The organism is Arachidicoccus rhizosphaerae (assembly GCF_900107765.1).
Taxonomy (GTDB): Bacteria; Bacteroidota; Bacteroidia; order Chitinophagales; family Chitinophagaceae; genus Arachidicoccus; species Arachidicoccus rhizosphaerae.
In genome coordinates this window covers 1-107,752 of record NZ_FNQY01000017.1, presented here as the reverse complement: position 1 = coordinate 107,752, position 107,752 = coordinate 1, and the positions used below count along the sequence as shown (strand labels likewise).

Annotated in this window: 79 protein-coding genes; 29 read left to right on the top strand and 50 right to left on the bottom strand. The window is 42.4% G+C overall.

What is annotated here, in order from left to right; all coding sequences use genetic code 11:
• The 9 genes from BLU80_RS14000 to BLU80_RS13960 all read right to left on the bottom strand — a co-directional run.
• Positions 1 to 262: transposase (locus BLU80_RS14000; RefSeq protein ID WP_139188160.1), on the bottom strand; the 262-nt coding region annotated here is incomplete at its 3' end.
• Positions 263 to 905: 643 nt separating this feature from the next.
• Positions 906 to 1,958 carry a hypothetical protein gene (locus tag BLU80_RS13995; RefSeq protein WP_091399689.1) on the bottom strand — a complete coding sequence of 351 codons (1,053 nt, stop codon included), beginning with the start codon at positions 1,956 to 1,958 and terminating at the stop codon, positions 906 to 908.
• Between the two features lie 151 nt (positions 1,959 to 2,109).
• Positions 2,110 to 3,393, bottom strand: a complete 1,284-nt coding sequence (locus BLU80_RS13990) for a PIN domain-containing protein (RefSeq protein WP_091399687.1) — start codon at positions 3,391 to 3,393, stop codon at positions 2,110 to 2,112.
• A 98-nt stretch (positions 3,394 to 3,491) separates the two neighbouring features.
• Positions 3,492 to 6,671, bottom strand: a complete 3,180-nt coding sequence (locus BLU80_RS13985; RefSeq protein WP_091399685.1) for a P-loop NTPase fold protein — start codon at positions 6,669 to 6,671, stop codon at positions 3,492 to 3,494.
• Positions 6,672 to 6,905: 234 nt separating this feature from the next.
• On the bottom strand, positions 6,906 to 10,055 hold the full coding sequence (locus BLU80_RS13980; RefSeq protein ID WP_091399683.1) for a type I restriction endonuclease subunit R: 3,150 nt from the start codon (positions 10,053 to 10,055) through the stop codon (positions 6,906 to 6,908).
• Between the two features lies 1 nt (position 10,056).
• Positions 10,057 to 11,271: a restriction endonuclease subunit S gene (locus tag BLU80_RS13975; RefSeq protein WP_091399681.1), complete on the bottom strand. Its 1,215-nt coding sequence runs from the start codon at positions 11,269 to 11,271 to the stop codon at positions 10,057 to 10,059.
• Positions 11,264 to 12,286 carry a virulence RhuM family protein gene (locus tag BLU80_RS13970; RefSeq protein ID WP_091399705.1) on the bottom strand — a complete coding sequence of 341 codons (1,023 nt, stop codon included), beginning with the start codon at positions 12,284 to 12,286 and terminating at the stop codon, positions 11,264 to 11,266. Before BLU80_RS13970 ends, BLU80_RS13975 begins: the two co-directional genes overlap by 8 nt.
• Positions 12,287 to 12,293: 7 nt before the next feature.
• On the bottom strand, positions 12,294 to 13,853 hold the full coding sequence (locus BLU80_RS13965; RefSeq protein ID WP_091399678.1) for a type I restriction-modification system subunit M: 1,560 nt from the start codon (positions 13,851 to 13,853) through the stop codon (positions 12,294 to 12,296).
• Between the two features lie 95 nt (positions 13,854 to 13,948).
• Positions 13,949 to 14,875 (bottom strand): restriction endonuclease, encoded by a 927-nt coding sequence (locus BLU80_RS13960; protein ID WP_091399676.1) that lies wholly within the window; start codon positions 14,873 to 14,875, stop codon positions 13,949 to 13,951.
• A gap of 362 nt (positions 14,876 to 15,237) precedes the next feature.
• Here BLU80_RS13960 and BLU80_RS13955 point away from each other — a divergent pair, with 362 nt between their 5' ends.
• The 3 genes from BLU80_RS13955 to BLU80_RS13945 are packed head-to-tail and all read left to right on the top strand — an operon-like array spanning position 15,238 to position 16,661.
• A complete protein-coding gene (locus BLU80_RS13955) occupies positions 15,238 to 15,804 on the top strand; it encodes a hypothetical protein (RefSeq protein WP_091399674.1) in 567 nt (188 codons plus the stop codon).
• A 25-nt stretch (positions 15,805 to 15,829) separates the two neighbouring features.
• Positions 15,830 to 16,312: a hypothetical protein gene (locus tag BLU80_RS13950; protein WP_091399672.1), complete on the top strand. Its 483-nt coding sequence runs from the start codon at positions 15,830 to 15,832 to the stop codon at positions 16,310 to 16,312.
• Positions 16,313 to 16,346: 34 nt separating this feature from the next.
• A complete protein-coding gene (locus BLU80_RS13945; RefSeq protein ID WP_091399669.1) occupies positions 16,347 to 16,661 on the top strand; it encodes a hypothetical protein in 315 nt (104 codons plus the stop codon).
• A gap of 143 nt (positions 16,662 to 16,804) precedes the next feature.
• Here BLU80_RS13945 and BLU80_RS13940 read toward each other — a convergent pair whose 3' ends face one another.
• The 9 genes from BLU80_RS13940 to mnmE all read right to left on the bottom strand — a co-directional run bounded on the left by BLU80_RS13940 (position 16,805) and on the right by mnmE (position 24,937).
• A complete protein-coding gene (locus BLU80_RS13940) occupies positions 16,805 to 17,113 on the bottom strand; it encodes a hypothetical protein (protein ID WP_091399667.1) in 309 nt (102 codons plus the stop codon).
• A 30-nt stretch (positions 17,114 to 17,143) separates the two neighbouring features.
• Positions 17,144 to 17,701, bottom strand: coding sequence for a hypothetical protein (locus BLU80_RS13935; protein WP_091399665.1), 558 nt, complete (start codon positions 17,699 to 17,701; stop codon positions 17,144 to 17,146).
• 17 nt (positions 17,702 to 17,718) lie between these two features.
• Positions 17,719 to 18,675: a relaxase/mobilization nuclease domain-containing protein gene (locus tag BLU80_RS13930; RefSeq protein WP_091399662.1), complete on the bottom strand. Its 957-nt coding sequence runs from the start codon at positions 18,673 to 18,675 to the stop codon at positions 17,719 to 17,721.
• A complete protein-coding gene (locus BLU80_RS13925; protein ID WP_091399660.1) occupies positions 18,665 to 19,063 on the bottom strand; it encodes a plasmid mobilization protein in 399 nt (132 codons plus the stop codon). Before BLU80_RS13925 ends, BLU80_RS13930 begins: the two co-directional genes overlap by 11 nt.
• A gap of 641 nt (positions 19,064 to 19,704) precedes the next feature.
• Entirely contained in the window at positions 19,705 to 21,042 is a 1,338-nt protein-coding gene (locus tag BLU80_RS13920) for a DUF3987 domain-containing protein (protein ID WP_091399657.1), read from the bottom strand.
• Positions 21,043 to 21,106: 64 nt separating this feature from the next.
• Positions 21,107 to 21,406, bottom strand: a complete 300-nt coding sequence (locus BLU80_RS13915; protein ID WP_091399655.1) for a helix-turn-helix transcriptional regulator — start codon at positions 21,404 to 21,406, stop codon at positions 21,107 to 21,109.
• 163 nt (positions 21,407 to 21,569) lie between these two features.
• The gene (locus BLU80_RS13910; RefSeq protein WP_091399652.1) at positions 21,570 to 22,226 is read right to left on the bottom strand and encodes a phage holin family protein; all 657 of its coding nucleotides are present in this window, start codon (positions 22,224 to 22,226) and stop codon (positions 21,570 to 21,572) included.
• Positions 22,223 to 23,356 (bottom strand): site-specific integrase, encoded by a 1,134-nt coding sequence (locus BLU80_RS13905; RefSeq protein ID WP_091399651.1) that lies wholly within the window; start codon positions 23,354 to 23,356, stop codon positions 22,223 to 22,225. The genes BLU80_RS13910 and BLU80_RS13905 overlap by 4 nt, the downstream gene beginning before the upstream one ends.
• Before the next feature lie 210 nt (positions 23,357 to 23,566).
• A complete protein-coding gene (gene mnmE, locus BLU80_RS13900; protein ID WP_091399650.1) occupies positions 23,567 to 24,937 on the bottom strand; it encodes a tRNA uridine-5-carboxymethylaminomethyl(34) synthesis GTPase MnmE in 1,371 nt (456 codons plus the stop codon).
• Positions 24,938 to 25,128: 191 nt separating this feature from the next.
• Between mnmE and BLU80_RS13895 the strand changes: the two genes are divergently transcribed.
• Both BLU80_RS13895 and BLU80_RS13890 read left to right on the top strand, forming a co-directional pair.
• Positions 25,129 to 26,778: a S8 family serine peptidase gene (locus BLU80_RS13895; protein ID WP_091399649.1), complete on the top strand. Its 1,650-nt coding sequence runs from the start codon at positions 25,129 to 25,131 to the stop codon at positions 26,776 to 26,778.
• Positions 26,779 to 26,926: 148 nt separating this feature from the next.
• On the top strand, positions 26,927 to 27,931 hold the full coding sequence (locus BLU80_RS13890) for a 2-hydroxyacid dehydrogenase (protein WP_170831245.1): 1,005 nt from the start codon (positions 26,927 to 26,929) through the stop codon (positions 27,929 to 27,931).
• A 44-nt stretch (positions 27,932 to 27,975) separates the two neighbouring features.
• Here BLU80_RS13890 and BLU80_RS13885 read toward each other — a convergent pair whose 3' ends face one another.
• Positions 27,976 to 29,196, bottom strand: a complete 1,221-nt coding sequence (locus tag BLU80_RS13885) for a peroxiredoxin family protein (RefSeq protein ID WP_091399647.1) — start codon at positions 29,194 to 29,196, stop codon at positions 27,976 to 27,978.
• A 723-nt stretch (positions 29,197 to 29,919) separates the two neighbouring features.
• On the opposite strand from BLU80_RS13885, the gene BLU80_RS13880 reads away from it, so the two are divergent.
• The 3 genes from BLU80_RS13880 (at position 29,920) to BLU80_RS13870 (ending at position 36,004) form a co-directional block, all read left to right on the top strand.
• The gene (locus BLU80_RS13880; protein ID WP_091399646.1) at positions 29,920 to 33,084 is read left to right on the top strand and encodes a SusC/RagA family TonB-linked outer membrane protein; all 3,165 of its coding nucleotides are present in this window, start codon (positions 29,920 to 29,922) and stop codon (positions 33,082 to 33,084) included.
• A 10-nt stretch (positions 33,085 to 33,094) separates the two neighbouring features.
• Complete coding sequence (locus tag BLU80_RS13875; RefSeq protein ID WP_091399645.1) at positions 33,095 to 34,555, top strand: SusD/RagB family nutrient-binding outer membrane lipoprotein; 1,461 nt, start codon at positions 33,095 to 33,097, stop codon at positions 34,553 to 34,555.
• 273 nt (positions 34,556 to 34,828) lie between these two features.
• Positions 34,829 to 36,004 (top strand): methionine aminotransferase, encoded by a 1,176-nt coding sequence (locus BLU80_RS13870; RefSeq protein WP_091399644.1) that lies wholly within the window; start codon positions 34,829 to 34,831, stop codon positions 36,002 to 36,004.
• 104 nt (positions 36,005 to 36,108) lie between these two features.
• Here the strand turns inward: BLU80_RS13870 and BLU80_RS13865 are convergent, their stop codons facing one another.
• From BLU80_RS13865 to BLU80_RS13840, 6 genes are all read right to left on the bottom strand, one after another.
• Positions 36,109 to 36,699, bottom strand: coding sequence for a winged helix-turn-helix transcriptional regulator (locus BLU80_RS13865; RefSeq protein ID WP_091399643.1), 591 nt, complete (start codon positions 36,697 to 36,699; stop codon positions 36,109 to 36,111).
• A 176-nt stretch (positions 36,700 to 36,875) separates the two neighbouring features.
• A complete protein-coding gene (locus tag BLU80_RS13860) occupies positions 36,876 to 37,370 on the bottom strand; it encodes a metallophosphoesterase family protein (RefSeq protein ID WP_091399642.1) in 495 nt (164 codons plus the stop codon).
• A gap of 18 nt (positions 37,371 to 37,388) precedes the next feature.
• Positions 37,389 to 37,847 (bottom strand): methylglyoxal synthase, encoded by a 459-nt coding sequence (locus tag BLU80_RS13855; RefSeq protein WP_091399641.1) that lies wholly within the window; start codon positions 37,845 to 37,847, stop codon positions 37,389 to 37,391.
• 47 nt (positions 37,848 to 37,894) lie between these two features.
• On the bottom strand, positions 37,895 to 39,202 hold the full coding sequence (locus tag BLU80_RS13850; protein WP_211481856.1) for a hypothetical protein: 1,308 nt from the start codon (positions 39,200 to 39,202) through the stop codon (positions 37,895 to 37,897).
• Between the two features lie 64 nt (positions 39,203 to 39,266).
• Positions 39,267 to 39,923, bottom strand: a complete 657-nt coding sequence (locus BLU80_RS13845; protein ID WP_139188159.1) for a hypothetical protein — start codon at positions 39,921 to 39,923, stop codon at positions 39,267 to 39,269.
• A gap of 391 nt (positions 39,924 to 40,314) precedes the next feature.
• A complete protein-coding gene (locus BLU80_RS13840; RefSeq protein ID WP_091399639.1) occupies positions 40,315 to 41,559 on the bottom strand; it encodes an acetyl-CoA C-acyltransferase in 1,245 nt (414 codons plus the stop codon).
• Between the two features lie 214 nt (positions 41,560 to 41,773).
• On the opposite strand from BLU80_RS13840, the gene recG reads away from it, so the two are divergent.
• The 3 genes from recG (at position 41,774) to BLU80_RS13825 (ending at position 45,349) form a co-directional block, all read left to right on the top strand.
• Complete coding sequence (gene recG, locus BLU80_RS13835) at positions 41,774 to 43,885, top strand: ATP-dependent DNA helicase RecG (protein WP_091399638.1); 2,112 nt, start codon at positions 41,774 to 41,776, stop codon at positions 43,883 to 43,885.
• A gap of 23 nt (positions 43,886 to 43,908) precedes the next feature.
• Positions 43,909 to 44,439 (top strand): OsmC family protein, encoded by a 531-nt coding sequence (locus BLU80_RS13830; RefSeq protein ID WP_091399637.1) that lies wholly within the window; start codon positions 43,909 to 43,911, stop codon positions 44,437 to 44,439.
• A gap of 70 nt (positions 44,440 to 44,509) precedes the next feature.
• A complete protein-coding gene (locus BLU80_RS13825) occupies positions 44,510 to 45,349 on the top strand; it encodes an NADPH-dependent FMN reductase (RefSeq protein ID WP_211481855.1) in 840 nt (279 codons plus the stop codon).
• A 29-nt stretch (positions 45,350 to 45,378) separates the two neighbouring features.
• Here BLU80_RS13825 and bshC read toward each other — a convergent pair whose 3' ends face one another.
• The 3 genes from bshC to BLU80_RS13810 all read right to left on the bottom strand — a co-directional run bounded on the left by bshC (position 45,379) and on the right by BLU80_RS13810 (position 49,072).
• Positions 45,379 to 47,148 carry a bacillithiol biosynthesis cysteine-adding enzyme BshC gene (gene bshC / locus BLU80_RS13820; protein WP_091399636.1) on the bottom strand — a complete coding sequence of 590 codons (1,770 nt, stop codon included), beginning with the start codon at positions 47,146 to 47,148 and terminating at the stop codon, positions 45,379 to 45,381.
• Between the two features lie 113 nt (positions 47,149 to 47,261).
• On the bottom strand, positions 47,262 to 48,575 hold the full coding sequence (gene rimO / locus BLU80_RS13815) for a 30S ribosomal protein S12 methylthiotransferase RimO (protein ID WP_091399701.1): 1,314 nt from the start codon (positions 48,573 to 48,575) through the stop codon (positions 47,262 to 47,264).
• A gap of 92 nt (positions 48,576 to 48,667) precedes the next feature.
• Positions 48,668 to 49,072, bottom strand: a complete 405-nt coding sequence (locus tag BLU80_RS13810; RefSeq protein ID WP_091399635.1) for an OsmC family protein — start codon at positions 49,070 to 49,072, stop codon at positions 48,668 to 48,670.
• Between the two features lie 472 nt (positions 49,073 to 49,544).
• On the opposite strand from BLU80_RS13810, the gene lipA reads away from it, so the two are divergent.
• The 4 genes from lipA (at position 49,545) to BLU80_RS13790 (ending at position 54,567) form a co-directional block, all read left to right on the top strand.
• Positions 49,545 to 50,465, top strand: a complete 921-nt coding sequence (lipA, locus tag BLU80_RS13805; protein ID WP_091399634.1) for a lipoyl synthase — start codon at positions 49,545 to 49,547, stop codon at positions 50,463 to 50,465.
• Between the two features lie 111 nt (positions 50,466 to 50,576).
• Positions 50,577 to 51,215 carry a SatD family protein gene (locus BLU80_RS13800; protein WP_091399632.1) on the top strand — a complete coding sequence of 213 codons (639 nt, stop codon included), beginning with the start codon at positions 50,577 to 50,579 and terminating at the stop codon, positions 51,213 to 51,215.
• Positions 51,203 to 52,063, top strand: a complete 861-nt coding sequence (locus tag BLU80_RS13795; RefSeq protein ID WP_211481854.1) for a DUF3307 domain-containing protein — start codon at positions 51,203 to 51,205, stop codon at positions 52,061 to 52,063. The genes BLU80_RS13800 and BLU80_RS13795 overlap by 13 nt, the downstream gene beginning before the upstream one ends.
• Positions 52,064 to 52,149: 86 nt before the next feature.
• The gene (locus BLU80_RS13790) at positions 52,150 to 54,567 is read left to right on the top strand and encodes an alpha-ketoacid dehydrogenase subunit alpha/beta (RefSeq protein ID WP_091399631.1); all 2,418 of its coding nucleotides are present in this window, start codon (positions 52,150 to 52,152) and stop codon (positions 54,565 to 54,567) included.
• A gap of 95 nt (positions 54,568 to 54,662) precedes the next feature.
• On the opposite strand, the gene BLU80_RS13785 is transcribed toward BLU80_RS13790, so the two are convergent.
• The 3 genes from BLU80_RS13785 to BLU80_RS13775 all read right to left on the bottom strand — a co-directional run bounded on the left by BLU80_RS13785 (position 54,663) and on the right by BLU80_RS13775 (position 58,559).
• Positions 54,663 to 55,247, bottom strand: coding sequence for an RNA polymerase sigma factor (locus tag BLU80_RS13785; protein ID WP_091399629.1), 585 nt, complete (start codon positions 55,245 to 55,247; stop codon positions 54,663 to 54,665).
• A gap of 275 nt (positions 55,248 to 55,522) precedes the next feature.
• Positions 55,523 to 57,625, bottom strand: coding sequence for a glycoside hydrolase family 97 protein (locus BLU80_RS13780; RefSeq protein ID WP_091399628.1), 2,103 nt, complete (start codon positions 57,623 to 57,625; stop codon positions 55,523 to 55,525).
• A 115-nt stretch (positions 57,626 to 57,740) separates the two neighbouring features.
• Entirely contained in the window at positions 57,741 to 58,559 is an 819-nt protein-coding gene (locus BLU80_RS13775; RefSeq protein WP_211481853.1) for a GDSL-type esterase/lipase family protein, read from the bottom strand.
• Positions 58,560 to 58,749: 190 nt separating this feature from the next.
• Here BLU80_RS13775 and BLU80_RS13770 point away from each other — a divergent pair, with 190 nt between their 5' ends.
• The gene (locus tag BLU80_RS13770) at positions 58,750 to 59,256 is read left to right on the top strand and encodes an O-acetyl-ADP-ribose deacetylase (protein ID WP_091399626.1); all 507 of its coding nucleotides are present in this window, start codon (positions 58,750 to 58,752) and stop codon (positions 59,254 to 59,256) included.
• A gap of 8 nt (positions 59,257 to 59,264) precedes the next feature.
• On the opposite strand, the gene BLU80_RS13765 is transcribed toward BLU80_RS13770, so the two are convergent.
• From BLU80_RS13765 to BLU80_RS13735, 7 genes are all read right to left on the bottom strand, one after another.
• Positions 59,265 to 60,491 carry a glycoside hydrolase family 76 protein gene (locus BLU80_RS13765; protein WP_091399625.1) on the bottom strand — a complete coding sequence of 409 codons (1,227 nt, stop codon included), beginning with the start codon at positions 60,489 to 60,491 and terminating at the stop codon, positions 59,265 to 59,267.
• 214 nt (positions 60,492 to 60,705) lie between these two features.
• Complete coding sequence (locus BLU80_RS13760; RefSeq protein ID WP_091399623.1) at positions 60,706 to 61,833, bottom strand: SusE domain-containing protein; 1,128 nt, start codon at positions 61,831 to 61,833, stop codon at positions 60,706 to 60,708.
• 75 nt (positions 61,834 to 61,908) lie between these two features.
• Positions 61,909 to 63,567, bottom strand: coding sequence for a RagB/SusD family nutrient uptake outer membrane protein (locus BLU80_RS13755; RefSeq protein ID WP_211481852.1), 1,659 nt, complete (start codon positions 63,565 to 63,567; stop codon positions 61,909 to 61,911).
• Positions 63,568 to 63,578: 11 nt separating this feature from the next.
• Positions 63,579 to 66,965 carry a TonB-dependent receptor gene (locus BLU80_RS13750; RefSeq protein ID WP_211481851.1) on the bottom strand — a complete coding sequence of 1,129 codons (3,387 nt, stop codon included), beginning with the start codon at positions 66,963 to 66,965 and terminating at the stop codon, positions 63,579 to 63,581.
• 106 nt (positions 66,966 to 67,071) lie between these two features.
• Positions 67,072 to 68,226 (bottom strand): FecR family protein, encoded by a 1,155-nt coding sequence (locus BLU80_RS13745; RefSeq protein WP_091399620.1) that lies wholly within the window; start codon positions 68,224 to 68,226, stop codon positions 67,072 to 67,074.
• A 66-nt stretch (positions 68,227 to 68,292) separates the two neighbouring features.
• Complete coding sequence (locus BLU80_RS13740) at positions 68,293 to 68,880, bottom strand: RNA polymerase sigma factor (RefSeq protein ID WP_091399618.1); 588 nt, start codon at positions 68,878 to 68,880, stop codon at positions 68,293 to 68,295.
• Between the two features lie 391 nt (positions 68,881 to 69,271).
• Positions 69,272 to 70,411 (bottom strand): glycoside hydrolase family 76 protein, encoded by a 1,140-nt coding sequence (locus tag BLU80_RS13735; RefSeq protein ID WP_170831244.1) that lies wholly within the window; start codon positions 70,409 to 70,411, stop codon positions 69,272 to 69,274.
• Positions 70,412 to 70,843: 432 nt separating this feature from the next.
• Here BLU80_RS13735 and BLU80_RS13730 point away from each other — a divergent pair, with 432 nt between their 5' ends.
• Positions 70,844 to 71,911: a LacI family DNA-binding transcriptional regulator gene (locus tag BLU80_RS13730; RefSeq protein ID WP_091399614.1), complete on the top strand. Its 1,068-nt coding sequence runs from the start codon at positions 70,844 to 70,846 to the stop codon at positions 71,909 to 71,911.
• A 123-nt stretch (positions 71,912 to 72,034) separates the two neighbouring features.
• Here the strand turns inward: BLU80_RS13730 and BLU80_RS13725 are convergent, their stop codons facing one another.
• The 7 genes from BLU80_RS13725 to BLU80_RS13690 form a co-directional block, all read right to left on the bottom strand.
• Complete coding sequence (locus BLU80_RS13725; RefSeq protein ID WP_091399612.1) at positions 72,035 to 74,491, bottom strand: glycoside hydrolase family 3 N-terminal domain-containing protein; 2,457 nt, start codon at positions 74,489 to 74,491, stop codon at positions 72,035 to 72,037.
• 63 nt (positions 74,492 to 74,554) lie between these two features.
• The gene (locus tag BLU80_RS13720) at positions 74,555 to 76,327 is read right to left on the bottom strand and encodes a beta-N-acetylhexosaminidase (protein WP_091399610.1); all 1,773 of its coding nucleotides are present in this window, start codon (positions 76,325 to 76,327) and stop codon (positions 74,555 to 74,557) included.
• Positions 76,328 to 76,693: 366 nt separating this feature from the next.
• Complete coding sequence (locus BLU80_RS13710) at positions 76,694 to 78,601, bottom strand: RagB/SusD family nutrient uptake outer membrane protein (RefSeq protein WP_091399606.1); 1,908 nt, start codon at positions 78,599 to 78,601, stop codon at positions 76,694 to 76,696.
• An 18-nt stretch (positions 78,602 to 78,619) separates the two neighbouring features.
• Complete coding sequence (locus BLU80_RS13705; protein WP_091399603.1) at positions 78,620 to 82,261, bottom strand: TonB-dependent receptor; 3,642 nt, start codon at positions 82,259 to 82,261, stop codon at positions 78,620 to 78,622.
• A gap of 155 nt (positions 82,262 to 82,416) precedes the next feature.
• Complete coding sequence (locus BLU80_RS13700; protein WP_091399601.1) at positions 82,417 to 83,559, bottom strand: FecR family protein; 1,143 nt, start codon at positions 83,557 to 83,559, stop codon at positions 82,417 to 82,419.
• 113 nt (positions 83,560 to 83,672) lie between these two features.
• On the bottom strand, positions 83,673 to 84,239 hold the full coding sequence (locus BLU80_RS13695) for an RNA polymerase sigma factor (protein ID WP_091399598.1): 567 nt from the start codon (positions 84,237 to 84,239) through the stop codon (positions 83,673 to 83,675).
• A 184-nt stretch (positions 84,240 to 84,423) separates the two neighbouring features.
• A complete protein-coding gene (locus BLU80_RS13690; RefSeq protein WP_091399596.1) occupies positions 84,424 to 85,515 on the bottom strand; it encodes a LacI family DNA-binding transcriptional regulator in 1,092 nt (363 codons plus the stop codon).
• A gap of 316 nt (positions 85,516 to 85,831) precedes the next feature.
• Between BLU80_RS13690 and uxaC the strand changes: the two genes are divergently transcribed.
• The 7 genes from uxaC (at position 85,832) to uxuA (ending at position 93,659) form a co-directional block, all read left to right on the top strand.
• Positions 85,832 to 87,256: a glucuronate isomerase gene (gene uxaC, locus BLU80_RS13685; protein WP_091399593.1), complete on the top strand. Its 1,425-nt coding sequence runs from the start codon at positions 85,832 to 85,834 to the stop codon at positions 87,254 to 87,256.
• Between the two features lie 71 nt (positions 87,257 to 87,327).
• Positions 87,328 to 88,350: a sugar kinase gene (locus tag BLU80_RS13680; RefSeq protein WP_091399591.1), complete on the top strand. Its 1,023-nt coding sequence runs from the start codon at positions 87,328 to 87,330 to the stop codon at positions 88,348 to 88,350.
• 32 nt (positions 88,351 to 88,382) lie between these two features.
• On the top strand, positions 88,383 to 89,063 hold the full coding sequence (locus BLU80_RS13675) for a bifunctional 4-hydroxy-2-oxoglutarate aldolase/2-dehydro-3-deoxy-phosphogluconate aldolase (protein ID WP_091399589.1): 681 nt from the start codon (positions 88,383 to 88,385) through the stop codon (positions 89,061 to 89,063).
• Positions 89,063 to 90,442 carry an MFS transporter gene (locus tag BLU80_RS13670; RefSeq protein WP_244518927.1) on the top strand — a complete coding sequence of 460 codons (1,380 nt, stop codon included), beginning with the start codon at positions 89,063 to 89,065 and terminating at the stop codon, positions 90,440 to 90,442. Before BLU80_RS13675 ends, BLU80_RS13670 begins: the two co-directional genes overlap by 1 nt.
• Before the next feature lie 65 nt (positions 90,443 to 90,507).
• On the top strand, positions 90,508 to 91,485 hold the full coding sequence (locus tag BLU80_RS13665; protein ID WP_091399586.1) for an alpha/beta hydrolase: 978 nt from the start codon (positions 90,508 to 90,510) through the stop codon (positions 91,483 to 91,485).
• 120 nt (positions 91,486 to 91,605) lie between these two features.
• Positions 91,606 to 92,418: an SDR family oxidoreductase gene (locus tag BLU80_RS13660; RefSeq protein ID WP_091399584.1), complete on the top strand. Its 813-nt coding sequence runs from the start codon at positions 91,606 to 91,608 to the stop codon at positions 92,416 to 92,418.
• Positions 92,419 to 92,486: 68 nt separating this feature from the next.
• A complete protein-coding gene (gene uxuA / locus BLU80_RS13655) occupies positions 92,487 to 93,659 on the top strand; it encodes a mannonate dehydratase (protein WP_091399581.1) in 1,173 nt (390 codons plus the stop codon).
• 168 nt (positions 93,660 to 93,827) lie between these two features.
• On the opposite strand, the gene BLU80_RS13650 is transcribed toward uxuA, so the two are convergent.
• A complete protein-coding gene (locus tag BLU80_RS13650) occupies positions 93,828 to 95,180 on the bottom strand; it encodes a type IX secretion system plug protein (protein ID WP_091399578.1) in 1,353 nt (450 codons plus the stop codon).
• 333 nt (positions 95,181 to 95,513) lie between these two features.
• Between BLU80_RS13650 and BLU80_RS13640 the strand changes: the two genes are divergently transcribed.
• Together BLU80_RS13640 and truB are read left to right on the top strand one after the other, a co-directional pair.
• Positions 95,514 to 96,746, top strand: a complete 1,233-nt coding sequence (locus tag BLU80_RS13640; protein ID WP_091399574.1) for an ABC transporter permease — start codon at positions 95,514 to 95,516, stop codon at positions 96,744 to 96,746.
• A gap of 14 nt (positions 96,747 to 96,760) precedes the next feature.
• The gene (truB, locus tag BLU80_RS13635) at positions 96,761 to 97,543 is read left to right on the top strand and encodes a tRNA pseudouridine(55) synthase TruB (protein WP_244518925.1); all 783 of its coding nucleotides are present in this window, start codon (positions 96,761 to 96,763) and stop codon (positions 97,541 to 97,543) included.
• A gap of 94 nt (positions 97,544 to 97,637) precedes the next feature.
• Here truB and BLU80_RS13630 read toward each other — a convergent pair whose 3' ends face one another.
• Together BLU80_RS13630 and BLU80_RS13625 are read right to left on the bottom strand one after the other, a co-directional pair.
• Positions 97,638 to 98,753, bottom strand: coding sequence for a sensor histidine kinase (locus tag BLU80_RS13630; RefSeq protein ID WP_091399572.1), 1,116 nt, complete (start codon positions 98,751 to 98,753; stop codon positions 97,638 to 97,640).
• Between the two features lie 33 nt (positions 98,754 to 98,786).
• Positions 98,787 to 99,473, bottom strand: a complete 687-nt coding sequence (locus BLU80_RS13625; RefSeq protein WP_091399569.1) for a response regulator — start codon at positions 99,471 to 99,473, stop codon at positions 98,787 to 98,789.
• Between the two features lie 578 nt (positions 99,474 to 100,051).
• Between BLU80_RS13625 and BLU80_RS13615 the strand changes: the two genes are divergently transcribed.
• The 3 genes from BLU80_RS13615 to BLU80_RS13605 all read left to right on the top strand — a co-directional run bounded on the left by BLU80_RS13615 (position 100,052) and on the right by BLU80_RS13605 (position 106,217).
• On the top strand, positions 100,052 to 102,364 hold the full coding sequence (locus BLU80_RS13615; RefSeq protein ID WP_091399564.1) for a hypothetical protein: 2,313 nt from the start codon (positions 100,052 to 100,054) through the stop codon (positions 102,362 to 102,364).
• Between the two features lie 187 nt (positions 102,365 to 102,551).
• Positions 102,552 to 104,846 carry a hypothetical protein gene (locus tag BLU80_RS13610; RefSeq protein WP_091399562.1) on the top strand — a complete coding sequence of 765 codons (2,295 nt, stop codon included), beginning with the start codon at positions 102,552 to 102,554 and terminating at the stop codon, positions 104,844 to 104,846.
• 312 nt (positions 104,847 to 105,158) lie between these two features.
• Positions 105,159 to 106,217: a flavin monoamine oxidase family protein gene (locus BLU80_RS13605; protein ID WP_091399560.1), complete on the top strand. Its 1,059-nt coding sequence runs from the start codon at positions 105,159 to 105,161 to the stop codon at positions 106,215 to 106,217.
• 59 nt (positions 106,218 to 106,276) lie between these two features.
• Here the strand turns inward: BLU80_RS13605 and BLU80_RS13600 are convergent, their stop codons facing one another.
• Positions 106,277 to 106,783: a hypothetical protein gene (locus BLU80_RS13600; protein WP_091399558.1), complete on the bottom strand. Its 507-nt coding sequence runs from the start codon at positions 106,781 to 106,783 to the stop codon at positions 106,277 to 106,279.
• 13 nt (positions 106,784 to 106,796) lie between these two features.
• On the bottom strand, positions 106,797 to 107,576 hold the full coding sequence (locus BLU80_RS13595; RefSeq protein ID WP_091399556.1) for a (Fe-S)-binding protein: 780 nt from the start codon (positions 107,574 to 107,576) through the stop codon (positions 106,797 to 106,799).
• Positions 107,577 to 107,752: the final 176 nt, after the last annotated feature.

The window sequence follows — 107,752 nt, the reverse complement described above, 5'->3', positions numbered from 1 at the left end:
AATCATTAGCTATTTTAAGTCTTCCTATTTCTGCATATAGATTCTCTTTTAAGGCCTGATCCTCAGACTGATCAGCAGGTGCATCCTTCTCAAAAACGAGACTAGCTTTGGCTAAAAACTCTTTTTTCCACGTGTTTATTTGAGTGGGGTGTATGTCATATTTCTTACTTAGTGTTTCTATAGTCTGTTGCTCTTTAATGGCTTCCAAACAGACCTTGGTTTTGAATTCTGAGGTGAACTTCCTGCGACTTGTTTTACTCATTTTTGAAAGGTTTTACGTTATAAAGTTATATCTTATTAACCTGTCCAAAAAATGGGGTCCATTATAAAGAACAACTTTCGGTATAAAGGTCACCGTCAGTCGCATTCGGCAATACAAAAATAATGCACAATTAAATCAAATTATTAACTTCGTAAAAATTGTCCGATTTAAAGGGGGCCTAACCAGGCAAACTAAATGGGAAAGCGACAGTTTTATTCCAACACGTTGTATTAATTGGTGAAAGTGCAGTAGTTATGCAAGGCATTGCTGACGATAATTTTGAAAAGTATATTGCCGAATTTGAAAAATTATCAAACACAGTGGATAAGAAATAAACAGTCACTAACAAGCGGTTTTGCAGAAGGAGGACATTTTATTAATATACGGCATTATCTGAAATAAAATAAGTCTTGTATTAGCAAATAATTGATAATCAACTATTTGCCAATACAGTAAGTTCAAATATGCTGATAACCAATATATTGCACAGATACTGGTGTAAATTAGATGTAAAAATAATACAAAGAATTTTAGGAGATAAAATATCCTGCCTCATTTAATTAGTACATAGCAGCAAAGCGCAATCCAATCGATGCCGTCTTCTTAGCCTGACTCAAAACCGGTCAGTGGCGGTATTATTTATTCAAATTCTTCCTTCAATAGTCCCAATAAAGTTTATAAGGGATAAAGTTGCAATTGAACAAAGAGAACCATCTCTTTTCGTTGCCGTTCGCTTATGTGTAAGTTCATTAGCAAGTTCTAAAGTAGCACGTGCATATTTTCTCAATGTTTCATTTGAAGAGCCTGCAAGCTCAACTGCTATATAAGCTTCTAACATTCTTTTTACATCCGTTTTGCTAACCTTCGTATCGTCCAAAATACGATGCTTACCCTCAACAAAAACTGATTGAGCCAAAGTGATTATTGTTTCTCTACACAAGAGTCCAATTACCTGAAATTGCTCTTCTTTTTCTGCTTCGCTCTGCCGTTTCCTTATTTCGTTAATTGACCTTTCGAGGCGTTCCCAACCAGTGAGGTCAACTGTAACTGTAACAGTTTCCGCATCTTCAGTATCTTCAAGTATTTTTGTTAACGAAGCATACAGATCTCTAATAAAAGCCCTTCGTTCTCTATAAGTAGAAAAATCTGAACTCCATTTACCGTACCAATCCCATAAGTCGGAGTATTGGTTTGGGTTTTGAAAACCAAGTCTTTGGAGTGCTTTATTGGTTGCATTAAAAGTCTGTTTGTATTGATCGTTAATTTCTTGAATTCTTTGTCCACCGGTTGACACTGAAATCATTGTATTCTTAAGAAAACTAATGTCACGAAGGAGTCCCGCCTTTGTTGTTATTCCAGAAGTTTTTGTCCAATCAATCTTGGGATGAGCTTTAGGAACTAATTGTACCCTTGAAATCTCTTCACCTTCCAAATATCTCGTACCAATCTCGAATGCAGCCAAAAGTTCCGCTTCAATTACCTCAATTCGCTCTCTATTTTTTACAAATGTTTCTACATCAATAATTAAGAAAACTGTGAAGAAATACACTCCACCATTCCAATTGTCATAACCTGCCTTTTCAAAGACTATTTCAGAGTTATTAAATAATTGGTATAATTCAATATTTCCATCTGCCTTTAACAATAAGCCGGTCGTGTAGATAACTTTTCTTATTTCTTCAGGGTTTTCTAACATATACGTATCTTCATATTACTATTAACGGTTCGTGGCGATACATTAGGTGTTTATTCTAAATAATCTATTGGTACAAAATACTTATAGCTTCCGCCATCTATTAAAAGAAAAAAATACCCACTATGTAAATACTCATTGTCAGTAGCAGATTTTATAATTGTTCAAAATTCCCATCATCAGAAATTGTTCCAGCAATTATCGAAATAAATTCATTTTTGTATTTATCAGAGAACCGATCAAAATATTTATTTACAGAATCAATTGCATCTCTATCAGGAACAACTATTACGAATTTGAAAATATCGCATTTCCCTTCCTTAATTTCATAGTAAGCTCGCATATACCGTTCCTGAAATCTATGTAAAGAAATAATGTTTCTTCCACCCCTTAAGGTCATAACATCAACACCCTCAATTTTTTCAGAGTCCTTAATTAAAAAATCAGGAAACCCATTATTTACAACTATTTCTTTTTTTGATTCCGTCTCTTGCAGCCATTTATAAACTAATTCTACTGCTTTAAGGCTGAAGTTTCTATATTCAGAAAAGCCAATGTTAACATTTCTCTCCGTAAACTCTACTTCTTTTACAGCCTTTTCATCTGCACCTAATTCCGTCAAAAGCTGAGACAATTTTATTATATGAAATGATTTACCATTTGTAGCATGTTTGAATTCAATAACTAACTCAAATCTTGGATAGAGAGATTGGCTTTCACTTCTATAAAACCAGTCATTTTTTTCATCTCCAGAAATAAATATTACGTCCTTTTTTTGTTCCTTAGCAACTTCCAAAATTGTAAGCCAAATCAATAAATCTCCTACTCCAAAATCCCCTTTAGATTTATCATTAAACCCAGGCGGGATACTAAACTTATTTCGCCTTTCAAGTTCTTTAATGATTGTATCTTGATCAATGTCAAATTCATATATAATATCTTCACTAAACAACCTATTATAAACAGAACTAACAGGATCATTCCATCTCCAATCTTTAATCTGGCTTAAAATTTCTTCAATTTTTATTGAATACTTTTTTTGTAATATTCGAATCTCGTTTTCTAATTCAACAGCTTCTTTATATTCTCGAAGGGTTTCTAAAAGTGGATACTGGCCAGTTGAAAGGTTTTTAATTTTACCTTTTATTATGTTCAACTGTTGAAATAATGTTTTAATTTTTTCGGGGCGATTCTTTGCAAACTCTCTTGCCACTTGCCCCGGGATAATTAATTGTTTCGTTTTGATTAATTTAGAGTAGGCCTTTTCAATCTCCTCAAATCCAAAAGAACTTGTAGTATATGGAATAAGAAGTGCATTCGTATCTACTATGAATAAACAATCACCAATAATTTCGTTGATTGGCTTAATGTCAATCTTAAATACATCAGCTGCTTTTGGGTAAAGTGTCTGATTTATAAAAATTTGTTCTTTATCCATTTATTTTAGTTTTTTAAGATTGCAGCGGCCAGGAATTCGGGAAATTAAAAGAATCAGTCTCAACATATAGCTAGTCGCCAGCTTTTAACTTTAGCTAACTATGCCTCTGGTTTATCTTTTGCCTTTCGTATATTTAAAACTTTAGCTAAACTTTCAAGTTCGGAACTATCTTCACGATTTTCATTTAATAAATTCCTAAATCCTTCTTTATCTAATTGTTGAGCCCCCTTGTATAATATCTTTATATAATCGGAATTCAAAATTAATAGTTGAACAAAATCCGATTCAGTTAAAAAGTCATTCTTTAACATCAACCTGAATAAATTATCTTGGCCGGTCAATAAATCATAATGAAAAAAATAAGGCAAAAGCTTTTTTGCAACTTCCAAATCAAGGAAAATTCTCGATCTTAAGATTGCATCCCGAATATTCTTTAGAAAATTCACAATAGAAATAGACGAATTATTTTTGTTATAAACTTCCAATATATCCCATCGCCCAGATTCAATTTCTGCTCGGGTTTCTAGCTTTTCAATAAACACACTCTCAAAGGCATCTAACGAAGTTTGAGTAAGCATTAAAGGATTTATTAGTTTAAAGTATTTAAAATGTACATCTGTTATGTCTTCAAAAACTACTTCATAACTTTCTTTATCAAAATTAACAAAATTCTCATTAAACACCTCTAAAAAGTCACTGGTAATTCTTAATTCAGAATTCTCCAAACAGTCTGTAACAAAGTCATCACTTAACTTATCAATATTCAGTTTAGTTTTATCGAATCGCCACTTATTCAACTCACTGAGCAATTTGTAATCCTCGATACCCAAACAAGTCTTTATTTCATCATAATTTTCAATCAAAGTTAAAATATTTGCCTTCTTATCTAAGCTAGATTTTGGAAACATGCTAAAAATAATTTCTTTAAACAATAACGAATCTTTAAAATAACTTGATTTCAGCAATAATTCTCCATAAGTGACGTACTGTAAAATTATGTTGGAAATTTCTTCTGCTTTATTTTTATCATCAGTATTTAAAACATTTTTAAATTGGCTCTGATAGGACGATTGAAACTTTTCGGCCCTTGCGATCCTGATCGCAATCAATTCATTGATAATTGGCAAATCTGAATTTACTCCGTTCATATAAAGGGAGTAGACTTTAGAATCATCTAATAAATCCTTTAAACCTTCACTTTTTAGGGCAGTTTCCTTAATTTTCATGAAAGTATCATTTGCAGATTGTATATTATTTTGATCTATAAAAGTAACAAGACTATTCTTTAATTGTTCTTTGTATTCTTTAAAATCATAATCTACAAAAGGAATCAAACCGGTATTTACAAGAGACAAAATGTCTTTAATATTCAATTGAGAAAGGTGAAGATCCAATGAAGTATAATTTGTCGAAAGTTTATATTTAGCATATTTAACACCTTTGTACTCAATTAATCTAAGGTAATTGTCAGCCGTAACATTACGTTCTATCAAACAGTTTGACAATCTTTCGTCAGATAATTCAATAGCTAAACCATCAATTAAATCGCTATAATTTTCAATATTAGAATCATCAATTAACATAAAATAACCGTCTAATAAATTTCTCAAATATCTATTGTCAGAAATATTTTTAATCAAAGTTACTTGCCATTTATCAATTTCTAGCTTACTTACCTCATTATCAGATTGAAGAACCTTATCGTAAAACAAACTCCAGGCTTGATTTACATATTGCGAGGATACTTTTGAATTTCCATTTAAAGTTGATAAAGCAATAATTGGATTGTCAAATACCTCAATCTCTGATATTGCTGAAACAAAAATGGAATCGACAAAATCAGAAGCGCAAATCGAATTAAATTGTTCAGTATCATTCTTTACGAGCGAGTCCTTTAATTCTTGCCGGTAGATTAACTCAATAGCATTTTCAACATCAATATGATAAACAATTGCAGTTAATTGTTTTGCATAATTAGCGTCATTACCATAAAGTGATGCTAACCCACCCAGTATGTCTTTAGAAGATGTAATAGCCTTCAATGGATCCTTTAGAATTTCATTTTTTCTAATTACAAAAATTGCTATATACCTCTCTTTGAAATTATCATCTATCAGCTTTATGGTTAGAATTTCGTTTATAAATGAAATAATTTCCCTTGGTGTTATTCTGCGGCCAAGAAACTCATAAATCTGAACAACTAACCTAAATTCAAATTCATCAAAATTAACAAAGGCCATTTCCCATTGTTCTCTGAAAAACTTTTTCCAATTTGACATAATTGGTAAAGTAATTCTAAAAACGATATCAAATGTTTTATTTATATAATCATCTCCAAATTTATTGTCAACCCCATTGAGTTCGCTAAACGCATTTTGAACGTGTTCTCTATCAAAAGGAATGATAACTTTAATATTGGAATATCCTTTCTCTGCAAAGAAAATATGTATTGATGACCAAATATTTAAAATATGTTTCTTGGGCAGTCTATCAAAGTTATCAAACACAATTACAATTTTTTTGTTCAAGTCCTTATCTATATCTTCCATCCAATTCTGAAAGTCCCTTACAGATGGCTGATTCTCAGAAATGGTTTCAAGCTTCGTTTCCCTCTTTTGCTTATTCGTATAAACCTGAAATGTCTCTTCAGCTGATAATGTAAATGATTTCCAAAAACCGATTTTTCTCCAGCTTTTAATTAGATTCCAAAGGTAAATACCAATAACAATAAAAATTGGGAACGTCACTAAAACCAGTTTCCAGAACCAGGATTCTATTTCAAAGAAATCTGACATTGAGTCTTTGAAAACATTCACAGTTGGAATGTAAATTATTGATAATAGGCTAAAAATAAAACCTACACTCAGATAGGGTTGGTTAACAGTTGTTATTTCCTTTGATTTTGCTAATAAAACTTTTAATTTATCATCCCAAATCTTCTTATCTACCTTTTTTAATAAATTGTTTTCATTTTTAATAAATTCAGTAAGCTCTACTAAAATTGCTTTCCTTTGTTCATCTTCTTGATGCCCCCAGACGTCATAGACAAAGAATTTATGTGTATTCTCAAGTTTTTTCTCCAATAATCTAATCAAATTACTTTTCCCAGCCCCCCACTCTCCATCAATCCCAATAATCTTAAATTCCGGCTCATTTATAATATTCTCCTTTATTACAACCGCAATTCTATCTTGTGACTTGTTTTCAAATAAATCATCCCCTAATGGCTGATTAGTAAGAAACTTATACAATTCCTTACTAGTAAAATTACCTTTCATAATTCTGGTTTTATAGTTTCAAATTTCACCCGACCTCATACACCTTAACAACAAAAACATTTATGCAGGCCCCTGTCTCTGTTCCGTCCTTTGAATTACTAGCACAGAAATTCTATTAAAAACTCAATTTTAAAATAATACTTAATGAATTATCCCTCTTGACAGTATCAAAAGAGCTATTATTTCATTTCATGAGCGACCGATTCAACAGTTATCCTTGTAAATAGTTAATTTTCAAATCAAATTAATATATCTCTCAAAGTAAGATCTCAGTTTTTCAAAAACAGTTTCCTTCTTTTTTGTCAGATCTCCAGTCGGAGAGAACCTCGAAACAGGTGGCAAAACCTTTGAAAAAGAAATTCCAGAGGCCTGAATCTCCCCATTTTTAAAGGAATTCTCTATAAAGGATCTGGTTTCATCCCCTTTCAAATTTTCATCCGAAATAATTTCTTCTAATTCAACCTCCTTCCGCTCTCTTACAAAATTTGGCCATTCATCGTCAATATCCGTAGAAGGCGTAAGCGAATGCACAAATTTCTCAATCAGTTCCTTCTTATTTCTTAGATCAACACTGGAGTCAATAGCTTTTTGAATATTAACTATAACCTCCTTATCCTTACAATGACCAGCATGATATTTACGAATCAACATTAAAATATAATCAATATTGATTTCAACCTGCTTTATAAGCTCCATCTCAAATACAATATCATCATTTACATTCTCACGATCACCCTTCCCTCCCGGACGAAATTCATTGTAAAGATCAATGTAAATAGCTCTGTAATCCTGAAAATCCCGATCTGACAAAATTTCATTGCCAGCAAATTGATCAAAGGATCTCAATATATTCCAGACTTTCAATATTGTGCCAAATAGGCGAATAAATTCCTTCTTAGCGCCCTCACCTAGAATCCTTTCACCTAATGGAAACTTATCCAATAGTTCATGCACCAGGTCGTAATAACCAGGAATTTGTCTCCCTTCACCATCATACCCATGATAATACTCTTCATAGGTCTTAAGTAAGACAATACCTCTCGCATCTTTATCGCCAAATAGGGCCAAGCTTTGATTGGTCGGCTCCTCCAAATTTCGAAAACAGACTATATTGCCATAAGTTTTAATCGAATTTAATATCCTGTTAGTCCTGGAATAGGCTTGCAATAAACCATGCATACGCAGATTCTTATCTACCCAAAGCGTATTTAATGTAGTTGCATCAAATCCGGTCAAGAACATATTCACCACAATAAGAAGGTCTATTTCTCTATTTTTCATTCTCAGAGAGACATCCTTATAATAATTCTGGAATTTATCAGCGGAAGTGTCATAATTAGTCTTGAAGATGGAATTATAATCCAATATTGCCAGATCAAGGAAATCTCGATCACTCGCCGACAAACCTTCTGTAGATTCAGAGTTTTCATCTTCCAACCCGTCATCAACCTCACCATTTTGTTCAAAACTAAAAATCGTGGCTACCTTAAGGCGCCTAAGGTCCGGTAGATCCTTCTGTTGTCGCTTGAATTCAAGATAATATGCTTTTGCAGCTTCTATTGATGTAACGGCGAATATGGAATTAAAACCACTTAATCTTATATTCTTTTTTGCCTCCTCAATCTTATTCCTGTCACGAGCCGAAGCAACTTCATATACATTTGCCAAAGTGGTCATCATATACGGCTTGGAGTTTCGGCTTGTCTTTTGATCAAAATGTTCCAATATATACTTGACCGTATTACCAACTCTAACAGGAGAAAGAAGAGCCCTTTCTCTGTCAATATCACGAACTTGTTGCTCCTTAATATCATCTTTCTCCCTCATTGTGCTGATATAGTCAACCCTGAATGGCAAAACATTCTTATCAGCAATGGCGTCAATAATAGTATAAGTATGGATTGCGGTTTGATGGATTTCATCTGTGCAATCCTTTGGATCCCCATGCAAATTGCAACCAAAAGCCTGAGCGGTAGTTTTAAGGTGGGCTTTCCCCCCACTACTCGCATTCACCGCAAAAATTGGTGTACCTGTAAACCCGAAAAGATAATATTTTTTGAAAGTCTTGGTGATCGCTTCGTGCATATCGCCAAATTGCGAACGATGGCATTCATCAAATATAAAAACAATTGGTTTGGTGTAAGAACCATGATTCTTTTGCTTTTTTATGAGATTTGAAAGTTTTTGGATAGTTGTAATTATAATCTTGGCATTCGGATCATCCAATTGCCTTTTTAGAATTGCCGTACTTGTATTACTATTGGCAGCCCCTTTTTCAAATTTATCATATTCTTTCATGGTTTGATAATCCAAGTCCTTCCTATCTACGACAAACATGACTTTATCAATATAATCCAACCTACTGGCTAACTGGGCAGTTTTAAAGGACGTCAATGTTTTTCCACTTCCTGTTGTATGCCATACATACCCTCCCGCCTTGATACTGCCATAAAGTTTATAATTATGTGCAACTTTTATTTTACTGAGTATCCTCTCCGTGGCTACAATCTGATAAGGCCGCATCACCAGTAATAATTCATCAGAAGTGAAAACACAATATCTCGTAAGAACATTTAAGATGGAATGCTTGGCAAAAAATGTTTTACCAAAATCCATCAAATCCAATATTGGTTTATTGTTCCCGTCTGCCCACCAGCTTGTAAATTCAAAGCTGTTGCTTGTTTTGCTTTTTCGGCCGCCACTAATATTGCCACGCTCTTTTACATGGGTGAATCGTGTAGTATTGCTATAATATTTGGAAAGAGTCCCGTTTGAAATGACAAATATTTGGATAAACTCAAATAAGCCGCTGTCTGCCCAGAAGGATTCCCGATTGTACCGATCAATTTGATTAAAAGCCTCTTTAAGATTGACTCCACGCTTTTTAAGCTCAACATGAACTAAAGGCAACCCATTTACTAATATCGTAATATCATACCGGTTGGCACGTTTTCCCTCATGGGTTTCGTATTGGTTGATAACCTGCAACTGGTTATTATGAATATTCTTTTTATCAATCAAATATATATTACGAAGTTGACCATCTTCACATTCAATTGACTGAATATAGTCTTCTTGGATTAATTTTGTTTTCTCTTTAATACCACTATTAGAATTTGCAATTGTGTTAGCAAAAAATGACTTCCATTCACTATCCTTGAACCCATAATTGTTCAACCTTTCTAATTGTACCCTCAGATTATTTACCAGATCCTTATCCGTTGTGATTTTAATTGCTGAATAAGCCTGATTTTCCAGAAGCTGAATGAATTCTCTCTCTAACTCAGCTTCAGACTGATAGCTAACCTCTCGTTTATATTCAGATCTGTATTCAGCTACTACAGTAGATTCGGTATTTTCGGATATGAGTTTATATTCTTTCATATCAAGAAACAGGTGTAAAGTTTAACAATTGACCTCTATAATATTCATATTGTTGCCTTCTGGCTTGTATTTCAGCAGGTAAGCCATCTGAAATACCATTAACCAAAGAATCAAATTTGTCTAAGATGCCAACAATTCGCTCTTGTTCTTCGAGGGTCGGTATCGGAATTGGGAAAGATTTAATGATACTAGAATTTAAATCATTTCTAGCTCCCTGACCCAAAGATTGTAATTGCATGTACTTGCAACTAACCCAATGAAAAACATATCTATAAAGTGCTATTTTAGGATCAATTTCAAGATTACAACAGTGCTGGTTTGTTGTTAGAGGTATTTTATTAATCGCAGAACGAGCAGCCGTTGCACCTGATATTGCGATAATTACACAATTCTCCGGAATCCATTTTGCAGAAGACTCCTTTAATGCGAGCTCTGAAATTTTAATTTCGGTCTCGAGAATATCATTAAATCGAACTTCTTGTGTTCTTAACCAAGGTATTTCACCATCATAATATTGTTTATTTGTAGAAAGCGGTGTACCGCCAGAAGAAACTTTTAGACAAACCTCGCCCAACGTTTTCCACTCTACATCCTTCCCTTCAAATGAAAGGAGTTGATTTCTGTAATACTCATATTGGCGCGTTCGCGCCTCCAGCTCCGCCTCCAGCTCCGCCTCCAGCGTAGTAAAGCTGTCCAGAATTTTTACAATTTCTTCCTGGATTGGTAGAGGGGGGACGGGGGTTTCCAAAGTTTTAATAATATCAGCATTTAAATTACTTACTGAGCCACTGTTAATCTTACTATCCCAATAAGACTTAACAAAACTGGATGTTAGATAATGGTATAAAAAATCAGTATTTAAATTATTTTCAAAATTGCTAATTGAAGCCCATCCATCATGAATTGCACCAGCGATACCCAGTATATATGGGCGCCCATAACTCATTGAATTAGAAATAATTAAATCTCCCTTCTTTAAGATCCTCGATTTCTTGGCCCCTTCTGTTGTTATTTTTTGAGCAGTATTTATTACATATTTTGATCCAGCTTTAGTATCACCAATTTTTATCCAAGGTACAGCATTTTCATCATTAGTAATATAATCTTGAATAGGCCTTGGTGATGCTCCGCGTTGAATTGTCGCAATTTGACCTAACGCTTTAAACTCCACCCCATTCGGACAGTACTTCGCAATTAATCTATCGATCTTACTCATTCCTTCCTCCTTTTTGCTTTAGTTTTTTAATTTCTCTATCAAAATCAGAAACTATTTTTTGGTTTTTATTAAACAAATCGTACTCTTTCTCGGCCTTCGCAACAGCTTGCTTATGTGACTTTGTGCCTTTCCCTTCTAAAACCTTGAATTCATTAAAATTCAAAAATTTATCAACACTGCGCGCCAATCCCTCCATGGTAAAAACATTTTCTTGTTCAATCAAATTCTCTATATAATCAAAATAAGAAGTCACCGTTCGTTCCAGCCGTTTAATTTCCTTTTCTTGTAAATAATTTTTTGCAATAGTTGTATCTAACTTCAAGATACGCCCGTCAGGTGCATTTTTCCAAGTAGTTAAGCCCATATGATCTTTTCGGGCATCAGCATTCTTATAAATGATTTCGGCCGCAGTATAGCCTGTTATTGCATAATGGAACTTATTCTGGACCATAGCATAAAAATTCTTGGTAATTTCTGATTGTGGATTATAATCTATACTGCACTCTGCAAAAATATCTGTAATCTGTTGATAGATACGGCGTTCACTTGTACGAATTGAACGTACAACCTCTAATAACTCCCGAAAATAGTCCTTTCCAAATACAGTCTTACCCTGTTTTAATCGCTCATCATCCACAACAAAACCTTTGATAATCAACTCCTTAAGAGCATTAGTTGCCCAGATACGAAATTGTGTGGCTTTTGATGAATTGACCCTATAACCTACAGAAATGATGGCATCAAGGTTGTAAAATTTGGCACCTTTTGTTTGTGTTTTGTCAGCAATGGCACCATGTTGAGTGGTTTGTTCCATAATGGAACTAACCACTTTCTCCTCTAATTCCCCTTCCGCGAAAATATTTAAGAGATGTTTAGTAATTGCAGGGCGTTGAACATCAAATAGCTCCGCCATCGCCTTTTGTGTAAGCCAAATAGTCTCGTCTTTTACTACCACATTTATTTTCGAATTAAACTGTGGTGTATTATATATCAAAAATTGTAATTCCTTATTCATTAATTTACTATTTATTACCTTCCAAATCTTTAACAATCCCATCTATTGCGGAACGTAGCTCTGCCTGCCGCTTTACTATTTGCTTTATACGCTTATTTAATTCGGTAATATCAACTGCAACCTCTGTATTCTCCTGCTCTACATAACTACTGACAGCAATATTATAATCGTTTTTGGCAAGTTCCTCATTAGGAACCAATCTCGCAAAATGAGCGTCATCCTTACGTGCTTTAAACGCAGCTAGGATCTTTTTTCGATTGCCTTCACTCAACTTGTTTTTATTACCTCCACGAACAAATTCGGCAGAAGCATCAATAAACAAAGTGGCATTATCCTTCTTGCTTTTCTTAAGAACAATGATACAGGTAGCAATCGTAGTTCCAAAGAATAGATCAGAGGGCAACTGAATCACCGTATCCACATAATTATTATCAATTAAATATTTCCGGATTTTCATCTCAGCGCCACCACGATACAGTACTCCAGGGAACTCAACTATGGCAGCAGTACCAGAAGTAGCTAGCCACGAAAGCATATGCATCGTAAATGCCAGGTCAGCTTTTGATTTGGGCGCCAGCACCCCAGCAGGTGAAAATCTAGGATCATTGATTAATAGTGGATTAGCATCACCTTCCCATTTTATAGAATATGGCGGATTAGAAACGATTGCATCAAAAGGCTCTTCATCCCAATGCATAGGATTCAACAGAGTATCTCCATGCGCTATACTAAACTTTTCAAAATTAATATCGTGCAAAAACATATTGATTCTGCAAAGATTATAGGTTGTAATATTCGACTCCTGGCCAAAAAAACCCTGGCGAACATTTTCCTTGCCCAATACCTTTGCATATTTCAATAGCAAAGAGCCAGAACCACAAGCAGGGTCATATACTTTATTAACCGATTTTTTACCAACAACAGTTATTTCCGCTAATAGTTCTGATACTTCTTGAGGGGTAAAAAACTCACCACCGGATTTACCCGCATTGCTCGCATACATGGTCATCAGATATTCATAGGCATCCCCAAACGCATCAATCGTATTGTCCTGGAAGTTGCCGAGCTTTAGTCCCCCGATTGCCTTCAGTATTTTGGCCAGCTTTCTATTTCTTGCTTCTACCGTACCACCCAGCTTATTACTGTTGACATCCACATCATCAAATAACCCCTTCAAATCATCCTCACTATCCGTTCCACTTGCTGAGGATTCAATAGACTTAAAGATCCTATGCAAATCAACATTAAGATCTGGGTTATTCTCCGCATTCTTCTGGACATTTGTAAACAACTCTGAAGGGAGTATATAAAATCCTTTTTCTAAAACCGTATCCCTGCGGCCAAATTCAGCCTCTTTATCAGTTAAATTCGCATAGTCAAAGTTTTTAGCGCCCGTTTCCCATTCTGCTTTATTAATGTGAGTCGTTAAGTTTTCAGAAATAAACCGGTAAAACAAAATTCCCAAGACATAAGCTTTAAAATCCCATCCATCTACGCTACCTCTTAAATCATTTGCTATTTGCCAAATAGCCCGATGTAACTCATCCCTTTCTTTCTCTCTACTCATTTATTTTTATTTTCTTGATTTTCAATTAATTATCATAAAACCCAAGTAATAAACTCAACCCTGTCAAAACGACAAAAACAACCAGCACCACCACTCTATTCTGCTTCAAAATAATCCAAATCTATCTTTTTAATCTCATATTTCTGCTGAACAGTGCAGCCAACATTATAATCAATCATTAATTGAGTCAACTGTACACCGTCGATTAATACGATTTTGGTTTCATTTCTCGGAACATAAGACAGAGCGTCTTTGGTAAAACTTGAAGTTGTAATAAAAATGCCCTTTTTGGCACCCTGACCCGCCAGCGCACCTACGAACTTTTGGATTTCCGGACGGCCAACCGTTGTGCCAGGTTTCCAGCGTTTAGCCTGAATGTAAATTGTATCTAGGCCTAATTTATCCTCCTTTATGGTTCCATCTATTCCTTCATCACCTGTTTTACCAATTGCCTGCCCGGCATCTCTAAATGATCCTCCGTACCCCATATTGACAAGTAGGTCTACTACTAATCGTTCGAAGAATAGCGCACTTTGTTCAAAAACCTTATTTAAAATCTCCTCATTTAGTTCATTATTTATCTCCAAATAGGCCTGAGATAGTCTCTCCTCAGGCGTATCAAGATCACTCTTACCAACCACTTGGCTCAGATCAACAGGACCTTCGTCCTTGGGATTACGGTCACGATTATATAGTTCCAGGTAAGCTGGTATCGTTTTTAAATAATTAACATCAATTTCAGCTAAATTATCCAACAAAACCGTTTCTCCTTGATCAGTAATTTGAACGTAACCCCTTCTTGGCGCACTGATTAGTCCCGCTCTTTTTAAATGCAACCTGCACCATCCCACCCGATTATCAAAAACAGGATGGCCGCCATTGGGGTATCTTTCTAATAGTTCCTTATCGGTTAGGTTAAATTGCCGACCCAGGGATTCAATAATTGACCTAAAACTGAATTCACGGCCATTAGCAATGGTCTTTAGGAAAGGAAGCATTAGTTTTTGGTAATTAGGAATCATATTAGAAGTTACATTAATAAATGTTATACTATGTATTGCTAAAGTATAAAAAATTGATTAATAAATTTAGATTTTATTTTCCCTTAAACGCATTATTCTTACTTTTACAATATGGACAGTTAAAAATTGTCCATAACATATTGAACGTTAAGCGTTCGCTTAAGATTCTCGTAGAAGAAAACTGGTAATTTTTAGACAAACGGGAGAATAAGTGAAACGCTCACGCCGATACTGGCGCGGGCTTTCATATTCGTTTGTCGGGTATACCAGTACCTCTTCTACGGATTTTGAAACCTGCGCCTTTTTCATATCCGCAAGTTTCATCTACACATATTATTTTATTAACTAATAATGACTAAAAGATGAAAAACCACAAAAACCTTTTGCTTACTGCCGTTATGTTTGGTTTAGTATCAACCGCATTCAGCCAGACCCTGGAAAACAAAGATACCTTTACCATGGATACCCTTACGATCCATGTCGGTGATGATCTAACAATAGGCAAGCCATCAACCTTTGATTTTGTAAATGTCGTCGAAAGCAAACACGGTCTTGGAATTGGCAATATTGCAAATGCAGCTGGAGCTCTGGGATCCACTGTTGGCCTTCTGGGAGCAGAAACTGGCCATTTGGGAACGGCTATGACAGGCATAAAGGTGATGAATGCTGCTAATACAGCCGCCTCTGTTGGCTGGACGGCTGATGCTATTGCAGCCCTAAACGTTTCCAACCAGGCCAAGAAAATAATCGGCAAAAAGTTTCGAGTACTGAGGTTTAAAAAGGAAGGAAATCAGCGCAGAGGTGAGCACATCTATGCGATATTAGCAGGGGAAGGCAAGACTAATTATAAAGCGGAGCTGGCACCAGCCATCAAATCACATGAAATAATTGCAATTAATACGCAGATATTCAATACATTAGAACATTAATAGTCAAACCCCAAAAGCTCACATCATGAAAAAAACCAAACAATTTCTGGCTTTCATCTTGGCCTCTTCTCTCATTTTAGCTTCCTGTAGTAAAGACAGCCCAAAGGACAATTCTACTAAAGCCGGTAAATTCAAAATGGTCATTACAACTTCAGAACCCATTGACCCAGAGCTAAGCATAGTCTCCTTTACCTTTGCGGCAGTAAAGTCTAATTTCCCCGTTAAATGCGAGGCCAACTTCGCAAAACCTGATGATGACAATGCAGCCATCGATGAAGATACCTTGGCAACCTATGGCACTCCCATTACTGTCACTTCAGTCAGTCCCGTCGATAATGTCCAGGTAACAGTTGGTTATGGAGGAATTCAGCAACCAGCACCATTAAAATTGCACATGGAGGTATACTATGGCGATAAGATGCTTGATGAAAAGAATCTATCTCTCACCACTGAAATCCAAGCTGTTAGCTATACTTTCAAGGCCAATGGCGAGTCGATCACCTATTAATTAATAAAAAATTTCAATATTAAAACCTTTTATTATGGAAGAAAAATTCAAAGAAGTAAAATCCATTACTGACCAAAAATATATTCTTGAAACCAATCCCGCCGTAGAAGAAGAGTACTATGAAATGTCCTGGACTGGCCGACAAATATATAAATTAATGCAAGAACAGCAGCCAGAGCGATTTGCCGAAATGCAACAGTCAAAAACACTAATTCCCTTCATTGAAAAGCACGCCCACCAGTGGTTTCTAAATATGGAAGACCACATCCAGAAAAATGGACTGGCATACCGCCATGAAGCAGAAGAACTGGAATGGAATAACCTTATTGAGGCAGTTGGCCTCAAATAATGGTCCAAGAAAATAAAGGGAAAGAAATTCAAGTTATGCGCAAGATTAGCATTCATTTTCATACGATTCAAAGCCAAAACCAACTTGATGCTCTTCCCCTTTCTTTTTGAGCAATATCCTGCTGCCTATTTTAAGGGAAATAGTTAGAAGTACCGTTTACAATAAACAACAACCACCAGAAGCAATGCAGTTATAAATAATAAAAGTAATCCGTGAAGCACTCCCCTTAAATCAGAGTTTGGCTGCCAATTTTGACTTTTATCTAAATTATCATCATAGGAATGAACGGTTTCGAGAGACAAGTCTACCTCATCTTCCCACTGATACTCCATTTGAGTTAATTCAACAATTTGTTCATCCAACTGTTCCAGCTTGTCGATTATCTCCTTTTGTCGTTGGATACTTTCGCGTATCCGGCATCTGACATTTTCAATTACCACTCTATTCGTCATAACATCAATTTTAAATAGGTTAATTATCAATCACTTATTAATTCCTGCACCTTTTAGCTTTACGTTAATTGACTCCAACAATGAATCTACCGCTTTCGGATGTTCGTCCAGATACAAATCCAGTATACTCAGCTGTTGGCCAGTGAGGTTTCGATAGGTTGGCGTTTCTGTTTTCCTGAATTCAATAAAATAGATGGCAAAGCAAAACGTTACACAAATGCAGAAAAATGCAATCCAGGCTACATTTTTCTTGATCCAGGCTGATAGTTGATTAATTTTCAACCCTTTTTTTTGCATATGTAACTGTTTAAAATGCTCCAGAAGATGGCAGTTCTGGGCAAATACTAGATTGAGCGCCTTTTGATTATCCAGTTGAGTTTGCAATTTTTCACCATACCTTTTTAAGGCTTCCTCATTCTTGGATATAGTCAGCTGAATAATTTCTTCCAGCAACTGCCTATTGCTCCCTATTTCAGAGAGCACTGCTGAAAAATCTGGTTCAACACGGGCCGCTTTAACCGCTAACAACATTTCATCTTGTTTAACAACAATATGATTAACAATCACTTCCAATTCCTGTTGATTCATCTATTCAAGTTTTTTAATTAATAAAGTCGCTTTTGCTTACGTTTCTTTTTCTTCCAATATTCCTCATCCTCCTCATCACTTCGCCGTCCAGAGGATGCGGCAGTTGCAATCTGATTGATATCTTGTCCAGCACCTGACAATAGTCCCTCTAAAACACCAAGGCAATTAGTGGCTTCAGATTCCCCCTTGCCCCCTTCTGGCTCATAAACGCTATTGCCAATAACTGTAGGAAGAGCTGAGCTTACTGTTTGCAGCGAGATTTCCTGTTTGGATTTAAGAATTGCCTGTACTTTTCCAAGCGAAAAATTTATACACGGATCACTACCCTTTACCCGAATAGCCCCATCACTATAATTAATACCACGTTGCTTAAAAACATCTATTCCGTGCAGCTTCAATTCCCGGACAAAATCATCATAGTTGTCAGCTTTGGTCAGGCTCTCAATAACTTTAGCCCGAATCGAGGCCTTACGTTGATCAGAACGAACAAATGCCTCCTTCTTGAACGGGTCCGGTAACTGTTTCAGTCCCCATTGCCGTTCTTTCTCCCTGGCGAGTTTGGTCAAAATTCTGTAGGAAAATGGGTCATGCAGAACCTTGTTATGTAACGGACTATGGCGACCTATTGCCAAATGGTAATGATTATGACTTTTCTCCACGTGTTGGACCGCCAAATAAGGATAATGCTCCATTTTTAATGTATTTTCAATATCCTGAATCAATTCATGGGCTTGACTCTCGGTAAGTGCCTCACCTGGGGGTAAAGAAACGATACAGTGAAAGCAAGGGTGCTTCAACTTCGAACCTCCGGCATAGGCGGCGAATCCTGTTGCTAATTCGTCCTTGGTCCCTTCTAAATCCAAATAATTACCTGTTACTATTTTAGCCCGACTATCATCTCCAGAACTCCCTGGTCCCAATAAATACGAAATCAAATTGGAAGGTGACGAGGATCTTAAAATTTTAATCACCATCGGCTGCCTCCTTTTTAAATTCCAGAAAAGCTCCAAGTTGTTTTTTTACGGCAGAAAGCTCCATTTTTAGTTGAAGCAATTCAAAACGATCTGCGAGCGTAATGGCATCCCCTATATTGTGCCTTTTGCTGATCTGATTCAAGTTATTCGCTAGGTTGGCCAACAGTGCCAATAATTTCTTGGCTTCCGTTGGAAGCTCCCGCCTCCAAACCACCACCTTGCATTTGAACAAGGATACTTTAATGAGATCGCTTACACTCAAATTACAGTCCCGAGCCTTCTGTTTAATTAATATCAGCTCAGAGCTATTCACCCTAGACTTGACCCATCTATTTCTTGGCACTGCCACTTTGGGACGCCCTTTCTTTCCCTTTATTTTCTGTTCCATATTTTATCATTACTTCATTTCAAATCTCATAACCAAAATGCTTTAGCATGCCATTATTCCATTAAAGCGACCACGCTTTTACTCCTAGCTATGCAGCGAGTATTAACCATGACGAAGGTTTAGAATTGGCCAATGATAAAAAAGGCAGGCATTTGAGCCTGCCATAAAACTTACCGTTTTTCGCTCATTTGGCCGTTCATCGCACCATCCATCACATTCGCTTTATATATCTACGAACCTCTTATCTGGTCTCTGGTTTCTGGTAAAACAGGCTACCTGGCTCCGCTTTTGAACTATAGAATTAGAATAAACATTATACCATCTCCAAGCTGGAAATTTGCTATCCAAAAATTCAGTAAACCGAATTAGATCGTTCACATGGTATCTCAGGAACCTAGTTTCCCCAACCTTTACGACACAGATATATTTTTTTATTACTGCCATAATTCTTACAGATGAATGGTGCGAAAAATGGTGTCTAACCAATTGCTCCGATAGTTTCAATAAATAATCAAATAGAAGAAATAGCCTTATGCCTTTGCACTTACTGCACTTCCAGCACTTTGACCTGGTAAATTAGGCCCAAAGTGCAGAAAGTGCCCGAAGTGCAGCCATTTCCAACATCCTCCATAAAAAACTGATTACCAGACCTTTTCATAAACACCGTGTTTAATCTTTACAAACAAATACTCATCATTAAGCATATTAAAAAAGGTGCGCCTGCTGATCATCAGAAGAGAAACTGCCAGTCCTTCTGCTGTCGTAAACCTGGCCGGCAGCCTGTAATAAATCTTTTTGTGATCCAAGGGATAACTGGCCAGGGGATCCCGGTGCTTGTCCAGGAGCTTAAAAACACGTAATGCCATGTATTCAAAGTAGTCAATTAACTTTTCAGCCCTGGAGGCTGAGCATGACGAAACCTCCAATAAATTTAGGCATTCATTTTCCATGCAAGTCACCCGAATGATATGAATGACCAATGAAAGTCTGAAAAAATAGGTATCCAATTTGGCATAAATACCGCAAATTGCCTCCGATTTTTCGTTATTCATTATGCCATTTATCCTCCTACGAAAACCTTTATAAACCTCCATGGCTCCTTTCGATAAGCCAATTTTTCGGGTCTGATGATTGCCCAATAATATTTCCTTTGGTTTGATTATCGACTTAATCAATAGATCATAGAGTTCTTCAGATTCACTTGAGACATCTTCATCGGATAAATCCTCCCTTTTGATCTCTGGAGGGTAAATGAACAAAAACCTATGGGTCAGCCCATTATCGACTCTGTTATTACCCATTAAATTAATTAGCACCTGTGGCTGAATGCTGCCAATCAAATTAAAAAACGGATTAGGAATCAAAACTGGTTCCACGTTCTTACGGTTGATGTAAATTGACTTACCACTGAATATGGAAAGCATTAGTTCTTCATCTCCACCACCTCCAGGCCGATACTTATTAAATGACTTCAAGAACGATCCTAGTTCATCATATATTCCAGCCAAACCATTGGGATTATGATAAAGTGCCTGTAATAATGCTTCCTGAGTAGTATCCTTTATCACAATCTGCCTACGAATTGGCTCCTCCAAATGGATTGTATCATCTTTTGAGGCTTTCCGCTCCCTAAATTCCTTCATTTTAGCTTGATAATCCTCATTTAACATCGTGTCGATCGCTTCAAGCACTTTAGTGAAAATGGATATCGGTGACGACTTATTAATACCCGGCTTTCCAACGAGACTAATAAAGAGATTCCCCATCTCTTCCCAGCCTTTCTTGACCCTGAGAATGTAGCCGGTACCAATGGCTGCTGAAAAAGCAAACAAAATGACACCATAAGCATAATCCTTGCTAATATTCAAGGCCTTGGCATAGTCATCAACAATGTCCCGTATCTCCTTTGGGAAGATTTCTTCCGGAAAAGGCACAATATTCAATTCCTCCTCGGAGAAATTGTTTAATTTTGTCTCCATAGAATTTATTTTTCAGCCCGCCTCTGTACCACGAATACGCAGGCGGGATTTTTTTGGGGAAATATTATTTAAAAAGGGTTCTGGACCTTGCTAGTTCTGCTATTTCGTCCTTAGACTTAACCGATTTCTCCATCAGCCAGGCATCGATTTTCTCCTTGGAGAAGAACAATTGTTTGCCCGTCGGTTTAAAATATGGGATTTCCTTGCGGTGCACAAATTTGTAAATACTGGATTTAGCAAACCCAGTATAGGCTGCCAAATCGTCCGTATTCAGAACTGTCTTTGAACTAGAAATTAAAGATTCTAGCTTGGATAATGCGAGAGAGACTTTTCTGTCCTCTGTAATTTTTTGCTTTGTGTTCATAACAATATTATTTTTTGTTGATGAAACAAAGCTCGTATCAACGGTAAGCAAAATTGGTTGGAGTGGTTGTGTTGGAGTTGTATTCCAACCAAAAAAGGGGATTTTTCCCCTTTTTTAATTACTTTCATATACAGATAACCTTAAACTTAAAACCCGAAGCTAATCATTCGGTCTTTTTCCTAATGGCATTTAACTCCTTTACCATCTTATTAAATAGGTCAGCCCCTTTTGAATACCTTTGTTGTTTTTTATTAAAAGTACTTGGATTGAAAGGCTTTTTACTTCCATTGCAATAAAACATTGACAAAAAGTCAGTAATCGTAAATCCTTCATCACCGTAAACGTCAGTGTAGCAATCGTAAAAATTTCTAAAAATGGCGGCTTCAGTATTCAAGATAATCGGTTCCCTTAGAAACTTCTCAATAAACTCTTGTTGTTCAATTAGCGTGTCCTTATCCACTACCTCATCCAAAGCCTGGAAAATAATTTGGTACTCTTCCTTAGAGCCAGGCATACCAATTTTCGGAATTCCCTTGGATTTACGAGTAACCTTAGGCCGGGCTTTCACCTTCTTAAATTTACTAATACCTAAATATATCATAACAACTACAATAATTCCCCCTAACACTGACACTAGCGGGGCCTGCCATAAAAAGCCCAAATAGGAAAGATAAATCCCTGCAACACCGGCCAACACAATATAGCCTAAAAACAATCCTTTCACACCCATTTCCCGTCTCAAAAACCAGAATGCGTAAATAATGCCTCCTAATACCAATGCGTATAATATAATTTCATAAACAATTTTTAACAATGTCATAGTTCAATATTTAGAGTTGGTAATAAATTGGCGGCTTCTTTTAATTTCTCATCCAGAATCTTAGCATAAATCTGGGTTGTCCTGATATCTCTATGACCAAGTGACTTCATCACGGTATAAAGATCCGCCCCGTGTGCCAGCAGAAGTGTCGCTGCGGTATGTCTTGACGTATGAAAAGTAACATGTTTGGTGATCCCTGCTTTCATACTCCACCTTAGAAGTTCAGTAGTGATTGCAGAGCTATACTGTAGACCAACAAAAACTCTGTCTGAAATTGCGGATCTTTCTCCTAGGAGTTCCCGGGCTTGCTTACTTATATATAAGTATTCAGTATTATCGGTTTTCTGTTGAGTAAAAATGATCCTACACAGCCCGTCTTCGTCTCTTACTTCCTGCCACTTCAATTTATGGACATCACTCCACCTTAACCCTGTCATACAGGAAAATAAAAATGCACGTTTGAGGACAGGATATTTACATTCGGTCGCTGCTAGCAACTGTAGTTCTGGTAGGGTTAAATATTCTCTTTTAGCCTCCTTTTCATCAAAAGACTTAATTTTCAACAGCCTAACATCTGTTACATAGCCTTCTTCATAAGCAGCCTTAACCAAGGTTCTAAAACGATTAAAGTAAGAATATTTCGATCCATGTTTTAGCGCTGTTCCATATTTGGTGGTCGCCTCTACGTCCAGAAACTTTTTAAATCCCTCGATAAGCTCAGGTGTCAGTTCACTAAAAGTAAGTGATTTATGAAAATACTGATCAATATAACGTTTGGTAGTTACCCAAACCCCATAATTGGAGAGATACCCTGAGCGCTTTTCTTTAAGGGAATTAAAATAATCAATCACCCGCACCTTCCCTTTGTGTGGGTTTACCATTCCAAACTTGCCAGTGAGCTCTTCAGATTTTCTAATAGAATAGATATCTTCAGCCAGTCTCCTAGCCTCTTTGTTTTCCAATTTCTGACCTGTCGTTTTTGGATTCAACCAAACATACAACTTCAGGGTTTCCATCTGCCGATTATGTTTAATCTTTCCTTCCTCAGTCTTCGTATAACCTTTATAATATTCTATATACAGGCTGGCCTTTTCATTACTTATCTTTTTTTCTTTCAGAAGTATTCTCATGGGGCGTCATTTTTAAATTAGGGTGTAAAAATTTACACCTATTATAAAAACTTGCCGATACTGGTGTAAATTAGGGATAAATATTCAACTAAAATACTACCACCATCGGAAACCAAAGATAACAAAAAAAATCGCAACATACTGTATATAAATTAGTTGTTACGATTTTACTTTCCGATACTTTCCGTTGTTTTCCTTAAAATAGCCCCACTACTTCCCAATACAGAATTTCCCAAATATTGTTCCCAGGATATCACGATCATGTTCCACTTTTCCAGATATCTCTCCTAAATAATGTAGACACCTCCGAATATCAATAGCCAGAAGATCCCCTGTTAATTGTGATTGCATACCAGTTTGAATATCGTCTAAGCTCTCGGCAATCCTGAGTAATATATCATGATGTCTGGCGTTTGTAACAATTGTATTTTCTGTTTGTATTTCTGTTCCAATAGCCATTTGGTACATCAACTGCTTTAATTCTTCAATACCAGTTTTTTGTTTAGCAGAAATTTTTACTGTTTTTTCTTCCATCAAAGCAACTACTTGGTCAGAATCTGATGCATCAACCTTATTAAGAACGCTAATGGTTTTATCTTTAAAAGGAATTAACCAGTCTAAATAGCTATCATCCTTACTAGTACTATCAATCAAATAAATGATGATATGAGATTCTTCAGCATTGGATTTACTTCTTTCCATCCCAAGATTTTCAATATAATCACTAGAGTGTTCTCTAATCCCAGCTGTATCAATTAATCTAAAAATACTTCCATTAATATTTAAAGTCTCTTCAATCGTGTCTCTGGTAGTGCCTGCGATATCACTTACAATGGCACGTTGTTCATTAAGTAGGGCATTCAACAAAGTGGACTTACCTGCATTTGGCCTGCCAATTATAGCAACTCGTACTCCATTTTTAATTACATTTCCTAATCTAAAAGAATCTATTAATTGTTGGGTGGCAGACTTAATTGTAGTTATTAACTTCATAAATTCCGTTCTATCTACAAATTCGACGTCCTCTTCAGAAAAATCAAGTTCCAATTCAATTAAAGCCGCAAAATGAATTAACTCATTCCTTAATTTCTGTAAATCTTCAGAAAAGCCGCCTCTTAGTTGTTTCAGCGCAGTTTGTTGAGCCGCCTTACTATTTGAAGCAATAAGATCAGCCACTGCCTCTGCCTGCGTTAAGTCCATTTTTCCGTTAAAAAAAGCACGTTCAGTAAACTCTCCTGGCCGGGCCATTCTAGCTCCCAATTCAATTAACACCTGCAATATTCTTTGCTGTATATAACTTGAACCATGGCAGGAGATCTCTATTACATCCTCACCAGTATAAGATTTGGGATTTCTAAAAAGGGACAGAACGACTTCGTCTATAATCTCTCCTTCATATTCCAGCAGTCCAAAATGTAAAGTATGTGTCTTTTGGCCAACAAGATCCTTTGCGCTAAACAGTTCATTTACAATAGAGAATGCCTCATTTCCACTGATTCGAATAATACCTAAGGCCCCTGAACCCTGCGGGGTGGCAAGTGCAACAATGGTATCCTGATTATTACCTGGTATATAATTCATGAGTCCGATTTGTGCAAAAATACAATTTATAAAGGCAGTAATATGGCTGGTCTATAATTATAACTTGTCGGAATTATGATAAGAATTTCTAAAAATACGTGCAATAATAACAAATATTCATAATTTTTTGGGATTAAGATAGCCCTGAATAGGTATCTTGCAGTCTTAATATCTAGGAAAAACAGGACAATATGATAAAAAAGTTAATAGGTTTTGCGGCATTTCTATTCATCTGCAACTCAGCGCTTAGAGCCCAATCAGAATCATTTCAGGTGCCATTAAGCTGGCATATGCTGGACCCTATTCATGATAGTGTATACGGAGTATCCGCAAACCGAACTTATTCAGAACTCTTAAAAGGTAAAACCGGCCAAAAAGTTATTGTGGGCATCGTTGACTCGGGGGCCGACACACTACAGGAAGATTTGAAGGACGTCCTTTGGCATAACCCCAAAGAGATACCCAATGACCATCAGGATAATGACAAAGACGGTTATGTCGATGATTATTATGGTTGGAATTTCCTGGGTGGCAAATCTGACACCTCAAATGTCACTGAAGACACCAGAGAGTCAACCAGGTATTATTTTCAGTACAAATCCCAGTTTGAAAATATTAAAGATTCCAATCAGGTTCCACAAAAGGAAAGGGTACATTACCGCACCTGGATTCAGGCAAAGAACATCGAACTTACGGCAACGGACGCGGCCAAAGAAGCCGGAGCACTGGAGAGGATCTCCAGCCTGTTACCCCAGATCAGCGATTTTAGTAAAGTGCTTTTAAAAGACACTTTTAATCTGGAAGACGTAAAAGCTTATGAACCCATAGACAGAAAAACAAGTGCGGAAAAGCAGATATATACCATTTTACTTGACAAAGTTGGCCCTGGCACTACTAATATTACCTTGCCAGCCAAAATCAACAGCTTATTAGATAGCCTTAAAGAAGTCAATAAGCTGCCCGATGTAGCACCTCCTAATTACCGCCAAAACATAGTTAAGGACAATTATGATGACTTTAATGACAAATACTATGGCAATGATAATATCTCTGCAGGGGATGTCATGCACGGTACACATGTATCAGGAATAATTGGAGCTTCCCGTAATAATAATCTGGGCATGGATGGGATTGCAGATAATGTCGCATTAATTGAAGTCAGAACAGTTCCAGGTAGCGGAGATGAACACGATAAGGATGTAGCCCTTGCCATCCGATATGCAGTAGACCATGGCGCCAAAGTAATTAACATGAGCTTTGGTAAACCAATTTCTCCTAACAGATCCTGGGTTGAAGGTGCCATCAGGTATGCCCAGCAACATGACGTCCTGCTAGTTCATGCTGCAGGTAATGATGGAGAAGATATCACAGGACAGCCTAACTACCCTACCCAATATTACGGTCCAGATAATAGCAAAGAATTTGATAATGTTATAACGGTGGGTGCAAGCGGAGCTATGGAAGATGACCTGGTGGCCGACTTCTCAAATTTCTCAAAAACCGCAGTAGATGTTTTTGCACCTGGAGTGGAGATATACTCAACATTACCGGGCAAAGACAACTATGGTTCTCTTAGCGGGACAAGTATGGCCTCTCCAGTTGTTGCGGGTGTCGCAGCAGCAATTCGTTCGTATTATCCGGAACTTTCAGCTCCAGAAGTAAAACAACTAATAATGGCTTCCGTCACCAAAATCAACTTCCCTGTTATTAACCCTGCAACAGGAGAAAAAGTAAAACTGAGCGATTTATGCGTAACAGGTGGCATCGTCAATTTATACAATGCCATAAAAATGATGCAAGACCATCAATTCTCCCTTAAAAAGACACCTGGTCAAAAATAAAGGACAAATATTTTTCTATAAAATAAATTGCATAGCTTCTCAAAAAACCGGCATCCATTAAAAGTTGCCGGTTTTTTCATCTTCATATTCCAATTAACTGATATAACCCAGATGTCTTATCTTTGAAATGCCATATAAAAAATATCATATGAAAATTCTTTCAGCAGGCCCGTTACCAGAGCTGGGCTTAAAAATGCTTAAAAAGGAAGGGCACGAGGTTATTCTCGCAATAGACGCAGCTGAATGGTCCACTCAGGAATTAATCGAAAAGTCGAAGACATTTGATGCGGTGATAACGATGCTAAACCTTCCATTCCCAAAATCATTTTTTGAAGCAAGCAGGCATTTAAAAGCAGTGAGTATCGGCCTCCCCTACCATTACACTGTTGCCCAAAAATGGGCCTCCAAAAATAATATTCCCGTCGGTTATGTACCTAATAATGCATTAAATATTTGTAATGAAGCCGTGGCAGAAACCACGCTCATGTTGGCTCTTTCTGCAAGCAGAAAGTTGCTTATGCACCATGACAGAATTTTAACCAATCAATGGCTCAATGGATTACCAGGTGCATTTGACGGCCAGACACTCATGCATAAAACCCTGGGGATTTACGGACTGGGTAAAATAGGAGCCACTGTAGCAGGTTTATTTAAACGTAGTTTGCAAATGCAGGTTATTTATCACAACAGATCACCGAACAGGGCGTTGGAAAAACAATTGGATGCTCATTATGTCCCGTTAGATATCCTTTTAAAAACAAGTGACGTGCTTTCCGTACATGCCCCCTTAAATCTGGATTCCACCGGTTTTTTCAACCAGCATGCATTCTATGCCATGAAACCTACAGCCATTTTCATCAATACATCCCATCCAAAGATTCATGATCAGCTGGCACTCACTAGAGCTGTCTACGAAGGATGGATTTGGGGAGCCGGACTAGATTTAGCAGGCACCGTCGCCGCTATCTCCGGTCACCATCCCTTATTACATCACCCCAATGTATGTGTTTTACCAGGCATTGCCCTTGCGACGCATGAAGCCAAAACATTACTTAGCAAACAGGCTGCTTTGAACATTATACACGCTCTTCGACAAGAAAGAATGCCGCATCCGGTAAACCCTTCAGTTTACCGGTATCTTAAACATAGCTAAAATGATACAACTAATGTCATCAAAATTTTCCGGGAAATAATTTTTTATTCCGCTAATAATTTGTTCATCAGCTCATTAAACTCTTTGACATAATTCGTATAGTAAGAACCGGTTCCAGGCCCCTGAAACCCAGTATCTATTTTTACTACCTTACCTGTTTTATCCAGGATAATAGTAGTGGGGAACATTTTAATATCCGTAAATTGCGGCAGGGTTTTACTAGTTCTGTCTTTATCAGTTACTGTCACCCCGGTTATTAATACAGGATATTGTATATCATAAGCCTTTTGGAACTTCATCAGACTCTTTTTAGATCTTTCAAAATCCGTTGTCAGTTCATAAGCCAGACTGATTACCTCCACTCCTTTATCCTTATTTGCATTATAATACTGACTTAAAAAAGCTGTCTCATCCATACAATTAGGACACCAAGAGCCCATTAGATCAATAATCACCACTTTATTCTTAAATCGGGGATCGTTAATGGAAACATCCTTGCCATTTAAATCCTTAAAAGTAAAATTTAAATGACCGCTTTCTCCCGGTTTTAAAAACATAGCAGCTTCATTGGGCAAGGTTGGATTATCCGTTTTATAGGCCGTAAATTCTTCCTTACTAGTGGCACCACTAAACTGAAGACCGGTTAATGAATCGCCGTTTATTTTAGCCTTAAGCAGCAAACTATGGATACCGTCAAAACCAGAAAAATATAAGGAATCACCAGTCAAGATCCCTTCCAGATACCTATCATCTCCAAAAGGCGTCAGTACGGACCCCGTTATAAGGTTATCATTTTGGTGGAAAGTAAATATGGCAGGAGAAACTTCCCCGGCGGCATCTTTATAATTAACCTGCCATTTACCTTCCAGATTCGTTAGCGGTGCACCATGGACCGGTAAAAAACGCTCGGGGTTACGTGCAGAAGCCGTTAAAGGCAGCACAATCTCTTTGCTGACAGAAGCCCTGTGCCAAATACCACTGAGACTATCCTTATTGATAACTTTAAATTTAAAGCCTGACTCAAATACAGGCATATCAATAAGTAAAGAATCTCCTTTCTGCGCTACTGCCGGCACCCGCATTTGCTCTTTCCCGTTGACTACATAAAATATGAGAGAATCATGTTCTATGGCAGTCCTCAGATTAAAAACAATGCCATTACCATCAGGCCGGTGAATCACAGCCCGCCAATTAAAGGCGTCTACCTGCGCATGGGCACTGGCAAATAAAAGAGTCAATACAGCTAAAATGCTAATTTTTTTCATGGTTAAAATATTAATGCTCAGGAAACTGTCAAAGAATCGTTCCATTATACAATACAGCCCGTTCCCTGGAGATCTTTCTTGTTATAGTATTACACATCCTGCCAAAGTTCTCTTTGACGGCTCAAAGGTAAGGCAGTTGATTTAATTTTTAAATTTTAGTCTATTATATTTGTAGACTAAAAAAACCGCCCTATCTTTGCATCGGCTTAACACCATTACAAGTATAGAGATAATGAAGAACTACAAGAAAAAACAGGTACACTTAATCCTTAGCATGATAAAAAATCATTGTTGTTGCTAACATAGGAGCTGAAAGCAGGAGTTTACCTTTTTCATTTTCAACGCAGTATGGGTTTATTTTCTCAGGGTAATTAAACCCTGGTAAGTCAAATAAAATCTGGCAATTACTGAAGCAAATTTATTTGCAGGCAAATGGGGCATCCTGCATATTGTTGGTAAATGACAGGGGTCAAACGGTACTCCGATTATTACAAGCCTACAGCATTAAAGACATTTATTAGTTGCCATTCAATGGCAATCATCCCACGGATAAGCCACCGATTTTCCGGCAAACCTGACGGGATCTTTTGCACACTAATGACAACTATATATAGTTGTCATTCAAAAATTTACAAGAAGAATACAGCTTTAATCAGCAGGTTGCAGCATTCTTCTATTCAAAAGAAACCAAATTTTCCATTAAATATCATAAACTATCATCAGATGAAACATCGTTATGTATTTACCCTGTTGCTGATACTGATTGGTCTGCATTTGCAGGCGCAGCTTAAACAGCCCATCCAGGGAACCGTCCAGTCAGAGACCGGTCAGCCTCTCTCCGGAGTCAGTATCCGGGTTTTAGGCGGTAAAGCCACCCTCTCTACTAATCTGGGTAATTTTAATCTGGATGCCAATGTAGGTGATACACTCAGTTTTACTTATATCGGATATGAGTCCACACAATTGGTTATTTCTAGCTTAAATACGCCAATAAAAGTAACCTTGCATCAGGCGGCAGGTGAGCTCAGTGAAGTCGTCGTGACAGCACTAGGTATCTCCAAAGAAAAAAAGTCTCTAGGTTACGCCGTACAGGAACTAAAATCAGAGCAACTCAATACAACCCAGACACCCAATCTGGTGAATGATCTTTCCGGTAAAATTGCAGGGGTTCGCGTTACAAATTCACAGGGCGACATGGGCTCCTCCAGAATTATTATCCGGGGAGAGACTTCCATTGCAGGGGATAACCAACCCTTATTTATCGTAGATGGCGTTCCTGTGGACAACTCACAGTTAGGTGCCGGTGGTTCCAGGGACTATTCCAATGCCATTGCCGATTTAAATTCTGAGGATATAGAATCTGTCAGTGTATTAAAAGGGCCGAATGCAGCCGCTCTTTATGGTAGCCGCGCGGCACACGGCGTCATCCTCATTAAAACAAAAGCCGGAAAGAAAAGAAAAGGCCTGGGCATTACCCTTAACTCCAATAACACTTTCAGTAGCTTGTTAAGCCTACCTGATTACCAGAATGTATTCGGTCAGGGAGGTAATGGGGAATTTAGTTATGTAGATGGCAACGGCGGAGGTCTGAATGACAATGTGGATGAGAGCTGGGGACCCAGAATGGAAGGCCAGTTGATTCCGCAATTTGGCTCCAACGGCGAAGCAGTACCGTTTGTCGCACACCCGGACAATGTTAAAGATTTTTTCAAGACCGGTTTTTCTACCAATAACAGCATTTCAATTGCGGATGCCGGTGATAAATTCAGTTACCGACTGGGCTTTAATGACGGACACCAGACGGGTGTTATTCCCAATTCCAAACTTAATAAAAGGAATATATCCCTGAACACTAATTTCAAAATCACCGATAAATTAAGCCTGTCTGCTGTTGCCAACTACTTAATAACGGCTGCACCCAATCTTCCGGGAGTTGGAGGTAAGCGCGCTACCAGTACCATGTTGCAGTTTACCTGGTTTGGAAGACAAGTGGATATGCAATCTTTAAAGGATAGTTATTTTACCACCGGTAGCCCTGACAACTGGAATAACGCCTATTACCCTAATCCATATTTCGGGGCCTATGAAAATACAGTAGAACAGAGAAGAGACCGTCTGATCGGCGACATCGGGCTTACCTACGAGATCACACAGGGACTGACAGCGCATTTCCACAGCGGAACGGATTATTATAATGACCGCAGAAAACTTAAGATTGCCTACGGCACCAGTGGCACTCCTTACGGCTCTTATGAGGAAATTGCCTATAGTCTCAATGAAAACAACACGGAAGCTACTTTAAACTATGATCACCAACTCAATAGCGATTTCTCTGTAAATATTCTGGCCGGTGGCAATATCCGTAATAAAACCTATGAAGAGAATGACCAGAAGGCTCCCAGATTAGCCGTTGGTGGTATTTATACCCTGGACAACTCCAGAGACCCCCTGGTTTCCAGCAATTATTACAGTCATCTGAAGGTATACAGCTTATATGGCTCCGCCCAGATAGGATTCCGCAACTACGCCTTTATCAATGCTACTGCGAGAAATGACTGGTCCAGCACCCTGCCTTCTGACAACCTTTCCTACTTTTACCCATCCATCAACGGAACCCTGGTATTTACCGATTTATTAAAAATCAGCAGCAATACCTTAAGTTATGGTAAAATAAGAGGCGGCTGGGCAAAAGTCGGAGCGGATACCGACCCTTACCAGTTATATAATACCTACGGATTTTCACTTTTTGGGTCTAATCCGCTGCTATCCACTTCTGGCATTCAGATGAATTCAAATATCCGCAGTGAATCCACCACCTCCACTGAGCTGGGCCTGGATCTTGGTTTCTTTCACAGCAGGACGACTCTGGGTATCAGCCTGTATAATACCAACAGTTTCAATCAGATTCTGAAAGTCGACATTACACCAACTTCCGGATATACCCAGCAACTGCTTAACGCAGGTAAAATCAATAACAAAGGACTTGAAATTGCTTTGGGTGTTACTCCTGTCAGACAGCAAAACCTGAGCTGGGATTTCGGTCTTAATTTCGCCCTGAATAAAAGCGAAGTCAAATACCTGGATGACCAGGGAGAATTGGAAAACTATACACTGGGAACAGATGGAACAGTACAGGTGGTCGCTGCTGTAGGTAAGACTTATGGCACTATCATTGGCACGGCCTATCAGCGGGATGCAAATGGTCAAATAGTCATCAGCGCCAGCGGCCTGCCACAGACGGATCCTTCGCTCAAAGACCTTGGTCATTTCACGCCGGACTGGACCGGTGGCTTCACCAATACCCTGCGTTACAAAAGCTGGGGACTGACATTTTTAATCGATGCCAGCGTGGGCGGCTCTATTTATTCGGGAACAAATTCTACAGGCCAGTATACTGGCGTACTCGCCTCTACCCTTCCTGGACGTGGTGCTGAATTTGGCGGCATTAGTTATTATTATCCCGGTGATGACAAAAAACAATTACCGGTAGCAGCCAGTGGCAGTGCACCCAATGGCGAAAAATTATATGATGACGGTATAATCGCCAAAGGCAATACCAGTGACGGCGATGCTAATTCACAGATCATACCAGCTTCCTTATATTACAAAACCATCTCCTCTGTAGACGAGCAATATGTTTATGACGCCAGTTACGTCAAGTTCCGGGAAATCAACCTGAGTTATAAACTCCCAGCAGCCTGGCTCAACAGGATGGGTATTCAGGGAGCCAGTGTAGCACTCGTTGGACGTAACCTGTTCTTTATTTACAAAAAAGCGCCAAACATCGATCCGGAAACAGCCTTCAGTACAGGTAATGCACAGGGACTCGAAGATCTGACCCTGCCTACCTCAAGAAGCTATGGCGTTAATTTAACTGTTCAATTCTAAACTCGTAAAAATGAAATATTCAATATACCAGAGACTTCTTCGCCCGGGTGCCTTACTTATCAGCGGACTACTTGTCCTGGCAGCCAGCTCCTGCAAAAAAGAGCTGGTAAGAATCAATAAAAACCCCAATGCTGTAGAAAACCCACAACCCGATTACCTGTTGGGCGCGGCTGAAAAGACAGGAGCCGACGTTTATTGGGGCCAATCCAGCAATTTCGCATCCAGTCAGCTGATTACCCAGCAGTGGGCCATGATTCAGTACACAGATCCTGATCGTTATATATTTAACGGTTCCAGTTTCTCCACGCTCTGGACAACCACATATTCCAGTACCTTAACCGACATTAAAGTGATGATGCAGTTAGGGGTTAAACAACAAAATAATAACTATGTTGGTGTGGGACACGTTCTCAGAGCCTGGAACTTTCAGCTATTAACCGATGCATTCGGCGCTGTACCTTATAGTGAGGCCGGTCAGATTGAAACATCTTCTCTGGCTTCCTATGACAGCCAGCAAGAAGTATATAGCGGTATTCTCAACGAGCTGGACACCGCCCTAACACAACTCGACCCCAATGGTACAGCCATTGAAGGAGATTTGATTTATGGCAATAACATCAGCGACTGGAGAAAATTTGCCAACAGCCTGAAACTGCGCATCGCTCTAAGAATCGCAGATGCTGATCCTACGCTTGCTAAAGCCACCGTTCAGCAGGTCCTTTCTTCAGGCGAATTAATTGCATCCAATAGCCAGAATGCGCAGTTCGTATACAAGGCTTCTCCCAACTGGAATCCGGTAGCCGCCAATTTCTCTACCCGAAATGACTACCGCATTTCCAAGACTGTTGTAGACCAGCTCTATAGCCTGAACGACCCCAGGTTGCCGGTATTTGCCAGCCTTCCTGATAATAACGCAATCACGAAATACGTCGGTGTCCCCAATGGTCTTACCACTTCGGATGCCAACAGCCTTGGACTGGCCAACACCTCCAAACCGGGTAGCTATTTTCTGCAGGACACAGCACCCGCCATCTTACAGACCTACAGTGAAGTCCTTTTTTTAAGAGCTGAAGCTGCAGCAAGAAATCTGAGTAGCGAGGATGCAGCCGCACTTTATCAATCGGCTATCACGGCTTCTTTGAACCAGTATGGCATCACGGACGCGTCTCAGATTAGCAGTTACCTCAACCAGGCCTCCGTTAAATATGACGCCAGCAACTTTAAAAAATCCATCGGCAATCAAAAATGGATATCCTTATTTGGAGAGGGACTGGAAGCTTTCGCTGAGTGGAGAAGACTGGATTACCCACAACTCACAGCAGCAGTTTCGGGCAAGTATGGTGATGACATTCCGGTTCGCTTTATTTACCCCTCCACCGAACAAACGCTTAACGGTAAAGCCTATAAAGCAGCAGTTGCCGAGCAGGGCACCGATGATCTTTTTACCAAACTCTGGTTTGATAAAAATTAAAACAAGCCCATGGGGTTCATTCCGAAAAAATGAACTGCCAGAACAAAAAATAAAAACAAGGTCGCCTCCGGGAATTTTTTGGTTTCTTAGGCGACCTTTCTGTAATTTGCAAATAAAGTTATCTTTAGCACTCGGGGCCGTCTAATTTATAATGCAATGAAGCAGCCATTGCAACTGGCAATAGATGTATCTAACACAAATCGTGATGCATAACCCGTTAGCCGGATCTCAGCCTTGCCCTTTGCAACCCGATAATTTTAAAAAAGAAAGACTATGATATCTTTTCAATCCAAGTTTCCTGATACGCCCACCAGTATTTTTACAGAAATGTCACAACTGGCCATTCAACACAAGGCCATTAATCTGGGACAAGGCTTTGCAGATTATCCGATGGATCCCTTATTAATTAAGGGCGTGACCAAAGCCATGGAAGAAGGCTATAATCAATATGCCCCTTCCAGCGGATATATGATATTAAGAGAAAGGCTCTCTGAGAAAACACTTAAAGAACATGGACAGTTCTTTGACCCGGAAACAGAAATTACGATTACCCCCGGTGCAACCATCGCATTATTTACTGTCATCGCGACTTTTATACGACCGGGAGAGGAAGTACTTTATTTTGATCCGGCATATGATAGTTACCGGCCATCCGTAACGGCGGTAGGTGGCATCCCCGTTTCAGTGCCGCTGAATTTTCCGGATTTCAGCCTGGACATGCAGCGGCTTCAATCCAAGATTTCTTCTAAGACCAGGATGATCATCTTAAATACGCCGCATAATCCAACCGGGTCCACCGTAACCAGGGAGCAGCTCCTGGCGCTGTATGAGCTGATAAAAGACACGGATATAATCCTGATGTGTGACGAAGTGTATGAACACGTCATTTTTGACCACCAGCAGCACCATTCTCCCCTGGGGCAACCACTGCTCAGAGACCGCACGGTCTCTGTTCATTCATTTGGCAAGATGTTTAACTGTACCGGCTGGAAAACAGGTTACATCATTGCAGATAAAGCCCTTACAACAGAAATCAGAAAAGTTCACCAGAACAATGCCTTTAGCACATTCTCTGCAGTGCAGATTGCCATCGCAAACTACATGGAAGATCCGGATACCTACGAGCGCTTATCGGGCTTTCTGCAAAACAAAAGGAATCTGCTTGAGGACGCGTTAAAAGACAGCCCCTTAAAACCCTTACCTGTAAAAGGCAGCTATTTTCAGCTCTATAGCTATGCCGGTTTTAGCCATCTGCCTGAAAAGGACTTTGCCGTCTGGCTCAATAAGGAGGCCGGTGTAACCAGTATTCCTTTATCAGCCCTGACAGAAAATTTCGGAGACCATCAGCTCATCCGCTTTTGTTTCGCCAAAAAGGATGAGACCCTGCTGAAAGCTGGCGCACGGCTTCGGGAGCTTGGTCGCAGTATTGCGCCTCCACCAGCTCACTAATTTAAGCAAAAGCCCCAATCGTATAGTTTAACGATTGGGGCTTTCGCTTAAAATTACAGATAAGCTATGGGGACCTCAAGTCCGCTCATTATCAGTAATTATTCTTATACTGCCTTTTTAGCCACTGCCTGCTCTACACTGGTAACGGCTGCTATATTACTACTGTTAGGCGTCGCAGTTTTTTGCTGCTGCCGTTCATGCTGGTGGGCCTCACAGCCCAGTTCAGGATTTTCACCACAGGTACACTCCGTCTGGCGCTTTAAGATACGCTCTCTGTGCTTAAAACCCCAGCTGCACAGTTCGTTGATAATATTTTGCAGCGTCTTCCCGTAATCGGTGAGTTCATATTCAACTGTCACGGGACGTGTATGCAGCACGGTCCTTGTCACCAGCTCATTAATTTCCAGATCTTTGAGTTCTTTGGATAACATTTTGGCTCCGATGCCCTCAATATTACGCTGTAACTGCATAAAGCGACATTTGCCCATGGTGTGCAGATAGCCGATAATGGCAACTTTCCATTTACCACTGAGTAAATCCATGGTATCATGAATGGCTCTGAGCCTTGGCTTGCAAAGGGCGTGTAACTCTTTTTCCTGTTCAGAATTTTTACAATCACTTACATGAGTATTGGATTGATTTTCAATAGCATCTATATGTTGATTCACTGGAGATAGATTTGTATTTTCTGTCATGACGATTCGGTAAAATTTACATATTTAAAAAATGGATATAATAATATCCGGCAGGCAATTACTATAAAAATACTTGCCAGTTTCAAAAGTAAACTATTAACTGCAAGTTGCTCCCCCTTTAACGATTTGATGAGGAAAACTTGACGCTTTCATGACAATTTAAAACACCTGAAAATTTAGCGATTGCCCAGTTCTATCACCTGACAGTCTAAAATCTGATCTCCATTAATTGAAAATTTAAGCAATGTCTGCACCTGATGCCAGCCCTGTTTTCCGGCAGCCCCTGGATTCATATGCAGACATTGAAGCTTTTCATCATACATAACTTTAAGAATATGAGAATGACCGCTAATAAACAGTCGCGGCTTTTGTTCTTTAATCAAATCACGCACACCGGGTGCATAGCGCCCGGGATACCCCCCGATATGACGCATTAATACTTTTACTCCTTCCACTGTAAATATATTATCCAAGGGGAAAAAGGCCTTTACCGGTGGGCCGTCAATATTGCCATAAACTCCTCGTAAAGGTTTAAATGCCCGAAGTTGCTCTAAAACAGATACATCTCCAACATCTCCGGCATGCCATATTTCATCCACTTTTTCAAAATGACGGAATACAGCTTCTGGCAGATGGCTATGCGTGTCTGATAAAAGTCCAATACTGATCATAGGATGTAAAAACTACAGTTAGGGCTTAATAGGCCTTTTTAAATAGGGCGTATAATCGGTTTGCTGGCACTCATATGTGCTGTCCATGTAGGCGGAAGAAATCACAAAATCAGCGGTGGCAGGACAACAGGCCATAGGGATATTCCAGACCACACCTAATCGAAGTAAAGCCTTAACATCACTATCATGTGGCTGGGCTTCCATTGGGTCCCAAAAGAATATTACCATATCAATATCTCCTGCGGCAATCATGGCTCCTATTTGCTGATCCCCGCCCAGAGGGCCGCTAAGCACTTTATGCACTTCCACCCCTAAATGTCCTTCAATCAGTTTACCGGTCGTTCCGGTCGCTACCAGTTGATGAGGGGTCAGTTTCTCTTTATTTTGTCTGATCCAGGCAATCAGATCGTCCTTTTTATGATCATGTGCCACCAGGGCAATTGTTTTTTTCTTTTGTAATACACGCGTTGCGGGCATAGAATATCTTTTTGTTTTTAATGATTTGATAGATTTATTGGATACCCCTAGTGAATACTCTCAGGGGCACTATTATTATCGTCTGGCAAAGAAACGGCCGAACCAGCTCCTGGCTGCGTCAAGGGCGCCGTATCTACCTGTGTCTGTTGCTGTTTTTCTTTGTATTTCTCCTTTTCTTCTAAAATAGTATTATAGTCAATTACCGGATGACGCGCAAATTCATGACGTTCATCAAATATATATCGGTAAGTCACCAGGGTTCTGGAAAGTGTGCCTCCCAGCCCTTTATAGATATTCATCATCCTGGGATTCCAGTCTCCGGTCCAACCCATCTCATATTTCTCGTAAGAGCGCTTCTGCTGGATATGGCGAGCCCCTTCTGTAATCATGAAAGCATCTACGCCCAAAGCCTGATATTTTGGCACTACACCAAAGGCTATACCAGTAAATCGCTGGCAGACGCCTTTACGCTTCATCATGACAAACCGTAGTTTTTCCAGGAGTCCAAACCTGCCTTTAAAGTGTTTAAAATATTCATTTAAATCCGGAATATTTATCCACATGGCGATCGGCTCATCCTTATAATAGGCAAACCAGATGATATCCTGATCAATAATGGGCTTCATCTCATTAAAATTGCGGATCATATCTTCCTTGGTAATGGTCTTGGCTTCATGATGCTGAGACCATGCCTGGTTATATACGGTCGCAAAATCTTCGGCATGCTTCTCAATTTGATTCAGATCTATATGTCGGGCCGTATACTCTTTCTTGTTTTTAAACCGGGCATGACGCTCTCTATATTTTTCCGGTACCTGATCGGTGATTTTCATGGCAAAATAGTACTGATTATAAAAATTACGAAACCCGTAATTTTCAAACAGCCGTTGATAATAAGGCGGGTTAAAGCTCATGCCATAAATCGGTTCATCATCAAAGCCCTCAATCATCAATCCCCAGAACCTTTCCCGGTCCCCGAAATTTATGGGGCCGTCCATGGCGTCCATGCCTCTGGTCTTGAGCCAGCCGGCCGCCTGATCAAAAAGCATATCGGCCGCTTTTTGATCATCAATGCATTCAAAAAAACCTACACCTCCTGTCGGATACTCCGTGCCGTAATTTTTATATTGATGATTAATAAAGGCAGCGATTCTTCCTACTACTTTATCCTTATCTTTTAAAATCCAGCGGGTGGCTTTGCCAAATCCGTAGCATTTGTTTTTGGCAGGGTTAAATATGTCTTCTATGTCCTTGTCCAAAGGCTGCACATAATGGGGAAACTGGCTGCCGATGCGGGCACCCACTTCTAAAAATTCACGTTTATGTTTTTTAGTATGTACTTCAAATATTTCCATTAAGTTTTCACTGTATGATGATAGAATTGTATGGTCTTCCCTTTTGGGAAACCCTTTGGTTCCTTTACTGCCCCTGGTTATGCGCCTGTCCTTCAAGGGCCTGGCGATTATACGCTGCAATCAATTCCCGGATGACCCTGGTATTAAAAGGATCACGCTGGACGGCGGCTGCCAGCTCTGGCTGATCTGCCAGCAGTCGATGCAGATTTTCTTTTGCCCTGATTTCTGTGGACATGACGCCATTCACATTCAGTAATGGTCCGTTATTTTTACTAGCCAGCCAGACAACATAACTCTCCGGCATATTTCTGGGAGAGACCCTGGTGGCGGCTCCGTAACTTATATACTGATACAGTTCAATGGCGCCTCTTTCCAGCATCTGCATCCAGACGGGATCTGCACTGGGCGCCAGCTGAACACTTTTAAACCAGGTGCCGTCATGTTTATAGGCCAGAGCGGTTTTGGGATCCAGCGGCTGTTTTTTGCCGTTAATGGTAAAACTGCTGTGACCGAATACCGGCTTATTATAATGGCCGGTGTAAACCTTCCCATCCTGCGCTATCAGGGTGTCCTTATCCTGACCAAAGGCATGATGATTGCCCAGAACTAGTAAAAACAGCAAGGCAGCGCCAAAGGCTATTGCCAACTGTCTGCCATAGCTGATATTAACCTGTAATTTTGTAATAGATACTTTTGCAACTATGTCTGTGTTAGTATCCATCTGTATATTTTTCTTTTTTACATTCATATTCCCTGTCGAATCACTTTATAAATAGTAAGCCTTAATATTAAAAAAATGTCAGGCCTCTTATTGATGGATTGTTTCTCTATAATAATTCCAGCAATATATCCTGGCGTAAATATAAACTTAATTAAACAGTTCAGCTCCACCATTGACATTATTACAACAAAATCTCCCCTGTTAAGAGTCTAAAAAAGTAAAAAATAGCAGAAAATTGTCAAAAACACCATACAGCAGCCTTTTCACAAAAAAATACCCGGCACTTTTAAGGTGCCGGGAACCAATTATTAAAAATTAACGCAAAATCTTAACGGAAACAACTATGAATCAATAGTATGTAACAGCACACTTCTGGCAGGCGGGCGCTGTATCAGGCACCTGGCCTTTCAATAACCATGGCACTTGCGCCGCCGCCACCGTTACAGATACCTGCGGCGCCATACCTGGCCTTTTGCTGTTGCAGCACACCAATCAGTGTAACTAAGATCCGGGCCCCGCTGCATCCGAGCGGATGCCCAAGAGATACGGCCCCGCCGTTTACATTTACCTGTTCACTACTAATACCCAGCTTCTCAGTATTGGCAATACCGACTACGGAAAATGCTTCATTGAGTTCAAAATATTGAATATCGGAGAGCTGAAGACCTGCTTTTTGAACAGCCACCGGTACAGCCAGGGCGGGACTAGTGGTAAACCACTCCGGAGCCTGTGCCTGATCCGCATAACTGCGGATAATGGCCAGCGGCTTTATGGCTCTTTTATCCGCTTCTCTTTTACTCATTAACACCAGGGCCGCAGCGCCGTCATTCATGGTGGAAGCATTGGCCGGAGTTACGGTGCCATCCTTTTTAAAAGCAGGTTTTAACTGACTAATTTTATCAAAAATTACTTTAAAAGGTTCTTCATCTTTATTCACCTCAACCGGTTCACCTTTTTTAGCAGGAATGAATACCGGCGTTATTTCCGGAATAAAAGCACCGCTTTGCCAGGCGAGCTGACTACGTTTATAACTCTGTATAGCAAAGCTGTCCTGCATTTCTCTGCTTATCTGACACTCAGCCGCGCATAGCTCTGCAGCCATCCCCATGGCCTGCCCGGAGTAAGCATCCGTTAAACCGTCATGAGCTAGTCCGTCCAGTAGCTGATCCGTACCGTATTTAAAACCCCAGCGATGGCTTTTCAGATAAAAAGGAACCTGACTCATGTTTTCCATACCACCTGCCACAGCAATATCCAGATCCCCCGCCCGGATGGCCTGTGCGGCCAGCATCACCGCTTTCATGCCACTGGCGCAGACCTTATTAATGGTAGAACATACGACCTGACTAGACAGCCCTGCTTTTAAGGCGGCCTGCCTGGCAGGTGCCTGACCGGAGCCTGCCTGCAACACCTGTCCCATAAATACTTCCTGGATATCGGCAGCCTGAAGGCCTGCCTTTTCAATAGCTGCCTTAATAACAATACTTCCTAGATCGGTTGCAGGTACGTCTTTTAAGACACCACCGAAACTACCCATCGGCGTCCTGGTGGCACTGACAATATATACAGTTCTGTCAGCAGCGTCCCCTGCTGAAGTTTGCAGACCACCGGCGGCGGTATTAATTTGATTTGTCATAGTAAATGATAACGCGAATAATTTATTTTAACTCCTGCTCCGATCCCTTTCAAATGAGTTTTTTAACCAGGATGAATCAGAATGATAAACAAAAATAACACTTGTTAGCTATATTACAAAAAACCATTAGCCCGGTCAGCTATTTATACCATCAAAACCAAGATTTTGCGCATAATTTATTTATTTTGTGGGCACTCAATCGCATACGGTTCTTATGACGACAAGCAGCGCTACATTGCAAAATCCGATCGAATACCTTAAGGGGGTAGGCCCCCTTAAGGGAGACATGCTGCGTAAAGATCTGGGCATCCATCATTTTGAGGATTTGCTCTATCATTTTCCTTTGCGACATATTGACCGCACCCATATCAATACCATTCAGCAGATCACTCCTGCTACGGATTTTGTACAGCTAAAAGGTAAGATTACTTTTCATGAGCTGATCGGACAGGGCCGTTCCAAAAGACTGGTGGCTGAGTTCAGAGACGGCACCGGAGTCATTGAGCTGGTTTGGTTTCAGGGAGCAAACTGGGTCGCTAAATTACTGGAGAAAACAGCACTTTGGATGATTTATGGCAAGGTCAGCTTCTTTAATGGCAAGCCACAGATGTCACATCCGGAACTAGAGTCCGTTGAAAGCATGAATGCAAGCGCCAAGGACTTTCTGGAGCCCGTTTACCCCACTACTGAAAAACTAAAATCCAGGGGGCTGGGAGGCCGTCAGATCGGCAAGCTTACGCAGGCCTTAATCGGTCAGCTCTCAGAAAAAGATATTCCGGAAAACATCCCTCAGCTCATCTCGGAAAAACTTCAGTTAATCAGCCGTTTCCAGGCCTTTTGTCATATTCATTTTCCTCCGGATGAAGCGGCCTATAAACAGGCGCTTCGGCGCCTTAAATTTGAGGAGCTATTTATTGCCCAGGTAAGACTCAACTTAATCAGGGTCAGACGTAACCGTCATGCCCGCGGCATATTATTTGACAAAGTAGGTGAGCTGTTCAACACCTTCTATAAAAAATACCTGCCCTTTGCACTTACCGGTGCTCAAAAAAGAGTCCTTAAGGAAATTCGTCAGGATACCGCCCATGGTCATCAGATGAACCGGTTATTGCAGGGAGACGTTGGAAGCGGCAAGACCATTGTCGCGCTTCTGACCATGCTCATGGCTGCCGATAATGGATTTCAGAGTTGCCTGATGGCACCTACAGAAATCCTGGCCACTCAGCATTATAACGGGCTGGTGGAACTACTAAAAGATCTACCCATTGAACTCAGGCTACTGACGGGTTCCACTAAAGCCAAACAGCGTCGGGAAATACTGGCAGGTCTGGAACAGGGCAGCATCCATATGGTCATCGGCACCCATGCGGTTATTGAAGATAAAGTCGTTTTTAATAATCTGGGCATTGCCATCGTCGACGAGCAGCACCGCTTTGGCGTGGCCCAAAGAGCCAAACTCTGGAAAAAGTCCGTAATACCACCTCATATCCTGGTAATGACCGCCACCCCCATACCCAGGACCCTGGCTATGACCGCTTATGGCGATTTGGATTATAGTGTTATTGATGAATTGCCACCTGGCCGTCAGCCGGTAGCCACTATTCACAGAACAGATATCTACCGGGCAAAAGTCATGCGCTTTATGCGTTCAGAAATTGATAAAGGGCGCCAGGCTTATGTTATTTATCCGCTCATTGAAGAAAGCGAGAAACTCAGTTATGAGGATCTGATGCAGGGTTATGAACAGGTAAAAAGTTATTTTCCGGAACATCTCTATAAAATCAGCATGGTGCATGGCAGAATGCCGGCAGAGCAAAAGCAGATGAATATGCAGCGCTTTGTAACGGGTGACACCCAGATTATGGTATCCACCACGGTGATTGAAGTGGGAGTCAATGTCCCCAACGCATCTGTTATGGTCATTGAAAGTGCCGAGAAGTTCGGGCTATCCCAGCTGCACCAGCTCAGAGGAAGAGTCGGACGCGGCGCGGAAAAAAGCTATTGCGTACTGCTGAGTTCTGCTAAACTATCAGAAGAGGCCAGACAAAGATTAGGCATTATGTGTGCTACCAATGACGGCTTTAAAATAGCAGAAAAAGATCTGGAGCTGCGAGGCCCGGGAGATATAGAAGGTACACGGCAGAGCGGGGCGTTGAACCTCAAACTGGCAGATCTGGTTGCAGATGCGGAGATCCTGAAGGTAGCCAAACAGCTGGCTGCAGATCTGGTGGAAGCAGATGAAAAGCTGGAAAATCCTGCGCATGCCACGTTAAGAGCTTTTCTCGTGCAGTCAACCGGTAAAACGGCTTGGAGTAAAATATCTTAAGCATAAACTACATCCAATATTAAATGACAAAATCCAAAGATCATATTTATAACGTGAACCTGGTATGGACCGGCAACCCGCTGACGGCTGCGGGTCAGGGAACATACTCTTATACCAGTTATGAACGCAGCTTTGAGATTCACGCTGAAGGCAAAGCGGTCTTGCAGGGAAGTTCTGATGTGGCGTACAGAGGAGACGCCACCAAATATAATCCGGAAGAAATGCTGGTCGCAGCCCTCAGCTCCTGCCATATGTTGTGGTACCTGCACTTATGTGCTGATAACGGCATTACTGTACTAGATTATAAGGATAATGCCCTTGGCTATATGGAACCGGAAAGCGTACTGAAAAACACGAACGGTTCTGTTCAGCTGCGACCGGGTAAATTTACCCGGATCATTTTACAACCTGAAGTGCGACTTTCCAACCCGGATGATCAGCCTTTGGCAACCCTTTTGCACCAGCAAGCACATAAACGCTGTTTTATAGCCAACTCCGTCAATTTTGACGTACTGACAGAGCCTGTCTTTACTTTGCAGAACACAGAAAAATAGTATCTTAGCCAAAAGCAGTGCTTTTGAAGCATTTAAATAACCCGGACAAACACGCAAAAAAGATCAGCATATGCGGCAAATACAATTAATGGCATTAATCGGTTCTACCAAAGACCATTCCTCTAACCAAAAGCTGGTCAAATTCCTAAAAAAGCTCTCTGAAACAAAAATATCGGAAGCGCAAAATAAAGCCAATCCATCAGATACCAGGGAGCTCAACGCTGATCAGGGGGAAGTTTTCTTAGAAGAACTAAAGGTTCACTGGGATGTATTCCCGATTTCAGGACTTCCTTATTTTGATCCGGACCTGGATAAGGAAAACCCGGCACCGGTGGCAGGTTCAGCAGCTACTGACCAGACGGATCATCAAAATCCCCGAAACGACACAAAAGCTTCCAGTTCAGAAAATGCCCCAAATAGCCATAACATCCAGGCAACATTAGACAGTGAAACAGGCCTTGAAAGTAAGCCTGCCACCTTTTCATTAGATCCTGACAACCCACAAAATGTCCCCAAAGCCGATCACTTAAGAATACCGACAGTCGTGCAGCAGCTAAGGGATAAAATTCAGGCGGCCGATGGTGTGCTTATCTGTACACCGGAATATGTATTCAGTTTGCCGGGCATATTAAAAAATGCCCTGGAATGGCTGGTTTCTACGACTGTTTTAACCAATAAGCCCATGGCACTTATAACCGCTGCAGCCTCCGGAGATAAAGCGAAAGAAAGTCTGGAATTAATTGTGCGTACACTGGGCGGTCGCTTTACGGCCGACACGTCTATTCATATAAGAGGTATTGCAGGCAAATTCAACAGCGAAGGTATCCTGGAAGATCCCACTGTCATCACGAGGTTAAAAAACCTCTATCAGCAGTGGCTGGAACTGATTACAGAAAATAAGGATCACTAACCAGTGCCATACATATTCACTGATACCCCTTATACTTCGGAAGTCTTAATCCTTCCCAGATCCCTTGGATCCGGACGCTCGGTCTCAGGCAGGTATATAATCCCGAATTGTTGCTCAGTTGTACCGCTGGCTTCTTTTATTATATCCAATAAACAACTGCCATAGCGGCTATAAAATCCCGCTACATTTTCCGTTCTTTCCTGCAGACTGCCTCCCGGAAATAAATGCTGTTTGAGCAATTGTATCTGACTGGTTTCCGTTTTTAGCTTTTTACGCTGACTGGATTTCATTTTGGTCTGCAGCCTTTGCGCTTTATGCTGGGCCCCTTTATAAAGAGCGGCAACATGCGCGTTTAGCGTGGGATCCACTGCAGCTGCCTTTTGCTGCAACTGGCCGTAAATAACCTGTAAGCGATGCAATTCATTTTCCAGATCTACTGCCTGGCCGCTGTTCTCAAGCAGCAGGTCCTGCAGCTTATGCAGGGGCAAAAACAAATCCTTTGGACTCAGCCCCAGTTTATCCATCACCTTTTTTTGCTCAGGGCTGATTAATAAAAATGAGTTTCTCAGCAGTAATACCGGATAGGGAACCCCCACTGCTTCATATACACCTTTCATTTCCAGCCAATAGGCCAGTTCTCCCCCACCCCCTATAAACGCAATATCCGGAAGTACGGTTTCCTGAAAAGGCCCTCTGAGAACGACATTGCCGCTAAAGAGCGCCGGTTGGTCTTTTACCTCCTTTAAGAGTTCTGCAGATGATTTTAAGACAGTACGTCCTTCAATTTCAAAATGATCCCCTGCATCGATAATACGCAGCCGCTCGTGATCCGGCTGATAAAATAAATTAATGGGGCGGCCATGTGTCTGTACTTTATACCCTGCCTTTTCAATGGCGACAGTTGTATTTTCAAGGGCTTTATGAGAAAAATGCTCTTTTAATTCTTTAACCACGACAGCTTCAAAGTTTTTTTTGAGTGCCCCGTCGTCCGGCATTAATATCAGCAGGCCGTAGTGACCAAATAGTTGATGAATAAAAGCAAAGCTCGCCTGCTGGATGGTGCGGCCTTCCTGATAAGCGTCTTTTAAAATCCTTATAAATGCAGGCCCGTGGATCTGGACACCTATTTGTCCGTACAATTCATCTATTAACGCAAGCAACGCCTTATCCACCAGCATCCTGCCTACCGGGCCGGATTGCGCGGTTTCCCATTTATACAATTTGCCGTCTACCTGCATCTGGCCGATTTCTTCCAGATCAGCATCTTCACTGCCCATGTAATAAAAAGGCACAAAGTATTTTCCCTCGGACTGATACTGGTCGTTTAGTTTTTCAGCCAGCTGTATAACATGCAATATTTTATATATCAGATATAAAGGTCCGCCAAAAATAACGGGCTGGTGTGCGGTTGTTATGGCAAAAGTATCTTTGGATAAAAGTGCTTCTATATTTTGCTGCACTTTAGCCTGCACTGGCAATACAGGGCGCAAACCGTCATTTGCCGCCGATTTTTCATGACCGTAATTATAATGACCTCTCAGGTTATCTACCAGTACCTGTCTGTTTTCCCGGGGGTAATGCTGTTTGATCTGAATAGCAGCCTCCAGGCCTTCCTTATTGGGTAAGTGTTCATAAAAAGGCCTGAGCGTCTCAGCTCCCTGGATATAATCCAGTGCAATTTTGGAAAAATAGTTCGTTTCAGCGTAATCGATATTCAAATATGTCCCGGGGGGACAATCCTCCGGGTTTAAATCCTTCGAAATTTCTATATCTATCTTACCCTTATTATCTACTGCCATGCTTCGGACTGCTTTATAGGGTTCTTTTCAGATAACCCACAAAACGATAACCATTATAATTTACTACACTGCTCCAAATAAAACCCTCACTGCCGGCTCGGCCGGCCTTTGTCTTATTCAGCGACTACCACTCCTTCCAAATCATAATCATAAGCCTTGGTGATTTTCACCATTACAAAATCTCCGGGTAACAGCGCGCTGTCAGACTGAACAACCACTTCATTATCGACTTCCACGCTATCAAATTCGGTACGGCCCAAATAGCGGCCGGCTTCTTTTTTATCAATCAGCACCCGAAGGGTCTGACCGATCTTTTCCATATTTTTTTCAAGAGAAATCTCTTGTTGCACTTCCATGATTTCTTCTGCGCGGCGCTGTTTTTCAGCGGCGGGGATATTATCTTTCAGTTCATAGGCACTGGTATTTTCCTCATGACTGTACTGGAAAATACCTACCCTGTCAAACCTGTTTTTAATCAAAAATGCTTTCAGATCTTCTACATCTTCCCGGGTTTCTCCGGGAAAACCCGTAATCAGCGTTGTTCTAAGGCAGATACCGGGGTTAGTAGCCCTAATCTGATCAATCAGTTCCTGCATTTCCTTTTGTGTACTCTGCCTTTTCATAGCCTTTAACATCGGATCTGAGGCATGCTGTAAAGGCATATCCAGATAATTGCAGATATTCGGCCGGCGGCGCATGACCTCCAATACTTCCATCGGGAATTTATTGGGATAGGCGTAATGTAAGCGAATCCATTCAAGGCCGGGAACATCTGCCAGCTTATCCAGCAGTTCAGCCAGTGCCCGACGCTTATAAATATCCAGCCCGTAATAGGTTAACTCCTGTGCAATCAGCATAATTTCCTTCACCCCTCTTTTGACCAGGCTTTCGGCCTCTTTTACCAGATCCTCCATCGGCCTGGAAACGTGACCGCCACGCATCAAAGGAATGGCGCAAAAAGAACAGGTTCTGTTACAGCCTTCACTGATTTTCAGATAGGCATAATGCTGAGGGGTGCTTAAAAAGCGTTCACCTAACAGTTCGGCTTTATAATCCGCCTCAAATTTCTTTAAGATCAAAGGCAGCTCCATCGTGCCAAACCATGCGTCTACCTCAGGAATCTCTGATTCCAGATCCTGACGGTATCTTTCACTTAAACAACCGGTTACATAGACCTTATCCAGTTCCCCCTGTCTTTTAAGCTCAACCTGTTCCAAAATAGTCTGAATACTCTCTTCCTTGGCCTTATCAATAAATCCGCAGGTATTGACCACCACGACGTTATGATCCAGCACCTCATTTTCATGGGCCACATCAATATCATTGGCCTTTAACTGACCACTGAGCACTTCACTATCCACCAGATTTTTACTACATCCCAGTGTGATAATATTTACTTTATCTTTCTTTAGCGTTCTTGCCTTCATAATATAAGTGGCAAAATTACTGATTTTATCGGTAGTCCCGCCCAAATAAAGCGGATAGTTAGCTCATGGTAGCTTTACCGGTAGAAATCACCCTACCAGTGAAAATTAATATTTTGCACTAAATCTGCATGCAGACTCTTCGCTACAGGACAGGTATGCGCAATCCGCTGGACGATTTCCCGTTGTTTATCATCGAGTTGGATACCCACGGGTGGATAAATATCCACATCCAGCTGCCCTACTCTGCGGGGATCCTGACTCATGATCTTGGTAACTTCCAGTCGGGTGCCCTCAAAAGAGCTGTCCCAGTCATCGGTTTTAATACCGATGGTGGTAATGATGCAGGTTCCAAGTGCTACGGCCAGCAGATCAGAAGGAGAAAACGCTGCTCCTTTGCCTTTATTATCCACGGGTGCATCCGTAGCGATTACCGTTTTACTCCTTTCGTGTGTCGCTTTACACCTCAATTCTCCCTGATAAACGATTTCTGTGGTCATCTTCTATAATTTTATTTTTAGATATCTGTTTTGTAGTTAGTAACATAGGTTGTTTTAAGTGGAAGTCAAAAAACTACCCAAACAAATGTAGTTACTTTTAACATGCTGCGCATCAGATGTTGAAAAGCACTTAATTTTTGACGCAGCCCCTATCCTCAGGTAAACCGCTGGCCGCCAAGGAGCCTGTTTATCCTGCTAAAAGAGGGATATTCCATGAAAACAACCAACAACAGACCATCTTAATTAATTAAAATACAATAAATTATACATACATCGATACCATTTCTATTTAATTGATGACGCCTAAAGAAGATTTTCCTAAACATCCGTGAGCTTGTGGCGCTTCATATATAATTATGTACTTTTGCAACCTAAGGCAGTAACAGTCGCTTAGAAGTACTTTCTGTAGACGCGCTGTATTGTCCTTATAAAATGGACACAAAGATTATCAACGGATAAGTTTAGATGAATAATGCAGGAATTACCAGTTATCAGCGATAAACCAAGAGTTAAAAAACCAGACTGGTTACGTGTTAAGCTGCCTATCGGGCAGGAATACAAGCACGTACGAGGCCTGGTTGATCAGCATAAATTACATACCATTTGTGAGAGCGGCAACTGTCCTAATATGGGTGAGTGCTGGGGAGCCGGCACCGCGACCTTTATGATCCTGGGCAATATCTGTACCCGTAGTTGCGGATTCTGTGCTGTGGCTACCGGAAGACCGGAAGCCGTTGACTGGGATGAGCCGCAGCGCGTAGCAGAAGCGATCAGCCTGATGAAAGTTAAACATGCGGTCATTACCAGTGTTGACAGGGATGAGTTAAAAGACGGCGGTTCCATTATCTGGCACAATACCATTAAAGCTGTTAAAGCTTTAAACCCTGAGACCACCCTGGAAACCCTGATTCCTGATTTTAAAGCAGACAGAGAGAATATTCAGCGCGTCATTGACGCCGCCCCGGAAGTCATCTCACATAATATTGAAACCGTAGAGAGACTGACACGCCAGGTACGTATCCAGGCCAAATACCGCAGAAGTCTGGACACACTGCGGATCTTAAAAGAAGGTGGTTCCAGAACCAAATCCGGTATCATGCTGGGTCTTGGTGAGACCAAAGAGGAAATCGTGGAAACCTTAAAAGATCTGGCCGGTGTTCAGGTGGACGTAGTGACCATCGGGCAATATCTGCAGCCCACCAGTAAACACCTGCCCGTGGCTCGTTTTGTACATCCTGATGAGTTCAAAGAGCTCAGAGAAATCGGCTATGAACTGGGATTTGACTATGTGGAAAGCGGCCCTCTTGTTCGCTCTTCCTATCATAGCGAAAGACATGTCGATAAAGGTTATGGCCGTGGCAAATGGCTGGAAGAAAAAAGAGTGGCCGGATAAAACTTCGCCTGCTTCACTAACCCTATTTATAAGCCAATTTGATTATATTTAAAATTATAATTGAATTGGCTTATATTTTTTAGTATAAGCAAATAACCTTATATTTGTTTCATGATAGCTGTTTTAACCGGAGATATTGTAGGTTCCTCTTATCAGGATAAAACCAAATGGATACCCGCCCTTAAATCTGCCCTGCAGTTGTACGGTCAGGAGGGTAAAGACTGGGAGGTCTATCGGGGTGATGAATTTCAGTTGCGCCTTACAGTGCCTCAAGACGCACTTTCGGCGGCTTTTTTAATTAAAGCCAGACTGATTGCCCAGGCGGATACACATATCAGAATCGCCATGGGAATAGGTCCCGGAGAAGCTCAGGATAACAGCCAGCCTCCTTTTACAACGCCCTTAACCGAGTCAGGCGGTCCGGCTTTTATCCTATCCGGTCGTAAACTCGATGAAATTAAAAACCGGCGGATTCACCTGGCCGTTGCCAGTGAAAATGAGGCCTGGGATAAAAACTGGAACCTGTTGCTCCAGTGGGTTCTGGTCACGGCAGACAACTGGTCTCAAGGCTCTGCCGAGATCGTGGATCTCTGCCTGGTCCATCCGGAGTTATCCCAAACAGAGATGGCAGCTCAACTGAATATTGCCCAGTCAGCCATCAGCCAAAGACTTAAAAGATCCGGCTTTGACCTACTTGATCAGACCATTCAGTTATTCAAGGAAAAAATGAATACCCTATGGAAACCCTAAACATTCCCTTTTTAAATACCGGCAGTCCGGATATGGCCAGCTCACCGGATGCGGCCCTGCTGCTGACCTTCGTACTGCTGCTACTGGCCCATCTGCTTGGTGATTTTGTGTTGCAGCCCACCAGCTGGGCCAGACAAAAATCAAAGCAAGGCTACAAATCTCCGGTATTCTGGTACCATATTATCCTTCACGGACTACTGGCTTTTTTGTTGATTGCCCGTCTGGATTTCTGGCCTTACGCATTGCTGCTGACCTTACTGCATGGCGCTATTGACCAGTTAAAAAGCGAAAAAGAAAGAACCTTGCTATTACCAGCCGCGCACGCCCATCCGGCCAGATCCATCCGCAGATGGTTCTGGTATGACCAATGCTTTCACCTGGTCAGCATAATACTGATTAGTATTTTATGGCAGGTCACTGCCACCCCTGAGGGCACCTGGGCTAAAACCCTGGACAGCCTGCACCTGTTGCTACAGCAAATATGGACACCCGGGCATATTGTATTGTTTACATTAATAATCTTTCTGACCCGCCCGGCGGCTATTATTATCCGGCAGCTGATTACGGGCTGGACGCCCAGTTACAATACAGCGCTGGAAACAGATTCTTTAAAAAATGCCGGCACGTACATAGGCATCCTAGAAAGACTTTTTGTATTTATTTTCATTATAAACGGACACATGGAAGCTGTTGGTTTCCTTTTGGCGGCCAAATCAATTTTCAGATTCGGAGACCTTAAGGCGGCCAAGGACCGCAAGCTGACCGAATATGTACTGATTGGCACTTTAATCAGTTTCGGACTGGCCATACTGGCAGCGATCATCTATTTACAGGGGAACCTTCCTTAAAACAGTAAAGCTTTGATTTAAAGCGTTTAACACTACACCAACAAAGCTAACGGGAAGAGTTTTTAAAAAAACATTATTTTTAGCGCATGGAAAATCTAACGATGAATATGGAAAATAACGAAATGCTGTCCTTTGAAGATTTTAAAGACTCGGTACTAAACGACTACCGCATAGCGGTTGAGAGCAGAGAAGCCAGTCTTTTAGGTCGCAGAGAAGTACTGACCGGAAAGGCTAAATTCGGTGTATTCGGGGACGGCAAAGAAGTCGTCCAGGTGGCAGTAGCCCGTTTTTTCAAGCCGGGCGATTTTCGTTCAGGTTATTACAGGGATCAGACGCTGGCCTTTGCAACCGGCATGGGCACGATACAACAGTTTTTTGCTCAAATGTACGCCGATGCCAATATCGAACATGAACCGCTGAGCGGTGGCCGCAATATGGTGAGCCATTATACGACACCTAATGTGGATGAAAATGGGGATTGGCTTCCATTGGCAGATATGAAAAATACGGCTTCCGATATGGCCCCTACTGCAGGACAAATGCCCCGGGCATTAGGCCTTGCATTTGCCTCCAGAGCTTTCAGAAACAATCCGGCCCTACAGCAACAGCAGTTTAAAAAGCTGTCCAATAACGGCAGTGAAGTCTGCTTTGCCACCATTGGAGATGCCGCCACTTCTGAAGGCCATTTCTGGGAAATCATGAATGCAGCCGGCGTCCTTCAGGTTCCGCTGGCAGCTTTCGTCTGGGATGACGGTTATGGTATTTCTGTGCCCACCAGCCGCCAGACCACAAAGGGGTCTATTTCCAGTGCCATGGCAGGCCTTCAAAAAGAAGCGGGCACCAATGGTATTGATATATATACGATCAAGGGCTGGGATTATGTCAGTTTATGTGAGGTTCTGGAACCGGCCATCGAAAAAATCAGAACAACACATACGCCTGCCCTCTTTCATATAGAGGAGCTCACTCAACCACAGGGACATTCTACTTCCGGTAGCCACGAACGCTACAAATCCCAGGCAAGATTACAATGGGAAAGAGAATGGGATTGTCTGAAAAAAATGAAAGAATGGATGCTTTCCACCGGCCTGGCCACTGCAGAAGAAATTGAAGAGATTCATCATAAGGCCAAAAAGAAAGTAAAGCATGCCAGAAACGAAGCCTGGGAAGCTTATGTGCAGCCGCTGATTCAAGAAGCTCAAAAAGCAGGCGCATTGATACAGGAGGTTGCGGGATCAACAGCCGCCGGCAAACCTAAAATCAAGGACCGCCTGCAGCAGCTGGCAGACCAGTTAATACTCCATAAAGACCCGCTGCGTAAAGACATCCTAACAGCAGTGGCAGAAGCATTGGAAGCCCTGCAATACAACACCACCGTACCGGCGGCGAGGGCACTGCTGGATTACCAGCAGCAGACCACCAGAGCGTGGAACGTATTATATGATAAATATGAATATGACCGGGGACCTAAATCTCATAAAAATGTCCAGATCATACCAGCGGATATACCAGCAGATGCACCTTCCATTAATGGCTTTGAAATTTTAAATAAATACTTTGATCAGCTCTTTGCCTCCAATCCGGCGGTAATGGCATTCGGAGAAGATCTGGGCAAGATCGGTGATGTTAACCAGGGATATGCAGGGCTGCAAAATAAGCATGGGGAAGAAAGGATTTTTGATACGGGCATCAGGGAACTGGCCATTATGGGCGAAGGAATTGGCCTGGCTTTAAGAGGGCTGCGCCCTATTGCCGAAATACAGTACCTGGATTATCTGTTATATGGTTTGGAACCTTTAAGTGATGATGTGGCTTCCTTACATTACCGTACAGCCGGCAAACAAAGCTGTCCGATTATCGTACGTACCAGAGGACACCGGCTGGAAGGTATTTTCCACAGCGGTTCTCCCATGGGAATGATTATTAATGCCCTTCGTGGTTTCTATGTCTGCGTTCCCCGCAATATGACACAGGCAGCCGGCATGTATAATACCATCCTAAAGACCAATACTCCGGCCTTAATGATTGAGTGCTTAAACGGTTACCGGTTAAAGGAGAAACTACCTGATAATTTAAATGAATTTACCGTACCGCTGGGCATACCGGAAACCCTTAGACTGGGTACCGATATAACTATCGTATCCTACGGTTCGGTGCTGCGCATCATTCAGGAAGCTGCGCAGCGACTGGAGAAATTAGGAATTGATTGCGAGATCCTCGACGTGCAGACGCTGCTGCCCTTTGACACGGAGCATCTGATCCGCCAATCGCTGGCCAAGACCAGCCGGATACTGTTTGTTGATGAAGACGTGCCGGGAGGGGCCTCTGCCTATATGTTCCAGCATGTCATGGAAATCCAGAAAGGCTACCAGTTACTGGATGTGGCCCCGAGAACACTTTCAGGGAAAAATCATAAACCGGCCTATGCCAGCGATGGAGATTATTTTAGCAAACCCAATGTAGAACAGATTATTCAGACCGTCAGAGAAATGATGGCTGAATAAGGATGATTTAATCTGCAAGTCAACAGAGACAAAAACGCCTGGATATTATTGTAAAATATCACAGGCGTTTTGTTTTACAAATACCTCTGGCAATTTTATGCCAATCCCTGAATCAACAACCTGTACTCATGCAGTTCGTCTTTAAATATTTTCAGGGCTTTTCCGATATGCTTTTCTACCGTACTCAAAGAGATATCCAGTTTTTGAGAGATGGCCTTCTGACTTAACCCTTCCCTTCTGCTGAGCATAAATACCTGCCGGCATTTTCTGGGAAGCTGGTCATAGACCCTGTCCAGTTTATGAGATAATTCCTTGACTTCCAATGAGGAAAAATCGGTTTTGCATAAAGGGAACGGAAAAACGGTTTTGCTGTAATGAATGCGAACAGCCTTTGACCGGTATTCATTCATGATTTTAAAACGGATCGCCTTGTTTAAATAGGCGCTCAAAGAACAGCTTATTTCTAATTTATCCAGATTCTGATAAAGCGCTACAAATATCTCCTGTACTAAATCCTCTGCTAAAGGCTTAGATTCCAGTTTTTTATAAGCGATATTCAACAATAAAGGGAAATAGGTATGATAAATCTCTGCAAAGGCCTTTGGATCCTTTCTGGCCCTTTTAATCAACAGATTGTCTGCTGAAATTTCCGAAAAATTATTCGCATTGTGCATCATCATCCGGTTAATTTATTTTGTTAAAAATAAGGCTAGTTACAAGAATAAACAAATCTTTTTTGGCTTATCACTAACATTTTAATAACAAAAATATGTATCCACCTCAAAAAAAGCATTCCCAACCCTACAAATGACGATTCCAACGGCAACCTGCAGTAACTTGTTTTTAAGAAATCAGGGGGTAAACTGTTATAGAACCTTACAAAAAAAACCGGTGTTTTAAACAGGTCTTAGCCCCATTTAAAACACCGGTTCTTTATAAAACTTTGTCGCAGTTGCTATTGTTTGGTCAACCTGGCCACATATCCGCCGCCAGCTACCATTTGGATCACCAATGGATCACCTTTTTTCACTTTAATGACTTTTTCAGCAAAATCTTTGGCATTTTGATCTGCATTGGGACCATCCTGCCAGATATGCATCGAATAAGTTGTCCCCTCCGGTAAAAAGTCCAGATTCAGGTTTAAGGAGGCCGGCTTCTCCCCTGTCATCGCACCGATATACCAGTCTCCGTTCAGTGCTTCTCTGGCAATAGCGGCCTGCTGCCCTACTTCACCTGCCAGTCCTATACTCTGATTCCAGACCGTAGGTACATTTGATAAGAATGCCATACACTTCGGATTCTCTATATAATGGGTAGGGATATCGCACAGCATCTGTAGCGGGCTTTCATAAAGCACATACATGGCCATCTGATTGCATCTGGTCCCCATCGTATTGGGTTCAGATGGCTGGATGGAAAACTGCTTTTCACTTTGGTTATGCATGCCGCCGGGGGTAAAGTCCATAGGGCCTGCCGCCATCCGTATAAAGGGTATAGTCACAGTATGTTTGGGTGTCACCAGCTTGGAAAATTTGCTCATTTCATTGCCCAGCACACCTTCAGACGTCATTACATTGGGCAGGGAGCGCATCCAGCCAGTTGGTTTATAGGCTCCGTGAAAATCCACCATGAGATGCCTTTTGGCGGCTTCCCTGGCGACCTGTTCATAATAGTCAACCATTTTCTGGTCATCGCGCTGCATAAAATCCACTTTAATCCCCTTAATCCCCCAGGCAGCAAAACTATCCAGTGCCATTTGCATTTGCTGATCCAGCACCAGCCAGCTGGACCATAATAAAACACCGACATGTTTACTGGCTGCATATTTAGCCAGCTGCTGTACATGGATGCCGGCTTTCTGATCCATGAGATCTCTGGTATTACACCAGCCTTCATCCAGCAATACATATTCTATATTATGCGCTGCGGCAAAATCGATATAATACATATACGTACTGTCATTAATTCCTGCCCTGAATGGTACATTATATACATTATTAAAATGCCACCAATCCCACTGTACCTTACCTGGCTTTACCCAGCTGTAATCCCCGGTTGCGGGTCTGGCAAACTGATATACCAGTTGATTGGTCAGTAAATCCTTGGGGGCATTTTCCACCATCACCACCCGCCATGGGAATGTTCTTTCTCCATTTATTTTTGCCTGGTAGCTTTCTGTGGAAAGGACACGCTGGTCCCGGTCACTGGTTATTTTAAGTTCCTTTGGATAAGCAGGAAATACGGCATGGATATTACCTGTTCCTGCCGCACCGTTTTTAACCCACATACCGCTGTAATCAAACAAGTCCGATTCGGTCAACAGTAGCTGTACCCCATTCACCTGGAACAAAACAGGTAAACTGGCCAGCTTATCTGCCCCCATGGTGTCCAGGCGGTATTCTTTATACTGCCTTTCATTATGGGAATAAAAGCCAGCTTCCTCGGGATAAAAAGTCTTGGCGTCAACAGGCAGATTCCAGTTGGCCGTTTCTGATTCTACCACACCGGAGGCTGGCTGATGGCTGACCCAACGCCAGCCAAACCCTCTGTCATAAGCCCGCCACTGCAGCGAAAGACCGTTTTTAAAATCAATATCCAGACTATTATAATCGTCGTCAATGACGGCTGATTTCTGCGCTATAACCGCACGGAGCTGATCATGTACTTCCTTTTTACCCGTTTTCTTAATATTCCACTCTGGCGCCTCCTGCTTTCCGCTGGCTAGGTCCGGTTTTATCTGAAGGGCCAACTCTGAGCTGTTGATTAGTGGCTTATCGTCCAGGCTGGCCGCATAACTCAGTGTAGTATTCGACACTTTTATATCCAGTCGCAGGTGCCCCCCGGGAGCCGTAAGCGTCAATTGATTTACCTTTTGTTTCCCTGCTTTTTGTGCCCGGGCGCCGGTCGTTATACATCCAATACTTCCCATTAATAAAAGAACACCGCAAATGCGCCTGATCTTAAATATAAAGGGTCGCCTAGAAGGAGTGCCGAGTGCTTTTGCAAAGAGCTGCCCTCCTGCCAAGGGAGTTAATAATCCTTTTTTCATAGAATCCATAAGATGAAATATTTATAAGAAATAAAACAAAAAAGCAAACATTCAATAAAAAGATAACAGGATGCTTAAGGAACCACTACAAGTAATCAATCATAGCAGCGGTCACTTTATCCTTTTAATCCGGATTTTTAAAGGCAGCCTTATAAATGGCTTTTGCCCACTTATCACCCAGCACAGTGGAACCGCTATTATCAGGATGCAAATAAAAGATACCCTGATGACCTTTTTCCGGCTTCATGGCATGCGCATAATTTTTCTTAAAATAAGAAAATGCGGTTTTATCTCCCAGTAAAACACTGCCTGGTTTTTCTTTTTTATAAGATGCGACCAAAGCGCTCAGTACCGGTTGATAGCTTAACAATCTTTCCCGGCCGGCTTTTAAATACTTGGACCCGTTATAGGTATTATCGCTATACCACGGAGCTTCTTGCAATACGATTTTACACGCCGGATACAACACCAGCAAACGATCAATTATAACAGTCAGATTCTGCCGGTATCTATCCGGAGTAACAGGAGCACCATTAGGGCCCTCTATTGCGCTGTCATTCGTTCCCAGCATAATGGAAAAAACCAGCAAATCAGTTTTTCTCTGTTCCTCTGACAACTGTTGAATATCCCTGTTAAATCCATCTGCCGCCTGGACGGCACGGTTAAAATTTCCTGTACCCGGCAGAAAATCCACCGTGGTGGCCCCGCTTTTTCCTGCATTAAAAAAATGGACATTTTTCACCAGCGGCATCTGTTTCAGGTAACTGGCTGCTATAACGGGAGGCGCAAACTGATCCCTGTCAGTTACACCGGCACCAAAAGTGATACTATCTCCTATAAATACAATGTGGAGGCTTTTTTCTTTCACTCCGTTAAAGCTGCAGATTAAAGCAAAAACCGCGATTAACAACCAACGATTTCCCTTTGTAAGCTTGCCCATCATAGTCAATCGTTTTTAAATTCATTTCTTCAATGCAAAGGTTTGCACTGCCTGTGTCCGGAAAGATACAGTTTATATTATATATATTTTAGTTTTCAAGCAAAGAAATAATTTTTATTTTTTGCAAAGGCCTAACTTCCTGCTGCCGCATTTTATATTACTTTTATAAGCCTGTTCACCTAACCCCATTTCCATGATTGAAGTCATCAAAGGTGATATCACAAAAGTATCAGCAGATATTATTGTAAACGCAGCCAATAACACGCTGCTTGGAGGCGGAGGCGTGGATGGTGCCATTCACCGGGCAGCAGGAAAAGCTATTTTGGAGCAATGCCTCCACATCCGCCATGGGCAAGGTGGTTGTAAAACCGGCGAAGCGGTGATTACCACTGCCGGTCATCTAAATGCACGCTATATCATTCATACGGTAGGCCCCCTCTATCAAGATGGCCACCACAGGGAAGCGGCCCTTTTGGCCGCCTGCTATAAAAACAGTTTAATGCTCGCGCTCCGCTATGCGGCACACAGCATCGCTTTTCCCAATATTTCCACCGGCATTTACGGATATCCAAAGCAGCAGGCAGCAAGCATTGCCATTGCCACCGTCCGCGCGTTTTTAGGTGAGTATACCCAAATAAAAAAAGTTCTCTTTGTCTGTTACGACCAAGAGAACTTTACACTATACTCAAATTTATTGTAATGAACTGCTTATTTCAAATACCCTTCTTTAGCAAGCAGGGCCATGGCTTCCATCGTTGTGGCGCCGCTGATGGCACTCCTTAAATCACCCCAGACTTCTGCATCACCCGGGTTTTTCCACCAGGAATAACTGAATTTAATATCCGGACTTTTCTGAGTCCCTTCTTCCCACAGATACAAAGCGTTATTTTCTAAAAAGGCTATATATCTGGCACGGTCCGAATCGGATAATTCAGGACGCTGAATCAGTAAGGTAAAATAACGAACAAAGATCCCCTTGAACAGATTCACATCATTTCCTCCGCCGCCGCCACTTTGTTCTCCATAATCCGTTAATACGCCGTAGGTTTTATTAATATTATGGGTAATGGCATAATCAGTTACACTTTTGGCATCATGAAAATAACTGGTATCCTTGGTAATGTCATATAATTCCAGTGCTGCACCCAAAAAGGTACCTACATCATAAGAATAGTCATTATTGGTATTATTAATATTTTCAAATACCCTGCCTGAAGAGATAATCGTGCGGTAATATTTCATCCAATTATAGATTCTTTCCGCCCACTGCAAATCATTCATGCCATTATACTGTTCCTCAGGATAAAGCTTATATCTTCTGGCAGCGATAATAGCTGCCGGACCGTTGGCCGGGATTCCTTTACCCTCTCCCAGGTCATCAGATTCTTTTCTCCATTTAATACCACCGCCATCATAATCTGACCAGCCCTGGGTGATCCATCCCCATAACGCTTTAGAGGAAGCGGCATACCGGTGGTCTCCAGTGGCCTCCAGCGCCCGCATATGCGCCAGGCAATGCCAGCCCATATCATCATAAAAATCATTCTCCCAGTCATCACTGTACCAGTTTTTCTTACGCACGCCTTCATACCAGTCATAAATGGCCTGTTTATACACATCGGACTTGGTTCTGAGATAGGCGTCTACCAGCACATCCAGCCCGTGGGCTTCCGGCCAGTAATCATTCCAGACAATCTCTCCGTCATAGGTATTATTAAAAACATGACTCGTCTTATTCCAATACCTGGCAACAAAGGAACTGGTACTGCTGTCGGCAGCCGCTGTCCAGTTCACCGGATAAAAATCTGGTTTGGAAGTTTCATCCCCGTTATAAGGATCGATATATTTTTCACAGGAACAAAAAGCCAGCAGCATACTGACAGATAACAGCAGCGCAAATGCTTTCAGAGGCCTGTATTTATAAAATGTATTCATGCTCAAAAATTTTACTTTACAATTGGTGCGGTAGCGTTAGCCATCCATAATGGCTTTTTTAATTTTTTAAAACCTGCCCTTTTAAAAAGACCGGTGCTCTGCCGAACAAAAGGGCAGGTTGTTTATAGAAAATCAAAGTCAGAAACCTGCATCCATTGCTTATTTTATTATTATTTATTTGGCGTTACCGCCTTATCCCGTGCTGTGAATTACGCTATTTAACCGTATGTGTGTAAGGTGCCGTCCCTTGCAAAAGCAGGGTAACAGTAATGCTCTTACCATCAAAACTGTGATTAAATTTCCACTTATGATCCCATTGAGAGGTCTGATCCAGCAGGGTCACATAGTAGTAAGAAGCCGGGGAACTCGCATCAGGAGGACTATCGCTATCTATTTTAGTTCCCAGCTGTTCAGTGCCGGCAGATGTCTCCATCTGGAATTTATAACGCTCATCCAGCCCCCAGCTTTCCTGTTTCAAATGAAGGGTAGTCGTTCCGGACCAGATACCGAGGCCCTGATAATCCAGGTTCAAAATAATGGAATTGGTAGGACTGAAAAATACGCCCATGCTCTTGATCTCTGTCATTGTCGTCCCTTTATTGGTAAAGTCGACGGTAATTCTGTAAATACCATCACTGGCCACCTGGGAGCTTTCATCACCGGTCGCTTCAGCCAGTTTCCCGTCATCATTGATATAATAGGTACTTGGTGTTCCGGAAATACGGTCTACGAACTTATATCCTGCTGCTGCCTTCAGTTTGGTATAAATCTCAAACTTACCATCGCTCACTTTAGTCATTTGAATGGCTTTGTCCAGGTTATCGCCTGTTTCTGATCCTTCACCTGTTACATACACGTTATCCGGAATCACCTCAAACCCTTCCAGCCTTTTGACAATCAGTTTATTTTTCTGAGAAGATACCGCAGAACTGATTCCCCGCCAGGAAGAAACGGACCAATAAATCGTACCGGTTTCTCCCGTTGGTATACCGGCAGCAGAGGCTGCTTTATTGATATCTATATGCGTAATGTTCGCATAAAGTTCTTCTCCGGTATTGTCAGAAGCGACCCGGTAAACCGGATTAATTGTATCTGCTTCGGCATAAAAATCTACCTCATAGCTGACGAGCTGACCATCCTGAGCATGGCTGGGCGCCCATTGAAACAGCAGAGCAGCGCCTGCCTGTGTGCTTAAAGTAATTTGCTGATTATCTGCAGGTGCATAGAGCTGATCTACCGCAGTAACCTTAGGATCTTTATATTCCATATCACTTTTCTTGCAGCCTGTCACAAGGCTTAGAAAAGCAAGCACGATAAAAATTTTTGGCATGATTGTTTTCATCTCTTTACTTTTAATTGTTTATGATTAGTCCGGTTGTTCTTATCCAAAAACACCCTTCTAACAGTTTAATAATTTTTAATAGCCTGGGTTATTAGGTTTTAAATTCGGGTTCAGGTCCATCTGATCGAGTGGAACGGACCATATGTAATCTCTTGTATCACTAAACTGATACTGTGCTACCCGGATATATCCCCCATCCACGCTCTGATCGCTGCCAGCGAACTTAAAGCCATGCATATAGCCATTTAAAACATCCTGACCAATTTTCCAGCGTTTAATATCAAACCAGCGAAGGCCTTCCATGGCCAGCTCTACGCGGCGTTCATTTCTGATATCTTCTCTCAGCTCACTCTGGCTTTTGGTAGAAGGATAATCCAGCGCTGCGGCAGCGGTAAATCCGGCGCGCGCTCTAATGGCCCGGATGGTTGCATCCCACTCTGTCTCATTTATTTTACCGAGTTCATTACAGGCCTCAGCATACATAAGCAATACGTCTGCATAACGGAACATAATGATATTCAGACCTGATTCATAATTATCACTCATCGTCCAGTCAAAATATTTATGCACATAATAACCGGTCTTGGTCTGCCTGTCAACCGGACTGATATAGGAATCATCCGTACCACTGCCTTTGGCAGTCCTGATGATATCTATGGATCCGTCTTTATTCAGCCATTTATAGTTATCATAGACAATTGTCGCATATAACCTGGGATCTCTATTTACATATGGATCACTCTCTTTGTAACTTGGATCTTTACCGGTACCTTTCACAGGTAAGCCGTTCAGGGTCATATAAGCGTCCACCAGTTCCTGAGTAGGATTATCAGATGAAATCTCCGCTTTTTTAGAAATGGGCGCCATGGATTTCATGGTAGACCAGGTTTTAAGATTGGGCACATAAGTCATATCCAAAATCACTTCGCTGTTATATTCCTGTTCCGGAGTAAAGAGCATAAAATAACTCATGGCCTTATCGGCATTATAAGTAAATAGGCTATAGTGCCCGTAGGTATCCTGATCATTAATCATTTCTCCGGTTAATTCCTTCACCTTCTGGTAATTATTCTCATACAGATAAGCTCTGGCCTGAAAAGCCACCGCAGCGCCAAGGGTAATGCGTCCTCTTTCGTCCTCACTTAAATTATCGGAAACAGGCAGATTCCCGGCTTTAATGATATCATCCAGTTCGCTGTGAATAAAAGCCATCACCTCCGACTTAGGGGTTCTTTTTACGTTGTAGGCATCGTCCAGCGTAATCTCATCGGTAAAGAAAGGAACATCCCCATAATAATTGACCAACCTAAAATAGATAAAGGCCCGGATAAAACGAATCTCATCAATCATACGATTTTTAGTCGTTTCGTCGATATCCTGAATCCGGTCAATATTGTCCAAAAAAACCAGGCAGGTTTTAATACCACCGTAATCATTTTTCCATTGATTAGCAAAAAGGCTCAAAGCCGGCGTGGCCTCCCCCCTTCTGATGGAAAATGGATCACTCGTGCCATAGGTGTGCACGAGGTTATCGCTCAGCTGTTCATCCTGCCACATGGTTCCGGCACTATACATTTGATTATAGGCCATATTTAATACCAGTTTTGCTTTACTGGCCGAGGTCCAGTAACTCTCATCCGTAAACTTATCCGTTGGGCTGACCGTTAGTTTCTGGCAGGAAAAAAACAGGGTTACCGTCAAAACGGTTATTATTATATATATCGCTTTTTTCATTTTCATTCAGTTTAAAAATTGATATTAATACCACCACCGTAAAACTTCAGGGTCGGATAGTTTCTACCACTGTTTCCGCCACTGGAGTTCAACAGATTATCAAACTCTGTTGATTCCGGATCGATAAATGAATTCGGAGAGAACGTAAATGGATTTTGCATATTGATAAATGCACGTACTGATTTAAGTCCCCATTTACCCGTCAGTTTACCGGGCAGTGTATAACCTAACTGAATATTTTTAACCCGAATATATTTGGCATTCAATAACACCGCATCACTGGGACGTCCCCAGTTATTAGAAAAAGAGGAAGAATTATCCGTGGTTAACCTTGGATACCGGGCATCTGTATTGGTAACAGTCCAGGTGTCCAGCTCATGCTGGAAAATAACCGGATACCAGGCTCCGTTATGAAATGGCATGAAAATATCCCCTCTTAAAGACTGCAGTCTTTTACCAACCCCCTGAATCAAAACAGCAAAATCAAAGCCTTTATAATTCAGGCTATAGTTCAACCCAAAATTATAATGCGGAAAGCCGTCTCCCAGATACTGGCGGTCGTTATCGTCAATAATGCCATCTCCGTTTCTGTCTACATATTTGACATCACCCGGCTGTGGAGAAACACCCACCGGTATGGCAGAATTAGCAATTTCTTCCTTACTCTGGAACAGACCGTCCGTTTTTAAGCCGTAATAGGCCCCCAGCGGCAGTCCGTTTTGCTGAATAAAGCCGACATTATCAATCACCCTGATTTGCGGATTGCCTAAATCCAGCGCCTTATTTTGCGTATTGCCGATATTAAAGGATGCGGAGTGGCTGACTTCCCCTGTTTTAAACTGATAATTGAAGGTCACTTCCCAGCCTCTGTTCTCCATAGAACCGATATTCACATCTCCTAGTGTGGTACCCAAAACAGACGGTGTTATCGGACTTAACAGGATATCATTCGTCTTATTATAGAAATAGTCCAGATTAACGGTCAGCCGGTCATTAAAAAAGCCCAGATCCGCTCCTATGTTTCTGGTATTTACTTTTTCCCATTTTAAATCGGGGCTTCCAATCTGAAATCCAGTCCCGGAGTATATCGTATTATCAAAACCCACTACATTAGAATACACCGTATAAGTCGTAAAATACTGATAATCGGCGATTTCCTGATTGCCTAAAATCCCCCAGGAACCGCGCAGTTTTAAGCTACCTACATTATCCTTGTAGGACTGCATAAACGGTTCTTCCGACACGCGCCAGCCCAGGGATAAAGAAGGGAAGACACCCCATTGGTTCTCTTTGGGGAAACGGGTAGAGCCGTCACTTCTAATGGTAAATTCCGCAGAATACTTTCTGTCATAACTATAATCCAGACGTCCGAATACGGACTGAATCACCCTTTTCAGCGTCCCGTTTACCTGGGTTCTGCTATTGTCAAAAGTGGTCTGGTTATCTCCCTCAGAAACAGGCGTTCCTAAATCAGGATCAGTAAATTCCGTGATCACCTGCATGGATTTATTATTAACGACTTCCTGAGAAACGCCGGCCATGGCCGCAATTTCATGCTTGCCGAAGTTTTTGTTGTAATCCAGCAGGAATTGTGCATTGATATACACATTTTTTGAGGAATAGTTTTCCGTATTACGGGTCGTATTATTGAGGACAGGTTCAGTACTCTCAATACTATTATAGGTAGGATATTGCAGGTTACGCACAAAATTCCAGTTGGAGTTCAGATCATATCCGAAAACGCCTCTGGCCTTTAAATCATTAGTGATGGTAAAATCCAGAGCAGTTCCTACATTCACCCAGTCATTATTATGTTTGTTATAACCTCCCAACTCTAAAGCGGCAGCTGTATTGGTTCCCACTGAACTGACGATATATCTGCCATCATCAGAGAGTGGATTATTATAATAGTATTTAGGCGTACGACTGGCATCCGCAATTTTAAAACCGGCATTTGCCTGATCTCCTTTACCATCATTGCGCACGTACCCTAAAATCACATTTAATTTGAGTCTTTTGTACTCCGTGGTATAATTTGTACGCAGGGTATAACGCTGGATGCCGTAACCCGGTCCGATAAAATTGCTGCCCTGACCGAAGTAACTACCGGAAACATTATAACTGCTGGCAGCTGACCCGCCTGAAACACTGGCATCATAGCGCTGCTGAGCGGCGTTTTTAAAGATATAATCCATCATCCATGGTGCATCCTTATGATCTTTAAGATCCTGAATCTGCTCGGGCGTAAAAGCAGGACTGTTGCCGCCATTGGTCAGGGCCACATTCAGTAATGTCGCATTTTGCCAGCCTTCTACCGGATGATATAAAATATCAGCCGTCTGCACGCCTCCCGAAGCCCCTAATTTTATATTGGGTGCCATATTCTTAGCGCCATGTTTGGTGGTAATCAAAATAACCCCGCTGGCAGACCTGGAACCATAAATCGCTGCCGTACCAGCATCCTTTAAGATGGATATTTTATCAATATCATTAGGGTTCAGGCTATTCATATTATTGATATCAGAAATCATTCCGTCAATCACCACCAGCGGTGATGCATTCGTTTTGGTATTTAATCCTCTGATATTAATGTTGATCGCGTTATTATTGGGGTCCATGCTCTTTTGCTGGATAAGCAAACTGGGTGCCTGCCCCTGCAAGGCCTGCGTCAGGTTACCTACCGGTCGGTTTTCAATATTCTTATTGGTCACCTGATCAACCGCGCCAATCAGTTTCTCTCTGGTGGTGGTACCATACCCTACAATCACCACATCGTTTAATGCAGTGGGTTTACTGTGCAAAGTAACATTTAGTTGTGTGGACTCACCCACCATGAGCTGCTCGGTTTCATAACCCACATAGTTAAAGATCAGCACATCTCCTTTTTTGGCCATGATCAGATAACGACCCTCCGCATCCGTAATTGTCCCCTGAGAAGTCCCTTTCAACAGCACCGAAACACCGCCTATCGGATGGCCCGTACTGTCTGTAACAATACCTTCAATCTGTTGTTGCTGCATAAAAATCTGACTGCCGATGGCCGTTGTGGCAACAGACTTTCTGGCTACAATTAAAATCGTCTTATCCTCAATCTGATAGCCCAAAGGCTGATTTTCAAAACACTGTTTCAATACTTCCTGTATACCGACTGCACGCACATGCAGGGTCACCGGTTTTGATTTATCCAGCGTGCCCGCCTTATAGAAAAAAACATAACCACTTTGTTCCTTAATGGTACTCAGCACCGTTTTTAAAGGGGCATCCTCAAAAGAACAGGTAATATTTTGTGACCGGACCCGGCCACTGGCCTCCAATGCAGCCACAAAGATCAACGAAAGCACCAGCTTTATTGATAAAAGCAATTGCCTTCGTCCAATGGACGAAACACTTCTAAGCATACTTTTGCAATGTTTGGGTTAAACAATAAAATTTTCCTAAGCCATAATCACATCAAAACAATTAATTCCTATTAAACATCCTCTCAATTTCATTTATAATGCTGTCTTAAGAACGTATGGTCAGCACCTGTCCGTTCAGTGTATAATGAATCCCCATCCCCGCAATTAGTTTTAAAACCTGGGACAATTTCAGACTACGCTGCAGATCGCCTTCGAATTTTTGCGTACCCATCTGACCTTCATAGCGCACATCTACGTTATACCAACGCCCCAACTCCCGCATCACCGAATACAGATCCGCATTCTCAAAATGAAAAAATCCAGAGACCCAGGCAATCGAATTACCCGCATTGACACGGCTTATCTTACCATTTTGGTATTGCTGTCCGGGTGATAAAGTAAATGCTCCGATACGCACACTACCTTCCAGTAAGGTAGTCTTTACGCTGGGTTCATCACAATAGGCATTGACATCAAAATGGGTTCCTAAATCCTGAATTACATCAGCGCCCGCAACTACTACAAATGGTTGCTTCTCATTATGGACCACTTCAAAATAAGCCTCACCGTTTAACTCCACTCTTCTCTGGGATCCTCGGAATGCCGATGGAAAATGAAGCGTACTGCCGGCATTCAGCCATACTTTGGTACCATCACTTAAGACCAGTTGCTGGACGCTACCATAGGGCGTTTCCAGGGTCGCCTCATACACCCCTGCATCCGCAGTAACATTTAAAGCCTGGTCCGCCTTACGGATACCCGGACTAATGAGGCCATTGGCCGCCGTATCCAGTAAATAGGTTTTGCCCGTAGATAAAGTAAGTACCGCACCCGTATGCCCTGGCATCGCATCCTGAATAACGAGGTTTTGCGCTATTTTTGACGCAGTATTACCACTAGGTCTGCTGAAACGCCAAAGCCATCCGCCACCTAAGACCAGTCCGCAAACTATGGCTGCTGCGGCGATGCGTCTATAAGAGCGCTTCTTTCCGGCTTTTCCATCGGCACCATCGCCCGGCAACGCTTCTGCAAGGTCCGGCTCTCTGGCAAAACCCAGAATATCCGATAATATATCATCTGCCTTTGGCTGCGCTAATTCCAGGGGCGCAGTGCCGGTTATATCCAGCTTTTCCGCAATGGCGCGCAGGCGCTTTAACTCCGCCGGATCGCTGACTAGTTCAAAAAACTCAGCTTCCTCCATGGAAGTCAGTTCATCATTGATATACTTCAGCAATAAGCTTTTCAGCCTCAGATTATCCATCTATTGATTGATTTGCTATTATAAAGACCTCGGGACGAACAGATGTTATTAGGTCTTTAAAAAAAATTATTGTAAAAAAGAAAAGACCACAAGCAGGACTATCTCATAGCTATGTTCATATAAAAAGCTGCGCACCCGGCGAAGGGCAATCGTTAAATGTACGCTTACGGTAGCAGGGGACAGTCCCAGTGAGGCTGCCACTGTTTTTCGGTCCAGGCCGTTGATCCTGGTTAATTCAAAAACCTTCCGTTGTTGAGGTGTTAATAGCTGCAAAGCAGTCTGCAACAGCGACTGCACTTCTTTTAGATTATAATCTGCATCTAAAAGGGTTTGATTTTCAGAAAGTGTATACAGCTGCTGTCTTTCTGCCCTTTCCCTGGCTATTTTTTGTAATGCAGTCAGTGCCCGGTGTTTGGTTACGGTAGCAATCCAGGCCGAAAAATTTTTAATTTCAGGCAGTTTTTCCCTGTATTTCCAGATACGCGAAAACACTTCCTGAACAATCTCTTCTGCGTCCGTTTCATTTTTGGTAAACATCATGGCAATCGTATATACCTTGTCCTTGTGGGCATAAAACAGTTTTGTAAATGCCCATTCATTATTTTGAGCAATTGCTCTTAATAAACAATCGTCATCTATATGCAACCCGTCCATACGATACAATAAGTTATGCCATCTTTAAATAACCAGATACCTGTATATCATTGCTGAAACTACGATTACACACCTGAGATAACAGCTCCCCTTTAGACAACTGCCGCCTTAATCCTCAGAAAATTAAGTACTTAATTTCTCCCGGCAGTCCTGTTTTATCCAGGAAATCTAATCGCTGATCAAGCGGTCTCATCCAGCGTCCACTCTCCACAGGCCAGATATCCGATACACCAACTTATATGTACCCTTGCCGCCAGTTTACCACCATTGCAGGGACAAGTATTTTTTATGCAGCTACGCGCTGCCCATAAAAATGCCGCTGTTATTTTTTAAATACACAGCGGCCATCCGCTACAATTAATCATAGCTACCCATAAAATATCCGTATTTCTTATAATACCCCTTTTTGCTGCAAAGCCGCCAACCTGGCCAGAATCTCCAGCATGCCTCCCTGATTGACCAGATTCACCGTTTTTTGCACGCCAATCAACCCAGATGCCGCTTTATCCTCTTGAAGTACCTTATCTGTGCAACGGGCAAATGCCTGTAAATAAACTGCATTGTGCGTATGTCTGTACAGATGCTCAAAACCTCTAAGTAGTACGGCACTAAACCAGAGATCATCTCTAAAGTGGTCCTGCGCTAAAAAATAATCCGCTGCACTTTTTGCGATAGTCTTGGCTTCATTTAAATATCTGCCGTCTTTTGTCACTTCATATAAATAAACATTCGACTGCAGCATGGTACCTGTATTATAGGAAAATTTATGTTTTCCTATTTGACCGGATACTACATTTAAATTATCGTAGTACAAATTATCCGGCGCTTTTAATTGTTTATTGGTCCAGTTGTAAACAGCAAGCGCCTGGGTGAGATAAGCTTTCTTATGTGTGGCCTGATAGAGCTGTAAAAGTAAAATAATGCCCGGGCCGTTACTGCAGGTATTTTTAGTCTGCTTATCCCCTTCCCGCCAATATATACCGCCGCCTGACACCGTATCCAGCCCGGTTAGCATAAACCGGCAGATCTTCTTTCCCAATTCCAGATCTCGTTTTTTATGGCTCCTTTTATAAGCATCCATAGCTGCAATCCCAATCCACTGATTATCATCATAATACCGATCTTCTCTTTTAAAACGCCCCGGATAGGAATCATAACCCGCACTGGGAGGAGCAGGATCATCATATTTTTCAATAACCTGGTATACCTGATCCATATAATTACGACCTGGAAAAACAGTTTCCATCTGTTCTGTCGCCTGGATAAGTGCGCAAAGGGGCCATAAATAGGATACTGCATTATCCTGTTTTTCTCTGACTGCATGCTCCTTATAAAAACCACTATCCGGTAAATAGAAATGAGTATCCACAGCCTTATATAAATCCTGTAATTCGGTTGTGTAATTAATTTTTTGTCCCAGACTCACAGATACACAGCCCATGGCCAATACAGCCAGGCAACTGAGAAGCCCTCTGAAAAATAAATTTCCTACATGATAACAGTTATTTCTTACCGATAATATATTTTTCATCCTCATTTTATTATTATATAAATTTACAGTCAGTGCGAAACATACTTGCCAGCGCAATGCGCTCAGGCAGGAGCAACTTATAAGTCTCTCAGATCCCTTTTTACCGCCAGTACTTAAAAAAATAGTTTTAAAATAGCGGAAAACCTTTAACTAAGTGACAAATATAAGCGGGATGACAGTTCCATACGAAAGCTTTTCAAAGTATTGTGGATTCATTTAATAATCCTTTAAATTGCGGCCGGCCCGGAGCTCATAATATCCTCATTCCATATAAAAACGCTGCACTGCATTACCTATAATTATGCGTTTTTAATTAAATGGATTTAATTTTTTTTATTACCATTGTAACAATTACTAAATTTAATAATTGTTACAACCTGAAAGCCAGGCAATTAAAAGCCTGCACAAACAGGCAACTGAACAATCAGTAAAATGAAGAAAAAAATATCTATTCGTGACATAGCAGCCGATCTTGGCGTAGCCATCAGTACGGTTTCTGCCGTTCTTAATGGAAAAACTGAAGAAAGGCGCATCAGTGATGCCATGCGGGACCGTGTTCTGGAACATGCGAAAAAATGCGGATACCAGCCTAATTTAATTGCCCAGAGCCTCAGAACAGGCAAAAGTAAGATTCTGGCCATGTTGGTCGAAGATATAGCGGATCCTTTTTTTGCGGGTATCGCCCGGCTGGTGGAGACCAACGCTGCACTGCATGATTATAAATTATTTTACTCCAGTACCGAGAACGACCCTCAAAAAGCAAGATCTCTGATTAAAGCCTTCAGAGACCGGTTGGTGGATGGCTTTATTATTGCACCACCTCCGGGTACAGAGGCTGAAATCCAGATGCTTTTATCCGATCAGGTTCCAATGGTACTCTTTGACCGATATTTGCCGGATATTCAAACCAACCTTGTCTGTGTGGATAATTACAAAGGGACACATGAAGCCACAGAGTTATTAATAGAAGGAGGACATCAAAACATTGCTTTTATTACGCTGTCATCCCAGCAAAGCCAGATGGTTGACCGACTGGCCGGTTATCAGAAAGCCATTGAGGACCACCATTACGCTCCCTGCCTGTTAGAAATTGCCTATACCTTATCAGAAGAAGTTCTTGTCAGTCAGATTAAATATTATTTTCAGACCCAGCCTCAGATTGACGCCGTTATCTTTGCCACCAACTATCTGGCTTTAAACGGGCTCAGGGCACTCCAGGAACTTAACCGGAAAATCCCTGATCAGGTTGCCGTCATCGGATTTGACGATAATAACCACTTCAGCCTGCTAACACCCTCCATATCGGCCATCGCTCAGCCCATCGAACAAATTGCGGCAACAATCGTCAAACTACTAAAAAAAGAGCTACGGGAATCATCCGGCCTCAATCATCATCACTTCAATGAAAAGGAACAGGTCATTTTACCAACTAAACTTATCCTGCGCCATTCCTGTCCGCCCAGGCAGGCAAAATCCATGAAAACAAAGGATAAAAAATAGCGGAAAGTAAAAAATGAATGGAAGTAGCAACCGTTCACTTCCGCCATTAAAAAAGTCCAGTTGAAAAGATAAACAAATACCTTTCAATTGGACTTTTTTTTCAGCATCTATGTAGAAAAGATTTTATTCCACTTCCAGTTGTCCGGTCAGGACAATATCTGTTGAGCTATGGCAGATCATAATTTTAAAAGCTCCCGGTTCTACTACATGCTCCATCTTCCGGTTCCATAACATCAGATCGTCGGGTACTATTTTAAATTGCACCGTCTTTGTCTCTTTTGGTTTTAGATGTACTCTTTCAAAACCGCGCAGATTCTTTTCGAAGGTAGTTACGGAACTGAGCAGGTCCCGGGTATAAAGTTGCACTACATCATCTCCTTCCCTGCTACCGGTGTTGGTGACATCTACATAGACGGTAGTCGTGCCATCCGTTTTTATTTTGCCAGGTGTTACCCTCAGATTCGTATAATTAAAACTGGTATAACTTAACCCATGCCCGAAAGCAAAGAGCAGTCCTTTAATTTTTGCGCCTTCTCCCTCATCACTCTGTGCATTTGGCTTGGACGGAAAATGAAGGGGCAGCTGTCCGACAGATTTAGGAAAGGTCAGGGTTAGTTTACCTCCGGGATTGTAATCTCCGAACAAAACATCTGCTATAGCTGTCCCACCCTGAACGCCAGGATATCCTGCATAAATAATCCCCTTGACATATTTATTAATCCAGTTAATGGTCATGGGCTGTGTTCCGATTAATACAACGACTACCGGTGTTCCGGTCGCATAAATTTCCCGAATCAACTGCTGTTGGAATCCTGGCAGGTTTAAATCCGTACTGCTTTTATTTTCTCCTGCTGTTCTTGTATTACCTCCCAGCGCAACAATGGCGACATCTGCCTGCCTGGCAACAGCTACGGCACTATCCATCATTTTTCTGGCGGCCGGATCGGGCGCCTCGGGAAGAATCTGGCTTTCGGGCCAGTTCTTATCCACCAGATCACACCCCTTTGCATAGAGCACCCTGGCAGCACCCAGCTTCTGACGCACTCCTTCTAATATATTTACGCTTGGAGACATTAAAGGACCGTAATGTGTGTGGGCGTAATCGTTATCCAGTATATTCGGACCGATCAAGGCCACTTTCCGGAGTGTTTTACTCAAAGGCAATAGCTGATCCTTATTTTTCAACAGTACAATACTTTCTCTGGAGGCCCTAAGGGCCACCGCCTGATGATCCGCACTGTTGACGATTGCTTTACTGTGGTCGGGGTTTTCTACGTAAGGATGATCAAATAATCCTAATTTAAATTTCACACGCAGCACATCTGCCACCCGGCTATTTAAAACAGAATCCGGCAAACGTCCTTCCAGGGCCAGTTCTCTGGCGGCCTTGATCATATTATCCGGTGGAGCAAAAGTAGTTCTGACATTCATACCCGCCATCAGCGCCTGGTAAACCGCTTCCTTAAAATCCTTAGCCACATGATGCTTGGAAAATAAATATTCCATGGCATCGCTATCACTGACCACATACCCCTTGAATTTGAATTTATCACGCAGCACATCTGTCAGCCAGTACCGGCTTCCGGTAATCGGGACGCCGTCGTAATCATTATAGGAGCACATAACCCCCATGACTTCCACGCTGTCCAGCACATGCCTGAAAGGATAGAGCAGTAAGTCCCGCATTTCCCTTTCCGGAATCTGCGGATCCGTTCTGGCTAATCCTTCTCTGGCGCCGTTATTATTACTATAAACGGCAAAATGTTTTAAAGTGGCAGCAATGCCTTGCCCCTGCATGCCACGGGCCATCCGGATCCCCATCTGAGCCACCAGATAGGGTGATTCTCCGTAGGATTCTTCGAGTCTTCCCCAGCGCTGATCACGGGCTACATCCATTATAGGTGCATATACGTTACTATATCCGAGCGCCTTTGCTTCCATCCCTTCAATAGTCCCCATCTGTCCGACTAATTCTTTATCCCAGGTCATCCCCATATTAAGAGCCGTGGGGAAGCCGGTCGCGGTATGCGCCTCAACCCCCCGAATCCCTTCATTGGTAAAATCCGCGGGAATACCCAGCCTTGTCTGTTCAATAAAAAATCGCTGCACCTCGTTCATACCCCAGATATGGTGTAATATATCCGTTGCCAGGGGTCCTTTATCAAGATGTCCCCATTGAATAAAGCCGTTAAATTCTTCATCGATATTGGCAATACCATCTTTCCAGATGGCATTTTTCCATTCTCTGGTCGGTAAAGAATCTTTTAAGATACGGTGATATCCATACAAAGTGGCCAGCTGACAGGTCTTCTCGTCCAGATTCATTCTGGAAATCAGATCGCGTACCCTGGCTTCCACACTTTGCTTCGGATCCTCATAAATATCCTTTTTACCGTTTTTATTTAAATCATTCCAACCCTTATGGTAAATTTCTTTTTTGGGGGTAAAGACCTGTCCCTCGCTGCTACCGGCCGTGGCCAGCAGCGCAGCAAAAATGCCCAGCGCCTTGAGTTCGTTTCTCCAGCGTATAGCTGGCTGCGCGTTTGCTTTATTGCCACCGGTTCTTGTTGACTTTTTCATCATTTTATTTAAACACATCTTTTATAATTTCTGTTATTTTCTTTAAGAGCAATGCAAGTAATATTACTTTGTAGGTTCAGGCGTCAGCGCCGGCGCAAATGGATTATAATAATACAAACCCGCCTTCTGGTATAATTTAAGATCAGATTTTAACACCTTTTCAAAATGTGAAAAATTTCTGACCGGCGGTTTCGTCCATCCTGCGGCAGCGAGCGCTGCCATCCTGGGAAACAGCATAAAATCCAACCTGTTGGTGGTTTGGACTGTTTCTGTCCAAAGATTCGCCTGGAGTCCCAGCACACTGCCAATATTATCCATGTGTCCGGTATAGGCGGGAGGATAAAAATCAAACACCTGTTCTAAAGAGGCGTAGGCTCCGCTCCATTTTCTACCCACCAGGTGACTGCTGTCCTGAACGAAATCAAAATAAAGCGGTATTCTTGGGCACATCACCACGTCATAGCCTCCCTGAACAGCTTTTTTAAGGGCATCCAACTTATCATGACGCCACCAGAAGATAATCGTGTTTTTGGGATTCAGTCCGGCGTCCGCGCCTTCATCCCAGGTGGCTATTTTCCGGTTGAATGTCAAGGCAGAATCGGCCATACGTCTCAAAAAATATGCTTCGACAGCTTTATTATCCTTTAGCTGATGGTGGTCCATTAATTGTCTTACGGCGGGTAACTCCCCCCAGCTGCCGTTACCAAAAGACACTTCATCCCCGCCCAGATGCACCAGATCGGCTCCAAAAATCTGACGGGCTTCCCGCAGAATATGTGTCAAAAAACTGTACGTACTATCTCTGCCCGGATTAAAAGTAAAATTGGCAAATTTACCGGTTCCTCCTCCGCTATTCTCAGGATAAGCTCTATTGGCTGCCGTTGCGTGACCCGGCATATCAATCTCAGGAATAACTTCTATGCCAAGTACCTTCGCATAGCTAACCACTTCCTTAATTTCCTCATCATTATAATACCTGGCCGCGGCTGTCGAATCCGTCTTATTGCCCACGGCACCTATACGGGTCAGCATTGGATAGCCCGGGACTTCAAAACGCCAGGCCGGCTCATCAGTTAAATGCCAGTGAAACTTATTGAGTTTATAATAAGCCATCCAGGTAAGCAGTTTTTCGACCTCAGACTTACCGAAAAAATGTCTGGATTCATCCAGCATAAGCCCCCGCCACTGATAGTTAGGCTGGTCTGTTATCTGCCAGCAGGCAATCCGCAAATCATTTTTTGACCCGGAATTGACAGCGTAATGCCCTCCTAGTTGCATCAGGCTGATTAGTCCATAGAAAAAACCGGTAGCGTCACCTGCTGTAATTACCACCTGATCCGGCAATATCTGCAACTGGTAATGGCCTTTATTCCCATTATGCTTTTCGCCATTCCGGGTGCCGGAATTTTCCAGATAACGCATAACAATCCTGCCCGCTTGCTTTGCGCTATTTTTATCCGAAACACCTGCAAAAGGAAGATCCACATCAAGTCCCAGTAATACAGATATATTCTTTTTTATTAAAGCCTGCCACTGACGACGCACATCAGCATCTATGACCACACCGGCTTTTTGATCCAGAACAATCGGAGTACTCTTTTTAAAGACAAAATATTTACCGGCAAATTTTTCCGGTAATTCATAATGATTGGGCAGTGGAATAATAGCCGGCATTGTATCCCTGAAGAATTTATCTGTGGAAAAGTTTTCAGCATGCACATAATTCGCATGTCCTGAATCTAAGGGTCCCGCCAAAGAAGGATTGGCTATTAATAAAACGCTTCCCGCAGCAATACAGGACAGATAAAATGATAACCGATTTAAAGAAAATTTCATAAATAAAAAGTTCAATAATACATTAATTAAAAGAAATCAATTTAAATCTAGCAGGCTCGGATGTAAATAGGTCCCTTAAAAATAGAAAATAGATTTCAGTTTTAGCACTTTACCGTCATCCAATTAGAATGCAACCGTTTGCGCTCTTTAAAAGATCCCCGTAAACCGCATTTAAAAAAGTCAGGACCGGGATTATATTTCTGAAACATTTCTGAAAATAAGAAAATACAACAATGGATATTTGATACCCCACCGCGAGAGGACGGAAGACAGCAGACTGCATACTTTGGATTTCCATTTAAATGTAAAGGGTTACAGAAGATTTTTATAATAAACCTCCGGTAACCCTTTCCACCACTATTTATCCTAATATATCCAGCCTGGTGTAGGCGTCAGGTTTTTATTCAACTCAATTTCTGCTTTGGGAACCGGCCAGGTATACCACTGGTCACCAATCCACTCATAGGTAGTACCTCCTGTACTTTCTGTTCCTCCCCAGGTGTTTTGGGAGAACTTCTCAGAGAACTTCGTATCTTTTAATGTCTCCCAACGCATTTCATCAAAGAAGTTAACCCCCTCACCAACTAATTCACGGCGTCGTTCATCCCGGACATAATTTCTGGCTGTATTCTGATCTGCAAAAGAGGAAGCTATCGTAGCTATGCCCACCCGGTCCCTAACTTCTTTAACCTTTTCCATCGCGCCTTTGAGATCATTTTTTTCTACCAGCGCCTCTGCCCACATCAGTAATACATCCGCATAGCGAATAATGGGCTCGTCTACGGGATTCTGTTCCCTTCTCATATATTCCAGCCCTTCTCCGATAAATTTCCGGTGTATGTACTTAAATTCCGCCTGAGCATTACAGCATCCTGAGGTATAATAAGTACTTGGCAGATTTTTATTCAGATTCGGCTCCGCCCCTGACTGATCAACATAATATTTACCGGTAACGGGAAACCGATAGGTATACATACCTTCTGCTGTTGAATTACTATTCACGCCTTCAAAGTTTGCATAAGGAGTAACAACATTAAAGGCTAGTCTGGGATCACGATGCGCATATGCTTCCTTTATACGCGCTTCATTACCTTCGGGCAGATATAATGCCTTGGCTGTCGCGGATAACTTATTTAATTCCGAATTGATTGCGGTCGTAATGGTGGGGTGAATTTCTTCGTCATTTACCTTTTCATCCCTGATAAAAAACACTTTCCTGTTGGCCGTACCATCGGCGCTCACTTTATCCCAATTGGGCAGATAATCCTCCCATTTAAATGGTTTCACCGTATTATCATCCAGTACTTCTTCGTATAAATTAACGAGTGCAGGGGTTACTTGCAGATCTGTCCAACAGCCCCGGCTATCCTGCGCCCCTTGCTGGAAGGCAGCGCAATATTTCTGAATCGCCGTACCGTATCCGGTAGGATCCTCAATATATTGAACGCTTAAAATCATCTCCTGACAGCGTTCATTTTCTTTTTTAAACAGTTTTCTATAATCCGGGAACAGGCTATATCCCATTTCACCCACTTCGGCAAAATCCGCAGCTGCTTTATCCCATTGTTTAGTCAATAGGTAAGCCCGGCCTCTGAATGCGTAAGCGGCCCCTTTACTGACCCTGCCTTCGCCCCCGATCTGGTTATCGGGTAAATTCGGTTCATCTATGGCATCGGTTAAATCCTGAATGACCAAATTCCACACATCGCTCTCACTACTTTGCGGCTTATTTGCTTCATCCGGATTAATGGGTGTCGTATAAAGGGGAACGCCCAGACCGTTTTTACCATATAACTCATTTAACCGCATATAAAAAAATGCACGCAACACTTTACATTCTGCGACTAATCTGCTTTTTTTATCCGCATCCATGGGAGCATCCGGGATATGGGCAATTGCATCATTTGCACGGTGGATCCCATCATAAAACCATTTCCATTGAAATGAGAAATATGAATTACTGGGGTTTACCGCACTGGTAAACAAATTATTGAGCCCGTATTCTCCCTGGCCCGTCATACCAAAGGCTTCATAACCATAATATCCAATATTGGTACTCGTCCCAATAAGGCCGTTACTTTGAACGGGGTGCTGCAAAGAATAATAAACACCAATGACACCTTGATCGACGAGACTTTCCGTCGTCCACATTGTTCCTGAAGAAATTTCATTGGTTGGCACCGTATCCAATAATTTATTACAAGAAGTAGAAAGGATAAGGACACCAGCCACTAATACCCATAGTCTGCAAATGCTATTTATAATATTTTTCATGTCTTTTATTTTAATCATTTAAAAGGTAAGTGTAACGCCACCAGAGAAAAGGCGAGCTATAGGATAGACAATCAGGGATCCCGCTAATTCGGGGTCAACTCCCTCAAAATTCTTATCCTTTATGGTCAACAGATTCTCCCCGGAAACAAATACCCGCAAATCACTGATTTTAGTCCTGGCCAGCCATTTTTTGGGGAATGTATAACCAATTTGCAGTGATTTTAATTTTAAATAAGAAGTGTTATATAAATAAAAAGTATTAGTTGTCATAATGGAAGTAGAGGAAAGTAATCTGGGATATTTCCCGTTTACATTTGCATCCGGGTCCGTAGCCGGATCATAATTATCATAATCCGAATTTGCTTTTACCGCATCATAAAAATAATATTTGGTCCACGCGTCAGCAGGCAGCCCGTCTCCGGTATTGGACAATATTGAGCCATTTGCACCTCTTTCATTAATATAACTATAGGAGCCCAGACGTCCGGCCCAGATGGCATTCAAATCAAATCCCCGCCAGGCGGCATTCATGTTAAAGCCAAAATTAAATTTCGGAGTGCTTGATTTTCCGGTAAATTCTCTGTCATCGTCATTACCATACTTACCATCATTATTCACGTCCGCCATGAGTAACTGGCCATACCAGATATTTGCAGCACCGGAACCAACCGTATTATTATTAAAAGAATAACCCGCTGCAATCATGGACTTCACCCATTCAAGATCAGCCTTTGTACGAACCATCCCATCTTTTGGCCCCCCGTTAGGATTTACAGAACCATCGGCATTCATATAAGTTCCGTTTCCTTGGTAGGGTTTTCTTAAAAACCACTCGTCAATCATATGCCCTTCTACTCTTCTGGTATCACTACCGGTTGAAACATCTGCTAAGTTTGTATAACGCCAGGTCGGATTACCCCAGATATCCGATGTAGAAGGATCCTGCTGATAATTTAAGGCGCCTTTAAAGCTGGTTACTTTGTTGTTATTGTAACTAACATTGGCGCTTACACCATAATGAAAATCACCCACTTTATCATTCCATCCCAAGGTAAGTTCTACTCCCTTATTACCCAGAGAAGCAGTATTAGACATTGGCGCACTGATATTACCCATGGTCAGATAAATAATGGCAGCCGTTAAGATATCGGAAGTTTTTCTATAATAAACATCTACTTCAGAACTCAATCTGTTTTGTAAAAATCTGGCTTCCAGTCCCAGATTATAAGTCGTTAATTTTTCCCAGGACAATGCAAGGTTCTGAATGGTAGACTGAATCACCCCATTTGAAACCTGTTCGTTGAAGACATTATTTACGTCTTTATACAAGGTTTGCCAATCGTAATTCCCACTTACCGTATTGCCCAGGGTTCCGTAAGAAGCTCTTAATTTCAAAAAATTAACCGCATTTGAGTAAAAGAAGGGCTCTTTGGAAATAATCCATCCGGCGGAAAAGGAAGGGAACAGACCGGTGCGATGCCCCGGTGCAAATTTTGAAGATGCATCTGATCTGAAATTCGCTTCAAATAAATATTTATTATCATAAGCATAATTCAATCTGCCAAAATAGGACAACATTGCATATTCTGTTTTTGCAGATCCGCTAATAGACTCCATGGTAGCGCCAGAGGTAATATCTGTCACGCTCCAATCCAGCAGCCCTTTCATCGTTGCACTGAATCCGCTATTTTCAGCATAATACTGCTCGTACCCCAATAGACCGCCAACATCATGTTTGCCAAAACTATGATTATACCGCATTAAAAGGTCCGCTGTATAACTGGTGGACTTGTAAGAATAACGATAAGTTGTTGCCTGGTCCAGATTGCCTATATTTTCTTTAGGTGTATCAAAACTTTCCCTGAAACTGTAACGAGGCAGGTTTTTGCTATAGTGCTCATCCTCCCTGATATATTGGCTATAATTAAACCGGGCTTCGGCAACAATACCATTCCATACATCTGCATTGACATACCAGGATGTGTTAATCCTTGAATAATCATTTTGTCCGCCGGTGGCTGCTACCTGTTGTAACAGATTATCTTTTTGCGTCGTATTCGGATCTTCGCTTGCTCCGTATAACCCTTTATATATTGGCGTCATTCCAGGGAAAGCCTGCAATAGATAGGTCATAGAGGTACTTCCCGGATCTTTAAATTCCTTTGTGGCATAAGTCTGTGTACCAAAGGTGATAAAATCCGCAATTTTGGATTCCAGGTTAATACGCACATTATACCTTTGCAATCCTGTATTAGATAAGGTCCCGGGGTTATTCTGATATCCCAGAGACATTAAATAACTGGTATTTTTACTACCACCGGAGACGGAAACGCCATAGCGCTGATAATTATCCGGCTGAAATAAAAGCTGCGCCCAGTCTGTATTTGGATAAGCCAACCAATTGGGAATGGTCTGTCCTGTAACGGGATTTGTATACATCCCGTTAGGATCCTTATCTGCGGCACGCCACTCGTCAATAGTAGAATAGGCATAATCAGGTGAAGTAGATGTTGGGTTTGCATTGACTTTCGCAATATTGTGCAATTCCATCCAGTCAGCCGTGTTGGACATAAACTTAAGATCTGTCACCGGCTTTTCACTGGCATACAGTCCGGAAAAATTCACTTTGGGTGATTGATTCCTTTTGCCTTTTTTAGTGGTTACTAAAATTACACCATTGGCTGCTCTTGAACCGTAAATAGCTGCCGATGCCGCATCTTTCAAAATAGAAATACTTTCAATATCATCCGTATTCAGGGGCACCATATCTGCCACTACCCCGTCCACCAGGATCAGCGGAGAGCTATTATTAAATGAACCTACTCCCCTAATCTGAATAGATACACTCTCATTTCCGGGGTCACCATTCCCCTGGGTAACTCTTACACCAGGTGCCGTTCCTGCCAACGCCGACGCTAAATTCGTAACAGGTCTGTTGGTCAGCTGATCACCACCAACCGTAGCCACAGAACCTGTTAAATTAACACGTTTTTGCGTTCCATACCCCACTACGACCAGGTCGTTAAGGGAGGACTGCTGCTCCTTAAGAACTACATTAATCACCGTGGCGGAGCTGACCACTACTTCCTGCATTTCATAACCTACATAGGTGAATACCAGTTCATCACCTGGTTTTGCACTGATGGAATAATGCCCGTTCTGATCCGTAAACACCCCGGCATTGCCAGATTTGATTTTAACGGTAACTCCTTCTATCGCCTTTCCTGTTGTATCCGTTACTTTTCCGTGTATCTCCTGTTGCAAGGGGGCCGGAGTCTGCAATGCCAAGGTTTCGGCAGGAGCCTTTTCTTTAATATAAACCATCTTGCCTTTAATGGAATAGGTCAATTCGATGTCTGCCAGGCAGGCTTTAAGGGCCGTATTGATATCGGCACCTGTCACATCAACGGTAATTTTAGGTATATTATTTATTAATGACTGCTTCCATAAAAAAGAATAGCCCGTCTGTTCTTTGATTTTTTCAAAGGCTGTTTTTAAAGTCGCATTTTTCAGATGCAAATTCACCTGTTGCGCGTATCCTTTTGCACTCACCTGCAGTCCAATCAATAAAAACATTAGCGCCACAAGTGGAATTTTCAGCAAACCTATCCTGGGCCTGATACCATTATAACAATGGTGGCTGTTTGTGTTGTTAACCATATTTTTTTTCAAAGTTTTGGGTTAGATAAAAAAATTATAAATCAAATGCATTAATGTTCAGACATAAGGGTGCCTCCTGCTATTATGGATATAATAGCCTCCTCTGTTCATTTTCATTTGAACAGCTGATTTTTTAAAAGTTTTATTCTTAAATTTTAGGGAGAGACAATCAGAGTATTGTCAACCAATTTTAAATGAATACCATATGCGTTTAAAACTGAAATTATATCGGATAAATAAACTTTTTTGTCAATAAGTCCCCCTAATCGGATATTGGAGACATCGCCTTTATAAATAATATCCACATCATACCATCTGGACAATTGACGCATCAGCTCCTTTACAGTGACATTATCCAAGGATAACTGCCCGTTCACCCAGGCCGTATAGTCACTGGTATTGACCATTTGCAACTTGATCTGCCCATCGCTGCCTTGGGAGGCCTGCTGTCCGGGCTTCAGTAAAATATCATCCACCTTTACAACCCCTTCCACCAGGGTAGTTACAATACCGGGTTCATCCTGATAAGCATTTACATTAAAGGCTGTTCCTATATCCTCTATTACGGTTTTGCCTGCCAGCACCTTAAAAGGCTGCATAGCATTATGCGCCACTTTAAAATAGGCTTCCCCCGTCAATTGAACAATTCTTTCTTTTTGTCCTTTGAATGATATCGGGTAGTGTAAGGAGCTCTGCGCATTGAGCCAGACTTCAGTCCCATCAGGCAAGGTCATTTTCCATTGCCGGCCTCTTTGGGTAACAATATCATTATAGACCACCTTATCACTTGTACCGATATATTTCAATTGCCCGTTTTCTTTGACGATTTGTATACCATCCTGGTTAATCAGTGTTCCGTCCTCGATGCTATCCAATACGAGTGTAGAACCATTGGATAAATGAAGTACAGCACCTGCATGACCGGGAGCCAGGTCTCCTAATGCCGTTAACCTGGACTTGTTCTCCGTTTTAGAAATATTTGCAGGCTTAAAAATTTCCGTAACCAACAAGGCCAGTAATAAACAGGCCGCCGCGGTAGCGGTCCACAAAAATAATGGTCGATGCCTGGCGCTTTTGCCAGAGGGAACAACAAGCCGGTTTTTTAATTTTTCAAGCAGGACCTGTTCATGCTCCTTCTCACTATGTACATACACAGATGGAATCTGGGCATCCGCTCCCACATGTTCCATATACCACTGATCCAGCTGCTGCCTTTGTTCGGGGGTAATCGTTCCCTTTAAAAGCCGGTCGGCCAGCTGCTCAAAATATGCGACATCCTTATGTTGCCCTTGCTCCATTAACACCTATTTAATATACATGTATAACAAAATGTAAATACCCCTTACAAAATTATAATAAAAATTTAAATATTTTTTATTATAATTTATAAGTTATTTACTCCTAATAACTATTATAAAAAAGATAAAATTCCCTGCAGAACAGCACGTAAATGCTTCAGGGCACGGGTGATTTGAGTTTCCACCGTTTTTTCAGAGATTTTCAATTCATAAGCGATCTTTTTATTGGAATATCCCTGTTCCCGGCTTAGTTGGTAAATTAACCGACACCGCTCCGGCAGTTCATTGGACGCTGCCGTTAATTCTTGCTGAATCATCTTTAAACGGTAAATTTCATCTGCAGCCAGGTCCTGCCCGGGCTTTATAGTCGCGGCTAGGTTTTCCTGGTTTTGTTTTAACCGGTAACGGGCCGCAAGTTGGGTATACACCTGAAATTTAACGGCGCCTGCCAGGTAGGATTTCAAGGAGTTATTGATCTCAACAACCCCTCTTCTGTTCCACAAATCAGAGAAAATATCCTGAATCACCTCTTCGGTATCGGCAATACTGCTCAGTTTTGCATGTGCAATCGAAAACATCAGTTTCCAGTACCGATGATAGATCTCCTCAAAGGCCTTTACATCCTCTTTTTTTAACAAAAGAGTCAGCTGTTCGTCTGTATATGATTCGTATGCCAACATGGTGTTAAAATGTAAAATTAGCAAAATATATAAGACGAACAAGTTTGACTGAAAACATTTTCACACCAAATAGGACAACAGCCGCACACTTTTCCGTTAACCCCTTTTAAATCAAAGCGGACCGGAAAAATATTTCTTATAACTTTTTTATACGGAGACTACCGGCCCGGGCGGCATAGATAGGCTATCTTTTTTTAGCGCCTTTGATTTTAGACACTGCCCGCTGCTCTTCAGTTTTGGATTTTAGTTTTAAAGAAGATTCGCGGATGATAATTTCCGGCATCAGTACCTCTGTCTGATATTTGAGTGGTTTTCTTTTGGATTGGAGTAAGGCCAATAGCTGGCCGGCTGCGACTTCACCCAGTTTTTCGGACTGTTGCTGTACAACAGACAGACTGGGTGAGACATAGTCCGTTAAGGGAAAATTAGAAAAACCAATTAAAGCCAGCTCCTCCGGCATCCGGATATTATGACGCCTTAAATATTTATAGGCATCGGCCGTGACTTTATCCCAGGCCGTCAGTAATCCGTCCGGCCTTTTATCCCTGGGCAGCCTGAGCAGTCGTTCCATGGCGACTTCCGTTTCTACATAATGTACTCCCCCTTTGGGCAGAAAATGAATCCATTTGTCCTCCACCGTAATACCGGCATCTTCCAGAGCGCTCAGATAACCTGCCCGACGCTCCTGAACAATGGGCTGGGTGGCTGCCCCGCCCACAAAGGCTATTTTCCGGCAACCCTGACCGATCAGGTGCCTGGTGGCTTCATAAGCCCCCCGGTAATTATCAGAAAGCGTCATATGCGTAGGGATGTCCCTGCAGATTCTGTCATAAAACACGATCGGCATACCTTTCTCATATAAATCCTTTAAGTGTTCCGTACTCTTGGTTTCAGAAGAGATAGAAACCAGTAGTCCGTCCACCCTGGAAGACAGATACTGAATGGCTTTCATTTCTTTTTCAGTCGATTCACTGGTCTGCACGATAGACACCTGATATCCCGCCTTATAAAAGGCGGATTCCATACCATTGACGACCTGAGAACAAAAAGGATTATTGAACTGAGAGATGACAATACCAATGGATCTGTTTCGCTTAGCCCTCAGACTCAATGCAATAGGATTCGGGATATAATTCACCTTACGGGCATAATCCACCACCCTCTTTTTGGTGGCCTCACTGATCTCATGACTATCATGCAATGCTCTGGAAACAGTGGATATGCCCAGGTTCAGATCCCGGGCCATTTGTTTAATCGTAACAGGTTCAAATTTCATGGTTCCCCCTTTAAGGCCGCTAAGCGTTTAGACAATTCAACCCAAATATAAGTCCCCTGACCGGTTTTCCGGTAACGGTTGCGTAAATAAATAACAGAGACCCCGGTACTTGTACTGGGATGTTTTGTAAATTGCTGACCATAACTGAAAAATAACGAATAGTATTTAGTTATTAAGTATCATTTAATTTATAGCCTGTCCGGCTGGTGAATTGATTATAGGAGACCACTTACCATATACCAGACCTTTCTGGTAAATAATAAAAGGCCTCCCTCTGATGCAGCCAGGACCTCAAAACAGAAAAAATTAAAGACAAATGAGACCTTTCTTAGACAAAGACTTCTTATTAGAATCAGAAACAGCAAAGAAGCTTTACCATGAAGCGGCAGAAAACATGCCCATCATTGACTACCATTGTCATCTTTCTCCCCAGCAAATTGCAGAGGACCATCAGTTCAACGATATTACTGAAGCATGGCTTGGCGGAGATCATTATAAATGGAGAGCCATGCGGGCCAATGGCATCGATGAATCTTATATGACCGGCAATAAGCCATCCAAGGAAAAATTCCTTAAGTGGGCTAAAACCGTTCCTTATACCATGCGTAACCCGCTATATCACTGGACCCATCTGGAACTGCAGCGTTATTTTGGCATAACAGAGCTGTTAAGCGAAAAAACTGCGGATGCCATTTATGAAAAGGCAAGCGCCATGTTGCGTACACCGCAATTCAGCGTTAAAAATTTACTGCGTAAAATGGGGGTCAAAACAGTATGCACTACTGATGATCCGACGGATGATCTTAAATGGCATCAGCAATTAAAAGACGACGGTTTTGAGATTCCGGTATTGCCAGCCTTCCGTCCCGATAAAGCCATGGCTCCGGAAGACCCGGCCGCCTTTAATCAATTTGTCGCCTTACTGGAAAAAGCAACCGGCCATCAGATCAGCAGTTATGAAGACTATCTGACCCAGCTAAAAAACAGGCATGATTTCTTTGCTACCATGGGCTGCTCCGTGTCCGACCATGGTCTGGAAGAAATCTATGCAGAAGACTTTACCAATGAAGAGATTGAAATCGTTTTCAATGAGTTACGTAAGGGCAACACCATTTCACTGTCTCAAAACCGCAAATTTAAATCTGCCTTACTGCTCAAATTTGCGCAATGGGATCATCAAAAGGGATGGGTGCAGCAATTTCATCTGGGCGCGCTGCGCAATAATAATACCCGGCTGTTACAGCAAATGGGAGCAGATGTTGGCTGCGATTCCATCGGTGATTTTAAACAGGCTGTTGCACTCTCTAAATTCCTCAGAACCTTAGATGATAGCAATCAGCTGACCAAAACCATTATCTACAACCTGAATCCGGCTGATAACGAGATATTCGCAACCATGGCCGGTAATTTCAACGACGGCCGGACTATCGGAAAAATTCAGTTTGGTGCCGCCTGGTGGTTCCTTGACCAGAAAACAGGCATGATCAGTCAAATGAATGCCTTATCCAATATGGGCCTTTTAAGCCGCTTTGTGGGTATGCTGACAGATTCCAGAAGTTTCCTTTCCTATCCCAGACATGAGTATTTTAGAAGAATTCTTTGTAATTTGTTCGGCCATGAGGTAGAAAACGGGGAATTACCTGCTCAGGAACTTGACTGGATTCAGCAGGTCATCAAGGACATTTGCTTCAATAATGCGGCCCGTTACTTTGGCTGGCCCCAATTGCTGGATAGTAAATAACCACCGGAATAAATACCGGATTTAACAACAAAAGAATCATTCACTCAAATAATAAATAATTGAATAGCAGGATGCAAGAAATCCTTTGTTTTGGCGAACTACTTCTGAGACTTTCCCCTGAAGCGGGCTGGCCCGCCAAAGGGGGGCTGTCTTCCTATATCGGCGGAGCCGAACTCAATGTAGCAATGGCTCTTGCCGGCTGGCAGATACCCGTAGCCATGGGTACTGCTTTACCGGCAAGTCCGGTAACGGACCTTTTGAAGGTTTATTTAAACCAGGGTCATGTCACCACCCGTACCATTATCGAAAAAGAAGGCCGCATAGGTACCTATTATCTGACACCCGGCGCCGACTTAAAAAGTGCAGGGGTTGTTTATGACAGAGCCTATTCGGCTTTTTCCTTATTAACGCCGAAGGATGTTGATTTTGATGCTTATCTGCAAGGAATCAGCCATCTGCATTTAACGGCTATTTCTCCTGCAGTTTCCCAAACTGCGGCGGACAGCTGCCTGGCACTGGTGGAAGCCGCCAGCAGGCGGGCAATCACGATATCTTTAGATTTGAACTACCGTTCCAAATTATGGAAATATGGCAAAGCTCCTATTGATATTATTCCCGCCATTGCCAGCCATGCGACCTTTATTATGGGTAATATCTGGGCAGCAGGTCAGATGCTGGGCATAGACCCGGAGTCAGGAGCAGACCAGACCATGGATCCGGATGCTTTAGCGATCTTTGCAAAAAAAAGCGCTGAAAAACTCACTGAGGCTTATCCTACATGTCAGCAGGTTGGTTATACTTTCCGGTTCAATGCGCCACAAAGCGAAGAAGCGGTTCGGTATTTTGGCTGCCTGTATCAAAAAGGGGTACTTTATCAGTCCAGGCAGAAAGATTATGACGGGATTGCGGACAGAGCCGGATCAGGGGACTGCTTTATGGCAGGACTTTTATATGGCAATGCGGCCGGCCTTTCAGCACAACAGACCGTGGATTTCGCCACCGCTGCCGCCACCGGCAAATTCTATGAAAAGGGTGACCATACCAGACAATCCCTTGAAACAGTAGAAAAAAGAGTGGCATTACTTAACGCATAAAAAACTAATCCTCATATCCCGAACGCATTATTATGGCAACAATTTCAAATGAATCTAAAGCTATTTTTGAGAAAATAAAAAACCAGGGCCTCCTGCCGCTTTATTTTCATCAAAAAAGAGAAGTATCACTGTCTACCTTACAGGCACTCTACGAAGCCGGCATCCGTGTGGTAGAATATACCAACCGGGGTGAGGCTGCCCTGGAGAACTTCAAGGCAATGCTGGAACTCAAAAAGGCCTCTATGCCTGATTTATTGCTGGGCATTGGCACCATTAAAAATGAGCAGCAGGCCGAAGCTTATCACCAGGCAGGAGCAGACTTTTTAATTTCTCCCTGCTTTTATCAGCCCATCAGTGATTATGTGCAAAAACATAACCTTACCTGGATTCCGGGTTGTATGACCGCCTCAGAGATTAACCTGGCAGAACAAAACGGCGTGGGCTTTGTAAAGCTGTTTCCGGGCAATCTGCTCGGCCCTTCTTTTGTATCAGCCATTAAACCTTTATTTCCTGATATTTTGTTTATGCCTACCGGCGGAGTCTCCCTGGAACAGGAAAATATCACTGCCTGGTTCAAATCCGGCGTCTCAGCAGTGGGCATGGGCAGTAAATTAATCACCAAAGCAATACTGGAAAACGAGGATTACACTACGCTTACCAATACAACCCAGAAAGTACTGACACTCACCCAAACGATTAAAAACAATTTATAATGACAAATCAGATGCAGAAACAAGTGGGAAAGTACAGGTGGACCATATGTGCACTTCTCTTTGCTGCTACCACCATTAACTACTTAGACAGACAGGTCCTGAGTCTGTTACAACCTACCTTATCCAAAGAATATCACTGGACCAATACGGATTATGCGAATATCACCGCTATTTTCCAGTTCGTCTATGCCCTTGCCCTGCTTTTTGCAGGAAGAATCATAGACAGAATAGGCACGAAAAAAGGTTATAGCTGGGCCCTGATTATCTGGTCTTTAGGTGCGATGCTGCATGCGCTGGCCATTCCTATGGGAGAAGCCCTGGTTAACTTCTTCGGTCTGTTGGGTCTGACCATTTTCCCGTTTTCTGTATTTGGCTTTTTAATATCCCGTTCCGTACTGGCTATTGGTGAAGCCGGTAACTTCCCGGCGGCCATTAAGGCAACCGCGGAGTATTTTCCTAAAAAAGACAGGGCTTATGCCACCGGTATTTTCAACTCGGGCGCTAATATCGGAGCCGTACTGGCTCCCCTTACTGTACCCTGGATTGAAAAACACTGGGGCTGGCAGGCTGCTTTTATCTCCATCGGAGCCATGGGCTTTTTATGGCTGATTTTCTGGTGGATCTATTATGATAAACCAGAAAATCAAAAAAGACTTTCCGCTGAAGAACTGGCTTATATCAATAGTGATGAAACGCATGAAAAGGCACTGGTCAATCCGGATAAAGCAGAACAGAAACCTAAATGGCGCACTTTATTGGGGTATAAACAAACCTGGGCGTTTGCCATTGGTAAATTTATGACGGACGGTGTTTGGTGGTTTTTCCTGTTTTGGCTGCCCGCTTATCTGGATGCGGAATATGGCATCAGCGGCGAAGCTATTATGATACCGCTGGCAGTTTTATACACCATGACCATGTTTGGTAGTATCGGCGGCGGCTATTTTCCAAAATACTTTATCAATAAGGGCATGTCTCCTTATGACGGACGTATGAGGGCCATGTTTATTATTGCGCTATTTCCGCTACTGGTGCTTTTGGCTCAACCCCTGGGACACATCAGTTTCTGGGTTCCGGTATTTTTCATCGGCATCGGCGCCTCTGCGCATCAGGCCTGGTCAGCTAATATCTTCACCACCGTTTCAGATATGTTCCCTAAGAAAGCCGTAGGTACCGTAACCGGTATCGGAGGCCTGGCAGGAGGAATTGGCGGCGTTGTTATCAGCAAAATCGGCGGCTGGATCTTTGATGCCTATGCCAAAGAAGGTCACCTGTCTACCGGCTACACCATCATGTTCGCCATTTGTGCGGTGGCCTACCTGGTTGCCTGGGTTTGTATGAAGGCACTGGTCCCCCGCTATAAGTTGATTACAGATTTATAAAACTTAAAAAAGGATAGTGATGGCCTTAAAAAAACAACACTATTCTTTTTTTTAAATATTATTGTATGAAAAAACCTTTTCCATCTCCCGGAACATTGAGCTGGATTTTGGGGTTAGGGCTCACCCTCACCAGCACCCTCACCAGTCTCAACGCTTTAAAGGCACAACAAGTGATACCGTTATATTCCAACATCCCTGGCAGTAAAGCAGATGCCAGTTATAAAGAAGGTTCAACTACCGGCAAAGACGGCGTGATCCGCCTGAATAAAGTAACCGATCCTACCCTCACGGTCTTCAAACCTACCGGACCGGTGAATGCCCACACGGCAGTTATTATCTGTCCCGGTGGCGGGTATCAGATACTGGCTTTTAATCTGGAAGGCACTGCAATCGCCAAAAGACTTGCGGGCTGGGGAATCACAGCCTTTGTCTTAAAATACCGATTACCCTCCGACCAGATAATGGAAAATAAATCAATAGGGCCATTAATGGATGCAGAGCGCGCCATTGCCCTTGTCAGAAGTGAAGCGGCTAAATGGGAGGTATCACCCGATCAAATCGGCATTATGGGATTTTCCGCCGGAGGTCATCTGGCGGCAAGTCTGTCCACCCTTTATCATAAGGATGTATTAGGCAGCGCCCGACCGGCAGTCAGCAGCCTTCGTCCGGACTTTTCGATTCTGGCCTACCCGGTCATTTCCATGCAAAAAGAAATCACCCACATGGGTTCCAGAACTGCGCTGTTAGGCAGTAATCCTGACGCCGCCCTGGTAGATCAGTTCTCCCTGGAAAAACAGGTCACCGACAGTACACCCAAAACATTTCTAGTGCTGGCCTCTGATGACAACGGCGTTCCGCCGGCCAACAGCCTTAATTATGTAACAGCCTTACTGCGGCACAAAGTACCTGTTGAACTGCATATGTATCAAAACGGCGGACACGGGTTTGGCGGACACAACAAACATACTGCTGACGACTGGATGAAAAGGCTGCAACACTGGTTACAGCATAATAAACTGATTGCCGAAGACAAGAAAAAATAAGGTCTAGTCATTTGGAGCTTGCACAACAGATAGTCCCAGCTGAAATGCATGCGCTTTATATAAACATTTTTCACAAACATCATTCAAAAAGACTTAATTAAACAGATTCAAACAAAAATTATGATGGACGAATTTTCATTAAAAGATAAAGTAATTGTTGTCACCGGCGGAACCGGTATTCTAGGCGGTTCTTTTGTGTTAGCCATCGCGAAGGCGGGGGCAAGGGTGGTAATTATAGGCCGTAATAAAGAGCGCCTGGAAGAGAAAAAAAATGAAGTAGAAGCACTTGGAGGCGAGGCGCTGGCCATACAGGCAGATGTCATGCAACAGGAGCAGCTGATCAGCGCACGGGACCAGATTTTATCTGCCTATGGTAAGATCAACGGTCTGGTAAATGCGGCAGGCGGCAATGTGCCTGAAGCGCTGCTTAAACCAGAACAGGATATCTTTGATTTAAATATCGAAGCGACTAAAAAAGCCATGGATTTAAATCTATGGGGAAGTATTGTCCCTACACATATTTTCGGCGCCTCCATGCTGAATACCGGCGGCAGTATCGTTAATATTTCTTCGGTGAGTTCTAAAAAAGTGCTCACCCGTGTACTGGGATACAGTATGGGTAAATCTGCCATTGACACCTATACAGAATGGTTTGGCGTGGAGGCCGCCACCCGCCACCAGGGCAAGATCAGGGTGAATTCTATTACGCCCGGATTTTTCCTGACAGAGCAAAACCGCCGCATGCTCACCAACGAAGACGGCAGCCTGACGGACAGAGGCGAAAAAATTATCCGCGCGACGCCCTATGGCAGATTTGGCAAACCGGAGGAACTAAACGGAGCCCTGATATATTTGCTTAGTGATGCCTCTAAATTTGTAACCGGAGAAACCATTACGGTAGACGGTGGCTATACCGTCTACGGAGGCATTTAAATACTCAGCAAAGATAACGATAACAACATTACACATTCCCCACTTCTACAATTACAAAATAAGCGATTATGTTACAAAAAACAATGCGCTGGTATGGACCTCAGGACGGTGTCAGCCTTCGGGATATAGCCCAGGCAGGTTGCACCGGTGTGGTAACTGCGCTGCATCACATCCCGGTAGGTGAAGTCTGGACAGAGGACGAAATCAGAAAAAGAAAACACGAAGTAGAGGCCGCAGGCCTTAACTGGCAGGTCGTTGAATCGCTGCCCGTACATGAGGACATCAAAAAAAGAAGCGGAAATTACCAGCAGTGGATTGACAACTATAAAACCAGCCTGCATAATCTGGGCGCCCAGGGTATCCAGGTGGTGACCTATAATTTTATGCCGGTGCTGGATTGGCTGAGAACGGACCTGTTTTACCCTACCAAAACCGGCTCTGCCCTGCGTTTTGAATGGGACGCATTCAGGGCCTTTGACTTGTTTATCTTAAAAAGGCCAGGCGTAGAAAAAGATTATAATGAGCAGCAGACGGCTGCAGCTAAAGCTTACTTTGATCATTTATCAGAAGATAAAAAAGCGGCGCTTGCTTCCAGCTGCATGCAGGGTCTTCCCGGCAGTAAAGAAGCATTTTCCAGGGAAAACATTCTGGCGCTTTTAAAAGAGTTTGAAGGTATAGATGAAAAGACCTTACAGTCTCATTTATTTCAGTTTTTAAACGAGATCACTCCTGCCCTGGAACAAAGCGGGGTTAAAATGGCAATCCATCCCGATGATCCGCCTTTTGCGGTACTGGGACTGCCCAGGATTATGAGTCATGCGGACCATATCCGGGCTATGCTGGAGAACACAACTTCTTCTCATGTGGGACTTTGTTTTTGCACCGGCTCTTATGGAGCCCGTAAAGAAAATGATCTGCCTAAAATGTTCAGAGAGTTCGGCAGCCGCGTTTATTTTCTGCATCTGAGAAGCACGAAAAGAGATCCCGCCGGTAATTTCTTTGAGGATGACCATCTGGCAGGAGACGCCGACTTATATACCATCATTAAGCTGGCGGCAGAACTGCAACATACAGAAAACCGGTCCATCCCCATGCGGCCGGACCATGGACATCAGCTTTCCATCGATCAGCACATCGACAGCTTTCCCGGCTATTCATTTGTCGGCCGATTAAAAGGGCTGGCAGAAATCTCCGGGATGGAACATGCCATTTATCAGCAAAGAGCAGAAAATGGCCTCTAACGCTAAAGAATAGAGCTTTTAATTCAAACGATTCAGGTTCCTGAAGTAAAAGTGGTTCATGGAGTAATTACGCTATGAACCACTTTTGCTTTTAATCACCTGAATACAAGCACTTATTTTGTTTACGTGGCAGAAAAGAGAATTATCTGTAGGGTTTAGCTGATCCGATTACTTTCTTGAACTAACACTCTGACAGGCCACCAGCTCAGGCGCCCGGTCGCTGTAAGACGTATAATAAACCAGGACCGTATACGTATTTTCCGTTTCCCAGTAATTACCCTCTGTAATATCCGTACTCAGGCTCTGATCTGTCTGGCTGGCCAGACCATATAAATAACTATAATAGCCTTGCTTTAACAGCAGGGTCTTCTCATATAACCCCTTGGCAGGGTTATATACCATGCGGCTCTGATCGTCCTTTCTGTATTGATTAAATTGTCCCAGGATATACAGATCCTGGTTATCATAAGCGGTTCCTGTAGCGCTCTTATAGCTAAAACGCACCAGCGCATACTGTCCCTGAAAGCTCACCTGGTTATTGTCCGTGCTGGCAATCTGATAAAATCCGTTGTAGTCCTGGTAAGGCATATACTGCGAAGCGGCGCGCTCATCATCTACTTTGAGCGTTACTTCATAATCCGCCGGATTACCATCCAGTTCACGGGCAGCAGCCACCCGGTCGCTTAAAAACCTGAAACTTCTAAGATCCGCCCAGCGGTATTCTTTGCCCGCTGCAAATAATAAATCCCGCTGGCTATTGTATTGATAAGTTGTACCCCGCATAAAACTTGGCTGCAGGTTCCGCAGGGCCCCCACCCAGCGCCAGTTTTGTAAGACAACCACTTTTATCTGATCTCTGGGATTTTGCAGACTTAGGCGGTTCACCGTTATGGATAGATCCAGACACTGCTGATCCCCCTGTCCCATGGGACCTCCTCCACTGGGCCGGATAACACTTGCCGACACCGTCACCTTGGGATCCACCACCAGCATGCGTCTTTCAAAGGCCAGCTTGGAACTGTCCCCGTCCAGATATACTTTTATTAAATAATTACCGCTTTTGGTAATCTGAGACTGACCGGTAGGTAAAGTTGCCGTATAATGCACATATTTAGTCCTGGTCAGAGAACTAAATTGCCCTGCCTGTATTCTGTTTTGTGCAAACCCTTTGATATAGTCAAAGCTCGATTGTAACACCGGTTCCCAGTTCTGGTCACAACGCTGGTACGTATAACTGTAATTTTTAAGCCGGGCATCAAAATCATCAAAACTAAGCTCCAGTGTGGCAGTTCCGCCTAACTCCATTTCGGGGTAACTCAAGGGCGTCCCCGCTTTGGAAAACAGAACACCATGAATATCCGGCTGATCCGGCCGAAGGTGAGGAAATCCGCCACGCGTCGGCTGGGCACCTGCCTGCAGACAAAGACTTATCCCAATGATTAGTTGGACAACCTTCCGTATTTTATTGGTGCGTGCACTATTTTTTTTATCAATAATCAACTCTTTATAAACGATATTCATATTATTGATTAAAATATTCAATTTTCAGTAGTCAAAATTCCCATTAAATATAACTTATGTTTTCCTTCCTGCCTCAAACCGGTACAACTACTCATTGCATAAAATACGGGGTTATTACCGCTTCGTTTAATACTGCAGGAATGAAAAAACAGGGATACCCACCTACTAACGCAGGTTCATTTAAAAAATTGCCAGCCTCCTCCCCTTTGAATGCCCTCAGATTTATTAACTTCGCACCGGTCCAATAAATATAATTTTTCTTGATATAGAAACGTTTAAGAGTAAACTCGGAACGTACAACAGGTAAAAAAGAAGTCAACTAAGCGCAACTACATGAATGTAGCTTCCTTTATCGCCAGGCGAATTGCCTTTAACCGGCAAAAATCCTTTTCCAGATTCATTATCCGGCTGGCAACGGTGGCGACTGCCATCAGCGTGGCGGCGATGATTATTTCTTCTTCCTTTGTCAACGGGTTTCAACATGCAATATCTGATAAAATCTACAATTTCTGGGGCCATATCCGGGTGCAGCAGTTTGAACCCATTAAAGCCCTGGTGGCGGAAGAGACCCCGCTGGAACAAAATATGCTGGTGGATTCCATTCTCCAGCAAAATCCTCAAATCAGGAAGTATCAGGCCTTTGCCACCAAATCAGCCGTTATTGAGCACAAAAAAGATATAGAAGGCATTCTGATCAAAGGGGTGGATCAGGGATATGATTTTTCCAATCTGCAAAGATTTCAGGCGGGCGGCCGCTGGCTGTCTTTTCAGGACAGCAGCTACAGCAAGGAAATCGTGATTTCCAAACCCATCGCCGATGAACTGAAAATAAAACTCGGTGACACCGTATCCGTATATTTTATTACCAGCGCCAGCCAGCCTGCGCAAAGACGCAGCCTGAAAGTGGTCGGATTTTATAAGACGGGCATTGAGGAATATGACAAGCTTTTTGCCCTGGCCGATTTAAGACTGATACGCCGCATCAATAATTGGAATAAAAATGAAATCGGCGGTTATGAAGTATTTTTAAAAGATCCGGGCAACATGAATGCAATCGCCTCCCAGCTTTACCAGGTGCTGCCTGATACCTGGGTGGCCAAAACCATTCAGGAAGTCTATCCCAACATCTTTGACTGGCTCAATATCCAGGACGTAAACAAACAGGTCATCTACATCATTATGGCCATTGTAGCCGTCATTAACCTGATTACCTGTCTATTAATCCTGGTATTGGAAAGAACACCTATGACGGGTGTTTTAAAATCCCTGGGCAGCAGTAACTGGGTTATTCAAAAAGTATTTTTATATCACTCATCTCTGATTGCTATCAGGGGCGTGCTGTTCGGTCTTATTTTGGGATTAGGTATTTGCTGGCTACAGCAATATACCGGCCTGTTAAAACTGGACGAATCAGCCTATTACATCCGGGTAGCACCTGTAATGATCAACTGGTACCAGGTCATACTGATCGCGTCCGGCACATTTTTAGTCTGCTACCTGGCACTTTTGATACCTACTTTTTTCGTCAAAAAGATACAGCCGGTCAGAGCCATTAAATTCAACTAGGAGATTTTATTATCATGCGGCAAAAACCTATACACCCGGCCATGCAGCCCTTTTTAGACGGCCAGGTAATTTTACTCAATAAACCTTTGCACTGGACTTCTTTTGATGCGGTCAAAAAAATCCGCATCCTGACCGGGGTATCCAAGGTGGGACATGCCGGCACGCTGGATCCGCTGGCCACAGGGCTTCTGATTATCTGTACCGGCGCCTTTACCAAAAGGATTAATACCTTTATGGCTCAAATCAAGGAATATACCGGCAGCTTTACGCTGGGAGCCACCACGCCAACCTATGATCTGGAAAGTGAACCTGAAAACTTTCTGCCCTATCAGCAGATTACCAAAGAACAGCTACAGGAAGCCACACGGGTTTTTACAGGGGAGATTCTGCAGACACCTCCTATCCATTCAGCTATCAAAAAAGACGGTAAGCCGGCTTATTTGGCGGCCAGGAAAGGAGAAGAAATAAAACTGGATCCCCGTAAAATTACTATTGAAGCCTTTGAGATTACGGATATCCATAACTTTACCCTTCCCAGGATTCATTTCAGGGTCGTTTGCTCTACCGGCACTTATATCCGGACCCTGGCTAATGATTATGGCAGCCATTTACAAACCGGCGCCTATCTGAGCAGTCTGTGCAGAACAAAGATTGGAGATTTCAGCCTGGATCAGGCCTTCACCATTGAGGAATTTGAAGCCAAAATCAGGTCCATGAAAGAACATTATCATAGTGATGAACAACATCCGCATCCGCATCATCATGGACACCCCCATTCTGATGACCATAGAAATTAACCATTGAATTGACTATTATTAAAAAAGGTGACTTGTTTTAAGTCACCTTTTTTAATATAATTATAGTCTTTAATAGATTCATTTTAACGGCCGGCTAGGCTATGTCCGTTACTCTGGCCGATTTTTCGAGGCCTTTACCTTCAGGTTTCTCTGTAGGCAGATCGGTTTTCTTAGCCGCCAGTGTAAATCCGACGGTCGTTCCCACGCCTTGTTTACTGCGTACATGAATGGTCTGGCCATGCGCTTCTATAATATGCTTACAGATGGCCAGCCCCAGTCCCGTTCCGCCACTGTTGCGGCTACGTCCGCTGTCAGTGCGGTAAAACCGTTCAAAAATGCGGGGCAGGTGCTCTTCTGCAATACCGATTCCATTATCAGAAATTTCTATAAGGACCTGATTTTCGTCCATTTTATATACACTTGCCGTCACCTCGCCGATACTGCTGGCATATTTGGCTGCATTGGTCACTAAATTGATAATCACCTGACGTATCTTTTCTTTATCCGCATAGACATGTACGGGAGACTCACATCCTCTTTTGATGCCAAATTGCAGTTTTTTGCCTTCTATCTGTAAATTCAAATTATGCAAGACTTCCTTGATGACATCCTGAATGATAAAATCCGTTCTTTCCAGCTCCTGTTGACCGGATTCCAGTTTGGAGATTTTATCAATATCACTGACCAGGTGCACCATACGGTCTACATTATGCTCAGCCTTGGCTATATATTCCTGTATTTTATCCGGATCTTCAATATCTCCTGAAGACAGGATATTTAAATAACCCTGGACAGCAAAAATAGGCGTCTTGATCTCATGGGCAAAGTTCTGCAAAAACTCCTTGCGGTATTGTTCCATAAAACGCAGTGATTCTATTTCTTCACTGCGCCTATTGGCCCAGGCAGTCACATCCTGTTCCACTTCCTGGATGGACTTCTGCGGCAATACATGCTTATAATACATTTCTTCCCTTTTGGAGGCCTTGGTCTGATAGATTAATTTATAAATCAGCTTAATCTTTCTGAAGACGAACCGGCGCAGTACCTCCCGGAAAATAAAATAATTACACAAGAAAACACAAACGGTAGCAATAACGGCATGCCACCACAGGATGTTGAAAAACAGAAAACAAATACCCACTGCTACACTAATCAGCAGTGCGGTAAAGAGTGCCAGCTGGCTGGGCGAAAAGTTCTTTGTGCGCACCATAATTATACGCTTGTCCCGCGCGATTTTGGATGATTAACTGGGGAGTTCAAACTTATAACCGACTCCCTTTACGGTCGTTATACAATCCAAATCCAGCTTTGAACGAATCTTGCGTATATGTACATCTATGGTACGGTCACCAACAATAACATCCGTACCCCATACTTTATGGAGAATCTCTGTTCTGAGGAAGACCCGTCCCGGTTTTGAAGCCAGCAGATATAACAGTGCAAATTCCTTCTTAGCCAGTAATTTGGGTTGCCCCTCAATATACACAATAAATTGCACCGGATCAATTTTTATATCGTTAATTTCCAGAACTTTATCATCTTCTACCTTGGGACTCCGTCTAAGTAAGGCATTTATTCTGCTAATCAGCAACTTAGGCTTAATGGGTTTATTGACATAATCATCAGCACCCCCTTCTAATCCTTCAATTTCATGGGCATCCCCTCCCACAGCGGTCAGAAATATTATTAGCGTATCCTCAAAAGCCGGCTGCGCTCTTAAAATTTCCAGTACTTCAAGGCCATTTTTACCCGGCATCATCCGGTCAAGTACAATCAGATCCGGCTTTACCTGACGGGCCAGTTCAATAGCCCGGTTGCCGTCCGGAGCCTCATAGACATCAAAACCTTCTTTTCTTAAGTGATAACCAATGATTTCTAAGATATCCGGTTCGTCATCTACGATTAAAATCTTACGTGCTGGTGCATCCATATCTAATAATTTGTTGACACAAAATTAAAGGCTTATTCATCAAGCCCCTCTATTTAGAGATTATCTAATTGTTAACCGAAAACACAAATATAACATTATCTTCCATGTGTCCGGAAAGTCTGATTCTGATTCTCTGTTTGCTCAGCCCTTCTTACTGAGCTCCTAATTATCAAAGCAAAGGTTGTAATTGCTCCCATTTGGTCGTATTTTTGCTGTAATCCGAAAATATTAAAGGGCGATTTTTCCAAGTAAGGCCTCAGGGGTACTATTTTAACCATCGGGTATAGCATAGGCTATCGTTTAAACTAGCAATAACACCTGAAAATATAAACCTTTTCAGGTTCCGCAGGTCTGATACTGGTCTATTTATAACGTTTTAAACACTTTGGCAGTTCAGATTCAAAGCGGGTAGTTTGTAAAACTGACCTGCTCAACTAAAAAAGAAATTAAAAAACGTAATTTATTTTGAATCAATTATATTAATTCAAAATAAATACGACACCCTTGGGATAAAATAGAATGACCGGACAAATTATTATATTATACCATACACTAGAATAAAAATTAGAATAAATTAAATGAAGCGATTATTGACGAGTTCCTGCAACCTGCTGGCTAAATGTACAGCCATGACTGCCACTGCAGCCATGAGCCTCGGTCTTTTCTGGGGTTTTACGGCCAGCCGGGCTTCCGCTCAGGAAATTCCTTTTTCCAGACAAGGTTTTCACGCGCAGGTAGATAAGGCACAGTTATCCGTTTGTGCCGCGGATGGCACCAAGGATGATAAATTCACCCCTTATCCGGACAATCCGGAACTTAATAAGCTTGCTACAAAGGCCATTACCAAACAAGTAGATAAGGTTCAGAAATCCATAGAGAAGTCTGATCTGGATAACAATAGCAAGATTCGCTTTTTAAGAGGCCTGTATGAACTATTATACGCCTACAAAAATGCCTTTTTATCCAAAGATATTTCCGGAGCACAGCTGGCCAATACCGTCAAAGGATATGAGGACGCTATGGCTCTGGAAATCAAACATGAAGATATCAGCCCGATTCTCAAAGCCAATAAGGCAGAAGTGGCCGCTCTGCTGGCGGTCAACTTTTCATTTAAAGACAACCCGGGCAAGCCTAAATTCCAATACATCCTGCTGGATAAGGAAATTGCCTCCCATCCGGATAAAGCCTTATATATTCTTAGCAGAAATAGTGATTTTCCCGCGACCGACAGCGTAGTCAGTGTGGTTGCCAAAAGAGATGCTGATGCGGTTTACAACTACGCTGCCTCTTATACGGATTTAGGGGAGGCCATCCGAAAAAGTCAGGATCCGCTGGTGAACCTGATATCCAGGATTGCTTCTGCCAGGAACCAGTCCGGACAATTTATCGGCAGACAGCTGATGCCTTTTCTGGATGAAATCAGCGCCGGCAACCTGGATATAGAATCCATCGAAGCTAAAATGGACGACCCGGTCGCCTATTTTAAGCTCCTGGTACAAACAGAGATTCACTACGCTGCCCGGGTCATGAAAAAAGACACCCCGATGGCCATGCAACAGATTCAAGATAAGATACACCAGGTAGGCGTTGATTATTTTATTAATAAAATCAACGGTTTGCATGAGAAGCCCAATCAGGAGCGCTACGCCTGTTTAAAGCCTTTATCCGCCCTGGATCTTTATTATCTGACCATTACCAGCGAAGATATCATCTATACCTCCAGTTATGTGAACGGTAAAGATTATGGCGTGTACAATCTGCTCTGGCAAAAAGCAGGCAAAGGATTTTCCAGTGACAGCCTGCTGATGAAGGTCTATTTTGACAAGTATAAAAAATGGATCAAAATGGCCGCCAACTATAATACCCTGGATGATTTTCTGGGTCGTATGCAGCCTAAAAATGCCCAGCAGCTAATGCTGGCCTTCGTGCGAGGTCTGGATAAAGGCGTTGGTAAAGACTCCCTGGAAGATGCAGTGGATGTGGCGGGCAGCTATGCCTCCATTGATGATCCAAAGATCAGTGAACTGGTGCTCCATGAAGTACAAAGTCAGCTCCAGCAAGCCAGGGCTTCAGGTAATACCAAAAAGTTTAATATCTATGATATTTTAAACACCTTGTTTTTATCCATGAACCCCAAAAACAATATTGATCTTTCTGCCAGCCTGGGTATCGGACCTGTTTATTTTATGCCGATACAATACCTGAAAGACTCCAGCGGAAGGATTATTATTCAACAGTTTACCTATGGAGATGAAGACGGAAGGGCAAACTATGGCAATTTCATGAATGCCGTGAGCGGAGCAGGCTGGAAGTCTACTTCCAATCAGTACTGGTCCACGGTCTCCTCCACCTCCGGCACCCCCATTACCATCTATACCAATAAGCCGCTGGATGAGCTCCAGGCGCTCGATGACAAAGCCCAGCAGGAGCTCAACTCCTATCTGGAAGAAAATGATATCCATCCGACCATGGTCCTGCACAGAGGACATAGCTACTACCTGGAAAGCACGATAGACCAGTTAGTACCGTCCGCCCGGGTAGTGCTTTTGGGAAGTTGCGGAAGTTTCCAGTCCCTGAGCAAGGTACTCAATAAGTCACCGGAAGCTCAGATTATATCCAGTAAACAGACGGGTGTCGGAAACCTCAATCTGACCCTGATCATGGGTATGCTCAATACCCTTAAAAAAGGCGAGGATTTAAACTGGGTGAAAATGTGGGGCAATTTCTCTAAACAGCTGAGCGGAGATAACCGCTTTATTGACTATGTCCCCCCTTATGAAAACTTAGGCGCCGTCTTTTATATGGCCTACCGTAAACTGCAGGACAAGGAGCAGGAAAAGCAGGACAGCATTGAAGCAGACAAAGCAGGTATCACGATGAATGGCCAGTAGCCGGCCCCTGAAACCTGCCTTGCAAATACTTTTAAAACAGTGCATTGTCCCCGGTAGCCCATTGGCTGCCGGGGACAATTGCTTTTTACCGGACCGTCCGCCCGAAATTAGCATTCGCTTATAAGAAGGAATTGCTATCTTTATTGTACTATCCTAATAGACCAATCACCTAAAGCAGAAAGATCAGATGCAGATAATAACCTATGTTCCCAAAAAAGACAATCATACCCTGTTAAAGGCCCTGATTTGTCTTTTGACTTTCTTTTTAGTCTCCCGCAGCCCCGCACAAAAAATACCCTTTTCCAGGCAGAGCTTCCACGACAAAGTAGATCAGGCACAACTGGCTGTCTGTGCGCTGGACGGGAAAAAAGATGACAAATTCATGCCTTATCCGGACAATAAGTCACTGGATCAGCTGACCACTGAAGCGGTCAGCTCAGGCGTTGACCAGATCCAGGAAACGATAGAATCTTCCAGCCTTGACAATAACAGCAAGATACGTTTTCTCAGAGGCCTTCAGGAACTGCTTAATAATTATAAAACAGCCTTTCTGGGCAGAGATATCACCGGCATTCAACTGGTCAGTGCTATCAAAGGTTATAAAAAAGCGATGATGCTGGAGAGTCAGCATAAAGACATCAGCCCGATTCTCAGCGCAAATCATCCGGCCGTGGGCACCCTGCTGGCCTTTAACTTCGCCCTTAAAGACAATGTCGGCAAAGACCATTTCCAGTATATCCTGCTGGGCAAAGAAATCAATGCACGCCCTGGCAAGGCCCTGTATATTCTTAGCCAGAATAATGACTTTCCGGCCACAGACAGCATGATCAGTGTCATTGCCAGAAAGGATGCCGGGGCCTTATTTGACTATGCCGCCTCTACCACGCCGCTGGGAGAAACCATCCGCAAGAGTAAAGATCCGATGGTAAACCTGATAGCCCGTATGGCCACGGCGCATGATCCTTCCGGCAAGCATATCGGTCCGCAGCTGCTTCCCTTTTTAGATGACATCCAGTCCGGGGGCCTGGATGTGGATCAGATACGTGCCACCCTGGATAATCCCGTTAAATATTATAAACTGCTGGTTCAGACACAGATTCATTACGCGGCTAGGATGCAACAAAAAGATACGCCTCTGGCACTGCGGCAAATGCAGGACAGACTGCATACCATTGGCATGAATCAATTTATCAATAAAGTCAACGGCCTGCATGAAAGATCAAACGCCGTCAGGTATGCCTGCCTGAAACCCTTGTCCGCTCTGGACATATATTATCTGATCGTTTGTAACGAACTGGAGATCTATACATCCAGTTACATAAACGGGAAAGACTATGGCCTGTATAACCTGCTTTGGCAAAAGGCGCCCAAGGGATTTAACGCTGACAGTCTGCTCAGCCGGGTGCATATGGATAAATATAAAAAATGGATCAAAATGGCAGCCAACTACAATACGCTGGATAATTTTCTGGGACGCATGGCTCCGGAAAATGTCCAAAGCCTGATGACGGCCTTTGTCAGCGATCTGGATAAAGGGCAGGGTAAAGACTCCCTGGAAGACGCCGTAGACGTGGCAGGCAGCTTTGCCTCTATCGATGACCCTAAAATAAGTCAGTTAGTGGTGGACGAAGTCCAAAGGCAGCTGCAGCAGGCAAAAGCGGAAGGGAACAACAAAAAATTCAATATCTATGACATCTTAAATACCCTGTTCCAGTCCATGAACCCGGATAACAAAATTGATCTGTCCAAAAGCCTGGGCATCGGGCCGGTCTATTTTATGCCCATCAAAGACCTGGAAGATACCAGCGGTAGAATTATAATTCAGCAGTTTACTTATGGTGATGCAGACGGCAGCGCCAATTACAGTAATTTTATGAGTGCCATGCGCAGGGCCGGCTGGAAATCCACTGCCAATAAATACTGGTCCAAGGTGAGCTCCACCTCTGGCACCCCTATAACAATTTACACCAATAAACCGCTCGATGAGCTCCAGGGTCTGGATGATAAAGCACAGCGTGCACTGGATGATTATTTAATAGAAAATGACATCCACCCTACCATGGTCCTGCACAGGGGACACAGCTATTATCTGCCCACCACGATTAAACAGCTGGTGCCAACGGCCAGGGTCGTTCTTCTGGGCAGCTGCGGCAGCTTTCAATCCCTGAGTGACGTGCTTACCCAGGCTCCGGAGGCACAGATTATCTCCAGTAAACAGACAGGTGTAGGGAATCTGAACCTCACCATGATATTAGGCATACTCAATACCCTGAAAAAAGGTGAGGATCTGAACTGGTTAAAGATGTGGGGTAAATTTTCCAGGCAGTTAAGTGGTGACAACCGGTTTGCAGATTATGTTCCTCCGTATGAAAACCTGGGCGCCGTATTCTATATGGCCTACCGTAAACTCCAAGAGCAGCAACAGCAAAGAGCGGACAGTCTTGAGATCAATACAGCTGCAGTAGATGGCCAAGACCAGTAACATAGACCGGTAGCCAAAACCCCAGATCCTCCGCTGGCCATACTGTATTGAATAAGCCGTCAGCTTCAGGGAAATAGTCCGGGCTGCGATGGAGACTTCGCAGCCTTTCCTTAATGAAAGAGTGCCGGTCTGTTCTGGCTTTAAGACCGGCCCGTCATCCGGGCAAGACGATTATTATACCCCAGCTTTTTTTATATCTGCCGCTGTGTTTGCCTTCCCGCCAGCTTCATTACAACATTCGTAGCAAGGCAATACTTAGCTGATGCAAAGCACCGGACTATGAAGTAGGCAATATTTCTTATTTTTACGCCTATGTCTAATTCTAACCATTTAATCATCATAGGAGGTGGACTGAGCGGTCTTGTGCTGGCTTATCTGGCCACACAAAAAAAACGGCAAATAACTATCCTTGAAGCGACGGATCGGCTGGGCGGCAGAATACAAACCTATACAGGAGTTCGTGGTACTCCCATGGAACTGGGGGCAACCTGGTTTTCTGAGCAGCATCCCCATTTACTGGATCTGTTAACCGGCCTTGGATTAAACAAATTCCCTCAATATGACCGGGGTAAAAGCCTGTTTCAGACAAAATCCTTTGAACCGGCCCAGGCATTTGAAATCCCTTCCAATACCACGCCCTCCTACCGTTTTAAAGGTGGCAGTGAGACGGTTATTACAGCCTTGCAGCGGCTACTGCCTTCAGGCAGCATCCGGCTGAATAGCAAAATCATAGAAATCCGGCAGTCTCCTGAAATGATAATGGCCGTATCTGAAAACGGGCAGGTTTTTCAGGCAGATCAAATGGCCATTTGCCTGCCTCCCCAGGTGGCAGCCTCCATGATCAGATTCCCGGACGGTATGCCTGCGCCCTTGTTGGAACTCTTGCCCGAAGTTCAGACATGGATGGCTGGCGCTTTGAAATTCGTTATAGAATATGACCGGCCCTTCTGGCGTCAGGCAGGATATTCAGGCATGCTGTATAGTCATGCAGGAATCATTACGGAAATGTATGACCACTGTACGGAAGCGGAAGACAGATTTGCCCTGACAGGATTTTTAAACGGTGGCAGTAAAGATTATACCCGGCAAGTCAGGGAAAAATACGTAATACGTCAATTAACCGATTTACTGGGTCCCGAGGCAGGCGTTCCGGTGTATTATCAGGATAAAATCTGGAATCAGCCGGAACTGTTGGCGGGAAAACAGGTTTTTCAGGAGGCGCATTTTAACAACGGACATCCGGCCTTTGAGCAGACTTATCTGGACAACCGGCTTGTATTTGCAGGTTCTGAGACCTCTCTATTTCATCCGGGGTATATGGAAGGCGCTGTGATAGCTGCTAACAGGGCAGCCAGCCAGCTGCTTTTATAACGCTATGCAATGCCGGATTTGACTGAGCAAAGACGAGTTCTGGCATCCGTCAGAATTTTCTAGTTCAACTCTAATCTACCCGCCAGCCAGCTGTCCTTGATGGGTACCAGCCATTTCTCCAACAAATCCTTTTTACTGGACACCAGATTATTGAAATATAAAGTCTCCTTATTCAGAAATCCCTGGCTGATGGCATAATCCAGTTGATTTAAAGGCAGCACCTGGATTTCATCTTTAATGATGAAAGCCAGCAACTGGCGGTCAAAGAACTGCACCCCGAATTTCTTTTCCAGCTGTTTTACGAACCGAATGGAGCTATCGGTGCTACAGCCACTGACGGGCCCCTGGGCCTCATCGGCCATAATCACCAGAAATTGCCCGAAAAATAAATTGATATAAGAGGTATTGGCCCTTCCATGTGTATTCCAGTCAGCTGAAAAGGCCTGAATGTCGCTTTCCAGCTCTAAGGCTTCGGCCATACCAAGCCTTCTGCTGGCCTGATAGATCCACACTTTGGATCCGGCAGCAAATTCTACCGGTATATGTTTTTGATAATCTAAATCCATGCAACTAAAATCCTTAATTTAATGATTCTGCAATCAGTTCGGCAATGTCTTTTACCACGACATGGTCTTCCTGTTTTTTACTTTTAATTCCGTCTACCATCATGGTATTACAAAACGGACAGGCCGAGGCCACAATACTGGCCTCAGTTTCCAGTGCCTGCTCAGCCCTGGCTATATTAATACGGGTATCTCCCTTTTCTTCTTCCTTAAACATCTGGGCACCGCCGGCTCCGCAACACATTCCTTTGCTGCGGCAGTTTTTCATTTCTACCAGTTCCGCATCAAGAGCTTCCAGTACCTTTCTGGGGGCCTCATAAATATTATTGGCCCTGCCCAGATAACAACTGTCATGGTAGGTAATCTTCCTGCCTTTAAAATTTCCGCCCTCCTTTAATACGATGCGCCCTTCATCCAGCAGCTGTTGCAAAAACACGCTATGATGGATGACCTCATAGTTGCCACCGAGCGCCGGGTATTCATTTTTCAGGATATTAAAACAATGCGGACAAGTGGTCACAATCTTTTTAATTTGGTAACCATTCAGTATCTGGATATTTCCATAAGCCATCATCTGAAACAAAAATTCGTTGCCGGCTCTCCTGGCCGGATCTCCGGTACAGCTTTCTTCTTTACCCAGCACTGCATATTTTATCCCCGTTTTATTTAGAATTGTCGCAAACGCTCTGGTGATACTTTGTGCGCGTTGATCAAAACTGCCGGCACAGCCTACCCAGAATAACACTTCCGGGGTTTCACTGTTCATCAGCATTTCTGCCATTGTAGGAACCTGCATGCAGTAGATATATTAAATGTTTTTTGTTAATGAGTATTCTTCAGCAAATGTACGGCTAAATTGTTAATTCTGGGGATGTCCTCAGGGCTGACGCATTAAAATTATTTTATTGAGTTATCCACATTTGAGGGTTCCTGTGTATTTGGCTCTAATATTAGAGTTTTTATTCACATGAG

Coding starts and splice junctions, on each gene's coding strand:
- BLU80_RS13960 (WP_091399676.1), bottom strand. CDS start 14,875: ATGATTCCTAATTACCAAAAACTAATGCTTCCTTTCCTAAAGACCATT.
- BLU80_RS13890 (WP_170831245.1), top strand. CDS start 26,927: ATGAAAATTCTTTCAGCAGGCCCGTTACCAGAGCTGGGCTTAAAAATG.
- BLU80_RS13850 (WP_211481856.1), bottom strand. CDS start 39,202: ATGGAAATATTTGAAGTACATACTAAAAAACATAAACGTGAATTTTTA.
- BLU80_RS13855 (WP_091399641.1), bottom strand. CDS start 37,847: ATGCCCGCAACGCGTGTATTACAAAAGAAAAAAACAATTGCCCTGGTG.
- BLU80_RS13885 (WP_091399647.1), bottom strand. CDS start 29,196: ATGAAAAAAATTAGCATTTTAGCTGTATTGACTCTTTTATTTGCCAGT.
- BLU80_RS13670 (WP_244518927.1), top strand. CDS start 89,063: ATGACAAATCAGATGCAGAAACAAGTGGGAAAGTACAGGTGGACCATA.
- bshC (WP_091399636.1), bottom strand. CDS start 47,148: ATGGCAGTAGATAATAAGGGTAAGATAGATATAGAAATTTCGAAGGAT.
- BLU80_RS13755 (WP_211481852.1), bottom strand. CDS start 63,567: ATGAAAAAAGCGATATATATAATAATAACCGTTTTGACGGTAACCCTG.
- truB (WP_244518925.1), top strand. CDS start 96,761: ATGCGGCAAAAACCTATACACCCGGCCATGCAGCCCTTTTTAGACGGC.
- BLU80_RS13785 (WP_091399629.1), bottom strand. CDS start 55,247: ATGATGATGCACAATGCGAATAATTTTTCGGAAATTTCAGCAGACAAT.
- BLU80_RS13935 (WP_091399665.1), bottom strand. CDS start 17,701: ATGAATCAACAGGAATTGGAAGTGATTGTTAATCATATTGTTGTTAAA.
- BLU80_RS13980 (WP_091399683.1), bottom strand. CDS start 10,055: ATGAAAGAATATAAACTCATATCCGAAAATACCGAATCTACTGTAGTA.
- BLU80_RS13600 (WP_091399558.1), bottom strand. CDS start 106,783: ATGGATTTAGATTATCAAAAACATATACCGGTAGAATTTGCTGCCGGA.
- rimO (WP_091399701.1), bottom strand. CDS start 48,575: ATGAAGGCAAGAACGCTAAAGAAAGATAAAGTAAATATTATCACACTG.
- BLU80_RS13650 (WP_091399578.1), bottom strand. CDS start 95,180: ATGAATATCGTTTATAAAGAGTTGATTATTGATAAAAAAAATAGTGCA.
- BLU80_RS13765 (WP_091399625.1), bottom strand. CDS start 60,491: ATGAATACATTTTATAAATACAGGCCTCTGAAAGCATTTGCGCTGCTG.
- lipA (WP_091399634.1), top strand. CDS start 49,545: ATGCAGGAATTACCAGTTATCAGCGATAAACCAAGAGTTAAAAAACCA.
- BLU80_RS13675 (WP_091399589.1), top strand. CDS start 88,383: ATGGCAACAATTTCAAATGAATCTAAAGCTATTTTTGAGAAAATAAAA.
- BLU80_RS13660 (WP_091399584.1), top strand. CDS start 91,606: ATGATGGACGAATTTTCATTAAAAGATAAAGTAATTGTTGTCACCGGC.
- BLU80_RS13740 (WP_091399618.1), bottom strand. CDS start 68,880: ATGGACGGGTTGCATATAGATGACGATTGTTTATTAAGAGCAATTGCT.
- BLU80_RS13865 (WP_091399643.1), bottom strand. CDS start 36,699: ATGACAGAAAATACAAATCTATCTCCAGTGAATCAACATATAGATGCT.
- BLU80_RS13965 (WP_091399678.1), bottom strand. CDS start 13,853: ATGAGTAGAGAGAAAGAAAGGGATGAGTTACATCGGGCTATTTGGCAA.
- BLU80_RS13770 (WP_091399626.1), top strand. CDS start 58,750: ATGATTGAAGTCATCAAAGGTGATATCACAAAAGTATCAGCAGATATT.
- BLU80_RS13840 (WP_091399639.1), bottom strand. CDS start 41,559: ATGACAAATCAAATTAATACCGCCGCCGGTGGTCTGCAAACTTCAGCA.
- BLU80_RS13825 (WP_211481855.1), top strand. CDS start 44,510: ATGCGGCAAATACAATTAATGGCATTAATCGGTTCTACCAAAGACCAT.
- BLU80_RS13750 (WP_211481851.1), bottom strand. CDS start 66,965: ATGCTTAGAAGTGTTTCGTCCATTGGACGAAGGCAATTGCTTTTATCA.
- BLU80_RS13830 (WP_091399637.1), top strand. CDS start 43,909: ATGACAAAATCCAAAGATCATATTTATAACGTGAACCTGGTATGGACC.
- BLU80_RS13870 (WP_091399644.1), top strand. CDS start 34,829: ATGATATCTTTTCAATCCAAGTTTCCTGATACGCCCACCAGTATTTTT.
- BLU80_RS13810 (WP_091399635.1), bottom strand. CDS start 49,072: ATGACCACAGAAATCGTTTATCAGGGAGAATTGAGGTGTAAAGCGACA.
- BLU80_RS13940 (WP_091399667.1), bottom strand. CDS start 17,113: ATGACGAATAGAGTGGTAATTGAAAATGTCAGATGCCGGATACGCGAA.
- mnmE (WP_091399650.1), bottom strand. CDS start 24,937: ATGAATTATATACCAGGTAATAATCAGGATACCATTGTTGCACTTGCC.
- BLU80_RS13800 (WP_091399632.1), top strand. CDS start 50,577: ATGATAGCTGTTTTAACCGGAGATATTGTAGGTTCCTCTTATCAGGAT.
- BLU80_RS13975 (WP_091399681.1), bottom strand. CDS start 11,271: ATGAGTAAGATCGATAGATTAATTGCGAAGTACTGTCCGAATGGGGTG.
- BLU80_RS13845 (WP_139188159.1), bottom strand. CDS start 39,923: ATGGATACTAACACAGACATAGTTGCAAAAGTATCTATTACAAAATTA.
- BLU80_RS13625 (WP_091399569.1), bottom strand. CDS start 99,473: ATGGATGCACCAGCACGTAAGATTTTAATCGTAGATGACGAACCGGAT.
- BLU80_RS13910 (WP_091399652.1), bottom strand. CDS start 22,226: ATGACATTGTTAAAAATTGTTTATGAAATTATATTATACGCATTGGTA.
- BLU80_RS13720 (WP_091399610.1), bottom strand. CDS start 76,327: ATGAAATTTTCTTTAAATCGGTTATCATTTTATCTGTCCTGTATTGCT.
- BLU80_RS13615 (WP_091399564.1), top strand. CDS start 100,052: ATGAAGCGATTATTGACGAGTTCCTGCAACCTGCTGGCTAAATGTACA.
- BLU80_RS13945 (WP_091399669.1), top strand. CDS start 16,347: ATGGAAGAAAAATTCAAAGAAGTAAAATCCATTACTGACCAAAAATAT.
- uxaC (WP_091399593.1), top strand. CDS start 85,832: ATGAGACCTTTCTTAGACAAAGACTTCTTATTAGAATCAGAAACAGCA.
- BLU80_RS13730 (WP_091399614.1), top strand. CDS start 70,844: ATGAAGAAAAAAATATCTATTCGTGACATAGCAGCCGATCTTGGCGTA.
- BLU80_RS13950 (WP_091399672.1), top strand. CDS start 15,830: ATGAAAAAAACCAAACAATTTCTGGCTTTCATCTTGGCCTCTTCTCTC.
- BLU80_RS13690 (WP_091399596.1), bottom strand. CDS start 85,515: ATGAAATTTGAACCTGTTACGATTAAACAAATGGCCCGGGATCTGAAC.
- uxuA (WP_091399581.1), top strand. CDS start 92,487: ATGTTACAAAAAACAATGCGCTGGTATGGACCTCAGGACGGTGTCAGC.
- recG (WP_091399638.1), top strand. CDS start 41,774: ATGACGACAAGCAGCGCTACATTGCAAAATCCGATCGAATACCTTAAG.
- BLU80_RS13595 (WP_091399556.1), bottom strand. CDS start 107,576: ATGCAGGTTCCTACAATGGCAGAAATGCTGATGAACAGTGAAACCCCG.
- BLU80_RS13665 (WP_091399586.1), top strand. CDS start 90,508: ATGAAAAAACCTTTTCCATCTCCCGGAACATTGAGCTGGATTTTGGGG.
- BLU80_RS13725 (WP_091399612.1), bottom strand. CDS start 74,491: ATGAAAAAGTCAACAAGAACCGGTGGCAATAAAGCAAACGCGCAGCCA.
- BLU80_RS13915 (WP_091399655.1), bottom strand. CDS start 21,406: ATGAACACAAAGCAAAAAATTACAGAGGACAGAAAAGTCTCTCTCGCA.
- BLU80_RS13955 (WP_091399674.1), top strand. CDS start 15,238: ATGAAAAACCACAAAAACCTTTTGCTTACTGCCGTTATGTTTGGTTTA.
- BLU80_RS13875 (WP_091399645.1), top strand. CDS start 33,095: ATGAAATATTCAATATACCAGAGACTTCTTCGCCCGGGTGCCTTACTT.
- BLU80_RS13695 (WP_091399598.1), bottom strand. CDS start 84,239: ATGTTGGCATACGAATCATATACAGACGAACAGCTGACTCTTTTGTTA.
- BLU80_RS13970 (WP_091399705.1), bottom strand. CDS start 12,286: ATGAATAAGGAATTACAATTTTTGATATATAATACACCACAGTTTAAT.
- BLU80_RS13680 (WP_091399591.1), top strand. CDS start 87,328: ATGCAAGAAATCCTTTGTTTTGGCGAACTACTTCTGAGACTTTCCCCT.
- BLU80_RS13905 (WP_091399651.1), bottom strand. CDS start 23,356: ATGAGAATACTTCTGAAAGAAAAAAAGATAAGTAATGAAAAGGCCAGC.
- BLU80_RS13735 (WP_170831244.1), bottom strand. CDS start 70,411: ATGAAAAATATATTATCGGTAAGAAATAACTGTTATCATGTAGGAAAT.
- BLU80_RS13860 (WP_091399642.1), bottom strand. CDS start 37,370: ATGATCAGTATTGGACTTTTATCAGACACGCATAGCCATCTGCCAGAA.
- BLU80_RS13985 (WP_091399685.1), bottom strand. CDS start 6,671: ATGAAAGGTAATTTTACTAGTAAGGAATTGTATAAGTTTCTTACTAAT.
- BLU80_RS13640 (WP_091399574.1), top strand. CDS start 95,514: ATGAATGTAGCTTCCTTTATCGCCAGGCGAATTGCCTTTAACCGGCAA.
- BLU80_RS13705 (WP_091399603.1), bottom strand. CDS start 82,261: ATGGTTAACAACACAAACAGCCACCATTGTTATAATGGTATCAGGCCC.
- BLU80_RS13880 (WP_091399646.1), top strand. CDS start 29,920: ATGAAACATCGTTATGTATTTACCCTGTTGCTGATACTGATTGGTCTG.
- BLU80_RS13775 (WP_211481853.1), bottom strand. CDS start 58,559: ATGATGGGCAAGCTTACAAAGGGAAATCGTTGGTTGTTAATCGCGGTT.
- BLU80_RS13710 (WP_091399606.1), bottom strand. CDS start 78,601: ATGAAAAATATTATAAATAGCATTTGCAGACTATGGGTATTAGTGGCT.
- BLU80_RS13745 (WP_091399620.1), bottom strand. CDS start 68,226: ATGGATAATCTGAGGCTGAAAAGCTTATTGCTGAAGTATATCAATGAT.
- BLU80_RS13605 (WP_091399560.1), top strand. CDS start 105,159: ATGTCTAATTCTAACCATTTAATCATCATAGGAGGTGGACTGAGCGGT.
- BLU80_RS13700 (WP_091399601.1), bottom strand. CDS start 83,559: ATGGAGCAAGGGCAACATAAGGATGTCGCATATTTTGAGCAGCTGGCC.
- BLU80_RS13795 (WP_211481854.1), top strand. CDS start 51,203: ATGGAAACCCTAAACATTCCCTTTTTAAATACCGGCAGTCCGGATATG.
- BLU80_RS13760 (WP_091399623.1), bottom strand. CDS start 61,833: ATGAAAACAATCATGCCAAAAATTTTTATCGTGCTTGCTTTTCTAAGC.
- BLU80_RS13925 (WP_091399660.1), bottom strand. CDS start 19,063: ATGGAACAGAAAATAAAGGGAAAGAAAGGGCGTCCCAAAGTGGCAGTG.
- BLU80_RS13930 (WP_091399662.1), bottom strand. CDS start 18,675: ATGGTGATTAAAATTTTAAGATCCTCGTCACCTTCCAATTTGATTTCG.
- BLU80_RS13790 (WP_091399631.1), top strand. CDS start 52,150: ATGGAAAATCTAACGATGAATATGGAAAATAACGAAATGCTGTCCTTT.
- BLU80_RS13610 (WP_091399562.1), top strand. CDS start 102,552: ATGCAGATAATAACCTATGTTCCCAAAAAAGACAATCATACCCTGTTA.
- BLU80_RS13780 (WP_091399628.1), bottom strand. CDS start 57,625: ATGGATTCTATGAAAAAAGGATTATTAACTCCCTTGGCAGGAGGGCAG.
- BLU80_RS13990 (WP_091399687.1), bottom strand. CDS start 3,393: ATGGATAAAGAACAAATTTTTATAAATCAGACACTTTACCCAAAAGCA.
- BLU80_RS13920 (WP_091399657.1), bottom strand. CDS start 21,042: ATGGAGACAAAATTAAACAATTTCTCCGAGGAGGAATTGAATATTGTG.
- BLU80_RS13995 (WP_091399689.1), bottom strand. CDS start 1,958: ATGTTAGAAAACCCTGAAGAAATAAGAAAAGTTATCTACACGACCGGC.
- BLU80_RS13895 (WP_091399649.1), top strand. CDS start 25,129: ATGATAAAAAAGTTAATAGGTTTTGCGGCATTTCTATTCATCTGCAAC.
- BLU80_RS13630 (WP_091399572.1), bottom strand. CDS start 98,753: ATGGTGCGCACAAAGAACTTTTCGCCCAGCCAGCTGGCACTCTTTACC.